The sequence below is a fragment of the Pseudoalteromonas piscicida genome, from assembly GCF_002744175.1.
In the GTDB taxonomy this organism is placed as follows: Bacteria; Pseudomonadota; Gammaproteobacteria; order Enterobacterales; family Alteromonadaceae; genus Pseudoalteromonas; species Pseudoalteromonas piscicida_B.
Genome location: NZ_NKHF01000084.1, coordinates 1 through 83977 on the forward strand (window position 1 = coordinate 1; position 83977 = coordinate 83977).

Annotated in this window: 84 protein-coding genes and 1 pseudogene; 40 read left to right on the forward strand and 45 right to left on the reverse strand. The window is 43.5% G+C overall.

Annotation, left to right across the window (positions count from 1 at the left end):
* Positions 1–150: pseudogene (locus CEX98_RS17420) on the reverse strand (transposase); the annotation flags it as partial.
* A 257-nt stretch (positions 151–407) separates the two neighbouring features.
* On the opposite strand from CEX98_RS17420, the gene CEX98_RS17425 reads away from it, so the two are divergent.
* The 4 genes from CEX98_RS17425 to CEX98_RS17440 all read left to right on the forward strand — a co-directional run bounded on the left by CEX98_RS17425 (position 408) and on the right by CEX98_RS17440 (position 3790).
* Positions 408–752 (forward strand): hypothetical protein, encoded by a 345-nt coding sequence (locus CEX98_RS17425; protein WP_099643287.1) that lies wholly within the window; start codon positions 408–410, stop codon positions 750–752.
* A gap of 182 nt (positions 753–934) precedes the next feature.
* A complete protein-coding gene (locus CEX98_RS17430) occupies positions 935–2773 on the forward strand; it encodes an ATP-dependent DNA helicase (RefSeq protein WP_099643288.1) in 1839 nt (612 codons plus the stop codon).
* Entirely contained in the window at positions 2763–3449 is a 687-nt protein-coding gene (tsaB, locus tag CEX98_RS17435) for a tRNA (adenosine(37)-N6)-threonylcarbamoyltransferase complex dimerization subunit type 1 TsaB (RefSeq protein ID WP_099643289.1), read from the forward strand. The genes CEX98_RS17430 and tsaB overlap by 11 nt, the downstream gene beginning before the upstream one ends.
* A 44-nt stretch (positions 3450–3493) precedes the next feature.
* Entirely contained in the window at positions 3494–3790 is a 297-nt protein-coding gene (locus CEX98_RS17440) for a hypothetical protein (RefSeq protein ID WP_099643290.1), read from the forward strand.
* Positions 3791–3871: 81 nt separating this feature from the next.
* On the opposite strand, the gene CEX98_RS17445 is transcribed toward CEX98_RS17440, so the two are convergent.
* On the reverse strand, positions 3872–5164 hold the full coding sequence (locus CEX98_RS17445; protein ID WP_099643291.1) for an alkaline phosphatase: 1293 nt from the start codon (positions 5162–5164) through the stop codon (positions 3872–3874).
* A 246-nt stretch (positions 5165–5410) separates the two neighbouring features.
* On the opposite strand from CEX98_RS17445, the gene CEX98_RS17450 reads away from it, so the two are divergent.
* The 3 genes from CEX98_RS17450 to rnd all read left to right on the forward strand — a co-directional run bounded on the left by CEX98_RS17450 (position 5411) and on the right by rnd (position 9336).
* Positions 5411–6259: an alpha/beta fold hydrolase gene (locus tag CEX98_RS17450; RefSeq protein WP_099643292.1), complete on the forward strand. Its 849-nt coding sequence runs from the start codon at positions 5411–5413 to the stop codon at positions 6257–6259.
* 218 nt (positions 6260–6477) lie between these two features.
* Positions 6478–8130: a long-chain-fatty-acid--CoA ligase FadD gene (fadD, locus tag CEX98_RS17455; RefSeq protein ID WP_099643293.1), complete on the forward strand. Its 1653-nt coding sequence runs from the start codon at positions 6478–6480 to the stop codon at positions 8128–8130.
* A 78-nt stretch (positions 8131–8208) separates the two neighbouring features.
* Positions 8209–9336, forward strand: a complete 1128-nt coding sequence (gene rnd, locus CEX98_RS17460; protein WP_099643365.1) for a ribonuclease D — start codon at positions 8209–8211, stop codon at positions 9334–9336.
* 54 nt (positions 9337–9390) lie between these two features.
* Here the strand turns inward: rnd and minE are convergent, their stop codons facing one another.
* Genes minE through minC form a run of 3 tightly spaced genes read right to left on the reverse strand, consistent with a single transcriptional unit; the run spans position 9391 to position 11172 of the window.
* Complete coding sequence (gene minE, locus CEX98_RS17465; RefSeq protein WP_010372964.1) at positions 9391–9651, reverse strand: cell division topological specificity factor MinE; 261 nt, start codon at positions 9649–9651, stop codon at positions 9391–9393.
* A 1-nt stretch (position 9652) separates the two neighbouring features.
* On the reverse strand, positions 9653–10462 hold the full coding sequence (minD, locus tag CEX98_RS17470) for a septum site-determining protein MinD (RefSeq protein WP_099643294.1): 810 nt from the start codon (positions 10460–10462) through the stop codon (positions 9653–9655).
* Between the two features lie 5 nt (positions 10463–10467).
* On the reverse strand, positions 10468–11172 hold the full coding sequence (gene minC, locus CEX98_RS17475; protein WP_099643295.1) for a septum site-determining protein MinC: 705 nt from the start codon (positions 11170–11172) through the stop codon (positions 10468–10470).
* Positions 11173–11307: 135 nt separating this feature from the next.
* Here minC and CEX98_RS17480 point away from each other — a divergent pair, with 135 nt between their 5' ends.
* Positions 11308–11589 carry a YcgL domain-containing protein gene (locus CEX98_RS17480; protein ID WP_099643296.1) on the forward strand — a complete coding sequence of 94 codons (282 nt, stop codon included), beginning with the start codon at positions 11308–11310 and terminating at the stop codon, positions 11587–11589.
* A complete protein-coding gene (locus tag CEX98_RS17485) occupies positions 11586–12602 on the forward strand; it encodes a lytic murein transglycosylase (RefSeq protein ID WP_099643297.1) in 1017 nt (338 codons plus the stop codon). Before CEX98_RS17480 ends, CEX98_RS17485 begins: the two co-directional genes overlap by 4 nt.
* Before the next feature lie 152 nt (positions 12603–12754).
* On the opposite strand, the gene CEX98_RS17490 is transcribed toward CEX98_RS17485, so the two are convergent.
* Genes CEX98_RS17490 through CEX98_RS17500 form a run of 3 tightly spaced genes read right to left on the reverse strand, consistent with a single transcriptional unit; the run spans position 12755 to position 15653 of the window.
* Positions 12755–13753, reverse strand: coding sequence for a cytochrome d ubiquinol oxidase subunit II (locus CEX98_RS17490; protein ID WP_099643298.1), 999 nt, complete (start codon positions 13751–13753; stop codon positions 12755–12757).
* Positions 13746–15092 (reverse strand): cytochrome ubiquinol oxidase subunit I, encoded by a 1347-nt coding sequence (locus CEX98_RS17495; protein ID WP_099643299.1) that lies wholly within the window; start codon positions 15090–15092, stop codon positions 13746–13748. Before CEX98_RS17495 ends, CEX98_RS17490 begins: the two co-directional genes overlap by 8 nt.
* Positions 15093–15107: 15 nt before the next feature.
* The gene (locus CEX98_RS17500; RefSeq protein WP_099643300.1) at positions 15108–15653 is read right to left on the reverse strand and encodes a GbsR/MarR family transcriptional regulator; all 546 of its coding nucleotides are present in this window, start codon (positions 15651–15653) and stop codon (positions 15108–15110) included.
* A gap of 250 nt (positions 15654–15903) precedes the next feature.
* On the opposite strand from CEX98_RS17500, the gene CEX98_RS17505 reads away from it, so the two are divergent.
* The 4 genes from CEX98_RS17505 (at position 15904) to CEX98_RS17525 (ending at position 23467) form a co-directional block, all read left to right on the forward strand.
* On the forward strand, positions 15904–17088 hold the full coding sequence (locus CEX98_RS17505; protein ID WP_099643301.1) for an alkaline phosphatase family protein: 1185 nt from the start codon (positions 15904–15906) through the stop codon (positions 17086–17088).
* 483 nt (positions 17089–17571) lie between these two features.
* Complete coding sequence (locus CEX98_RS17515; protein ID WP_099643303.1) at positions 17572–19161, forward strand: sensor domain-containing diguanylate cyclase; 1590 nt, start codon at positions 17572–17574, stop codon at positions 19159–19161.
* A 155-nt stretch (positions 19162–19316) separates the two neighbouring features.
* Complete coding sequence (locus tag CEX98_RS17520; protein ID WP_099643304.1) at positions 19317–20726, forward strand: YfcC family protein; 1410 nt, start codon at positions 19317–19319, stop codon at positions 20724–20726.
* Positions 20727–20911: 185 nt separating this feature from the next.
* Positions 20912–23467, forward strand: coding sequence for a bifunctional diguanylate cyclase/phosphodiesterase (locus CEX98_RS17525; RefSeq protein ID WP_099643305.1), 2556 nt, complete (start codon positions 20912–20914; stop codon positions 23465–23467).
* A 76-nt stretch (positions 23468–23543) separates the two neighbouring features.
* Here CEX98_RS17525 and hemH read toward each other — a convergent pair whose 3' ends face one another.
* Entirely contained in the window at positions 23544–24563 is a 1020-nt protein-coding gene (gene hemH / locus CEX98_RS17530; RefSeq protein ID WP_099643306.1) for a ferrochelatase, read from the reverse strand.
* A 234-nt stretch (positions 24564–24797) separates the two neighbouring features.
* Here hemH and CEX98_RS17535 point away from each other — a divergent pair, with 234 nt between their 5' ends.
* Positions 24798–26351: a methyl-accepting chemotaxis protein gene (locus CEX98_RS17535; RefSeq protein ID WP_099643307.1), complete on the forward strand. Its 1554-nt coding sequence runs from the start codon at positions 24798–24800 to the stop codon at positions 26349–26351.
* 197 nt (positions 26352–26548) lie between these two features.
* Here CEX98_RS17535 and CEX98_RS17540 read toward each other — a convergent pair whose 3' ends face one another.
* The 24 genes from CEX98_RS17540 to CEX98_RS17660 form a co-directional block, all read right to left on the reverse strand.
* A complete protein-coding gene (locus CEX98_RS17540; protein ID WP_242441742.1) occupies positions 26549–27190 on the reverse strand; it encodes a hypothetical protein in 642 nt (213 codons plus the stop codon).
* A gap of 140 nt (positions 27191–27330) precedes the next feature.
* Entirely contained in the window at positions 27331–28539 is a 1209-nt protein-coding gene (locus tag CEX98_RS17545) for a tyrosine-type recombinase/integrase (protein WP_099643309.1), read from the reverse strand.
* Between the two features lie 394 nt (positions 28540–28933).
* A complete protein-coding gene (locus CEX98_RS17550) occupies positions 28934–30070 on the reverse strand; it encodes a phage head morphogenesis protein (RefSeq protein WP_099643310.1) in 1137 nt (378 codons plus the stop codon).
* A 7-nt stretch (positions 30071–30077) separates the two neighbouring features.
* Complete coding sequence (locus CEX98_RS17555; RefSeq protein ID WP_099643311.1) at positions 30078–30602, reverse strand: hypothetical protein; 525 nt, start codon at positions 30600–30602, stop codon at positions 30078–30080.
* A complete protein-coding gene (locus CEX98_RS17560) occupies positions 30602–31012 on the reverse strand; it encodes a hypothetical protein (RefSeq protein WP_099643312.1) in 411 nt (136 codons plus the stop codon). The genes CEX98_RS17555 and CEX98_RS17560 overlap by 1 nt, the downstream gene beginning before the upstream one ends.
* A gap of 8 nt (positions 31013–31020) precedes the next feature.
* Positions 31021–31635, reverse strand: coding sequence for a DUF3164 family protein (locus CEX98_RS17565; protein ID WP_099643313.1), 615 nt, complete (start codon positions 31633–31635; stop codon positions 31021–31023).
* Complete coding sequence (locus tag CEX98_RS17570) at positions 31628–33112, reverse strand: phage portal protein family protein (RefSeq protein WP_099643314.1); 1485 nt, start codon at positions 33110–33112, stop codon at positions 31628–31630. Before CEX98_RS17570 ends, CEX98_RS17565 begins: the two co-directional genes overlap by 8 nt.
* Entirely contained in the window at positions 33105–34844 is a 1740-nt protein-coding gene (locus CEX98_RS17575) for a hypothetical protein (protein WP_099643315.1), read from the reverse strand. The genes CEX98_RS17570 and CEX98_RS17575 overlap by 8 nt, the downstream gene beginning before the upstream one ends.
* Positions 34844–35347, reverse strand: coding sequence for a DUF1804 family protein (locus tag CEX98_RS17580; RefSeq protein WP_099643316.1), 504 nt, complete (start codon positions 35345–35347; stop codon positions 34844–34846). The genes CEX98_RS17575 and CEX98_RS17580 overlap by 1 nt, the downstream gene beginning before the upstream one ends.
* A gap of 1 nt (position 35348) precedes the next feature.
* On the reverse strand, positions 35349–35600 hold the full coding sequence (locus CEX98_RS17585) for a hypothetical protein (protein ID WP_099643317.1): 252 nt from the start codon (positions 35598–35600) through the stop codon (positions 35349–35351).
* The gene (locus tag CEX98_RS17590) at positions 35597–36013 is read right to left on the reverse strand and encodes a glycoside hydrolase family protein (RefSeq protein ID WP_099643318.1); all 417 of its coding nucleotides are present in this window, start codon (positions 36011–36013) and stop codon (positions 35597–35599) included. The genes CEX98_RS17585 and CEX98_RS17590 overlap by 4 nt, the downstream gene beginning before the upstream one ends.
* Positions 36003–36242, reverse strand: a complete 240-nt coding sequence (locus CEX98_RS17595; protein WP_099643319.1) for a hypothetical protein — start codon at positions 36240–36242, stop codon at positions 36003–36005. Before CEX98_RS17595 ends, CEX98_RS17590 begins: the two co-directional genes overlap by 11 nt.
* A gap of 294 nt (positions 36243–36536) precedes the next feature.
* Positions 36537–36746 (reverse strand): hypothetical protein, encoded by a 210-nt coding sequence (locus CEX98_RS17600; RefSeq protein ID WP_099643320.1) that lies wholly within the window; start codon positions 36744–36746, stop codon positions 36537–36539.
* Between the two features lie 180 nt (positions 36747–36926).
* A complete protein-coding gene (locus CEX98_RS17610) occupies positions 36927–37148 on the reverse strand; it encodes a hypothetical protein (RefSeq protein ID WP_099643322.1) in 222 nt (73 codons plus the stop codon).
* On the reverse strand, positions 37145–37540 hold the full coding sequence (locus tag CEX98_RS17615) for a Mor transcription activator family protein (protein ID WP_099643323.1): 396 nt from the start codon (positions 37538–37540) through the stop codon (positions 37145–37147). Before CEX98_RS17615 ends, CEX98_RS17610 begins: the two co-directional genes overlap by 4 nt.
* On the reverse strand, positions 37533–37724 hold the full coding sequence (locus tag CEX98_RS17620; RefSeq protein ID WP_099643324.1) for a hypothetical protein: 192 nt from the start codon (positions 37722–37724) through the stop codon (positions 37533–37535). Before CEX98_RS17620 ends, CEX98_RS17615 begins: the two co-directional genes overlap by 8 nt.
* Entirely contained in the window at positions 37702–38109 is a 408-nt protein-coding gene (locus CEX98_RS17625) for a phage protein GemA/Gp16 family protein (RefSeq protein ID WP_099643325.1), read from the reverse strand. The genes CEX98_RS17620 and CEX98_RS17625 overlap by 23 nt, the downstream gene beginning before the upstream one ends.
* Positions 38106–38456, reverse strand: a complete 351-nt coding sequence (locus tag CEX98_RS17630; protein ID WP_099643326.1) for a hypothetical protein — start codon at positions 38454–38456, stop codon at positions 38106–38108. The genes CEX98_RS17625 and CEX98_RS17630 overlap by 4 nt, the downstream gene beginning before the upstream one ends.
* Before the next feature lie 60 nt (positions 38457–38516).
* Entirely contained in the window at positions 38517–38978 is a 462-nt protein-coding gene (locus CEX98_RS17635; protein WP_099643327.1) for a hypothetical protein, read from the reverse strand.
* A 9-nt stretch (positions 38979–38987) separates the two neighbouring features.
* The gene (locus CEX98_RS17640) at positions 38988–40226 is read right to left on the reverse strand and encodes an AAA family ATPase (RefSeq protein ID WP_099643328.1); all 1239 of its coding nucleotides are present in this window, start codon (positions 40224–40226) and stop codon (positions 38988–38990) included.
* Positions 40223–41869: a Mu transposase C-terminal domain-containing protein gene (locus CEX98_RS17645; protein WP_099643329.1), complete on the reverse strand. Its 1647-nt coding sequence runs from the start codon at positions 41867–41869 to the stop codon at positions 40223–40225. The genes CEX98_RS17640 and CEX98_RS17645 overlap by 4 nt, the downstream gene beginning before the upstream one ends.
* Positions 41869–42783, reverse strand: coding sequence for a hypothetical protein (locus CEX98_RS17650; protein ID WP_099643330.1), 915 nt, complete (start codon positions 42781–42783; stop codon positions 41869–41871). Before CEX98_RS17650 ends, CEX98_RS17645 begins: the two co-directional genes overlap by 1 nt.
* A gap of 14 nt (positions 42784–42797) precedes the next feature.
* Positions 42798–43217 (reverse strand): hypothetical protein, encoded by a 420-nt coding sequence (locus tag CEX98_RS17655; protein WP_099643331.1) that lies wholly within the window; start codon positions 43215–43217, stop codon positions 42798–42800.
* A gap of 29 nt (positions 43218–43246) precedes the next feature.
* Positions 43247–43576: a helix-turn-helix domain-containing protein gene (locus CEX98_RS17660; RefSeq protein WP_099643332.1), complete on the reverse strand. Its 330-nt coding sequence runs from the start codon at positions 43574–43576 to the stop codon at positions 43247–43249.
* 31 nt (positions 43577–43607) lie between these two features.
* Here CEX98_RS17660 and CEX98_RS17665 point away from each other — a divergent pair, with 31 nt between their 5' ends.
* Genes CEX98_RS17665 through CEX98_RS17675 form a run of 3 tightly spaced genes read left to right on the forward strand, consistent with a single transcriptional unit; the run spans position 43608 to position 47489 of the window.
* Entirely contained in the window at positions 43608–44240 is a 633-nt protein-coding gene (locus CEX98_RS17665; protein ID WP_099643333.1) for a helix-turn-helix domain-containing protein, read from the forward strand.
* Positions 44241–44248: 8 nt separating this feature from the next.
* Positions 44249–44782: a hypothetical protein gene (locus CEX98_RS17670; RefSeq protein WP_143484356.1), complete on the forward strand. Its 534-nt coding sequence runs from the start codon at positions 44249–44251 to the stop codon at positions 44780–44782.
* Between the two features lie 40 nt (positions 44783–44822).
* A complete protein-coding gene (locus CEX98_RS17675) occupies positions 44823–47489 on the forward strand; it encodes a sensor histidine kinase (protein ID WP_099643335.1) in 2667 nt (888 codons plus the stop codon).
* A 43-nt stretch (positions 47490–47532) separates the two neighbouring features.
* On the opposite strand, the gene CEX98_RS17680 is transcribed toward CEX98_RS17675, so the two are convergent.
* The gene (locus CEX98_RS17680) at positions 47533–48207 is read right to left on the reverse strand and encodes a hypothetical protein (RefSeq protein WP_099643336.1); all 675 of its coding nucleotides are present in this window, start codon (positions 48205–48207) and stop codon (positions 47533–47535) included.
* A 133-nt stretch (positions 48208–48340) separates the two neighbouring features.
* Here CEX98_RS17680 and CEX98_RS17685 point away from each other — a divergent pair, with 133 nt between their 5' ends.
* Positions 48341–48586 carry a hypothetical protein gene (locus tag CEX98_RS17685; RefSeq protein ID WP_099643337.1) on the forward strand — a complete coding sequence of 82 codons (246 nt, stop codon included), beginning with the start codon at positions 48341–48343 and terminating at the stop codon, positions 48584–48586.
* 56 nt (positions 48587–48642) lie between these two features.
* On the opposite strand, the gene CEX98_RS17690 is transcribed toward CEX98_RS17685, so the two are convergent.
* Complete coding sequence (locus tag CEX98_RS17690; RefSeq protein WP_099643338.1) at positions 48643–49032, reverse strand: hypothetical protein; 390 nt, start codon at positions 49030–49032, stop codon at positions 48643–48645.
* A 132-nt stretch (positions 49033–49164) separates the two neighbouring features.
* Here CEX98_RS17690 and CEX98_RS17695 point away from each other — a divergent pair, with 132 nt between their 5' ends.
* Positions 49165–49524 carry a hypothetical protein gene (locus CEX98_RS17695; RefSeq protein ID WP_099643339.1) on the forward strand — a complete coding sequence of 120 codons (360 nt, stop codon included), beginning with the start codon at positions 49165–49167 and terminating at the stop codon, positions 49522–49524.
* Here the strand turns inward: CEX98_RS17695 and CEX98_RS17700 are convergent.
* The 6 genes from CEX98_RS17700 to CEX98_RS17725 form a co-directional block, all read right to left on the reverse strand.
* Positions 49521–49751, reverse strand: a complete 231-nt coding sequence (locus CEX98_RS17700; RefSeq protein ID WP_099643340.1) for a hypothetical protein — start codon at positions 49749–49751, stop codon at positions 49521–49523. The two genes, CEX98_RS17695 and CEX98_RS17700, sit on opposite strands and share 4 nt — an antisense overlap.
* Positions 49752–50036: 285 nt before the next feature.
* On the reverse strand, positions 50037–50222 hold the full coding sequence (locus CEX98_RS17705; protein WP_143484357.1) for a hypothetical protein: 186 nt from the start codon (positions 50220–50222) through the stop codon (positions 50037–50039).
* 5 nt (positions 50223–50227) lie between these two features.
* Complete coding sequence (locus tag CEX98_RS17710) at positions 50228–50761, reverse strand: hypothetical protein (RefSeq protein WP_197707205.1); 534 nt, start codon at positions 50759–50761, stop codon at positions 50228–50230.
* A 7-nt stretch (positions 50762–50768) separates the two neighbouring features.
* Positions 50769–51233, reverse strand: a complete 465-nt coding sequence (locus tag CEX98_RS17715) for a hypothetical protein (RefSeq protein ID WP_099643342.1) — start codon at positions 51231–51233, stop codon at positions 50769–50771.
* A gap of 9 nt (positions 51234–51242) precedes the next feature.
* Complete coding sequence (locus CEX98_RS17720) at positions 51243–51650, reverse strand: hypothetical protein (RefSeq protein ID WP_197707206.1); 408 nt, start codon at positions 51648–51650, stop codon at positions 51243–51245.
* 5 nt (positions 51651–51655) lie between these two features.
* A complete protein-coding gene (locus CEX98_RS17725) occupies positions 51656–51940 on the reverse strand; it encodes a hypothetical protein (protein ID WP_099643343.1) in 285 nt (94 codons plus the stop codon).
* 151 nt (positions 51941–52091) lie between these two features.
* Between CEX98_RS17725 and CEX98_RS17730 the strand changes: the two genes are divergently transcribed.
* The 18 genes from CEX98_RS17730 to CEX98_RS17810 all read left to right on the forward strand — a co-directional run bounded on the left by CEX98_RS17730 (position 52092) and on the right by CEX98_RS17810 (position 73768).
* Positions 52092–53234 (forward strand): hypothetical protein, encoded by a 1143-nt coding sequence (locus CEX98_RS17730; protein ID WP_099643344.1) that lies wholly within the window; start codon positions 52092–52094, stop codon positions 53232–53234.
* On the forward strand, positions 53234–53614 hold the full coding sequence (locus CEX98_RS17735) for a hypothetical protein (protein ID WP_099643345.1): 381 nt from the start codon (positions 53234–53236) through the stop codon (positions 53612–53614). Before CEX98_RS17730 ends, CEX98_RS17735 begins: the two co-directional genes overlap by 1 nt.
* A 10-nt stretch (positions 53615–53624) precedes the next feature.
* Positions 53625–54563 (forward strand): capsid protein, encoded by a 939-nt coding sequence (locus CEX98_RS17740; protein WP_099643346.1) that lies wholly within the window; start codon positions 53625–53627, stop codon positions 54561–54563.
* A gap of 59 nt (positions 54564–54622) precedes the next feature.
* Entirely contained in the window at positions 54623–55087 is a 465-nt protein-coding gene (locus CEX98_RS17745; RefSeq protein ID WP_099643347.1) for a DUF1320 family protein, read from the forward strand.
* Positions 55087–55530 carry a phage virion morphogenesis protein gene (locus CEX98_RS17750; RefSeq protein ID WP_099643348.1) on the forward strand — a complete coding sequence of 148 codons (444 nt, stop codon included), beginning with the start codon at positions 55087–55089 and terminating at the stop codon, positions 55528–55530. The genes CEX98_RS17745 and CEX98_RS17750 overlap by 1 nt, the downstream gene beginning before the upstream one ends.
* A gap of 11 nt (positions 55531–55541) precedes the next feature.
* Positions 55542–55979 carry a phage tail terminator protein gene (locus CEX98_RS17755; RefSeq protein ID WP_099643349.1) on the forward strand — a complete coding sequence of 146 codons (438 nt, stop codon included), beginning with the start codon at positions 55542–55544 and terminating at the stop codon, positions 55977–55979.
* Entirely contained in the window at positions 55976–56146 is a 171-nt protein-coding gene (locus CEX98_RS22915; protein WP_172439795.1) for a hypothetical protein, read from the forward strand. The genes CEX98_RS17755 and CEX98_RS22915 overlap by 4 nt, the downstream gene beginning before the upstream one ends.
* Positions 56143–57042, forward strand: a complete 900-nt coding sequence (locus tag CEX98_RS17760; protein WP_099643350.1) for a hypothetical protein — start codon at positions 56143–56145, stop codon at positions 57040–57042. Before CEX98_RS22915 ends, CEX98_RS17760 begins: the two co-directional genes overlap by 4 nt.
* 5 nt (positions 57043–57047) lie before the next feature.
* Positions 57048–57371, forward strand: a complete 324-nt coding sequence (locus CEX98_RS17765; RefSeq protein ID WP_099643351.1) for a hypothetical protein — start codon at positions 57048–57050, stop codon at positions 57369–57371.
* Entirely contained in the window at positions 57332–57733 is a 402-nt protein-coding gene (locus CEX98_RS17770; protein ID WP_242441743.1) for a DUF1799 domain-containing protein, read from the forward strand. Before CEX98_RS17765 ends, CEX98_RS17770 begins: the two co-directional genes overlap by 40 nt.
* A complete protein-coding gene (locus CEX98_RS17775; RefSeq protein ID WP_242441744.1) occupies positions 57693–61124 on the forward strand; it encodes a tape measure protein in 3432 nt (1143 codons plus the stop codon). Before CEX98_RS17770 ends, CEX98_RS17775 begins: the two co-directional genes overlap by 41 nt.
* A 6-nt stretch (positions 61125–61130) precedes the next feature.
* A complete protein-coding gene (locus tag CEX98_RS17780) occupies positions 61131–62126 on the forward strand; it encodes a hypothetical protein (RefSeq protein ID WP_099643353.1) in 996 nt (331 codons plus the stop codon).
* A 103-nt stretch (positions 62127–62229) separates the two neighbouring features.
* Entirely contained in the window at positions 62230–62835 is a 606-nt protein-coding gene (locus tag CEX98_RS17785; protein ID WP_099643354.1) for a hypothetical protein, read from the forward strand.
* Complete coding sequence (locus CEX98_RS17790; protein WP_099643355.1) at positions 62835–63425, forward strand: hypothetical protein; 591 nt, start codon at positions 62835–62837, stop codon at positions 63423–63425. The genes CEX98_RS17785 and CEX98_RS17790 overlap by 1 nt, the downstream gene beginning before the upstream one ends.
* Positions 63403–63807 (forward strand): DUF6950 family protein, encoded by a 405-nt coding sequence (locus tag CEX98_RS17795; RefSeq protein WP_099643356.1) that lies wholly within the window; start codon positions 63403–63405, stop codon positions 63805–63807. The genes CEX98_RS17790 and CEX98_RS17795 overlap by 23 nt, the downstream gene beginning before the upstream one ends.
* Entirely contained in the window at positions 63800–70267 is a 6468-nt protein-coding gene (locus CEX98_RS17800; RefSeq protein ID WP_099643357.1) for a hypothetical protein, read from the forward strand. Before CEX98_RS17795 ends, CEX98_RS17800 begins: the two co-directional genes overlap by 8 nt.
* A gap of 5 nt (positions 70268–70272) precedes the next feature.
* Entirely contained in the window at positions 70273–73140 is a 2868-nt protein-coding gene (locus tag CEX98_RS17805; RefSeq protein ID WP_099643358.1) for a hypothetical protein, read from the forward strand.
* Positions 73130–73768: a DUF4376 domain-containing protein gene (locus CEX98_RS17810; protein ID WP_099643359.1), complete on the forward strand. Its 639-nt coding sequence runs from the start codon at positions 73130–73132 to the stop codon at positions 73766–73768. The genes CEX98_RS17805 and CEX98_RS17810 overlap by 11 nt, the downstream gene beginning before the upstream one ends.
* A 212-nt stretch (positions 73769–73980) precedes the next feature.
* Here CEX98_RS17810 and CEX98_RS17815 read toward each other — a convergent pair whose 3' ends face one another.
* The 4 genes from CEX98_RS17815 to CEX98_RS17830 form a co-directional block, all read right to left on the reverse strand.
* Positions 73981–75177 carry an endonuclease NucS gene (locus CEX98_RS17815; RefSeq protein ID WP_242441745.1) on the reverse strand — a complete coding sequence of 399 codons (1197 nt, stop codon included), beginning with the start codon at positions 75175–75177 and terminating at the stop codon, positions 73981–73983.
* 280 nt (positions 75178–75457) lie between these two features.
* Complete coding sequence (locus tag CEX98_RS17820; protein WP_099643360.1) at positions 75458–76690, reverse strand: DUF642 domain-containing protein; 1233 nt, start codon at positions 76688–76690, stop codon at positions 75458–75460.
* A 270-nt stretch (positions 76691–76960) separates the two neighbouring features.
* Positions 76961–77890, reverse strand: a complete 930-nt coding sequence (locus tag CEX98_RS17825; RefSeq protein WP_242441746.1) for a substrate-binding domain-containing protein — start codon at positions 77888–77890, stop codon at positions 76961–76963.
* Between the two features lie 164 nt (positions 77891–78054).
* On the reverse strand, positions 78055–78942 hold the full coding sequence (locus CEX98_RS17830; RefSeq protein ID WP_099643362.1) for a LysR family transcriptional regulator: 888 nt from the start codon (positions 78940–78942) through the stop codon (positions 78055–78057).
* Between the two features lie 755 nt (positions 78943–79697).
* On the opposite strand from CEX98_RS17830, the gene CEX98_RS17835 reads away from it, so the two are divergent.
* The 3 genes from CEX98_RS17835 to CEX98_RS23115 all read left to right on the forward strand — a co-directional run.
* Positions 79698–80807, forward strand: a complete 1110-nt coding sequence (locus CEX98_RS17835) for an alpha-xenorhabdolysin family binary toxin subunit A (protein ID WP_242441747.1) — start codon at positions 79698–79700, stop codon at positions 80805–80807.
* A gap of 445 nt (positions 80808–81252) precedes the next feature.
* Positions 81253–83601, forward strand: coding sequence for a hypothetical protein (locus tag CEX98_RS17840; RefSeq protein ID WP_099643363.1), 2349 nt, complete (start codon positions 81253–81255; stop codon positions 83599–83601).
* A 189-nt stretch (positions 83602–83790) separates the two neighbouring features.
* A partial coding sequence (locus CEX98_RS23115; RefSeq protein ID WP_206780898.1) for a hypothetical protein occupies positions 83791–83977 on the forward strand: 187 nt, incomplete at its 3' end.

Sequence of the window (83977 nt, forward strand, 5' to 3'; positions counted from 1 at the left end):
TTTTTCTTCAATCCAACCGCGGCGATGTTCGAAGGATTTGCCAGTGAGTGCATCTTCACCACACAAAAATGCTCGGCGTACGCAGCGTGAGATACAGTGGTAGTATTTGGTGTCGGTTAAACTAATTAGTTTTTTACGGGCAGTAGCCATCGCTTTTTCCTCAATCCTTTGAGTTCAGAGTTAGAGCGTAGACGACATCTAATGAGCTTGCAAATTTGAAAAATGTTAAGGTGGGTGTCAGTGATTGTTTTGATTCAATAAAACCGGAAACTGTTTTTAGGTGGATGTCAGTGCTCCTTTCTCCTGTCGGTGTTCCTATGTTCTCCCCTAGATAAAGTGCACAATTTAACATATACGGCTATATTAGACTGGTAACCATAACGACCATTTATTTAAGGAGAAAAAACATGTCGTTTAAATCAGTAAATCACTTCATAGGCTGGTTCGTTGTCGGTCTGTCCGCTTTAGCATTAGCTCCCAGTATTGTGCCGGGTAGCATGTCAGTTTTAGCGTTTTATTTAAGCCTTGTACTCCTTTTGTTTTCCTTGTTTACCATTTCTACAACCAATCATCGCTTCTTTAGCTGGACAGCCATCATCGTCGGTGCTGGTATGCTGTTTTTGAATGATTACTTGCGAGTGTTAATGCCTTCTCCCGAACCAACTTGGCCTAATCGCATTGCGCTATATCTTGCTTATATCATCATTTTAATGATGGGAATAATGAAGATTAGAACACAATCCAGCAACTAAAGTAGTGTCAAACCTCAGTTATTACCAAACAGCGGTTGCGATTTGCTGCTTAGCCACATACAATTTCGCGACCTGTCTGTTTGTATATTTGCATTACCTTGGCTGTATCATCTATTTTCTCTTCTACGGGCCCGTTAGCCCAGCATTTTCCTGGCTATCAACCAAGACAGCCACAGATAGATATGGCCGTAGCGGTGGAAGAAACCATACAAAATGGCGGGCAATGCGTTGCAGAAGCAGGAACAGGAACAGGCAAAACATTCGCATATTTAGTTCCCGCATTTCAGTCAAAAGGTAAAGTTATTGTCTCTACTGGCTCTAAAGCCTTACAAGAGCAACTATTCCACCGAGATGTACCCACACTAAAAAAAGTACTCACAAGCGGCAAAAAAGTTACTTTGCTGAAAGGTAGAGGCAATTACCTTTGTCCATATCGCCTATCACAACATTTGAGTCATGTACCTACAGATGATCCCGATGTCATGCATCAACTTGCCATGGTTGCAAAGTTTGCATCCGAAACGCAAAGCGGAGATTTAGCCGATTGTGTCGGCATTGAAGAAGACGCCAAAGTGTTACCCTATGTTACTTCAACAGCAGACAACTGTTTAGGTAAAGAATGCCCAAACTACGAAGGCTGTTATATTCGCAAGGCAAGACTCAAAGCGGTCGACGCCGATGTTGTGGTGATCAATCACCATCTATTTTTTGCTGATATGGCAGTAAAAGATTTAGGGTTTGCGGAGCTGATGCCAACCGCAGACAGCTATATCTTTGACGAGGCCCACCAGCTGCCAGAAATCGCCAGTGACTACTTTGGTGAAACTATAAGCACCAAAGCACTACAAGCTTTGATTAATGACATTAGAGTTATCTACCGCTCAGATATTCCAGATATGCTGCAGCTTGGCAAAACTCTAAATAAATTGGAAACCAGTGTTGCCGATCTCCGTCTGGTATTTGGTGGCGATGGTGCACGGGGAGATTGGCGAGAGGCGCTGGCAAACAAACCAATTTGCGATGCAATGCACCGTGTGATAGGTAACCTAGACTTTCTCTACAAAGTGCTCAAACTCTGCCTTGATAGAAGCGATAAAATAGAGCATCCATTTGAAAAGGTCATGACCTTTAAAAGCCAACTTGAGCGCGCATTCGACACCAGCCAAACCGGATTTAGTTATTGGTTTGAAACCACTAGGCGCTTTTTGTCGATCCATATCACGCCTTTAGATGTATCGAGCAAATTTGCGCAAATCATCAAAACCACCGAAGCGAGCTTTGTGTTTACCTCCGCCACTTTATCGGTTGATAATTCGCTGAACCACTTTAGCCGTAGCTTAGGCCTAACACCTACTTCACAGTTTATAGTTGAAAGTCCATTTAACTACAAACAACAAGCCTTGCTGTGCCTGCCACGCTATCTGCCAGAAACCCGCGATGATCTAATGCCGCATGCACTAGTAAAGCTTGCTAAACAAGTGATCGAAGCTGCCAAAGGACGAACCTTTTTACTTTTTACCAGCTATCGAGCCATGCATTTGGTTTATGAGGGACTTAGCACAGCGTTGCAATACCCAATTTTTATGCAGGGACAGGCATCAAAACGCATCATTTTAGAGCAGTTTATACGTCATGGTAACGCAGTATTACTAGGGACAGCCTCCTTTTGGGAAGGGGTGGATGTCCGTGGTGATACCCTAAGTTGTGTTGTCATTGACAAACTACCATTTGCTTCTCCAGACGACCCTTTATTACAAGCACGTATGAGAGATGCTGAAATGCGTGGGTTAGAACCATTCGATGCCATACAACTTCCACAAGCAGTTATCGCTTTAAAACAGGGGGTTGGCCGATTAATTCGTGATGCTAACGATAAAGGTGTACTGATTATTTGCGATAATCGCTTAGTTACGAGAAAATACGGCCAGACGTTTTTAAGTAGCTTGCCCGATATGTCTCGCACCAGAGACTTAAACAAGGCAATTCGATTTTTAGAGAATATTGATAAAAATGAAAAATAACCTGTTGGCCCTAGACGCCTCCACTGAAGCACTCAGTATTGCATTGCATTACGAAGGCAAGTTTATTCGCCACTTTGAGGTTTGTCCGCAGCAGCATAGTCAGAAGATCTTGCCATTAGTTGAACGCATTCTGCGTGAGGCCGATATTACGCTCAATGATCTTGACGGCATTGTATTTGGCCGTGGTCCAGGTAGCTTTACAGGCGTTAGGATCAGTACAGCAGTAGCACAAGGCCTAGCATTTTCATCTGGCCTTAAGTTAGTGGGTGTCTCTACTTTACAAGCAATGGCACAGCAAGCATGGATGGAAGCAGGTAAAAGTGACGTAGTAGCGGCGATTGATGCCCGTATGGGTGAGGTTTACCTCTGCCAATACCAAGGTGACAATAACGGTATTATTCAACCAACCACAGAAGAAACCGTTATTAAGCCAGAACAAATAGACTTTACTGCGACTGGCGCTGTTGGCGTTGGTACAGGATGGCAAGCCTTCAGTGATCTTACCCATCAACTAGAGTGCCAAGTAATTGAAAACATTAGCTTACCAGACGCGTACTACATGCTGTTTATTGCCGATGATGCATTCACGCAAGGGCTGTCGGTCGGCGCCGCAAACGCACAGCCGCAATATGTGAGAGACACAGTAACATGGAAAAAGTTGCCAGGTCGCGAATAAAGGCGTATTTTTATACTAGTGAATCAGTGTTATTGAGCTAAACCGTGAAGCTAAATTCAATTGTCCAACAAGCTGGTACGTATCAAGTAAAGCCACAGCCCAAAAAGGCGGTGAGCTCAGTCGTTGACGATCAGAAGACAACAACACAAAATTCAGCTCAGATCAGGACGAGTGAACAGGGCATCGCACTAGTAGAGCAGTTTCAATCACAACAACATTCTACTATATATGACCGTCCTAACTTTCGTACGGGGCAGGCGATAAGTGAATATAGAGCGATTGCAACTGAAGCAAGAAGAGATGAAATCAAAAGTATGATAGGGGTCTCTGTTTACGCCTAAATATCAACTCAGTTAACCATTCGTTATAATACCAATAAGGTCAGCATCTGCTGACCTTATTGGTGTTTGATAGTCAAAATATTACTGCTTAATAAATCCGATCAGTTTATCAGCAATAGCGGTATTATTTTGTGAACCAATAAAGGCCTCTTTGCCTTTACCGTGCGCAAATACTTGTACATCAATCGCAGTATGACCTCCGGTGGTCCAGCCGGTAAAAGACGCATCACTAATCGCATCTTTTACTACTAAACTCAGAGCTTTAGAACCAAGACCTAATGCTTCTTTTACCTTCAATTCAGTCGCGCTATCATAGTCAAGACCAGTTAGCGTTTCCCATGTTGCTTTCACATCTTTTGACTCACTCAACGCCTTAGCAATTTCGTCACCAGATCCTTTCACCTTAGCGACCACGTCACGCTCCCAACGGTACTGACCATTCGCGCCTAGTGTTAACCCGCCTGTTGAATGATCCGCGGTGATAACCAAGATAGTGTCTGGGTTATCGTCAACAAACGCCTTTGCAAGCATAATAGACTCTGCAAAGTCATCCATTTCACGCATCGCACATGCAATATCATTTGCGTGACCACACCAGTCAATTTGACTGCCTTCAATCATCAAGAAAAAACCTTTGTCGTTTTGGTTTTCTAGCAGTGACAACGCCGTTTTTGTCATTTTAGTTAGACGCTTAGGTTCTTCATCAATGGCATACGGTAACCCAACTTCGGCAAACAAACCCATTGCCGGTATTTTGTTTAACGTATCAAGCTTTGCCAGCTCATCAACGTATTGATATCCAGCCTCTTTAAATTCGCTAACTAGATTTCTATCTTCACGGATAAAGTACTTAGTACCACCACCAAGCATTAAGTCGACGGGAAGCTTGCCAGCAATCTTGTTGTCGATATAGTCGTTGGCAATTTCATCGTAATTGCGACGGGACTCATTGTGTGAGGCAAAGCTTGCAGGGGTTGCATGGTTGATTTGGGATGTAGCCACAAGTGCAGTCGTTTTACCTTTCTTTTTAGCAACCTCGAGCATTGTTTCAAGATCTTCTTTATGCGTATCAACCGCAATCGCGCCATTATAGCTCTTTGTACCTGTACTCAGTGCAGTTGCACCAGCCGCACTGTCTGTCACCACAGTATCATCATCAGGGTAGGTATGAGCCATGCCGACTAAAATCGAGTCAAAGATTGTTGGGTCAACCACTTTGGTTGAAGGGTCGTCTTTAAAATAACGATAACCTGTGGTGTAGGCAGGTCCCATACCGTCGCCAATCATGTAAATAATATTCTTGGGTGCAGCCAAAGTAGGGGCCGCAAATACCAATCCAACAACTGAGGCCAAAAGGCTAGATTTGAAATTCATTGTTATTCCCGTGTACTTATCGTGATGGAAGTTTGCGATTTTCTACTCTTTGATCGATTTAAAACACACTCATATTCGAGTGGGTGTCAGCTAAAAACAAGCTAAAAATATTCGATTAAAAACTCATTCATAATAGAGTGGGTGTCAGCTAAAAATATTTTCATCAAATCAAAGTAGTAAGTTCAAATATGTCACGGTAAGATGATAAATCAATGATCGAACAATGAATACAAAAAGAACCTATAGATGTCTCTAGATGCGATAAAAGAACAAAAAATCGGGCCATTTTCCTATCAAACTTGGGGGCAGGGCGAACAAACTGTTGTTTACCTCCATGGCTGGCAAGACAATGGCAACAGCTTCTTACCATTACAGCCGTTTTGCAATAATAAGGCATATCAACACATCGCTTTAGATTTTGCAGGCCATGGGCGTAGCGACTGGAAAAGTGAAGATGCATTTTACTATTTCATTGACTATGTTTACGACCTAAAGTGCTTTCTCGACCAAGCAAATATCAATCGTTGTCACCTTGTAGGGCATTCTATGGGGGCCATGGTCGCTAACTTATTCGCGGCATGTTTTCCGTCGCGCTGTTTATCCTTAGTGCTCATTGAAGGAATTGGGATTGTCAGTACATTAGAGTCAGATACTCGAACCCAGCTTATTAATGCCTTTAATTCCCGAGATAAATTAAAACAATCTGAACCTCGAGTTTATCCTGATATAAATACATTAGCTTTATTACGTAGCAAAGTGAGTGACATTTCTGTAGAGCTAGCAACGCTATTGATGAATCGAAATTGTGAGCAACATAAAAACGGTATACAGCTTACGCTAGATCCAAGACTCAAGCATCACTCTGGGTTTCGTTATTCGGTTGCACAAGCACAAAGCGCTTTAGAAGGAATTACTACACCCACCTTGCTTATTTTGGCAGAACAAGGGTACGCCATGATCCAGCGTCAATACTCACAGTTCAAACGCTGCTTTGCGACATTAAAGGTTGAAAAAATACCCGGTGGTCATCACTGCCATATGGAAAACCCAGAAATATGCTATAAGCTAATTGATGCACACCAACGCTCAGCATAAAACTATTTATAATGCCGAACGTTTAAAGAATAAACTAATCAGGGAGTGAAAACTTCTTTATCAACGCTAAAGGCCACGTTTCAACAGCATCTTGATTGTAAATCCTCAAATATTGTGGGAATATGGCGTTTTTAGAGTATTTGCTCAATTGTTAAAGTGCCTTACATCGTTTATGGTTTAGGGTGAATATAAAAATAACGAGAACACAGGAGCTAAGAGTGGAAAAAATCTGGCTTAAGCGCTACCCAGAAGGTATGCCTGAAACTATCGACCCAGAGCATTACAACTCATTGCTTGAATTATTTGAAAAAAGTTTTGCAGAATATGCCCAGTACCCAGCCTATAGCAATATGGGTAAGACACTGACTTATCAGCAAGTTGATGAAAAAACCAAAGCAGTTGCTAGCTATATTCAAAATGAATTAAAGCTTGGTCGCGGCGATAAAGTTGCGGTCATGATGCCAAACTTGTTGCAAACACCTATTACTATTTTAGGTGTACTTCGCGCAGGTTGCACCGTAGTAAATGTAAACCCACTTTATACGGTAAGAGAATTAGAACACCAGCTTAACGACTCTGAGTCTAAGGCTATCTTTATTCTTGCAAACTTTGCTCACACATTAGAACAAGCCTTACCTAAAACCGATGTAAAACATGTAGTGCTCACCGAAATTGGTGATATGCTGGGTGGCTTTAAAAAGCACTTGGTTAACTTTGTTGTTAAACGCTTCAAGAAAATGGTGCCAGACTTCAGTTTACCAAGTAGTATTCCTTTTAAGCAGGTGATTGGCGCCGATGCGGCACAATACACAAGGCCCGACATCTCACTGAGTGACTTGGCATTTTTGCAGTACACAGGTGGCACCACCGGCGTTTCAAAAGGCGCAATGTTAACCCATGGAAACATGGTCGCTAACCTCGAGCAGGTTTCGGGCTGCCTAGATAAAGTTCTGGATAAAGGGAAGGAAGTCGTTATTACCGCTTTACCGCTTTACCATATCTTTGCCCTTACTGCGAATTGCTTAACCTTTATGAAGTACGGTGGTCATAATATTCTGATCACTAACCCTCGTGATATGCCTGCATTTGTAAAAGAGCTGTCAAAATACCCATTTACCACCATTACAGGGGTAAATACGCTATTTAACGGCCTGTTAAATACTCCAGGGTTTGCTGAGCTCGACTTTTCTACTTTGAAAATGTCGTTAGGTGGCGGTATGGCGGTTCAACGCCCTGTCGCTGAGCGCTGGCAAAAAGTAACCAATACAAAACTTATGGAAGGCTACGGCCTGACTGAATGTGCACCTTTGGTTACCATCAGCCCACGTGATTTAGAAGAGTATAATGGTTCAATTGGTTTACCGGCACCAAGTACAGATATTAAGCTGGTAGACGAAGAAGGTAATGAAAGTCCTAAAGGTGAACCGGGCGAACTGTGCGTTAAGGGTCCGCAAGTTATGGCAGGTTACTATAATCGCCCAGACGCTACCGCAGAGTGTTTAAAAGACGGCTGGTTTGCGACAGGTGATATTGCAACTTACGATGATGATGGTTTCTTCTATATTGTTGACCGTAAGAAAGACATGATATTAGTATCTGGCTTTAATGTCTTCCCTAATGAAATAGAAGAAGTGGTCGCTATGCACGACGGTGTACTTGAAGTAGCCGCCATTGGTGTACCGCATGAAGTCAGTGGTGAGCAAGTTAAAGTTTTTATTGTTAAAAAAGACCCATCTTTAACAGAAAAAGATATAATTGCCCATTGCCGAGATAATCTAACGAACTATAAAGTACCAAAACAGGTTGAGTTTAGAGATGAACTGCCTAAAACCAATGTTGGTAAAATACTGCGTAGAGCGTTAAAAGAATAACAAAAAAAGCCGGCACTAGCCGGCTTTTTTCTAACTAGCGTTTGTCATGCTAGTTAAGCAAATTGCATGGGAGTAACAGTGCAGTATCAAGTCATTGAAAGTCAACAAGCACTAGATGAGTTTGTCTCTAATATTTCAGCCGCCAACGTGCTTGCCGTCGATACCGAATTTATGCGTCGTCGCACGCTGTACCCCGAAATCGCCTTGTTACAGGTTTATGATGGAAAACACCTAGCACTTATTGATCCGTTAACTGACATTGATTTTAGTCAGCTTTGGGCTTTATTTGCTGACACCCACGTTCTCAAAGTACTTCATTCTCCATCGGAAGATATTGAAGTTTTTCTCAAGTTTGCAGGTTTTATTCCTTCTCCTATTTTTGACACCCAGTTTGCGCTGCAACTTCTTGGAGAGGGAAGCTGTATTGGCTTTGCAAACATGGTAAAGCAATTAAGAGAAGTGGAAATTGACAAGAGTGAATCAAGGACCGACTGGCTGCGTCGACCATTGACGCAAAAGCAACTAGACTACGCCGCGTCAGATGTCTTTCACTTACTGCCATGTTACGAGCAAATTCTCACACAAGTAAATGAAAAGCACCTATTTAACATAGTACTGCAAGAAAGTGAGCTTTTAGCACAAAAACGCAGCTTCCGTCAGCCTGACGAACTACTTTACCTCGACGTAAAAAACGTATGGCAACTTAAACCTCGTGATCTCGCTATTTTAAAAGAACTCGCGGCTTGGCGACGGGCAAAAGCAGAGAAAAAGAACCTCGCACTAAACTTTGTGCTTAAAGAACATAATATGGTGGAAATAGCAAAACGTCGCCCAAGTACTCTAGGTAGTTTACGTAATGTGCCTGGCATTGAACCCATGGAAGTCAATCGCTCAGGTAAAGAGATCTTAGCTTGTATTGAAAGAGGCAAGGCAGTGGGCGAGCAAGATTGTCCGCAACGGGTAAGAAGGCTAATTGACTTTAAAGGATACAAGGCCGCATGCAAAGACATTAAGCACATTATTGCTGATGTCGCGAAGCGCAATAACATTCCAGTTGATGTATTTGCTTCTAAAAAACAAATCAACCAAGTCATCAGCTGGTCGTGGAAAAAGTCAGAACAAGAAAAACAATTATTAATGAAACCAGATCTTGCACTAGGGTGGCGTGCAACATTACTCGAAGACAAGTTAAACAGTTGGTTATAACAAGGCACAAAAAAGGGCTATCGCGATAGCCCTTTTTGCAAACTCTGCCCCTAACTACTTTTCGTCATCAGGCAAGGTAACATTCAATTCAAGAACGGCTAAATCGTCCTCATTTTGCTCAAATTGAACATTAACTGCATCCGAATCAACTTTTACGTATTTACGGATGACATCCAATATATCTTGCTTTAGTTGTGGCAAATAATCTGGCGTACCACGTTTAGAGCGCTCATGTGCAACAATGATTTGCAGACGCTCTTTTGCTAACGAAGCGCTGTTTTTCTTTTCTGAACGAAAATAATCTAGTAATGACACATTACCCTCCAAAAATCCGTTTGAAGATACCTTTCTTCTCGACTTGCAAGAAGCGGAAATCTACAACTTCACCCAACAAACGATTAATCGCATCGCTGTATGCCTGACCGGCATCAGACTCTTGGTCTAAAATAACGGGCTGGCCGGAGTTGGATGCATTAAGCACTGACTTCGACTCTGGAATAACCCCGAGCAAGTCAATCGCTAAGATCTCTTTTACATCTTCAACAGATAGCATTTCACCACTATCCACACGCTCTGGATTGTAACGGGTTAATAGTAAGTGTTCTTTAACCGGCTCTAACCCAAGCTCTGCACGCTTTGACTTGCTCTGTAAAATACCCAATATACGGTCAGAATCTCGTACAGAAGACACTTCAGGGTTAGTCGTTACAACGGCTTCATCGGCAAAATAAAGCGCCATCATAGCGCCAGCTTCAATACCGGCCGGAGAGTCACAAATAATAAAATCGAACTCTTCTTTCATCTCGCTCAACACGCGCTCAACACCTTCGCGGGTTAGAGCATCTTTATCACGAGTTTGAGAAGCAGGCAGGATGTAAAGCTTTTCTACGCGTTTGTCTTTAATTAACGCCTGATTTAGATTAGCCTCACCATTAATAACATTTACAAAATCGTAAACCACGCGGCGTTCGCACCCCATGATTAAATCTAGGTTTCTGAGACCAATATCAAAATCGACAATGGCTGTTTTATAACCCTTTAGCGCTAAGCCAGTACCAATTGCTGCACTTGACGTTGTTTTACCAACACCGCCTTTACCTGAAGTTACGACAATAATTTTTGCCATCTGATTTATCCTTTGACCAAAGCTGTAATTTTTAATGATTCGTCTTGTTGTGTTATTTGAGCAGCTTGACCCCAGTGCTCACCTTGCAGTGAATCACTGATCCAATAACTCCCGTTTATCGACACTAATTCTGCTTCTAAGCGTTGGCAAAATATACTTGTGTCTGGTTGCCCTTGGGCACCCGCGATTGCTCGCCCACGTAAAGTGCCATAAATGTGCACATTACCATCAGCGATAACCTCGGCACCATGACTTACCGCACCTAATACGATTAAGTCACGGTCTTTTGCATAAATTTGCTGACCACTACGTACCGTTCCGTTCACAATCTGAGCTGGCAGATAAACTTGTTTTTCTACTACTTCTGTTGCTTGTGATTGAGATGGGGCACTCGGTTGCACGTCCCTTGAATAGTTTAGTACAGAAAACCCGGCTTCTTTGGCTAAGTCGTGTTGACTTTGAGTACCACTACATACACCCACTGGATTGAGTTGTAAATCCATCAGTGTTTGCTTTAACGCTTTGAATTCTACAGTTTGATCCTGAACATCAGCTAAATTAATCACAATCGGAGCGCCTTGGAAGAATTTTGGCGCCTGTGATATTTTGCTATCGAGGTCTTCTCTTAGTTTTGTTAAATCTAAAGAAAACAACTGTAGCACTGAGAGTGTAAATAGATTTCCTTTTAGTTCGAATGTTTGTTTTGCCATATGCACTCAAATATTTGTTACAACCGCCGCTAAAGCCTTATTTACCTGACTTTAGGGCATAGTAAAACTTTCCACAACTTACTAATAGCATGGTATAGTGAGCGCCAATGATTAGCAAGAATTTATAGGCTTATAATGCTCACTGCCATATACAAAAGTCCAAAAAAAGCGGATACGTACCTTTTTGTAACCAAAAGAGATGATTTTTCCAATGTACCTGCACCTTTAATGGAAACTTTTGGTACACCTGTTTATGTGATGATTGTAGATCTTGCAAGAAGAGACAAACTTGGAATAGCTGATCTTGAAACGGTTAAGCAAAAATTAACCGACGATGGGTTTTACTTACAACTTCCACCGCACACAGAAAGTTTGCTAGACGAATTTAGAAAGCAAAACGGAGTATCAGACGCGTGATAAAAAAAATTTCTCTTTTAGTAGCCTCAGTTTGCCTATCCACCTCAGTGTTTGCTAATACGCAAGCAAAGTTTGACGAATATCTCAAAAACTTAAAACAAGAAGCAATAGAAAAGGGCTACGCTCAACAACTAGTTGATGATGCATTTGCCACCGCCGTGTTTAAAGAAAAAGTGATTAAAGCAGACAAAACTCAGCCAGAAATCGTTGAAACGCTTGAAACCTATTTACCAAAACGCGTGCCAGAATGGAAAATTCAACAAGCGCGCAAGCTGTATAAAGAACACAAAACCACTCTTGAAAAAGTAGCTAAAGAATATGGTGTCCAAGCGCGTTTTATCGTTGCGCTTTGGGGATTAGAGAGTAACTTTGGCCGTATTCAAGGCGGGTATCCAGTAATTAGCGCACTCGTTACATTAGCGTTTGACGGTCGCCGCGAAGCACTATACAAGCGTCAACTATGGGCTGCACTTGATATATTAAGAGACGGTCATATTGGCCTAGACGACTTTAAAGGCTCTTGGGCAGGCGCCATGGGGCAAACCCAATTTATGCCTACTTCATTTACCTCTTATGCTGTTGACTACAATAAAGATGGCCGCAAAGATATTTGGACAACCCAAGAAGATGCTTTTGCTTCGATAGCTAACTACTTAAAACGTGTAGGCTGGAATGACGACCTTACCTGGGGCCGCCAAGTAAAGTTGCCTGAGGGTTTCGACACTAGCTATATTTTAAAACGTGGCACTAAGTCACACAAAGAGTGGCTCAATGAATGGCGTAAGTCAGAACGTTCATTGGCTCAATGGCAAGCGCTTGGATTACGCAGAATGGACGGTAGTGACCTGCCTCAGGTTGATATCACAGCAGCATTGGTAATGCCAGATGATGAGAATGGTCGCATGTATCTTGCTTATGATAACTATAAAGCATTGATGAATTGGAACCGTTCTTATTACTTCGCCACCAGCGTAGGGTATTTATCAGACCGAATCGGTTATCCGAAAATTTAATAATCACATTACGACTAAGCCCGTTTAATTAACGGGCTTTTTTATACACTTAGCTTGAACTTGAATATGGTTAATTAGCGCAGCCCTTAGCAAAAAATAAAAAAGGCAGCTTCCAACTAGCTGCCTTTTGGTTGGGCTAATGTGTGCAAGTGTCAATAGTAAGACAAAGGTTGAACCTTGCCCCAAAAGACTCGGTATGAAAATAGCGTGTAAGCAATTAAGGTCGGAACCACTATCACCACGCCATATAACAAAAAGGTTAGTGCAGACGGGTCTGCAACGGCTTCAAAAATGGTCAACTTACCAGGCACCACATAAGGGTAAAAACTGTACACCAAACCAAAGAAGCATAATAAAAAGATAAAAGCTGAGATTAAAAAGGGCAGCCACGCGCCATTTTCAGGCGACTTAGGTAACTTTTGTAGAACCAGCTCCAAAATCACAAACAGTGATAAGCAAATAATAGGGGCGGGTAACACAACTAGGGCCATAGGTAAGTCAAACCAACGCTCGTAAATCCCAGCATTGATCATAGGGTTAATTACCGATACCAACACCACGCCAACAAACGCCACTCGAGCAAAGTTTTTACACCACCGGATCGCATCTTGTTGAAGTTTGCCTTCACATTTCATAATCAGCCAAGCAGAGCCGATTAAGCCATAAGCACAAACAACCCCAATGCCACTGAATATTGCAAACGCATGTGCCAACGGTGTGTTTTCAAACCCAATCACATACAGCCCCAACATGTAACCTTGTGCAAAAGAGGTCAAGAGGGAGCCGAACTTAAATACTTTATCCCAACGTCGTTGTCGCTTAACTCTGGCCTTAGCTCTAAAATCAAAAGCCACGCCGCGCATGATTAATCCAAATAATAAAAATACAACGGGAATATATAGTGCTTGCAATATCATGCTATGAGCCTGAGGGAAGGCTATAAAAGCCAACCCGACTGCCAAAACCAGCCAAGTTTCATTGGCATCCCAAAATGGGCCAATAGAGGCAATCATAGTATCTGCAGTATCTTTATCCTCTAATGGAATAAGCATACCGACCCCTAAGTCATAGCCATCTAAAATCGCATAAACGAGCACCGCAAGTGCCATTAAGCCTGCATAGATTAGCGATAAATATTCCGGGTTAAACACGAGACACCTCCGCAGAAAATTCCTTCATATCATATTCCTCAACTTCCACAGACTTACTTGCAGTGTGAAATAAGGTTCGAATATAGGCATAGAGTAAAATCGAATAAATGGTGAGATAGCCTATTAAGGTAAACAACACGTTTTCTGATGCGATAGTTGTTACTGCTTCTTCTACTCGAAGCACGCCACTGACAATATAGGGTTGACGACCAATCTCGGTTACATACCAGCCGGCAAGCGTAGCTATCCAGCCCGAAAACGTCATTGCGACCAAGGTTTTTAATTGCCACTTGGGTAGCTCACCTTTTTTCCATAGTGTGAATCTCGTGATAAACGCCACTAAGATCATCAACATTCCCATACCAACCATGATCCTAAAACCAAAAAATACGGGCTTAACAGGCGGGTGTTCACCTTCAAATTCGTTAAGCCCTTTAATTTCACCATCAACGTCGTGGGTAAGAATAAAACTGGCCATTTTAGGAATACCGACCGCATAATCGTTGCGCCTTTCTTCCTCATTAGGTATTGCAAATAGTAATAATGGTGCGCCTTTTTCAGTTTCCCAAACTCCCTCCATCGCGGCGACTTTCTGTGGCTGATGCTTTAGGGTATTTAAGCCGTGTAGGTCACCTACGAATGCCTGAACGGGTGTTAAGAGCGCAGCAACGGTTAATGCCACTGTAAGTGCCTTTTTTGGCGCATGTTTTTCGTCGTTTTTAAGTAAACGATAGGCACTGACTCCTGCAATTAAGAAAGAGGCAGTCAAGGCACTGGCGAGCAACATATGGAATAGTCGATAACCAAAAGATGGGTTAAAAATCACCTCAAACCAATCCGTTGGATAAACAATGCCGTCTCGTAATTCAAATCCTGTCGGAGTCTGCATCCAACTGTTGAGGGATAAGATCCAAAATGCCGATATTGTTGTTCCAATTGCCACGATAAACGTTGCAAGGGTATGAATTTTAGGAGGAACACGTTTCATACCAAATAGCATGATGCCGAGAAAAGTCGCTTCCATAAAAAATGCGGTAAGCACTTCATAGCCAAGCAGTGGGCCTGCGATATTCCCCACCTTTTCCATAAAACCTGGCCAATTAGTACCAAACTGGAATGACATAGTGATGCCGCTCACTACACCCAGAGCAAATGTCAAAGCAAAAATCTTGACCCAGAAGCGATATGCTCTTAACCAAACTGGATGCTCAGTTAAGTCATACTTGAGTTTAAAAAAAGCGAGAAACCAAGCTAATGCAATGGAAATCGTGGGAAAAAGTATATGAAAACTAATATTTGCCGCAAACTGTATTCGCGACAACAACAACGTATCAAGCATGACGCACCTCGCATTTTAAGACTTACGTAATAATTTATCCTTTAAATCTATTACCTTACTCACCGAAGATCCGAGTTTCATTAATGACTGTAATTGTTCAGGTGACAAACGCTGTAATTCTGCTGACCATTTTGTTACGGTTTCAAGTAGGTCGTGAATGGTCTGCATTTGCTGCTGAGCATAAACTTCTTCGGGTGAGTTTGCGCTATCTAGAATTTGGTCACGAAGTAAAGTAAGCGTAGGGTCTATCTCTCTTTTTCTTCTTTCTTCAAACACTCGGTTGGCCAAATCCCATATAGAGCCATTTGGGGAGTAGTACTCTTTGCGGTCGCCTGGAATATGATGAACCTTAACCAGCTGCCAAGATTGCAACTCTTTGATCCCCATACTTACATTACCGCGTGAAATTTTTAACGCATCGGCTATCTCGTTTGCTGTTAATGGCTTTTCATTTATAACCAGCAAACCAACCATCTGCCCAATAGTCCTGTTGAATCCCCAACGGCTACCCATTTCGCCGCAATGGAGAACAAAATTTTCTATTTTTGGTGATAAGTTCATATTTCTAAACTTTCAGTAATTATTGAAACTTTAATATAAAGATCACTTTGACTTAGATCAAGCATTAATTTTGCTCAACTACAACATAGCCAAAATTAACCTTCCCCGAATTGCTATATTTCCCTTCCATTAAACGCAAATCAATAGAAATTTCATCTCTTTGTGCTGTAATGCCCGCGCAATTACACGGAATACGCTATACCAAGTGCAATTGGCCATAGCGTTAGTTTATAAATATGGGATTTTATGTATGTTGAGAACTTTTATTGTTGTTTTAACTTTGTTTAGCAGTACAGCCTTAGCTGAACGAGCACCGACAGTGTTAATTTCAATTGATGGCTTTAGGTGGGATTACATTGAAAAGCATGATGCTAAACACATTGCAAAACTTGCCGATCATGGCGTTAGAGCAATGAAGATGTGGCCACAATATCCAACAAAAACCTTTCCTAATCATCTATCGATTGTGACTGGCTTAAAGCCCATTAACCATGGGATCGTGGATAACTACTTCTGCGACCGAGCGCGCGAAGCATGTTACAAGATGGGCAAGGGAAAAGAGGATAGTACATGGATTAACGGTATTCCACTTTGGAACCTTGTTAAAATGCACGGCCATAAGTCAGCCGCTTATTTTTGGCCGGAGTCGGATGCCCGTATTAATGGCATGGCACCAGATTACTATTATCACTACTCACAACAGGCCGATTACAAAAACCGGCTACACCAAATTCAACAATGGCTAACCCTGCCAAAAGACCAAAAGCCTTTGTTTATCGCAAGTTACTTCTCCTTGGTAGACAGCAAAGGACATGAATACGGCCCTAGTCATCACAAGACAAAAGCTGCGGTTCAATACATAGATAAGCTTATTGGCGACTTTGTGGCAAGACTGAAAAAAGAAAAAATTGCGGTAAACTTGGTGCTGGTCTCAGATCATGGAATGGCCAATGTCGACCCAAATCAGGCCGTACTCATCGATGAATTAGCAATCCCAGAAGGCTGGGTGATTAAAAATAGCGGCACAAGAATCTCGTTATACTCGCATAAAGATAAAGACCTCAATTCTACCGCGCTTAAGCAGGCATTAATTAAAAAAGCGAATGGTCGGTACGAGGTATTAAGCGACGAACGTAAAACTGCTCTTCATGGCGGTGAGTCTCCTCGCATTGGAGACATTATTTTACAAGCAAAGCCACCAATCGTTTTTATGCAAAAAGGTAAACACAGTTACTATGGTACTCATGGGTACGAAGTTACCCCCGACATGGCTGCTTTTTTCGTAGCACATGGTCCTGCATTTAAATCGGGCATTGCAATAGAACAAGCCAGTAATTTAGAAGTTTATCCGACACTTGCACACATTATGGGCCTAAAACCACTAAGCAAACTCGATAGTAAAGGGGAAAATCTATTAAAACTGGTGCGACAATAATACGCGCTATTTACTAAGGTTTAGGCCAATAACACGGCCTGAACCGTCTAAGTTTGCAAGGAGCATAACGCTATAAAAGCTACTTTTTATTTGAATGGCCAACAAATCGTTTAGCTAAGGCAAAAACGATATACACTAACACCAAGGAATTAAGGACAAGTAATGTATCTTTATCAGTTACAAACATCCATATCGCAGCCAGTGCAAAACAGGCCAACGTAAAATGGCCGACAAGTGGATTGGTATTCTTTTTTTTCATTAAAGCTTCGCTGTATTCATGTTCAGATTATTTTACACCCGATAGCGATAACATTGCCAACAATCCAGCCAGAAAACTAAATATTTTTAGCCCAATGGTTATAATACGGGCACACAGAAAAGCTTAGTTAATCGCTATTGGTCTGACCAGAGTTTGATGTAGAGCAACTGTGATACTCGTATAAATAGCTAAGATAACATGGAAGTACTTAAAGAGAGTTTTTAGTGGTACATATAAATAAAACAACGCACTGGTTAGATCTCAAAAAGCTAATATTGATACTCGCAACGCTTTGCGTATTGACCTCTTTACTAAATGCATTTTTTGCAACTTATCAAGTTCAAAAACAAGTCATGGTAAAAGATACCTTAGAAGCGAACCGAGCCTATGCCACTAAACTAGCTGGCGTAACCGACCTATTTTTGCAATCAGTGTTAATGCAACTAAAGGCGTCGAGTGACGTGATAGCAGAGCAATTAGACGATCGAGAAGCCGTTAATAACGAGCTTAAACAAATGCTCATTAGAACCCATAGTTTTGATTCGGTAGTATTGGTTAGTGCCAGCGGCGAAATCATCGGGGCTCAGCCCAGCTCACTTGGTGTTACAGGTACAATTCTTCAGGATGAAATTGAAACATCACCATTAAGAAAACAATCGCCCTATATAGTGGGTCCATTTATTTCACCAGCAGGTAACTTAATGGTAAGCCCCACACACCCGATGTTTGATAAAGCAGGTAACTTTTTGGGCTTTATCGCCGCAGGTATTTACCTAAAAGGAGACAATATTTTAGGTCGACTGCTGGCCAACCATCATCATAAAGACAAAACCTACGTATATGTCACCGGACCAAATGGCAAGTTGATCTACCATCATGAAGACGACCGAATTGGTCAGGATGTCACTAAAAACGAAGTGGTGGAGTCGTTGCTTAAGCGCGGCTCAGGTGCAGCACAAATCGTTAATACCCAAGGGGTAGAAATGCTAGCGGGCTACGCGTCTGTAGAGACCAGTGGTTGGGGCGTAGTGGCTCAGCGCCCCCTCGAAGTCACGATGTCGCAACTATCGAACACCATGCAGCACGTACTAAAAACCACAGTGCCTTTTACGGTATTTTTGCTTATTTGTGTTCTTGGCCTCGGCGGTCTCATTGCCAAACCCTTGTGGCGCCTTGCAAAGCTGTCGGAACAAGTACAAGACGGCAGAAATATCGACTTTCCGCATGTTGCTACTTGGTATTATGAAGCAACTTGGTTATATCAAGCAATGCGCAGCAGCGTAAGCCACTTAGGTGCGCAAGTGCAACGGTTTGACGACGAACGCAAACAAGATCAGCTCACCTTGTTGTTCAACAGACGTGGAATGGAAAAATGGCTCGAGTCAGCCTACGAACAAGCGACACCATTTAGCATTATTGCCCTGGATATTGACCACTTTAAGCGGGTTAATGACACCTATGGCCATGATATTGGTGATACCGTGATTCAAAAACTTGCAGAGCTCATGCGCAATAACGCTAGAGAGCATGATCATCTATGCCGCAGTGGTGGAGAAGAATTTTTAATGTTCTTACCAAACGTTGATATTGATCAGGCAAGTAAAATTGCCGAACGCCTAAGAGCCTGCACCGAAGCGACTGAATTCGGCGAAGCCGGACACATCAGCATTTCGCTCGGGATCTCACATTGGCCGCAGTGTTCGGAAGATTTACATCACGCCTTAAAGCTGGCAGACAGAAGTTTATATCAGGCAAAAGCAAACGGTAGGAATCGAGTGGAACATGCAGTATTGGCTAACCATAATGTAGCGTAATTGAAAATCTTCTATTAATAAGTGAAAAACGCTCCGAATATCGGTAAGATGCTGACAATTTTTTACCGTCATACCTATTTACAATAGCTAGCCGGCCGGTTTTTAGCTGTCTAGTAAGGTAAATTGGTATCTTCTTATTTGGAGCTGTACTTTCCATGGCAAAAACATTGAAAGTTCCTCATACGCTAGTGTTACTGCTAGGTATGATGCTAATTGCATTACTCTCTACTTGGATTATCCCCCAAGGTTTTTTTGATACCGCCACGACCGATTCTGGTCGACAAGTTGTATTGGCTGGCACATATCATCTTGCTGAACAATCCGTTCAACTTACCCCTTGGGATCTACTTAAAGCTATCCCCCGCGCATTCGCTGCGGCACAAGATGTCATTTTCTTCGTTATGATTGTTGGCGGTGTGCTAGCAATCGCACGTGCTACAGGCACAGTAGATGCGTTGATTGGTAGACTACTAGAAAAGCACGGTGATAAGCCACAAAAGCTGATCTTTATGGTGGTATTCTGTTTTGCTATTGCGTCAAGCACAATAGGCACTGCAGGAGAGTACATCCCGTTTGTGCTGATTTTAGTTGCCTTGTGTAAAGCAATGAAACTAGATGCAATGACAGCTGTGGGTATGATCATTGCGGGCTACGGTATTGGTTATGGTGTCTCAGCCTTTAACCCTTTCACCGTGTTAATCGCACAACAAATTGCTGAAGTCCCTGTTTATTCTGGGATTTGGCTTCGCTTTGCGATCTTTATTCCATTTGTACTTATTGGTTTTCATCACGTGTGGAGTTATACCAAAAAAGTGCAACATAACTCCGAATTTTCAATGATGAAAGATCTGCCTTGCCCACTGGCAGGCCAAGCACAGCCTAGCTATCCACAGCTAAATGGTCGCCACAAAAGTGTCCTGATGACGTTTATCGTCACGCTAATGTTAGCGGTATGGGGAATTGCCACAAAAGGCTGGTATTTGTATGAGCTGGGCGGCCTATTTATTGCGTGGGGCATTATTATTTCGTTTTTAGGCAAATTATCTGCCGATGAGGCAGCTAACCGATTTATTGAAGGGGTGTCAGACCTTGTTACCACCGCAGTGCTTATCGGTGTGGCACGTGGTATTGCACTTATTTTAGAAGATGGTCAAATACTTCACACCATAGTTAACGGCCTCTCAACACCGCTTTCATACGTTGCTGCTGAAGTATCAGCGGTGGGTATGTTACTGATCCAAACCTTACTAAATATGTTTATTCCTTCTGGCTCCGGTCAGGCCTATGTCACTATGCCGCTGATGGTTCCAGTTGGCGACCTTGTTGGCGTGCCAAGACAAGTTGCGGTATTGGCATATCAATTTGGTGACGGATTCTCGAATATGATAGTTCCTACAAATGCGGTTCTAATGGGGATCTTAGGCATGGCAGGTGTACCTTACACGCACTGGTTTAGATTCTGCTTACCTTTGATGGTAAAATTGATGCTTGCTGCATCTACAGTACTTGTACTGGCAGTTATGTTTGGCTATGGACTTGACGTTCAGCCTCAAATTACAGGCTAAATAGTCTAAAAGTTTAGCCGATAAAAGGTAGTACCAAGTGTACTGCCTTTTCCCCTCAAAAAATTAAAGTTTTCTCTTCTCTAAGCAAATTTATTGATCTGTATTTATATTGTATGTAGTTTTATAAGTTAAGATTACTCATTAACCAGTTAATTGCCGCGCGGATTTTAGCTAAACAGACTGATATGAATTTAACTTTTAGCCAATTTTACAATTTGACCTCCACAGCAGAACGTTATCAGTTTGCATTAAAACAGCTATATCAGCGTTTTGATGCCGATCACTGTTTCGTGGGCAAGTTTATTGATAACGATAAACGGGTAAAAACCGTGATGTATATGGCTGATGGTAAAGAAGTAGATAACATCATCTATGACTTAGAAGGCACTCCCTGTTTTGACGCTAAAGGCAGCAATGATGTCTGTAATGTAACCTTTGGTCTGCAGCAGCTATACGCCGAAGATGAGATCCTTCGCGTACTCAGCATCGAAGGTTATTTAGGGGTAACATTAAGAGCCCTAGACCATAAGCCGATAGGCATTATGGTTTGCATGTTTAACAAAGAAAAGCATATTAGTGAGGAAGAAAAAGAGTGGTTCCAAGAGCTGGGCCATCTTATTTCCACAGAACTAAATCATAATCTTGAACTTGCCAAACAAGGTCTGTTGCTAAAGCAGCTTGCAAAAGGAGAGCAAATTGCGGAGCTATGCACATGGACATGGCAACTTAAGCAGAATAAACACACTTTTTCTTCTCATCTCAACCACCTATTAAAAACCAACTCAAGACCACCTTCATTAGCATTGCTATTAGAAAAGTTAACAGTTGAAGATTCTGAGCGCTTGCGGGTTGCGCTTGAAAAAGTAAAACTTGGCAGCACTAAGCACATCGACTTGCAAGTGTCGCTCGCCACCCGCACTGAACGCTTTGGTCTTTTTAGGATCATTGGTCAGGTTGAACAAGATGAGCTTCACTCAGATGAACAGGTGTTTACCGCCACAATTCAAGATATTAGTTATATTTCCTCGCTTAACAGACAACTTGAGCTGACTAATGTTGTGTTTGAACATGCAACAGAGGCCATCATGATCACAAACAATAAAAACGAAATTATCATGGTGAATCGTGCGTTTGAACGCTTGACTGGTTACAACGGCCACGAGTTATTAGGGCAAGACCCTGCGGTGCTGTCTTCTGGTAAACAAGATAAAGCGTTTTATGAGTCGATGTGGGACGCATTGAATTCCCGTGGTCATTGGAAGGGAGAAATCCATAACCGTAGGAAAAACGGGCAAATTTACCCAGAAGAATTAACCTTAAGCGTTGTCAAAGACGAACAAGGCGAAGTCTCTAATTATGTTGGGATCTTTAGAGATATCACGGAGTGGAAGCGCAATGAATCCCAACTTACCTTTTATGCCAACCATGAACCACTGACGGCGTTATTAAACCGCCGCAGCTTTATGCATAGGCTAGAAGAGCAAATATCCGGCTCAAGAAGCAATAACACCAGCTGCTCTTTGCTTTTCATTGGTTTAGATAGATTTAAAGAGGTTAACGACGTATTCGGCCCTGAAATTGGCGATAAAGTGCTAATTTCAGTAGCGAAACGACTAAAAAACGCGGTACGTCAAAACGATATCATAGCCAGATATGGTGGTGATGAGTTTGCTTTGCTACTTACCCAAAGTGATGTAGAAAGTGCGTTAAAAGTCGCGCAGAAATTGGCACAGAAACTATCTCAACCCTATGTGTTTAATGAAATTACCATTGAGCTAACTTGCTCAACAGGGGTTGCTCAGCTAGAAGCGGGTTCTCGGATCACTGCGGCAAACTTGCTAAGAAATGCCGCTCACGCATTAAATAGTGTGAAAAAAACCGAACGTGGACAAGTTGCACTTCATAATGCGACCATCCAAAATGCCTATCTCAATAAGATAAAACTTAAAGACAAGTTAAAACAGGCACTGAAAGATCAAGCTTTAACTGTTTACTATCAGCCCATCGTCAATGCCGACAACAACCATATTACTAAGTTTGAAGCCTTGGTACGTTGGTTTGATGATGAATACGGTATGGTCTCTCCAGGCACTTTTATTCCTATCGCTGAAGAGTTCGGTCTTATTCATTTGGTTGGTCAGTTTGTTCTGGAGCGCAGTTGTAAAGACTTGGCCACCATCCACCAAGCAGGCTTTACCGATGTGGGAATTTCCATAAACCGCTCAGTCAGTGAGTTTAAAGCCATTATCAATCAAGTTAAGCTGATCACCAGCGCCATTGAAAAAGCAAACATTCCTTATGAGTCGATCACAATTGAGGTGACGGAGTCGCTAGCCACCAACCGATACACGTGGAAAACACTCAATCAATTAAGAGAGCATGGAATAAAAGTATCGCTCGATGACTTTTGTACTGGTTACTCATCGTTAAGTAACTTAATCGAAAACCAAGTAGACTACCTTAAAATTGACAAGAGCTTTGTTGATAGCTTAATGACTGACTTTAATAAACAAGTAATGATCGACTGTTTAATAAAACTCAGCGACAAATTAGGCATTGATGTCATTGCAGAGGGGGTAGAGCAGTTTACGCAACTCGAGAAACTCAAAGAACTTGGCTGTCATCATATTCAAGGGTTTTTCTACAGCCCAGCCAAGCCTATCGACGCCTGTTTAACCTTACTAAAAACCGATGCATTTGTTGTACAAGCACGTCAACACCAATCAATTGTACAAAGATAGAAGATAGTAGGGGATGCGCTTACACATTCCCTACAATTTTATCTCAAGTGCAGGTTTACTAAATTATCGCAACCCCTTACAGCAAAGGTTTGATCAAAGCAGTGATTGCTTTAATGTGGTCATCACGGTCATTCAGTGCCGGAATATAGCGATACTTTTCACCGCCAGCAGACTCAAACACTTCTCTGTTCTCTACCTCTAACTCTTCTAATGTCTCAAGGCAATCAGCACTAAAAGCGGGGCTCAAAATTGCGACATCTTTAATGCCTTGCGCCGGAAAACTCTCTAATGTTTTGTCGGTATAAGGTTGTAGCCATTCGGCTTTACCAAAGCGGCTTTGGAATGTAGTCATGACTTTTTCTTTGTCTAAGCCGAGCTTTTCGACAACTAGGCGCGTTGTTTGCTGACAAAAACAGTGATACGGATCCCCTCTGTCTAAAAAGAGCTTTGGCGTACCATGGTATGAGAACACCAACTTGTCGGGGTGTCCATGTGCGTCAAGATCTTCTTTAATTGAGTTGGCTAGCGATTCCACATACAAAGGATGTTTATGATAACCATTGATAAAGTGAAGCTCAGGTACCCAACGCCAGCCACGTAAGACCTTAGAAACTTGGTCAAATGTAGAGCCAGTCGTCGCGCTTGAATATTGCGGATATAGCGGGACCACGATTATTCTAGTCACGCCTTTTTCTCTGAGCTTCTCAAGCCCCGACTCAATGGAAGGGTTACCGTAGCGCATTGCCAGCTCTACTTCGATATCCTCAAATCCTTCGCTGCGAAGTTGTTTTTCAATCTTGTCGGTTTGCGCTTGGCTAATTGTGATAAGCGGCGAGCCTTCTTCGGTCCAAATAGATTGGTAGGCATGAGCGGATTTTTTTGGCCGAACACGTAGAATAATCCCGTGCAAAATCATAAGCCAAATCAGCCTTGGGATTTCAACAATACGGGGATCTGACAAGAATTCAGCGAGATAGACTCTAAGCGCTTTTGCCGTAGGTGCATCTGGACTTCCTAAATTCGTTATCAAAATTCCTGTTTTTGAATTGAACCGACCTTCATGTGGATTATCTGTTATGGCTGAAAAGCGAGACACCAAACGCTCCTTAGTTTATCATTTTAGTGATTTTATTTTACAGAAAAGCCAGTACGTGAGTAAGCCTAATTTGGATCTTAACTGCCACAAATCAATTTGCGGCCACAATTTACTCACACTATAGTTGTAATTATCGTTAATTAATCCTTTCTCTATTGCTATTGGAGTTATGAGGGCGTATTTTCCTGCCCTCATAAAGGGAAAATAAAATATCTGTAGTTTTGGAATGTTTAAATGAGAACCAATCACCCAATAACTCAAAGAGAAAAGACCTTTTCTCGCGATGTAAAACTCATCTCCGTCACGGATCTTAAAGGTAATATCGTCGATTGTAACCAAGCATTTATCGACGTAAGCGGCTTTTCCCGTGATGAGTTACTTGGGCAACCTCATAATATTGTAAGGCACCCAGATATGCCTCCTGTTGCGTTCAAAACTATGTGGCAACAGCTTAAGACCGGCAAACCGTGGATGGGCATTGTAAAAAACCGTTGCAAAAATGGCGACCACTATTGGGTTGATGCATATGTGACCCCCATTACTGAGAACGGTAAAATCGTCGGCTATGAATCTGTAAGAAGCTGCCCAGACAGAGCCACCGTTGAGCGGGCAAACCAACTTTACACTAGCGTTAATGCAAATAAAGGCAACGGCTTTAGCTTACCTAAGTTAAGAGTTATATGGCCTGTATTTAACATTATTTCGTCTTTATTACTTTGGTATTTTGTTTCTGAGTCTGCAGGCTTCTTCTGGTTAATGGCAAATATGCTTGCCTATTCAGCTTACGCAACTTGGCGTGATAAAGAACAGCTAAAACGCCTAGAGTCAGAGCTGGCTCACAGTTTTTGCGATGAGATTTCTGAACAAGTCTATTCAACTTGGGAAGGCACCATGGCGTCTATTCAAGTGCGCTTAAAGAGCGAAAGGGCACATTTAGATACCATTCTTACCCGCGTTGAACATGCAGCGCAGAATGTTTCTCGCGGTGCGCATACCGCCAGCAATGAGGCGCAGGCAACTTATGCAGACCTACAAAAGCAACAAACCGAAACTGAACTAGTTGCCACGGCCATGAACGAAATGACTACCACTATTAATGATGTCTCTAATAGTGTACAACTCAGTGCCAAAGACGCTCAAAACTCATTGGATTTAACATCGCAAACGGAACAAATTGCCAATAAAACAAAAATTGCATTTGGTGATTTGAGTAACACGATCGCAGACATCCGAAACTCAGTCGAAGGTGTCTCAAAACAAACCGACAAGATAGCAGCCGCAGCGCAGATCATTGAACAAATCGCAGAGCAAACCAATTTGTTAGCACTTAACGCTGCCATTGAGGCCGCTCGCGCAGGAGAGCAAGGTAGAGGTTTTGCCGTTGTTGCTGACGAGGTAAGACATTTAGCACAGCGCACTCAGGAATCAACCAAAGAAATCCATGCGATCATCGAAGAGCTAACAACAAGCACTCAAGCGTCGGTAAGTATCGCGCAGCAAGGCCAGGAAGAGTCATTGCATGGGATAGAACAGTTAAATGAAAGCACGGACATGCTACAACAGATCACTCAAGCGGTGATCCAAATAAGCGATATGTCGATGCAGATTGCCACCTCAGTAGAGCAGCAAGCGGCGGTCTCTGATGACATCAATCAACAGGTTGTTAATATTGCCCAACTGGCAAACAACAGCCTAGATAGCGCAGATAAAGTGCACCAAGAAAGTAAAGACTTAGAATCAACAGCAAAAGAAATGCACGAGCTTATCGTCCGCTTTAAGCGAAATTGATGCTGGTCAGTTAAACAACAAAAAAGGACATCAACCGGTGTCCTTTTTTGTTGCTAGCCTAATCAGCTTGAGCTTGAACTGCCAGAATCTAACAATCGCATACGGCACAGCAGGTAGTGGGGAACGCCCCATTAATAAGTAAACCAAATGCTGGCGGAAGATTTGCTCCGAAAATGGCGTGGCAGTGTTTATTAAACTTAATTTTGTGGCTTATTAGAGATACATTTCACTCGTTTCATATAGCCACTTTGAGTTAACACTTGTGAGCCGGATGGATAACTATTAATGAGTAAATCCCCATTTTCTAGTATCCAAGAAGACTTAGGCATACCAACCAAACTGTATAATTTTTCTATTTTGAAATCATTAGACATTAGATGAATATTTCCGTAGTTCGACATCATATGTGCTAAACCTGAAGTTACGACTATGCCAAATGGCATTTCATAAATATCTTCAACATTCATTTGTTTGATAAGTGTAATTTTATCGTTTTCATCTATTAGCAGTAATTCACCACCAAACTCACCGTGATTAGTACCAGTAATAATCTTGCCACCTAAATTGAAGATAATTTCTGGTTGTATGATTTGATGCTCAATTACTATTTTATTTTTTGAATCATATGATCTGCGAGGAAACGATTTTTTGTATTTCCCAGTTGCTCTATCAACCAATTCAAATAACCGTTGTTCTTGAGATGAATCAGTTTTACCTGTTCCATCAAAAAACTCTTTTACACCAACTTCCGTTACTTCTCTTTCTACGCTGCCTTTAAATTCTGTTTTATTTGGATACTTCGATGCGTCACTTGCACCACATGAAATATCTTCAAACACATTCGCGGATAGCGAAAAAGAGCATAAAAGTAGAATACATATCGAATATTGCAACCGACTCTCCTTATATTGTGATAACTTGCGTAAACGGCACAAAGCGCCAAGATTAGAGATGAGCTAACTCAGCTAAGCAAATACCATTATATCTTACGTTTTAACCCAGATTTAGCACGTTCTTTTATATTTGTTTGAATATAGATTTGATCCGTTGTTGCGATTTTAGCATGGCCTAAGTCTTCAGATAGATGTTTTAACGGGCGATGCTGAGCATCGTGTGTTGCGCCTGTATGCCTTAGCCAGTGCGATGTTGCCGCCTCAAGCTGTTCAGAATCCTCAGTAAAACCATCTTCTTTCAATTTAGCCACCGCCAGATCAAAACTCTGTTGCACAATACGGCGAAGTTGACGAACATTCATTCCGCCTTGACCACGTAGCTTGTGAATGATTGGGTAGGGCTCGTCAACACGGGGCAGGGCACTTAAACCGCGATATTGCCGATACCGCTTCAGATAACCAATAAAGTCCTCACTCAGTGTTACATCTCTTAATTTATTTCCTTTTCCCATGATCCTAAGATACCAAAAATCATCTTGATCTTGCCAAAAGTGACTCATAACCGGAGACCAGTGAGGGCGATCGGAAAGCTCTGAAATACGTAAATACAATCCCTTTAAGCAAGCCAATACAAACAAATTTCGTTCTAAGTCTGGCTGCTGCTCACTTAAGTCACGCGTTACACCAAACACATATTCCCACTGTAAATCGCTCAACGTATCGGGGAGATTAATTTGCGATTGAACTACCAAATACGGGCTATTTTTCTTAACCACAGGTACAAAGTTAGCAAACGACTTTTCTTCCAAAATCGCAAACTTATAAAATACGTTAAGTGCGGTGAACATTGCTGCTAAAGTCTGCTGGCTAGCGCCATTCTCTTTAAGCACAAAAGGCCGCCAGTTTTCATTAACCTGGCGTATACCTTGGTTCTGTTTATAACGCCACTGAACCGACGTTTGCGTCCACGCTTTATCTGGCTCAACCACAAAATCCACATAAGCCTCAATATCTTCGCGTTTTAGTTCAAACACCGACTTTTCGGCCACTAACCAAGACCACAAATAAAATCGCTCCAATTCATTACGAAAGCGGTTAAAAGTTGCTTCAGACTTACGGCCATAGACATATAAAAACTGATACAAAAACTGCAACTCATCAACAACCGGCAATGTTTTATCATGACGCGCTAAAAATTTTGCCAACTCAGGATATTCATGTGCTAACGTATTATCTTCAAGATGCGCAATTTGATACCTAAGCTGCTTTAGGGTATCGACTAAGGGCAAAACCATATTAAGTCCGATATTGGTTAGTATTGGACATATTATAGTAATGATACCGCCTCTTATGCAATACTGTATAAAACAACCCATAATTTACGTTATGTTAAATAGGTAAATATGAGACATTTTGACGGGTGTTTTTGTTGTAAGGGGTTGTTCATTTCTAGATTTGAGTATGGATCGGATTCCAATGAATGGATGCTCTGAAGCCCCTATTAAATCTGGACCTCAGATAATTTCGCTTTAAATCCTTAAAATCTCATCAGGCATTTGTTTTTAGACAAAACCTGATCGTTTTGCCTCATTTCGCGATCATTCCTGCTCATTGTACGTTTAGAATTAGATCGAAATTCGCCGTTTAAAATTGAGTTTAAACGACCTTTAAACGGACATTAAACACGGTTTAAATCTTGTTTAAAGCAACTACGCGATTAAAATCACTGCCAATCTGCACTGTTACCATCACGCCATCAATGGCCAGTTTGACCACGCTTTTATTAAACGAAATGAACTCGCCAGTTTGTACAATGCGCATCAATTCAGATGCTTTCTCGAACCCCAATAGATTGATAGCTGTCATCAGTACTGAGTGCTCGATGACGATGAGTGTGCTCTTGGTTTGTGGTGCTACCTTTATTATATGGTCGAATACTTTGCTTTGCATATGGCCAAGCGTAAATGCGGTTCCTGAGTCTACCTTATTTAATACTTGCTTTGCAGCTGCAGTAGCCATTTGCTTTTTGAAATGACTTTCACCTTGATTGATGATCTCATTAAAAATGGGCGTAGCTACTTCACGTAAATTGTTATCCAAGCGCCCTAGCATTTCGCCCGTGGCTTTGTCAGCGCCCAACCATGCTTTGCCTGGATTGTAGTTCCAGCCTAAATCAATACCCGTAAGTTTTGCTAACTCTTCACCAGTTTGTGGATCAGCCACTTTAAACGGTTTTAATAATGGGTCGACTACATTGTCCGGCGTCACGGTTAAGCCCATGCGTTTAATATCAGCATCGCTCAAGCTTACAACTTTACAGCGGCACATCCATCCGTTTGGTGGATAATGCGAGTCCCAAAACTTATGATCCAATGGCAGTAATATATAGTGCCACTTTTGATGGTCTGCTCTTACACGCTGATCACCTGCCGTTAAGTATAAAAGATACGGGCGTCTGTGCTTTAGTCGTTCTTGTTGTTGCCAGCGCCCAGCTGCTCGCGCTGTGTTTTTGTTATTTTGATAGATAACGCGTGTTCGCCAGCCACGCTTACCGTTATATGACCAACCATGTTTTGCAACTACTTCATCAAATCGTTTTCGAAATGACGTTAGTGTTTCACCTTGCTCAATAGAAGCTACTACTGACTTATATAGGTCATCCAACAGCTCTGTTTTTGTAGCGCCTGCAACTGTAAATGCTCGCGCGTGAATATGGCCTTGTAAGTCTTTATATGACTCGGTGGGTATTTGGATTTTTTGTTTAAGGTTGGAAATGGCCTCATCGAATTTAACGAGTTGGCCATACTGGGGAGATAAACCTGGCATAAGTGCCCTACCTACTCAGCAATTTATTGGTTTTTTCCTTGGAGCCAAGGCTTGAACCATAGAAAAACTGCAGGATTGCACCAAGTGTGGTACCGAGTAAAAAGCCTAAAATGGTATCGGCATAGCGCCTTGCAGGCTCTGAGATGTCAATAAAAGTAATACAGCCTATATAAATGAAGGTTGCGACCGTTAAAAACCACGCGTACTGGTAAACAAATCGCTTTGCCATTTTGTCATCTTGATCTAGCGCTTTGTTTTGCATATTCCGAGCGCTATCCAAATTTTTGAATGCCAGCTCGGCTAAGCTTTCTTCCTTATTTAGCACTGCAAGCCTAAATTGGGTTTGTAACTCGCCACTTTTGCTGATCTTATCAAACGCCTTCGTTGCGTCGCCTTCGCCCGTGAGGGTTTGCGCCATATCAACCACTTTTGTGGCTACCTCTGCGCCATTATCACCACCAATCCATTGGCCTATCTTTTTATCCAGGCCGGTTAGCTTAGCTAGGCCCAAAGCTATCGTAATTGGTTCCATTATTCTGTCTCCAATATAAGGTTATTGAGTTTTTTGAATTGACGGACTAGGCTTGCGGCCGTTGTAAAACAGCAATCATAGTAGACATGCTTTTTATGGAGATCAGGGTAATACTTCTTGCTTTGACGTTTACCAAAAGCTTTCTCTATTTCCTTGATTGTCTTAGCTGAATACATGGCCTTTGTTCTTTTACGCCACACATCCGGAATACAAGCAGGACGCTCATTTTTTTCAGAAAACCAAGCCCCTTTTATCTCACCATTTATATACACACCTAGATGAAAAGTGGACTCAGATACTTTTACTCGTGCTATGCTCAGCTGGTATTCGCCAAATTTAAATTTAACGCATGGGTAAATGCCTTTTAGCTTCTTTTCTATTTCCTGCCATTGCTCGTTTGTTATAGACATATCTCACCTCACAGCTTTGCAATATCAAGTGAAACGGCGTTGTCATTGCCGTGATCATCTTGCTTGTAAAAGCGAATAAAACGGCAGCTATCAATTGACGTTACTGACTCTGCTAGAATGTCCATAGCCTGCTGCCATTTGCCTGTGTCGTCAGCTATTTCAAGGCGGCGCAGGCTCAATATGCGCTGCGGGTTTAGCGTACCTTGCTTATCTGTTGCAAATACCTTGTTCACAATGGCGCGAATATTCTGGTTGCCACCCTCGGTCCATTCATCTAGGCATTTATCAATGAGCTCTTTTGCTAGCTGTAGCTCTGGGCCAAGCTCGATGCGCTCTTGTGCTTGTATCTTTACTGCCAATTTATTATCGAAAGAGCGAAGTGTCACATTACCTTTTTTACCGCCCAGGTTTACGTTGTGCTCTTGGGCCAGTAACTCCATAAAGTTATCGGCTTGTTCCATCTGCAAACGCTTAAACTCGGCAAGTTCCTTTTGCTGTTTTTCAGCCAACGCTACGGCCTGCTTTACAAACTCGTCTTTAATTAGGTCGGTTTGCTTAATATTGGCGATGGCGACTAAGTTGCCCTTGCCGTCTTTCATGTAACCTTCAGGTATATCAGTCATCGTTTATCTCCGTAGAATTGGCTTCATCCATCCCTTGCAAAAACTCCAGTTCAAACGCTTTACTGGCAACGTCTGCCAGTGCGGTACCACTGAGGTTAGGGAATTCAGAAATGATCTTATCTTTTAGTTCGGTTAGGCTTGCTGAGTTCTTGGCAAACTCAAATATCTTGGCAATTTCCACATCAGTCGCTTGGTCAAACTCATCAAAGGAATTTACATCCATGTGGTTGCTATCCTTCGCTGCAAAGTCTTGTTTTGCGGCTGTGGCAATTCCAGCGCCATCATCCCTTACTTCTAACACCGCCTGACCTTCCTGTGGTTTTGGTACTCCTAGTGTTTTATAGGCGTGATCTTCTGTTACTTTTATCAACTTGGCGGTTTCTCTAATGACATTAACCGCATCTAGGTTGATCTCTTTTTTGTCTCGCCAAATGTATTTCGGGGGCTCGCCACCATCAAAATTCACATGGTGAATAGCCTCTAAAATTTGATTGCGATAACTCGATACACGTGCCCTATCCGCACGTTGGTTTTCGCCTGCTCGCTTAGCGTGTGTTTCGCTCGCAGCGCGTGCGCCAGAGTTTTGCTCGGTTGCTAACGTTTGTGATGTGAGTGCTTTGCTCATCTCGGCATTACACATATCTATCAGCTGTTTTTGTACGGGCTCACCGCTGAGCTTGCTTTCGATGATCTCAATGGATGAATCATCCGGTATGGTCGCGATACCATCGGTAATCAGCTTCGCAAGCCCTTCAATTAGCTCATCTACTTGGTCGTCGGTCTTCCCGACTGGGTGCTTGCCAACAGGGAATGGCACGCCAAAACGCTCGCAAAGCTGCACAAAAAACTTAAAACCACCGTGCTTAAACATCCATGGCCAAAAGCAGCTACTCAATAGGGCTACACCGTACGGGTTCTTGGCGCTCGGCATATGCCGAACACACGTCCAGCGCTGGTCTACTAATTCTTCGCCGTGCGGGTTGTCACGGGTTTTGAGTAGTAGTTCGTGGTCAGGCGTAAACACAAAGCGACTGGCTGGCCACATCTCAATTTTGTTTGGTAACCAAGTGTTGTCTTCCTTTTCATATGCGCCGAGGTGAGTCACGGCAAACCCATGCAAAATCGCGCTGTAGTTGTGCCAGTCTACGTCCATCCATTCGGTGTTTATTGCAGGCTTTCTTGCCATTAACGTTTTTGCTAGTTCATAGCTCTTTTTACTCGCAGCGTCATCACCGCCAGGCACCAATTCAGCCGTAAATGCAAACATGCCAGAGCACAGTGTGCGTAGCTCACCAATTACATGCGCATCAGCGGCAATTTCGTCATAAATAAGTGCTGATTTACCTGCTTTACGTAGTATTGGGTCGGGGTTTGGTAGTTCTCGCATCATGGCCCAGTGATTTGGGTCACTTTGGCTCATGTTGAACATTTTTTGCAGGGCTCTATAACCCCGATAACTTAAATGAGGTTTAGACATGGTAGCCCCCTATTGATTTAGTCACTTTTTTGCTGCGTACTCTGGGCATACCACCTGCACCCGTGCTGGCAATCATCCATAAAATGGTGAGCGCACAGCTCAAGTCGTAGTGGTGTGTACTTTGTTTGTCGGGCCAGTTTTCTAGCTCATCCATAACCAGCGGGCATTTTGAATTAAACGCAATTTGGGCAGGTACGTTGGTCACAAAGGGCTCCAATCCCTCTATACGTTCTTCCTGGCTTACCGTTGCGGTTACCCCGCGTAAAGGCAGTGCAATACCTTCGTCTAATCCGCGTTTTATGTAATCTTGGCGCATGTATTCAAAGGCATTGTTATTCTCAAACCCCCACACTAAACAGTTGTATTCACGCTGTAGGCGTATCAGGTCATTAAGTAGCTTGCTCGTGCCTCGCACCTTGCGGCTTTCGTATTCAACATGTAGCTTGCCCAGCTCTTTACAAAACAGGCCAACCAGCAACGCGCTAGGGTCTGCCCCTGCTGTTTTCCCCATGCTTGGGTCACATGCGCCGTAAGGCGTCCATAGATTTAGTCGGTTTACCCAAAATTCAAATTGAAAGAAGATCTGCTCTTCATCGCTCTTAGCGATCCCCTGCATTTCACGGTTAAACTCGCGCTTGTTTGACGCCCACATCACCATTAAGTCATACAGGCTACGCACGCTTGGCCATGATGTTTTTGAGCCTTTACTCATTTGGCGCTTTTGCTTAATCCAAAACTTAAACGATGGTTTATCTTCTTTGGCTACAGCTTGGCCTTTTGCTGCCGCTTTTTTCTCAAACTCTTTGTCTTTAAAAAGCATCAAATCTCGGCATTCTTCCCATAAGTCCATACGCTCTGGGAATTGCTCAATGGCTTTAAAGCGGTGTACCAAATGGCCAGGTGCGTTTTCAGCACGGGAGATTGGGTCGTCGCTGTTTAAAACGGTGTTTACACCAAGGAATTTTACCGTGCCATCAGGTGGGCCAAGGTATTGCACAGCGGCTTCTAAAAATCCCCAACGTGAATCTCGCTCAGTGGCTGAGCGGGCTTCTTTATCCGTAATAATGTCATCGGCCATAAGTAATTTGGGGCGGCTAGCGCCGTGGAATGCACCACGAACAGACTGCTCAGCCCCTCGGCTTTCAAAGCGTACGCCTTGTGCGGTAACAAACTCACCAATCTTCCATGTAGGGCTAGTTTGGCAAACCTCAGGAAAGTCCAAGAGCAAATTATTGTTCTGCAGTAACTCAGTTTTTACCACTTCCAATGTTTTGGCAGGCATCTTGGCTTCAGCGCCAAACAAAATCGCGTAATCAATAAAGAGCGAAGGCTTTGGTAAATCTAACTCTTTGCAAACATCATCGTCTTGTAGCAGGGCCAATACCGCCACATAAACAGGTGATATTTTCACGCCCAGCGTTGATTTACCCTCACCACGAGGCGCAACAAACCAGTTTTTCCAGCCGTTGGTTAGCTTTAGCGCCTCAGGGAACCAGTTCATAAAATAGCGCTGAAACTCGCTAGGCTCTTGCCCCTCGTCCAACCACATATGGTGCGGAAAATACGTATACACAAAAAACTCAAAGTCCCCGCCGAGCACGCGCTTACGTCTTGCCTTTATTGCCTCTGGGCTTGGGTCAATGTCACGCTGCTTAGCCTCAATGTCTAACCGAAGGCCTGCGGTGATCTGCTCAAGTTCTGCCAGGAACTCTTTACTATTTAAGTCGCCCATCAGTCATCCATAATGTTGACAAGCTGCGGGCCAAACGCGGTTAAAATCACAACCAGTTGCGGAGAAAAGTCAGGGTGGTGCTTGCTTACAAAGGCGGTCAGTTTTTTGATCACTTCTACCGCCACTGTACGGCGCTCAATGGTTTTGTTACCCCCGCTTAGCTTCATAACTTTGCTATACATGTCACTTAGCTGAGTGAGCACTTTTACCCGCTCAGCTGGCGTCATAGCGGTTTCTGGGTCTCTGAGTAGACTAAACGTTTCACTGGTTTGAATAGTAAATTCTTCAATAAAGTCTTGAGTAAACTCCCCTGCTGGCCCTACCGCTTTTCTGGCTGCTGTACGGGCTAAATCCCAGTCATCGCCACTGGCTTTGGCTTCGGCTTTCCAGCGTCTTGCTGTGCCGTCTGCCACTTTATGTTTTACAGCCGCAACAGATAGCGCCAATAGCTCATTAACGTAGCTGTGGCGCACTGCATTTTTAATATCAGCAGAGTGCGCCATATCAACCTCCGGTTTTAAGCTTCAGCAGCTCAACGGCGATGGCAACTGCAAGGCCAGCGCCACCACCAAGGCCCGCGATTCTTACACGGTTGTTGGTCACATGGCCTTCCACCTTTTCAACACGCGTTTCTAGGCCGTCAACTCGCTTAGTTAAATCGGCTTTAATGTCAGTGACCTCTTTGAGGATCGCGGTTTGTGTGGCCTGTATTTGGCCAATAGATAGGAATAATTGGTTTTCTTGTTCTGGGGTCATAGGTACCACTCCCCAGAGGCCATTTGCTCGGCGAGTTCGTCTGCGCGGCTGCCTACTTGCACCGCCCAACGAGAGTTAAGCATTTCATGGGCTGCTAACTCCCAATCTCCGTCTTCAACTGCTGCAATCGTGTTTTTAAAGTTGAGTAGGCCAGTAATGCCAAGGTTAAAGGCCATGTTGATAAGCACAGCTTCGCGGGCAGGATTACATTTTGTGGTGTTAATGTTGCTGCGAACGGCGTGGGTGAACTCTGTAATGTCATTACTGAGTAAATAGTCCGACTCGGCTTCAGATATTCCGCGCTGCTCTAAGTTCCTACCAACACCGATTGTGGCGTACCCTGCAGGGCAGTTATACACCGTTAGGTGCTCGCCTTCGTGCCGTTTTAATTGGTTAAATAGGTTAAAGTCCATGGGCAGTCCTACGCTTGAGTTTGGTTTTAACTTTTACAAAGCACTCAGGCACAGGTTTAGGTGGTTTTACGGCACGTTTTTTAGCAATCAGTGTTTTCACACTATTGCGTAACAGCTGTAAATATCGTGGCTCACAAGTTGCAGCAATCGCTTGCTTTTCTTCACGCGTTTTTGCTGCAACGATTAGCTCCGCCAACACCCACACAGGCAATGATTTTGCTTTGCTCATGGGGTGATGATCGCGTAATTATCAGAGGCCAAACATATGGAAAGTAGTTTTCAACGGGGGGAGTAAAATTGTTAAATTAGGCTAAATTAAAATCGGCCATACTGCAATACTGGCCGTTTAAATTAGGTTTAAAGTGAGTTTAAATGCTGTTTAAAGCTCAAATTCTTCATCGCAATGTTGGCAAACGGCAACGCCACTATTGTATTCATATTCATAAATTTCAGTATCCTCATCGCAATGCGGGCAACATGCGATGACGTAAAAGTTAGTTATCTTAGCTTTATCTGTCATAAATTAACTAGCTCCCGTAAAAGTTAAGTGATCAATTGAAAAGCAACCCGACTTACCCCTGAGCTTAACGACGACTTCACCGCTACACATTGTCCAAGCCTCGCTCGTTGTATTCACCGACTCACCTCCTCTCAACGCTATTACCGACTGATAAATAAAGCAGCTGCCAACAGGATATTTGCTATTAAACTGTTCTGCTGTCATCTTATTCATAAGTTCTCCAATTCTCTCTTAGCCTCGGCCAGCTCTTGCTCGAGTTCGAACAAGGGCAAACCGAGGTTTTTACGTTCTGTAATGTGGCTGTTTAGTAAGGCTAAGCCTATTTTAAACATCCACGGTTTAATGGCTTTTTTGCCTGCTAACTGCTTGGCCGTTATCAATACAAAATTATCGCTACGCACTTTTGGCAACCGCCGTGGTAACACCTTGGCCCTCTGCTACCGTTATCTTCCAAAATACCCTCTGGCAGTGATGGCAGCTTGCAAGGGTGTCCCAGTTGCATGCGGTGTTGTTTTGTTGCGTTAGCAACTGCTTTTTACAATGTGGGCAACTAAACTCATGCATGGGAACGCCAGCGGCTTTTAACCGGTCATAATAGTGCTGTGTTGTACTCATAACTTAAACTCCATCTGTTGCTCCTTGTAAGCGTTGCGCTCGTTTAGGATTTTCATGATCCACTGGCGAGTTATCCCAAAGCGTTTAACCAGGGCTTGAATGGTTACACCGTTTTTAACCTCTTCAACTATCACCTGGTCGCGCAGCTGGATTAATACCTTGTTTAGCATGGGCACTTGGTACTGAGTCTCTGCGTAGTTGGCCAGTGCTAGGCACATCTCCTCGCCAAATATCTTTACAAAGTGGCTCTCTGGGTTGGCTGCTTTTGGTATGTAAAACATCTGGCCTTGGTGCTCACTAAGTAGTTGAATGGTTTTTTCAACGCCTAGTACTTTTACAAACTGCCTAATGCCTGCAGGCAGCGCCCGTAAGTCAATGTTTAAGTCACTCATCAAACAGGCCCTCCACGCTGTATTCGCGCTCTATGTCGCGCCTGTCTTGTAGTGCCTCTAAACGATGGCGGGCTCGGCTTAGCGCAATATCCTTTTTACTTGGCTTGCGAGCGGTTAGGTTTTCGCTATAGCGCTCGCGGTTTACCACAATCGTAAATTCGTTAAAGCTGTTGCTGTTTGCCATTGCCTTGCCCTCTTGCTAACCAGCCTTTGAGTATTTCAATCAGCTGTTGCCAGTTGTCGCTAGCGTCTTGTAATGGCACGCCGTCAGTGTGCTTTTTACAAAACGTCTCGCATGCTTGTTTGCTGTCTATCTTTACCAATCCCGCTTTGGCTAGTAATCCCCAAAGACGGTAAATATGGCGCAGTGCTGAGGGCATGCGCTTACGTTTACGCGTGTTTGGGTTTAGCATGCGGTAGCGCTTTAGTAGCAATTTGCGCTCGTCTGTTGTGAGCTTGGTGCACGTAGCCACGCGAAACTTGCTCACCTCCAATACATTTTGGCGGTGGGCATCATCACTAATGTTTGCATAGTGCTGCGCGGCTTTAATTTGCTGGACTAACGTCATGCTACCTCCTCGATTGTAAAGTCTGGTAACAGGCTGAATTTAATGATTTTTACATCCCATGGCTTGTCGTCACTGGTATGTAAACGGGCAATATCTGAATAATGCAAGGTAAATTCGTTGGTAAAACTTACCGATGATTTTACCTTTTCTAACTGCTTGCATTCATATAGCTTAATACCCAAGAGGATGGCAAACGCTGCTTTAATGTTGCCGTTTACGCTGTCGAGAATAATGCCCTGTGTGTCGTGCTTACAGATTGCCGCCAACATTTTGGTATTGTTTTTGGTATCGCTAACCGCAAATTTGGCGCTAAAAAAACCTTCGTTTACTTCGATTGAAAATGCCATAGTGTTTGTTCCTGTTGTTTAGCCTTGTTGCAGCAAGGCTGATTACTTTTGTGTTTTGTTTTAGCTCTCTAGCCAAGTGAGTGTACGGTTTACAATGAAACGATATCTTTCTGAGGTCTTTAGTTCGTTTGCAAATTCAGTGGTACAAAGAAGTACCATTCCTACACGAGCGGCATCGGCAATTGCTGCTAATTGCTCTAAAGTGTTTGAACGACATTTGTCAGCGTTGTAAACGGTGAAAATGAATTTTGAGTTGATGAGTGATTTGATAACTCTATTACGGTCAAGGTGTTCACTTTCGCCTGAAACCAATCCAAGGTGTAGTATTAAAAATTCCGTCATGTTCGTGCTAGCGACCAAGCCTTTCCCATCAATCACCATTGTATTTTCATTGTTTTTGCAGTGCTCTTCGCAATGCGCTTTGTATTGGTTAGCGTCTAAATTTGTAGACACCACCGCAAAGTGGCCAGTTGCTTTAGCTTGTTCAAAAGCGGAGTCATAAAGTGTTGATATGATAGTCATGTTAAGTCCTTAAATAGTGGGTTTGTTTAAAATCGCAGAGAAGATAGAGTTCACCATTAGGCGGTCTACTTTCTTGTTTGGGTTCTTGCGTATATGGGTAAGCAAGTGTGGTAAAAGGTTTTCAACCAGCATGCGAGCGTTCCCCTCAACACGCTTATGTAGCCATTGCCACCACTTGTCGTTGTCTTCAGCAATGGTGATGGTGTTTTGGGTTAGCTCATAAAACAGGGTTTTTATGTCTGCGACTGGCAGCTCACCAACTGGGCTTGGCCAAAAGCACACACGGCTTGAAATCAGCTCGTAGCGCTCTTCACTTTGTAGCTTGTCGATGAGCTTAATGTTGCCAACCAATACAACGCCTACGCGCGCTTGGTCAGAAATGGTACGCAATGGGTCTAGTGCATTGGGGCGGCACTTGTCGGCCTCGTCCAAAATAATCAGCCGCTCAGAATCCTTTAGCGCATTAATGATTTTTTGCAATCGCTTGTAGTTAGACGCTTTAGGAATACCCAGTTGTATCGCTAGGCTCTCTAGCACTTGGGTTGAAGCGGTTTCTTCGCTGCCGTAAATTAGCAAGGTGTCGTCGTGATCTTCGCAATAACGCTCAATGCCTTTGGTTTTGCCAAGCCCAGCTTGCCCTGCAAATACCGCAATGCGGCGTCTGTCTCGTGCTTGCTCACACGCGGTTTTAATCAGGGTGGGTACGCTGGTTTTTACAAAGGGCACTTCACCATAACGAATGCGAATAGGCGGTTTAGCTTCTGGTTCTTGCTGCTCTGTGGGTTTTTCGTCTACCGTTGTTGGCTCTAAAATACTCCATACTTCATGCAAGTATTTACTCGGGTTGGCGGCGTACTTGCCGTTTAACAGCTGGCTAACCATGCCCGTAGTTTTGCGTAAACGCGAGGCCAGTGAGCTACTCGTAATGCCTTCTCCACTTAGCTCTTTGTCTTTCATCCGCTTTTTTATACGCGCAAGCACTAGCTTGTCATCTTCTGAGTAAGTTGGGCTGATGTCTGTTCCGCCTGCTAGTTGCTCAGCATCAAACTCACCAAAAAAGTGGGTCCAAAGTGCATCAACTACTTTGTTTGGTTTTACCGGGCTTTGCCCAGCTAGCACCTTGTTTACTTGCGCTAATGGCCAACCAAGGCAGTACTCTGTCTCGGCAATGTTAAACAGCTCTATCTCGGCGTTTAATACCGCGACTTGTTTTTGTTGGGTTGCACTGTAGTGCTCTGTAAATTTCATTCGTCATCCTCCAATACAAACGCTTCAGCTAGCTCTGGCTCGTACTCGTCTAGGTCAACCGCAAAGTCGTTTATATCAATGCTGTATGTTTGTGGGGCTTGGTGTGTAAGGGCGCTGGTGTCGGCTGCTAATGCTTCAACGGCCGCAACGTCTACAATGCGCTTTTGTGCCGCACGGGCTTGTTTTTCTGCTAAGTGGTTAAGTAAACGTTTTTCTTGGTTAACCAAACGCTCGCTTTGTTTTTGCTCAATACGAGAAGTAGGAATAGCGTGTGACTTGTTCTTAAGCTGGCACACCATAATGAACTCACCCGTTTTCTCGTACAGGTTAATAAAGGTGTCGTCGTGTAGGTCATACCCTGCTACTAGCTCTTGGCCATTAAACTGGTGCAAATAGTCAGCGCTGTAATAGCGGTTATGTAGGCGAATACGGCCACGGCGCACATTGACCTTTTCACGGGGTAAAATCACAAAGTCGGTGGCTGGCGGCGCGTCTTGCTGTAGCCCCTCTTCCCACACTTCTATGCGGGTTTTGCCTTTTATTTCTGGGTGTGGGCTGTTGTGGTAGTCGTGCAAAAATGCCGTAAACTCCGCAACCCATTCATCTACTGTGGGTAAGGTGCGTTTACCTTGGCGTACTTCTTTAAGCACTAGCTGTTTGTGGCGGTCGTTATGGTCGCGGCCACAATAACTCGCAAAGCGTTTACCAACGCGGTCTTCCATATGTAAAAAGAAGCGCTCAATCCACTTTGCTCGTGCGTTACCTGGTATGGCAAAAATAGTGTCTATATCAAACTGGGCATATACCCCCGTGCACTCGTCGGCCATCATTTGGCTTTTATAGCCAGAGCCGTTATCTATATACAAAATGCTTGGTATATGGCTGTGCGTTCTAATTGCACGTGTTAATGCAGTAAGGGTACTGATTGACGACTCAGCCTCACCTAGCTCCCAACCAACAATGCAGCGGCTGGCTACATCCTGAAATGCAGTTAGCTCTGCGCGCCAAGGTTTACCCGTACTTGGGTGTGCAAGGTATACGTCTAGCGTATGACCATCGCCGTTATACAAAAAGCCCGGCGGAATATGCTCGGTTGAGCGTATGAGGTGGTCTTTGTGCTTTTCACGGTAAAGTTTGTTACCAATACGATACGGGCTTTGTGGGCCAAGCTCATGCGGTAGGCCATTAATAAAGCGGCGTACTTGGTAGTCTTCCGCTTTGTAGCCCTCTTTAATTAGTTGATCAGCCACTTGAGCAAAGCTAGGAGAGTTAACCGCATGGTATAACTCAAGCGCACGGTGCGCCCAGTTAGGCTGTTTAGCCGCCCTACCCTTATTATTTGGCAGTAACCCCTCCATGCCATACTCCTTGTACGCGTTGTGCCAGTTGTACAAGGTTGCGCGAGACGGCAACTTGCCAACGGCATTAATGGCTTGGTGTATGGCAGGGGTAATAAGGCCAGTTTTAACGCTACTCGTTAGCTGGTTAAACGCGGCCTCAAACGTGCAGTTCATGGCAGCTAAGTGCTTAATAATGGTAGCGCGTGCCTGCGCTTTTTTACGCGCACTGTCGCTGGCTTGGCTCCAGTTCTTTGTGCCAGGCAAGCTAGGTAAGTTTTTAAATTTAGCTACGGCAGGATGCATTATTTGTCTCCTTTACTTAGGCGGAACGACTCAAGTAGGCGCTCGCGTTCGGTGTCTACGTATTGCCATTCGGCGTCGTCGAATTTGGGTAAGTTCTCTATGCCTTGCACGTACTCACCAAACTCCATATGTAGTTGGCTGAGCATGGTGCCTATTTGGGTGTAGATGCTGGCGTAGGCGTGGTGCACCACTTGCGCCGCTGCAATGCGTGCGGGTAAATCAAGCGAGCGAAACTCAACTAACTGCGTTACCCCTGCTTGGGCCTGTTGCAGCGCGTCGTTTAATAGCTCGGTGGTACAAATAGCGTCTTTGCGGATCTCGCTTACAAACACCGGCATATCAAATCGCGTGGTTGGCACTTTGCGCAGGCGCTCGTGCTCTAGCTCATTGATGGTGTGGGCCAGCGTGTCTTCTAGATCGGTGTGTTTATCCTTTAATTTGCGAATTTCTTTACGAAATTCACGCACAGATAAATCGTTGAGTGTTTCTAAATCGTCGTCATCAAGTGATTCGACGGTTTCAATAGGTAAGCGCGCTATTTCAATCAGCTTGCTTTTGTTCATGTTTAAAAGTGCAGACGTCTGCACTTTTGACTCTGGCAACGCCAAAAACATTTTTGAGACCGCCATTGCATTAAACGCATTACGCCTAGGAATCCCATATTCTTTTAGCTTTTGGTCAAATTCACCGTATTCAGTATGTGATTTAATACTTAAGTACAGTAGACCTCGCTTAGCCGTATCAACCAGAGCTTGTTCTTCCATGCGAACAACCAGTTGCCATGCTTCATCAACTGAATCCGGCATAACAAGTTGTATGTGCCCTGCCATTTTTTCGATTTTAGTGCTTAGTTGCTGTTGCTCCTCGTCACTAAAAATCTGAATTTCAGACGGTTTTTGGTCTTTGATAGTCATGGTTTCGGCTTAAATTAGTCTTCGTCAGGTATAGATAGCGATTCGAGAATTTCTTGTTGAGTTTGAGCTAGCGTTTGCTTTTGCACCTCAAGTTCCGCATGTCGCTGTAAAAGTTGAGCTCGTTGGTCAAAAGCTTTAAACATGATAGGCGATAGCATCACGTTAACTGGCTCAACGTTACGAATTGCCCAAAGTAAAGCTGGTAGGTAATGTGCAGGCAAAAAGACCTCTGTAGCAGGCGATAAATATTTATTTAACTTGGCCTCGGTAATTACGACTTCATTAGTCTTTAAAGCTTGGTTCATCCGATCTGCAATACCTTGTCTAGTCAGTCCACTGGTTCTGGCTGCAGTATTCACGGCATGCAGGAACTGTGTATAGATATCGCAATCAGGTGCTATTGGAGCAGAAAAAATAGAATTAGTAAGTTGCATGGTAAGTTCTCCCCTAATTTCGCCCTTGCTTAGTTTGTTGGAACATTGCTAAATGAACTTGCTGGGTCTAGAGCTAGTACCTTTGCTAGTTCATTTCTTCGCTTATCTCTGCAAGATTTTGAACGCGAATGTACATTTTCATACTCGTCGCCAAAAACGTCTGTAAGCTTCAATTCAAGGCATTTAGCAATTGCCTCAGCTACACGTTTTGACTTACCAAGCCCCTTTGCTATTTGGTACGCATGGGAGCGGCTCACACCCAAAACTTCAGCAATATCAGATAGAAGAATATCCTTTTCATCCAACTTCTCTTTGATTTGTTGATAAGTTAACTTAGTGGGTTTACTGTTAGGTTTCATGTAAAGTACACCTCTAGAATTATTAAAGTATTTGATATCTACATTTGAAGTTGCTCAATCAACTTTAAATGTGGTTTTAAAATTAGCAGTGCTCATATGTGAATGTCAAGATTTAATTTTGATTCACAAAAGTAGTTGTGAGCCACAAAAGAAGTTGATTGTATTTATGATTGCTGATAACTTAAAAAATGAAGAAATCGACATTGATAAGGTTGTTGAACGTTTATCCGAGAAGTTAGGTGTAACCAGTGATCGAGCACTTTCTACGGAAATGGGTTTATCACTCGGTGCCGTAAACCAAGCTCGTAAAAGAGGTTCACTGCCCTATGAAGCGATTATTAAGTTGTGTCAACGGGAAGATATTTCGTTGGATTGGCTTTTTGGCACATCCTCTTCAAAACAACGTGAAGTAAAAAACCAAGTAGCTGAGCCAGAACACACTTATAGCACTCACGACAAGGAATTAATGAAAGTAGAGTTAATTTCAATTAATCAGTTTGTAGAGGAAGTGTTGGATCAGGTGCTGGATAGAAAATTACCGATGGCAAGGCTCCTTGAAGTTAGAAAAGCTTTAGCGCCCATTCTTATTGATGCAGTGATTGAGTATGGCCGAGATAAAGCGATTGTAGCTGCTGTAGCAAGGAGTACGCTGAAACTAATATAGGAATGTTAATGGCTACTCTAAAAAAACTTAAGTTTATTGTATTTTCAATATCTAGTTCACTTAGTCTTAGCGCAACAGCGCTTGAACCACTACCTGATAGAGCGCAGGTTCAAAATATTTATGCAACTCTGTTACTTCCAGATGGGAGCCATTTAAATACAGATATTAGCTTCGATTGTGGCTCTAAATTTGAAAAAACAGGGATAATTATAACTACCGAAGAAGGCGCTAAGTTTCTTGCTCAAGCTTATACCCAACTGTATGGAGTCGATGCTGGTAAGAAAGTAATGCAACTTTGGAAGACTAAAGCCCACCCTGAAGATCCAAGAAAGCCAACTATGTTGTTGATAAATAATTTTAATAACAACGATTGGCCTAGCGATGAAGTACACCTAAAGAGCGACAAAAAAGTTAACTTAGATGATGAAGTTGTGATACAATCCGCTAACAAAGAAGTTACCAAAAGTAACAAACTTAAAGCCCCTGAAATTATTCAGCTGTGCGGCACGAGAGTACACAACAACTACGTTATCGCGAATTAAGTTAATATGGAGGCTGGGGCAATAATGCCCCAGTTAATAAATGGACAGTTTATCTAAGTCTTTTCTTGCTTTGATTGCACTATTTATCAGTGTATACAGCAGCGCCAATAATGAGCCAGCGGGCTACGCGTACGGTATTGACCAAGACAAGGACGGGTATATTTACCAAGCAACTCAAACTGGTGGGTTTCGATTTGACGGACTAAACTATGTACCACTAAATAAGCTGTTCCCACTCCCTTCCAACTGGGTGAAAGACATAAAGTATCTCCCTGAGCAAAATAGATTACTATTTGCTATGGGAGACCAAGGCATTTATCTAGCTGACCTTAAAACTTATGCAATAAACCAATTGACTAAAGATACGTGCTGGAGGTTTGCACTTTCAAAGCAAACGTTAGTATGCAGCAATTCAGGTGAAGTTACTGCGTTTCGTTTTAATGATACTCAAGCTTTACCAATTAATCTTTTTAGCAAAAATATGGAAGCAGCCGCAATTGTAGACGGCTATGTTGATAGCAATTTGGGGTTGTATAAATTTGACGGCGATGAACTAAGTTTGATCGATAAAGAAGCTGCTAAGTTCTCTCGAATGTCTGCAAGCGAAAACGGACTTTTAGCATGGCGCAATGGCTATCTTAAATATTTTGATAATCATGGTAAAACTAAGGAAGTTGAATGGCCAAACTATCCAACTGTGATCAAACTAGATGGTAATACAGCGTTGATAGAGCATGAAGGGCGACTTATGCGTCTGAGTTTATTTGATTTTAGTGTATTGGAAAGTAGCATTGGAATCACAAGTAAGCCTTTCAAGTATCTATTTAAGGATCATAGCGATGCCCTTTGGTTAATTGGCACGAATCAAATTGAGATACTAAGTAGCGAACGCAAGCATCTCCCTCCACCAGTTGCGTCTGAATATAATTTGAAACTAGAGACTAGTTATGGGACGTTCTTGGGCACTGAACGTGGGCTTTTCCTTGTAGATAGTGGCAAAACAACTCTAATTGGTGATCCTAGTCAGTATGGTTATGTTGTTACTGATCTGAAAGCCATAGGTTCTAGATTATATATCGGTACGTCAAAGGGCCTAACCGTGTATGAATTAAAATCAAAAGAGTCCACAAAACTCTATGATGGTTATGTAATTGTTCTGGCCTTAGTTAACGAACAATTAATAGTCGGAACAAATGACGATGGTGTTTTCAAAATTATTGATGATGGCAGCTTGCAGGCCGCAGCTCATATCAACGGAGTAATTTCTACTCAAGAAGTCACAGGTATAGCGCACCTCGATACTACGCTCTATATAGGAACCGGTAACGGGTTTTATATTTTAGATGAGAAAGGATTTATTAAAAGGTTTGGTGAATCACTACGCACGATAATTGGCTTTGCGAAGTTTAATAATAAAACTTATGTGGCAACGTTTGGGCAGGGGCTTTATGAATTTGATGGTGAGATACTTACACGACTAGATACACCTCAAAGCATAACGGCTTTGGCTAGTAGCTCTGAAGCACTTCATATAGGTACGCTTAATGGTGTATACCGAATGACAGATGAACTGTCGCTCTTTCAAAGTACTCAGGGACTAAATATTACCGCTAACTCTTTATATCTTGATGGCGGGAAGCTTGTGTTTGGTAGTCAGTATGGCATTGAAACATTTGATACCAAATACTTGGAAGATACTTCTCGCCTGGCCTTGGCAGGGGTTGAGAACTCGCAAGGTTTTTTCACTGATTTACCTAATAAACTTGAAGCTCAAGATCGTACTAAATTCTATTTCACGTCATTTGATTTTGAGCAGGATTTAAAGTTTGAATATAAGATCGATGATCTTTGGTTTGAAGCAGAAAATGGAGTTGTTGAATTTTCTAATATCGCACCTGGACGATATGATTTGCTCATAAGAGTTAGGCAAGATGGCGGACAATGGAGCGAACAGGAATTCAAACTCAACTTTGAAGGTAGGTGGCACCAGTCCTATTGGTTTATTGGCGGACTACTGCTTATGTTTATTTTGGTTATTGGGTCAAGTGTTATTGCAGGTGTTGTAATCAGCGGACGAAGAAAAGCAATTGCTGAAGAGCAATATTCTGGCTTTACTTTAAGCCCTCTGCACGAAGCATTACATTGGATGTTAAAAGCAAAGGCTTGTTTCAGTATTCCTGATGTAAATAAACATGCAGATGGATTGGCTTGCTTAGATCAGAGTATTGATCAGCTCGTGCCTATGGCGCATGGTAACGCTGTATTGGGTAAGCGTTCATTGGAGCAAGGGTTGCAAGCGATTAAAGCATCTTTGCAATATGAAGCTAGTGATATCGATTTCCAGTATTTTTACTCCGTTGCGCAAACCACAAACTTAACGCGTGAGACTCAACAAGATATTTATGCCGTAATCTATCATGCGGTGAAGAATTCTGTAGAGCATGGAAAAGCTAAAATAATTGAAGTTTACGTAGAACAAGCTCGGGAGCAATTACAAGTTGAGATTATGGACAACGGTAGAGGGTGTTCTTGGTTTCAGCGGAAATTTAAATTTGGACTAGGTATCTTTGTTATTGAGCATGTTGCTACCAAAAATGGGGCGAAATACAATATCTTAAGTAGTAAGAAAGGTACTCAGGTACGGATTGCGTTTAAGTTAAAGATCGATAGCTACCTCGCAGATATGACAACTAAATTAAAAAGTTAGAGTTAACGCCTGATTACTCAGGCGTTTTTGAATTTAACAGCCGCTAACCCAATTTTTGTTTAGCTTCAGCGATCCGCTTCTGCCAATCCCCTGCCCATCCTTGTTCGTCGGCCTGTTGACATAAGTCGATCACCTTTTGCCATTCCTGCTGCTTTTTATAGATAATCGCTAATTGGTAATAACCGCGATGCGATGGTATATAAAACGGCGTTTCCTTTGGTGGCATCCCCCACTCGTCTAACCGCTTTAACATGGCCTTATGTTCGCCTTGCATTGAGAGTATGGCCTTGGCCGAGTTGTCTATTTGCTTTTGGCAATAGAAAATAGCCCTTTGCAGGTTGTTACCTTGCTTGCGATGTTTGTAGTAAAACTTAACCGCGCGGCCGTACAAAAAGTGTAGGTCGGTAGAGCTGGTGTATGGGGTTACTGAGTCTTCAGCTTTGTTTAAGATCTTTTGGCAGAGCTCAAAATCGCCTTCTTTGCGTAAGAACCAACCCGCTAAGGTTTGTAAGAACCTAACTTTGGTGGTTGATGTCCTGTGGACTTTGCCTTCGTCAATCTTGTTGCTACCACCCAATGGGTCGTAATGGTCGTGTATGCGCTTTCGCTCGTACGGCTCTATCTCATTGAGCCACCATCGCTCTAAGCCAAAAAACTTAATCAATCCCTGTGGTGCCGCTTCCTGTTTTGGCTCTACAAATTTAAATACGCTTTCCATGATTTATCTCCTTTATATCTAGCGTTTTGTGAGTATAGTAGATATGAGGTTGTTGGTTAGCTTTTGTTAATTAGCTCAAATAACCTTCTCTTAAGATTACCACTTGTAAGATAAAAAATTTTAAGGAAAGAGAATGATTAAAAGTAAGTTTTTCATAAATAATTCACCTGAAAAGCCAAGTTACTTCGAACAAGATTTAGTAGCCATTCCAAGGGAAAATGAGTTCATTCATTATCAGGGCTCTTACTATTTAGTAGATAGTATTATTTATACTTTGGGCCAGGAAGTTGATGTTGAAATTAATCTCAAGGCTACAGAAAAAGACCCTACACGCAAGAGAGTTAAAGAAGTGTCTACACTTAAACTTGATTTTGGTTAATTGGAATATGCTAACGTTAGCATAATCAGAGCTATAAGATGAGCCTAAGGCCCATCTTATCTTAGTTTTGCAACGGGAATACTCCATACTTCCTTCGCTATTTCTTCAAATCCAGATGCTTTACAAAAGGCTTTGGAGTTTTCATTCACCATCTCAACAGCAATATGCTCTATGCCATACTGAGCTCCTTGCTGCTTTAGGAACTTGAGCAAATCTGTACCATGTCCTTTGCGTGATTGATGAAACCCAATTCGAGCAAGTACCAGGGTGTTGGGTAAATACGGGCTATAATTGGGCTTGTATCTTATGTATAGAACTACTTTTTTCTTCCATGCGTCTATTTTATTTTCAAGCACGGTGACCTTGCTCACACGCCGTTTGTAGTTGAAACGGGCTTTAAGGTAATTGTTTAGCTGCTCGTTAAACTCATGGATCTCTTTTTTCATGGTTTTCTCTTGTTGTTGATGATGCAGTTACAGTAGCACCGTATGTAAAGTGATTTCTATATGCGCTACTTGCTCGCGCGCGCGTAAGCTTGGCTTTGTATTTGGTTATTTACTTAAACCCAAGGGGAGCCTATGAGTGATGTAACGGTAGTGATGAAACCCGTTGTTGCGTGTTTGGAAAGCGCACAAGCAGACTTAGCACAGCTAACACCAGAAGAACTGGCGCAAGCTCGGCAAATGGTTAAGGTGTTTTTTAAAGGCGCGGCAGAGCCAGTAGATGATGTTAAAGAGGCGTTGAACCATATAATTTATAACAGCATTCAACAGGTCGTAGAGGCGGAGCGCGCTCCACCCATGCTTGGCACTCGCCCTGTGATTCCTATGTTACCGCTCACCTCGGTGCTTTTTAAGCTACAAAACAAGCAAGACAAACTCTACGACGCCTTACTAAAAACCTTAACTACGCTGCATAGTCAGGCGGTAGCAGATTAGCTTTTTGTGTCTTTTAAGCTGTCTATCGTTGCTTGGTAGTCTTCACTAAACTCGACATCTTTAGTACTCGCGTAAATGTTGATACCTTGCTTTTTAAGTTGGCTGTATAGGTTAATGGCATCTTGTACCGCGTCTTCTTCGGGAGCAAGTTTTGACGTTGAGTGATTGTCTGCTGCCATTAGGTGCACAGCAGCGTATGCGATGAATTGATTTTTGTTCTTAAACATAGTTATTCCTTAAGAGAGTTAAACACCCTGCAGCCCCACGCTCAGGGTGTTTATTTTTTATCACAAAGTAAGTTTTGTAGACAGCCTTACCCTCTTTTTAAAAATAACGCCTCAAACGCGCTCTAACGGGCGCTAACTAATTTGCAGTAGACTGATTCGTCTCGAAGTGGTTTAAACAAATTTAAACGCCGTTTAAACGTGTTTTAAACATGGTTGCAGTTGAATGTGTTGGGTTGTTTTGTGATTGGGTGGTAAAAAGCGCGGTAAGAGTTACCGCGCTTGCTGCTACTTGGCATTGATTTTATCGGCTACCTCATTTGGGTAGTTACCTACCAACACTTGAGTACCATCATCTAAATGCAGCATTGAGCCAGTGCTAGCGTTACTACTATATGGTTCAACGTAGGTAATGCGTTCAGTATTGACGTAGATGCGTTCACCAAGGCCATATGGTTCAAACTGGACTAGCATCACTTTTACTCCTGTGCTCGCAGTTTTCTCTGTAGCTTGTCAATTTCTGCTGCAATCAACGCCCCCGCTTTAGTCAGTTCTTTTATCCTGGACTCTAGATCGTCTTTAGGCTCTAACTTGGGGTTACTTCCGTCCCAAGGCCAATGATGAACTCGTTGCCCTTGTTTAAAAACCTGCCTGTATTCCTCCCTTAGCTCAGGAGAAACACTGGCAACAGTTGCGTATACAATTCCAGCCATTGCAAGTGCGCCATTTTTATATTGGTCGTCTTGCTCTGTACTGTGGCCCTCTTCAATAAGCTGGCGGTTACGCTCACGCGTTATCAATAGGGCTCCGTTTACAAACCGACTTATCACTTTATCGGACTTTAACGCTACTGCACGCGGGTAGTCACCTACCAGTACCGTAGTCCCATTGTCTAAATAGATGATAGAGCCACAGTCTGTTTCACCTGAGTGGTAGGGCTCAGCAGTTAAAATACGTGCTGTCTTTACGTATACTGGAGCGCCTTTGCCGTAAGGTTTAAATTCAACTAGCATAATTAACCTAATCCCACGAGCCACTATCAGAACTGCTAGAGCATGATGAGCTCGAACCCGAATCATAGGCAGATGACCAACTAGAACCACTGCTGCTGCCGCTTGGTAGGTTAGACACGGCAGAATCAAAGGCGCGTGATGCGCTGTCGCTAGATAACGGGCTGTTTTCAGAATTGAACGGAATGTTGGAGGCGTCAACGGTGCGTGATGTATCGTCAGATTTAGCGAAGTCGCAGCCTACATGCGTAACGTTGAATATGGTATCAATGAGTGCGTGGTGTAAGTCAGTTTCGGTCACATGCTCCCCCGCTGCGTCAAATACGTCATCAACAATTAAATGCCAGGTTAGCCATTCATTTGTTGCTGTATGATAAACCTGTGTGCGACCCCTATGTACACGACGAAAACTAAACTCAGACAGTTTGTACTGTTTCTTTGGCTTCTTTTTAAAAAGTTTGAATAGGTTAAACATGTTCATCTCCTACTTAGACAAATTAATGGAAAACGTGGGTATATCGCCTTTACGGGGAATTACGACATCGAGAACTGAGCGCATTAACTTGTAGGTTTTTGGGGCCTTTTTAGACTTTTCCCACTCAAACCCTGCCTCATCCAAAAAGCATTGCTCTATTTGATCCCAATGCTCGACTAATGCCTCCCAATAGGCACTGACCTTACTCATGCTTTTGAGGTTGCTTTTAACTGCAGGAACGGCATAAATCATCCGTAGGCAACGGTTAAAGTCTGCGGGGTTGTGTGGGTGGTCTGTTTTAGTGGTATTTAGGCTGAGTAAGTTAAATGCTAGCGCTTGTGAGGAGAGACCGGTTTTGCCTTCAGCAATCAACGCCAGGGCTTTACTGTGTTGCTCTTGTAAATAAGTATTCGACATAGTGATCACCAAATATGCTCAAGTACTTCCTCAGAGCTCATGTCTGGGGAGAGATTTTCAAAGATGTTGTCAACTGAGGTTTGATTTATACCGTCAAAAAGCTTGTCTCGTTGCTCCCAGCAGCGGTCGATGTCGGCCTCCAGTTCTATACCAAAATCCATTTCTACATCGTCACTAAAGCGGGTAATAATTGACACCTTAGGCACGGTGCCGTCGTTGGTGTCGTGCGTTGATTTTTTAACGAGCACCTGAAAGCCGTTAGACTCAAACAGTTTTGAAAATTGGTTCATTGGGACCTCTTAAAAAGTTGTTGATCGTTTTTTACAGCCTGTTTAGTCTAAATAACTGGTGCAGTTGCACACTATGTAAACCAGTTTCCCTACTCCCTCCCCTTTATGTAATCGCTAACCTAGCTCCAAGATTTAAACGTGAGCAAAGGCAATGGCGCAAAAAAGACCCAACACAAAACTCAATTGGTTTGAAATTTTTAGAGCAGGTGAACATACCGACTCAAACGGCAAAACGGCGGAGTTTAGCCAAACAGACCTACAAAGCGTGGTGAGCAATTTTAAAAAGCGCAGCTCCCCTTTGGTGGTTGGCCACCCAAAAACAGACGACCCAGCGTGGGGTTGGGCTGAAGAGCTAAAAATAGAGGGCGATACGCTTTACGCCAAAGCGGAAGAAGTAGACGCTGACTTTGCTGAGGCGGTTGAAAAGGCCCGCTACCCTAACCGCTCTGTGCGCCTACGCAAAACCGACAATGGTTACGAGCTCGGCCATATTGGATTTTTAGGCGGTAAGCCCCCTGCCATTGATGGCATGCAATGGCTGTTTAGCAAAGATGAAGACGGTGAAGCCGTTGTGCTTGAGTTTGCTGCCAGTGACCGAATTGAACAAGTCGCCCTTGATGGCGCGCAAGGCTTAGTTCGCCTTGTTACCAACCTTAAAACCTTTATTACAGACCGATTTGGTGCCGAAGAAGCCAGCAAGGTTTTTGCCGACTGGGAAGCTGAGCATATTCAGCAGCAAGTGACGTTGGCAGAGCATGAGCGCCATCAAGAAAGCATAGCTAACCCGCAAAGCGAGTTTGCTGCCCCGCAACAAGAGGAAACCGAAGTGAGTGACAAAAAACCAACCGAAAAAGAACAGGCATTGCAGGCCCAACTGGACGCGGCGAATAAACAAAACGCTGAGCTCCAGTTTAATCAGCGCAGATCAGCGGCACAAACGTTTATTGATAACACGCTCAATGGTGGTAAAGCGCCGCGCATAACCAATACCGAAGGCTTGGCGGAGTTTATGGCGCACTTGGAGCAAGATACCGAGCAAACGTTTGAGTTTGCGGCGGCTGATGGTGACAAAACCAGTAAGCCAGTTGATTGGTTTAAGGGCTTTTTGCAAGCGTTGCCAGAGCAAAAAGGCTTAACCAAGGACTTTAGTAAGGACGACAAAGAAGAACCGGGCGATCTTACTGCTGAGCAACTTGCCACTAAGGCGGTTGAGTTTCAAAAGTCGGAAGCCGACAAAGGCCGCACAATCTCCATTAGCGCGGCAATGGATCATATTAAATCGGAGGCAAGCTAATGGCCATTCCTGGATTAATTCGTAATTTTGCGGCCACAGGCGAAATAAAACCTAACCGAATTGTGGCGGTATCTGTAGGTGATTTTATGGCAGCCGCTGCTGCAGGTGTGGCCGATAATGCGCTGGGCGTAACAGAGCAAGGCACAGATAACCACTTACGCGTGGATGTGGTGATGGACCGAATTGCGCCCGTTGAGCTAGGGGGCGACTTTGACGGTGGCGAATGGGCGGTAAGCGATGCTGAAGGCCGAGCCATTCCGTTTGATAAAGCAACGTTTGCTGAAGACGACACCATTAACGTGGTGGGCAAAGTGCTCGAAAAAGGTGACGCCGGTACTATTGCTGACATTCACGTCACCCCATTTTTAATTGTTAAGTAAGGATTGAGTTATGAGTAATGGCATGCCATTTATCCCAGTCACCCATCAAACGGCGATTGCAATTGCGTACAATAACCGTGCGTTGATCGCCAACACCTTGATGCCGTATTCGTCTGTAAATCGCCGCGAATATAAATGGGGCGAGTACGAGAAGGCCGCAAAGTTTACGCTACCAGATACTAAAATTGGCCGTAAGTCTGGCCCTAACCAGGTTGAGTTTACGTTTAATGACCAAACCGGTTCAGTGACTGACCACGGGTTATCGGATGTTGTTCCCAACGATGATGTAGACAACGCACCAGAAGGCTATAGCCCACTAAGCGTGGCTACAGAGAATATAACTGATTTAATCTTATTGGGCCGTGAAGTACGCGTTGCTGACAAATTTGCAGATCCAACTAACTTTGGTAAGCACCATAAACTCAGTGCCGCTGGTTTTAAACATATTGATGACCCTGATTTAGATATTTTGCCATGGTTGCTTGAACTACTAGACGAACCACTCATGCGCCCTAATGCCATGACCATGTCTTTTAAAGTGGCCACCAAACTTAGAACCAACAAACGGATGATTAAAGCGTACAACGGTTCGTTAGGTGATGAAGGCTTAGTGCCTTGGCAGTTTATTAAAGACCAATTAGAAATTGAGCATATCAATATTGGTCAAGCCCGTATTAATACCGCTAAAAAAGGTAAGTCGCCAGTATTTGAACGAGCCTGGCGTGACAACCTCGCCTTTACATATCACGACCCATTAGCTGGGTTTGAAAACAAGCGTATGACTTTTGCGTTGACCGCTCGATACAAAAACCGAGTGTCGGGTAATCGGCCTGTTTCTGCAGGCCTGTTCGGTGGTACTGAGGTAATGGTAGGTGAGTCAGTCGAAGAGCAAATCATTGCTAAAGACTGCGGCATGCTACTAACCGACGTGCTAACACCAGCACCTTAATTTCCATACTCCTTAAAGTAGAGCCAAAGGCGGGGTCGCCCGCCTTTTATGAGGTCACTATGTTTGTATCTGCCACCCACATTATTAGTTTACTTGGTATGTCTACCCTGCTGCAGTGTGCAACAGGCCGGTTAGAACCAAACTACGATAATCCCATGACTGCTGAAGACATTAAGGCAGCATTATTAGGTGAGCCTGCTGGCGATAACCAGATGCAAATCGCCGGATGGTTTAATGGGGCCGCCGCCAACGTAAATGCGGTGATAATGGGTTATGTGGCTAAATACGATTTATCAGAGCGCGAAGTTGCAGATTCTTTACTCCCGGGTATTGCATCAGAGCTAATGTGGTATGAGCTAAGCAATAATCCGGGAGATGTACAACTGGCCCGTAAAAAGGCTGCACTGCAGATGCTAGATAAAATCAATGCTGGCACCATTCAAATTAAAAAGCCGATGCCAAAAAGCCACGGCACAATGCGCACCGCAAAGCCTACCTCTAACTTTGATTGGAGCCGGTTCTAATGGCTGGGGTGTTTGTTGAAGTCTCTGGTGATGCGCTCGACATTCTGCAGTTGCTACGCCATAAGAGCGGAGACCCAACTGACATCCTAGACGACATAGGTGCATTTTTAGATCAGGACGTAACCACACGATTTTTAAGCGAGCTTGCGCCAGACGGTACTAGGTGGGAGCAGTCTGAAGCGGCAAGAACAGGTAAAGGCCGAGACCCAGAAAAGCCTGGTTTAACACTCACAGACAAAAGCGGTTTGGTGGGCTCGATAACGCACAAGCCTGAGGGTGATGAACTAATACACGGCTTGGGAGAAGAATACGCCGCTATTCACCACTTTGGTGGTAAGGCTGGCCGTAACCATAGCGTTACCCTGCCCGCTCGCCCAATTATAGGTATAGAGCAAACGCAAGCCAGTACCATTGTTGAAATGGTGACCGGGTGGCTAGTTTAAACGAGGTTTAAATGCAGTTTAATTTTGATTTAAACAAGGTGGAGCGGCTTTTAAAGCAGCTTAATTTACGCGTAGGAGCCGCAGCCGATTTTAACGAGGTACGCAATCACCCAATACAAACCGCCTCTGTTTTTGTGCTGCCGTTAGATGATGACTATGCACCGGAAGACGCAGTTACAGGCCAGCAGATTTACAACATAACAGAGCTGTTTGCCGTGATGATTGTAATACCGTGCCATGGTGGCAACCAATACGCCAATAACCAAATTGCAGAGCTGAGAAACAAAATAAAAGCTGCGCTTGCTGGCGTTAAATTTGACGACTGGCAACCCATAGCACCCCACAGAGGCCGGATTGTGGAGTTTAACAGTACGACTAATACCCTAATTTACCAGTGCCAGTTCAAAGTAACCGGCTACGTAACCGTAAACGCGAGGCCCATGCCATGACAAAACCTAAACCAACCGAAACCAAGCCGCCAGAAGCAACACAAAAGGTAACGCGAGATGTGGCAAACCACGCGCTTGCCCTATTGGCTGAAAAGCGCCGTACGCAGGATGTAAGCGGTGCGTACAAAGTTGAGGGCAACACTCTCCTGCCAGGAGGTGATGCATGAGCAGCTGGCGATTTAAAGACAAGTTACTTTTAGTTGATGCACTTGGCACCACGCTCACAGGCCAACATGCGGTGTATGCCAGTGAAGTAGAGTTTGCTATTGAGTCTGAGACCGAAGCCGATGAGCTCGAAACCGCACACAGTGGTGCAAGCTTGGATGTGATTTTTGGTAAGCACGTAACCTTAAATTTTAAAACGCCACTCTCAATGTGTGGCACACCCGGGCAAGCGCCAGCAATCGCGCCACTGTTATTGGCTTGCGGGTTTGTGCAAGTCGCCGATGCTACCAGCGTGACCTATGCATTAGGCAATGCGAGCAAAGCCAAAGCTTTAGTGCGCTTTGGGCAAAACACCCATGAAATCAGTGAAATGCTGGGCAATGTATCGCTCAATTTAGAAAAAGGCATACCTAAGCTTAACTGGCAGTTTAAAGGCTTGTTTAGCCCACCAGTGCAATCGGCCGCTGTCCCAGCTGTTGACTGGAACCGCTGGCAACGGCCAGAGGTACTAGGCGTGGAGTGCGCCTCGGCCTTCGCGCTTAATGAGGTGTCGCGCGTGCTGCATAAGCTCACGGTGGATGTTGGTAATAATGTGATCTTCGACCGTGCCATTAACCATGAGGCCATTATGCTCACCGGGCATGAGTCTAAAGCCCAAATGACGGTAAGTGCCGATAGTTTGGGGAATTTTAACCCATTTAACGACATTGGCAAGGTGCAGCACTTTGAGTTTAGCCACGGTACCACAGCCGGTAAACAGTTTACGCTCATTGGCCGCTACCAACTCCCTACACCTAAATATACCAATTTAGACAGTGAGTTAACGGGCTATGAGCTTGATGGCAAACTGGTGCCAAGTGGCGCAGGCTATGATGAATTAACGTTAGTATTTGAGTGATCCAAATGAAATTAAAGAAATTAGAGCAATTAAAAAACGCCACTATCTTGGCTCCTATCAACTTTGAGTTTGGCGGTGTTGAGTTCAAATTTGACGCCAAAATTAAACTCATACCAGAAGCTGAGATGACCAAATTGGTCGATGGCAGTAAAAAAGATGACGCCATTGTGCGCGAGTTACTGATTGGTTGGGACAACTTTGTGGATGACGGCACACAAGTCGTCTTTAAGCGTGATGTACTTGACGAACTACTGAGTTATGGGGCTATCGCCGGGCGGCTCTCGGTTGAATGCGTAAACGCACAATACCGCGTACAGGAAAAAAACTAGTCGACGTTGCTAGGTGGTATGTGGGTGACCTAGCAACCAGCAACCCAATATTAGATGACGACGAAGCGCACTTTGGTGCGCCAAGTAAAACCAAGCCACAGGCCGACTCGCTGTATGTACTCCCTGAGAACTGGACGGCGGTCTTGGCGCTGAGCACTGCCGGCACACAGTGGCAGTTGTGTAAGCAAGGTATGGAGCTCGCCCTAGACTATGCCCGGGCAGAAGTGGCTTGGCGCTACGCAGACATAACACTCACACCAACGGATTTTAGCAAGCTGCAACAATTAGAGCGGTTGATAGTAGGATTAATAAGGCGGCCCGATGAAAAACCAACTGAACCTGGCGTTACGCTTAAAGTATGATGGTCGAGCGGTTACTAAGGGCGCTCAGAAAAACATAGCTGAGTTAAATCAGATCCCCAAAGCGTTAGATGCGCACAGCAGTGCTAACGAGGCACTAACAAAAACAACAGGCCAAGTAAGTGCCGCTCAAACCGTTGCAATTGACGCTATGGAACGCGGTAGCCAAGCTGCGCGTCAACATAGTCACTCTACCTTGAATATTGCTGAAGCACATCGACAGGTGTCTTCCACTGCTAGGGAAAGTGTAACGAGCCAAGAACGTGCAATAACAGCAGTAAAAAGCCAAACAACATCACAGCAAGACTTAATACAAGCTACAGAGCAAACAGCCAAAAGCCAAAAAATTAGAGCGCAGGCAAATGAGCAGGCTAACCAAGCGGCTAAACGTAGTAGTGATGAAAACCAAAAGCAGGCTAGAACTAACCAAAGCGTTACAAACTCAACTAACCAAGTAGCAAAAGCGACCAAAAATAGGTCCACTAATCAGCAGCAGTCTATACGTTTCACTGAGCAACAGCGCAATGCGAACAGAAAGTTGGTTGCCGCAAATCAGCAGTTAGGCGCGTCACAGAGTAAAGTGAATAGCCAGTTGGGGCAGTTAAGCTCTGGTTATAATCAACTAGCGGGAAGTATTGCATCGGTGTTGAGCCTTGGAACGGCTGCTATGTTTGTGCGAGATACCGGCAATGCACAGCTTTTAGACACGCGGTTGCAAGGGCTCACCGGTTCTGCTCAAGAATATAACGCAGTTCAAAACTATTTGTTTGCGACTGCAGATAGACTCAATACCAAGTACACCACCCTAGCCGATTCATACTCTCGTATTCTAAACCTGCAGGAAGCGGGCGTTGTAACGCAAAGCCAAGGTATAAAAATACTAGAGGGCTTTGCAAATGCTGCTGCTAAAACTGGGGCGAGCAATGTACAGCTCGAACAAAGTTTATTTGGTATGACGCAAGGCATGACTGCGGGCGTGCTACGTGCTGAAGAACTCAACCAGGTCACTGAGCCTTTACCAGGCTTAATGCAAAAATTAGACAAAGCGGCGGGGCAAGCAGCTGGCGGTTTTAGGAAAATGGTGAACGACGGTAAAGTCACCAGCCAAATGTTTAAGCAGTACCTTATTAAAGCGTTTGATGACTATGCCGGTGCAGCTGAAGCCACTGAGGGTAAAATCAATGCCTCGTTTGCTGAAATGAGCAACGAGTACCAACGCCTCATCCGCCACTACGAGCAACCCGTAAACTTTGCGGTAACTACGGTGGTAAGTAGCATTACCGAGGCAATGCAAGCGCTACGTGAAAACCAAGGGATTGTAGATGGGCTAACCACATCGGCCACCCTACTTGCGGTTGTAATTGGTAGCCGCTTAGCTGGGAGCGCGTATCGTTCAGCGGCCGCATTTACATCTAACGCAGTTTCAACGCATAAAGCGCTTCAGGCACAAGTACAACTTGCAGCACAAACCAAGCGCAACGCAGCTATTGAACTACAACACTCTATACAACAACAGCAAGCCGCCCAGCGCCAACTAGCCATGGCACGCAATACCGTGATGCGTACCAATGCCATCCATAACTTAGCGCTAGCCAATCAACGCGCAGCAGCTGCACAAGCAACGCACACAGCAGCCACCACTGCGTATACAGCCGCTGCAACCCGAGCGAGTTTTGCGACTCGTACGCTTTCTGGCGCAATGGGGTTATTGGGTGGCCCTGTTGGTCTTGCGGTTACAGCAGGCTTAGCTATAGCTTACTTTGCGACACAAGGCGATAGCGGTGCACGCTCTGCCAGTGAATTAAAAAGTAAGGTTGATGAACTCGCAGGCGGATTTGAGACGCTAACAGCAAAAGCGCGTGCTGCAAGGCTTGTTGAAGTAAACCGCACATTTGAATCAACCAGCAAGCAAATTCAAGAAGCCAAGCAAGAGATAAAACAGCTTAAAAACGAAGTGCAAAATGGGATCTTAATTTCAAACAATTCCATTTTTGGCGTTGGCCAAATGGCGCGGGTTAAACTCTCAAAGAACCAAATCAAAAAATCGAACGAGGAAATTGCGCTCCAAGAGGCCAAGGTAGAGCAACTAGTTGCAGAGCAAAACCGCCTACTGACATTACAAAAGCAATTAAAAGGCGAGATAGCAAAACCTACCCCTACACAGAAGCCAGAAACGAATACGCAACCTAGCGCGTTACCCGTAAATATCCAGCGCTTGCAATTGAGTCTATTGGATGAAGAAGCGCGCTTAAAAGCAAGCCATGAAAAGCGGCGGCAAATGGTTATTGCTGCACGTGAAAGTGATGCAGCCAATAAAGCAAAATACGATGCCATTTTAAAGCAGCTAGACGCAAAGCACACTGAAGACGTAAAAGCCCTGGCACAAAAGCGTGAGAATGACAAAACCCGCATACAAAACCAAGCAGAAGAAAAGCGCCGTAATGATTTACGCGCAACGCTTGAAAACCGAATAGCACAAATTAAGGGTCACGCTAACCGTGAAGCGCTTGCAGCCTACGAAAATCAGCTGGCGGTTGAGCAAGCCAGGCAGCAGGCTCGAGTCGATGCTGCACGTAGGCAGTCTCTTGGCTTAGCCGCAAACGATGAAAAAGGCGAAATAAAATATAACGCCGACAACCAAATCCGCGACATCGAGCGCCAACAGGAACTGCTCGCTGCTGAGGGATTCCATTCAGAAGTTGAGAAACGCGAATGGGACCATCAAGAGCGCTTGATGCAGTTAAAGACCAAAAATACCGGTGCCATGCAGCAGCACCTAGTGCAGTTTGCTAACTGGGAGAAGAAAAATGCAGCAGAGAAAACCGATGCTGTTTTAGGGCTTGGTATGGCAGGCTTAAAAGCCATGGGCCAGCAAAGCAAAACCGCATTTAAAATGTACAAAGCCTTTGCCATTAGCCAGGCATTAATTAAAACCTATGAATCTGCTACCAGTGCATATGCATCGCTTGCGTCTATTCCAGTTGTGGGCCCTGCCCTTGGCGCGGCCGCCGCAGCTGCCGCCGTTGCAATGGGCTTACAACAAGTTCGCCAAATTAAGTCGCAACAGCCGGCTGCGGGTATTGCCCATGGTGGTTTAGATTACGTACCAAACGAGAGTACCTACCTATTACAACGCGGTGAGCGGGTGTTATCACCCAAGCAAAACATTGAAGTAAGCGCCATGGCCCGCCACTACAACGCGGGCAACAGAGCACAATCAGGTGGTGGCAACGTAAGCTTTAACATCACCAACCATGTGATCGTCCAGGGCGCAACAGATGAGGTCAGTGCACAAAGAACCGGAAATGATGTGGCAAATCAAATTAGAGGGTTGATCCTGCAAGACATTCAAGAAAATGGTGTTATTATTCAAAGCATTCGACGTGTGGCATAGAAAAATATGGACTGGAATAATTTATGGTTTGTGGGGGGAGCGATCTTCGCTCTTATATCAATATTTTTAGTGACTGTGATTGTTATCAAGTGGAATGCTGACAGTATTAAGAAAAAAGGAGTGGATTATGGAACACTATTATTTTCAATTCTATTTTTTCCAATAGGTAGTATTTATCTATTCTATATAAGCAGATTCGACCTTAGCTTAGAACCTAGCCTTGATGTATGGGAGAAGTCGGCGAGCTACTTTAACAATATTCTTAATCCTATTCTGTTGCTGACAACTATCATACTGCTGTATAGAACTTGGAGAACCAGCGACACTGAGTTTTCCAAAATGTATAGCGTTACTGCAAGTAGTCAAATATTAGAGCGACTAGATAAGATTTGCGAAAAAGCAATTAATAACTTGAAAGCTGAATCACTTTTCTTTGTCGATGGAGAGGTTTTAGTAATGGAGGAATGTCGAGCTGGACATGAAAGCGGGTTAAAGTCTTTCGTGGAAACACCTTTAGGTTCAGATTATAAAAATGTGGCTCATTTCAAATCAAACTTTGATGATATATCAATTAAGCTGAGAGAAAATAACCCAAAAATGCTAAATACGATACTTTCTTACTCCGTTCAAACTCAGGGCTTCGATAAAGGTGCGGGTTACAATAATGCTTCAAGTTTTGAAGATATTGACAATGGGCTAAAGAACCACTTAAGAAAGAACGCACTATTTAGTTCTAAACGAAATAGGTATTTTTATACTTTAATCGAAAGCATTGCTGCACATTGTCAAGAACTAACGGAAATTGATAAAAAAAATAATAATGAAACGAGTTACACTCGTGCTGGCTATAGAGCAGTTAGGCTAGCTTTTGGCGATAAACTGCTAATGTTCTTGTATTGTTATTTTGAAAAATCTATCAGAAACAAGCCTATTTGTAATAGTGAAAGTGAAAAATTGATTTCACATCATTTGGAGAAGCTAGTAAGAGATTTGATAATCTAGACCGGCTGTCTGGTAACTCTATGTAAACCACTTTCCCTACTCCCCTTGGCTCCATTAATTTTTACACTCGCTCTAACGATTCGAACACGAGCGATGAGAAATAATGGAGCATCTGCCGCTACCTAAGCCCCCAAAATCTTGCGTTTTTAGACTGGTTCCTAATAGCCAGTTGCACATCAATAAAGCCAATAATGCCTCTGAAGTATTCGATAACGAGGGTGCCTATTGGGAGTTTGAAATTGAATTGACCAATGTGCCAGAAAGCGATGCCCTTGAGCTCGATGGCTTTTTGGCCTCTTTGCGTGGCAGTGTTGGTAGGTTCTTGATGCATGACTACCGCCGTGAGCAAGAACGTTTAGACACAACCGCATATGTGTATGGTGGCTACAATGACGGTGCGGCACTTCCGGTGACTAACTTACCTGCTGGGCAGGTATACGCCCGTGCTGGCGAGAAAATTCAGATTGGTACAGGCTCAGCATCTGAACTAAAAATCTTAACCGAAAACGTACTCCCCTCTGCAACTGGTACAACGACACTTCGTTTTGAGTCGCCTCTTAGGCGTATTCCTGCACACAATACCCCTGTTTGTTTTGTGCGCCCTGCAGGCGTATTTAGGTTGATTGATAACAAGCAAGGCTTAGCCGATGCCCAATATAAAAATGGTGTAGTAACCAGCTGGCGTATACGTGGTAGGGAGGCGTTTTAATGGAGGCTGTAGCAGACTCGCTAATTAACCGTTTAGCGCGTGGCAACCCACGCTACTTTGTCGACCTTAAATTTAAGACTGGCAACTTACGCTTGCACACTGGCGTGGGTGAACGTCGCTTTTTATATCAAACCTGGTATGGCTTAGGTGCACTTGGCCAAGTGAGTGAAATACCCGCCAATGACAACAACTCAGTAAGTAATATTCGGCTGACGCTCACTACTCCAAACCCTGAGATTTTAGGCGAAGTGGCTGCTAATGACCCAGTAGGGGTTGAGGTAGATATTTGGCTTGTAGTAGTCGATGAGCATTACCGTGTTGATGGTTTTCAGCTTATTGAAAGTGGCAGTGTTGCTGCTTGCGATAGTGAGCGCGGTGCGCTGTCAAAGGTTGAGCTAACGGTGACTGGCGAGTCTCAACGCTGGCAGCAGGCTCGACTACATCAACGATGGAATGACGCAACACAAAAGGCCCTTTACCCGGGGGATGAATTTTTCAAAGAGCAAGTCGCTGCAAACAGTACCATTTTGCCAGACACCCAACCAGGTAGACGTATTGGAGGTCGCAATGTCAAAAACCAAAGCCACTAAGCTAAATGAATACTTGGAAAGCTGCTGGCATAAACCATTTAAATTTGGCGAGTTTGATTGCTGTTTATTTGTGGCGGATTGGATACGGGCATATCACGGGTTTGACCCAGCGCCCGAGCGCGGAGCTTATACCACATTTAAACAGGGTTTAAACATCATTAAAAGTGGCTTTAAACATACTTTTGAAACCCGTTTAAACGTAGCGCCTATTGCGATTGACTACGCGGCCCGTGGCGATGTGGCATTGTGTGAATATGATGGTGAGCTGGTTGGTGGCATTGTTGGCCTTGGTTGTGTGTATTGTGTATCTGATGAGGGGGTGACTACCCTACCGCTGGATGCGCTACGTTATGTTTACCCATTGGAGCTTATCCATGAGTAAGGTTGTTGACGTAGTTGGCGATGTTGTTGGCGGTGTTTGGGATTTTACCGTTGGTGCTTTATTTGGCGGCTTGATGCCGGATGCAACTCAGCCTGAGCAGGATGTCGCCACACTAGCAAAAGGGCTGCAAAAAGGCATAGACCAACCTAGGCGTATTACCTTTGGTCGCGACCGTGTAGGCGGTGTGATTGCACACCAAGCCACAGTAACGCGTGGTGAAAAAGAATTTATCCAATTGATTGTGCTTATCAACGGTGCTCCGATTGATGCCCTTGAGAATGTTTATATTGCCAATAAACCCATTAGCGATTATCCAGCTGGTTCTTACGACTACGCTGTTGCAGATGGTCGCCACAGTCATGCAATACAGTTAGCCGTACAGCGAATGAAGGGCTGGACTGTTAAACACATCGGTCGCGACCAAGCGCACATCTTTTTAGAGCTCGAAAACAACCGTGAAGTATTCCCTGATGGCGTGAGCGACTGCGAGTTTTTAATTCGTGGTGCCAGAGTGTGGGATCCACGTGATGCAAGCCAAGATCCAGACGATAGAAATACGTGGAAGTGGTCACAAAATGCAGTGCTGTGCACCCTGCACTACGTTAGGTTTTATGGGGCAAACCAAGTGCCAGTTAGTCACCTGCCCATGAATTGGTGGATAGCTGCGGCTAACGTGTGTGATGAAGAAGCGGAATACACCGATAGCCAAGGCGAGACCCATAAAGAACCCCGTTACACAGTCAATGGCACTTTTGCATTTACCTCACGACCACTTGAGGTTTTACAGCAACTTGAACGGAGTTTTGCCGGCAAAGTATTTAGGCAAATGGGCCAGTGGTATGTGCGCGTGGGTGCCTGGTACGGCGCACCCACTTACACCGTCACCATGGCCGATGTGCTGGGCGATGTAAAAATAAAATGGCACGCGGATTTACGCGAGCGCGCCAATACTGTACGTGCGCAATTCGTTGACCCCAAACAAAACTATGAGCGTACAGATGCACCGCCAGTGATTGCACAGTCTTACCTAGAGCAAGACGCCCAGCCACTAGAGCAAACGCTATCACTCCCCTTTGTGCGCAGTAGCGCTACCGCTCAGCGACTCGCTGCTATACAGCTAGAACAAACACGCTTAGGTGCCATTGAGCTACCGCTAAGACACACAGGCCTACGTGCGGCAGTCGGGCGAACCATTAAGGTAGATATACCCGAGTATCATATAAACAATAAGATTTACCGCGTAATCGATAGACGTTTTAGGCTCGACCGTGGTGTTACTATCCGCTGTATTGAAGATGGTCCAGGTCTTTGGGCTGATGGCATGGTGCCAGGTGTTGAGGATTTAACACCCAATACGGATTATGTGCCTGGTATACCTCTATCTATAGAGAGCCTTAATGTATCTTTAGATGCGGATGGCAATGGCGTGATCAGCTGGTCGCACCCTGCACCGGATGCAGTATATGCGTATGACGTAGAAATTGATGACGGCGAAAATCAAGCATATAAAGCTGCGGTTACCTACCCGGCATTAACATTGCCTACATTCAATATGGGCAACTACACAGTACGTATTTTTGCTCGCAACATTTACGGTAAGCGATCAGCTGCAGTCGCAACACAATTTAGTGTGCTAAAGCCGGTAAAACCGCAAGTAAATATAACCAGCGACTATAACCAACTTACCTTGACCGCGTCATTACCCGCTGTTGGCGTTGGGACGCAATACCAGTGGATGTATTTAGGTACAGATGGTGATCCCCAACAAAGTGAGATGGTGTATGCACAAACTTACAATCGGATTGGACTTAGTCCAGAAACCGAATACAAATTCAAAGTTCGTACTGTCAATTTAATGGGGGAAAGCGACTGGCTAGTTGTAACTGCTCAGACATCGAGTGTTAATTTAAGTGAATTTGTAAATGACTTGCCATTAACCAAGCTAAGTGAAGACGCGCAAACGTTGATCCGTGATATAGATAAACAAGTCGATAGACTACGCCCGAGCACTGAACAAAATCTACCGTCGCTGATTGCAAGAAACATTGATCAGATCCAGAGTTTGCAAAACGTCACTGCAATACTGGATGATTCATTAGCCGTTGGACTTCCCAACCAGTTGCGCACAGTAAACATCAAACTGGATGAGACGGTATTAACGCTAACCGACATGCAGCGTGCAGTATTTGACGTAACGGGGAACTATACATCGTTTCGGCAAGAGTACGAGCGCAAGATGTTGGACAATGAACGTCTGATAGATGCGATTGTTTACGTTGACCCAGATAGCGGTGTCATTGTTAACCGAGCCTATCAATACACCGACAATCAATTTTCCTTGGCTCAAACACATATTAACGGTGTTGATGGTCGCGTATCGTTTGAGGCGCGGCGGATCACACAAACCCAGAGTCAGCTCAATGAAGCAACCGCCCAGATTATGGTACAAGCTGGGCTAATCAACCAGCGCGCCACTTACACAGAAGTGAATGCCCAAATCGCAGGAGCTATAGCAGCCCTAACCCCAGCCTATAGCTGGCAATTTAACACCAGTGCGGAGGGTTTTACTGGTCATAGCAGTCACAATGTCTTGGGCTTTGTTGTATGTAGTCACACTCTAAATAGTCCAGCTATTGAGTACAGCGCTAGTCAAAACCCAATGTTTAGGTTGCGAGTGCGCAGACATCCAGAAAGTACTTGGGCTGGTGAAATCCATTTTGGCGGAGTTCATGCTATCCCTGTGCCGGAGCCAAATAGCCTTGACTGGGAAATTATCCAGATCGACGCGACGGGCACACCAGGATATACCGGTACCATTACCGCGCTGACCTTTGAGTTGGGTGGCTGTGATGTTGACTATATTGAGGTGGGTAAACGTGGTGCTAATGATCTAGCGCTACGCGATATCACTGCGCGTACAACCACCATAGAGCAAGAGCTTGACGCTGGAACTGGCCGTATGGCTCAGTATGCAACCACAGCTTGGACCAATGCGCAGGGTTACCAGACGCAAAGTAACGTGCAGGCCGCGTTGGACTCATTTAACAGCACATACGGTATAAGCGCTGCATTACAAGAACTGGCAGACAATGATGTAATTGTTAAAGCAAACTCCGCTCAGACTTGGATAGATGGAGCTAACGCTACTATTAAAAATCAAGTTACGCAGTTACTGAACGAGGATGAAGGCGTCAACCAAAAGTTGGCATTGGCTGAGCATCAGTTAGATGCAATTGCTGGAGAAATGGGTCAAGCAATTACTCAAATTCAAGGACTAGAGCTAGAAGCCGCAGGTAAATCTCTTAGTGATTTAATGACCGAGTATAACACCCTACTCCGCAACAATGAGTTGGCTGAGCTTGGTGTAACGGTTGCTCACGCTAATAGTAAGTTGAGTGCGCTGTCTGATAATGTCAGTGCTGTTGTAGAACAAACGACTCACCTCATTGCAATGCAAAACCAAAATGTTGCTGGAGTAACAGCCCTGGGTCGTGCCTATGCTAACGAGCGTCAGGCGAGTGCGGAACGTGAACAGCATTTACGCGCCGAGATAACGACCGAAAGCGGTAAAGCCGTAGCAAAGGCGATTGACTTTACACGGGCCGCAACTGGCTATTGTGTTGATGCTGACGGTAACCACGTGGATGAACAAAATGCAGTGGCCTGTGAGGCTGCTGGCCATAATTGGATTGACGGCCCCGTGGTTGAGCGCAGCATGATGCTGGCAACAGCTATGGTGGATGCTCGGGGCTATCAAACCAGTAGCCAAGTTAGTTCCACAATCAATACATTTAATGCTCAATATGGAATTACGACTGTCCTACAGACACTGAGCGACAATAACACTCTTGAAAAGGCCAATGCGGCATCTACTTGGATAGCAGCTGCAGACGGCTATATCCGTGACCAAATCAACATTTATAACAATGCAGATGGTGGTATTAATGATCAGTTTGCCCAAGTTGATCAGACACTAGACGCTATTGCCGGAGAGATAAGCCGCAATATTGTACAAATTAGAGGGAGGCAGCTTGCTGATGATGCTCAGAGTTTGAATGAGGTAATAGCCGCCTATAATCAGTTGGTACAGGGCAACGATTTAGCACAACAGAATGTCAAACTATCAGTGGCCCAAGACAAGTTGAACGCAGTAACTGATGAGTTGGCATCGACAGCCAGCTACGCGTTGGAGCTGGGCGCCCTGCACAACCAAAATCAGGCATATATTACGACGCTAGCAAAGGCTTTTGCCAATGAAGTGCGAGCTAGTGTGACGCGTGATGAACGTTTTGCGGTGTTCGTAGGCAATACCGAAGCTGCGTTTAGCGATGTAACCGAAGCGTTTGCTGAAGTTAACCATGCCAACATTGTTCGGGATCAGACTTTTAGCGCTTTTGCTGCAAATACCGAGGCGGCATTTCAAACAGTAACTGAAGCGTTAGCAGACCAAGAGCAAGCTCTGGCGAAACAACGGACTGACCTGGTCGCTAAGATAGAGCAGGACAACACCGCAACATTAGCCAGTGCGATTACTTATACCCGTGCAGCCGTGGGCTATTGCATAGACGATGATGGAAACATCACCAATGAAACTGATGCCGTACAATGTGTAACTGCTGGGCATAGTTGGGTCGATGGACCACTTGCTGAATACATCCGTAACTTGTCGTTGACCAATGCTGCTGATGAGTCTGTTAGCATTTCGGATATTCGTCAAGCGTTCGAGACACAAAACGGAGAGCTGATTGCCCGTGGTGGTTGGGTGATCAATAACGAAGGACGTATTGTTTCAATAGCCGGTTACAATGACGGCGATGTAGGTAGTATAGATCTAGCTGCTGATATAATTCGTCAGGGGGTGATGATTGGTAACACGTTTGTACCAACATCATACGTTGATAATGCGGACCCTGAAAAACCAGTCCATGTATTTCGCGGTAGACTTGTGTTAGGTAACTACGTTGTTGAGTCGGAGCAGGATATTCGGGGCTTAGATGGTGAACGAGGTCCGCAAGGGATCCCCGGTGAGCCTGGAGCGGACGGTAAATCATCATATACATGGATAAAGTATGCTTATAGCCCTTCAGGCGAAGGCATAAGTAATTATCCAGATGGACGAGATTATATTGGCATAGCATATAACAAGTTATCATCACTGGAGTCTAGCAACCCTGCTGATTACACTTGGACTAAATATAAAGGAGCTCAAGGACCTTCTGGTGCTGATGGCTTGCCAGGAGAGCCAGGTCAAGATGGGCAAACGCTATATACGTGGATTGCCTATAGTGATAGTCCAAGCGGTAACCCTCTTTATCAAACCCCTACAGATGCTACCCAATACATCGGTATTGCTGTAAATCAAGCAACTCCATCTGAGTCTAATGACCCCACAGACTACATTTGGTCAAAGTTTAGGGGAGACCGAGGTTCTAAAGGTGAATCTGGTCGCCAAGGTGACCCAGGTTCTCGCGGTGCGGGCAAGTTTCAAATTGGGACTAGTTCTGGTACTTGGTACGATTCTATCGCAAATGGGTGTTGTACAGGAGGAAGCCCTGTACTTAATGATGTTGTTACTATTTATAAAGTTAGTGACCCTGCACATCAAACTACAAAATTATGGAATGGTTCCAACTGGGAACAAACTTCCCTGCACATACACGGTAGTGCATTAATAGATGGCACTGTGATTGCCAATGGAGTTGTAGCTGCAAAAGGCACAATTGACAGCATCACAGCTGTATCTGGACATGTCAAAATCAATAATGATGGCATTGAAGCGATTAAGGTAAGTTCAAATGCCCAATTTGTTACTCCTCCAGGGGCAAGCGCTGCAAATAATCCCAGTGCAATGCGTATAAATTCCAATAGCGGCATAAGTGGCAGTATGTATATTTATAACCCCAATAGTAGTGGTTATGGTGCTTCAATTTATGCAAAAGGTACGTATGCGCTATACTCTCAGCGTGGCATTATTGGCCCATTTACAGGTGGTCATGAAGGACTGATAGATAAATCTATTCAAATTGAGGCTGGAGATCTAGTAAAGGATATCGAATTGGTCAATATTGCCGACCTGTCTAATGCCATTTGTACCATGGAACCTACCACCCAACCAAATGACAGAGCCGTACGCGGCATATTTATCTCACGCACCGACCTGACCAATCAGATTGCAGCACTACGAGGATATCGTGGTTTTGAGCGGTTTATAGAGTTCCGAGATACACACGATTTGATCTCGTTCAATGCATTGGGTGAGGGCGTATTAAACATTTGCGGGCATGGAGGCGATATCGAGACAGGTGATTACCTGTGTAGTAGTGCGATGCGAGGCAAAGCAATGCGCCAAGCAGATCAGAACTTTGAACGGCCCTACACCATCGCACAGGCGCGCCACCCCATCACATTTACACATCCTGACCAGGTCAAACAGGCTGCGGTCATCTATCTCAGAGGTTAACACTAATGGCATGGTTTAATGCAAACTCAATCAACATAGATAACAATTCAAATGTAGCTCAAATTGTTAGCGGCGAAAGCGTTGCTAATATTAGACCCGGCGATGGGCTTATTGTCGGATCATTTAATCCTGTTGAAGTCAACAGAGCATACGCCACCAATCAAGGGCAATTCATTGAGTTAACTACGCCTTGGGGTAACGCCACACAGTCACAAGTACCTGCCATTGTTATACCAACCAGTGGCGACTTTAATAGTGCCGTAATCGCCCTAAAAAACGCCAATACGATGGTTAATGACAATGTGCGGGCAATGGTGGATTGGCAAACAAAAATGGGGGCAGTACAGTTTACTGATCTGGATGGTAATATTCAGACTGTAAAAACACTTCGCGAAATGCAAAGTGAAATAGATAGTGCAAACCCCTACCCTTGGGCGATGCGAAAAGTAGAATTTGAAGCGCGTAGGCAGCAAAACATAGAGAAGTTTGCTGCAAGTGGGTTTGTGCATTTTGGTAAGCACTATGAGGGGGCTGAGCAATCACCAATAAATCAAGGCCTAACATCGTGGCAAACTCAGCCTAACAAACTCTATATCGGTTCTGCGGCAACCAGCTCTACACATAAGGGGGATTCGCTATCCCCTTTTGCAACGGTGACGATAGCAGGTATAGCCACCTATTTAGCCCATACTGGAGATGCAGTTTATAGCGTTATAAAGCTTCCCCCCGCCGAAGACGGTACGCGCACGTATGACAGCGAGACAGGTGTATCAGTCAGACACGCAACACCTGCAATTGCGTTTGCATCTGAAACAGCAACAAACAAAGTTGTCACAGACCGTGTTGATATGTGGGGTTTCGAACTTTTTCTGAGAGAGATAAACGAGGACGATCCATTTGTGTACGCCAATGGCTTAATTCAAAGTCGCGCTGCCAATATTTGTGGCGTAGCAACGGTAGAGGATGCGGCACGACCTATTACCTACTTTTCTTGGTACCAGGGGGACGATTCTAGTCGTGGACGAGGTGTGAATTGGCAAGCGGCAACAGATGCTCAGCGCATAGCAATCGCCAGTAACCCAAATAACAACATCTATTTTGATGATGCGACAGGTAAATTTTACCAGTGGTGCGTCAGAGGACGCAGTTTTGCAGGAGCGGGAAACGGGGATTGGGCATATTTAGAATCTATAGGTTACCCAGGAGCTGGCAACAACTTGAGCTTTGCTTATCCTCACACTTTAGTTGCGCCGCAAGGTAATGATGATACCCCTACCCCATACGTATCTGGGGCGACTCTGGGTTATAACACATTGTTTTATGCTAATTACGGCAGAAAACAGTCGTACTCGCACAATGGTGTTATGTATTCTAGATACAAGCAGGATTGTTATTTTTTAGTGTGTGGCACTATTACCCGTCTCAATACAGGCGCGTATCACCCTAGCTTTAACCCTTTTGGGTCCGCGTATGCAACAGACGGTATCAATTTAACTGATAGGACATTTTGGTACACAGCAACTGCCGCAATCAAATCTAGAACGGACGCCTTTGTAAATGTGTGTCAAAATCCTAACGCTACAGGCTCATTATCTACAACAACATCGGCAGGAGGTAAATTCCCAAGACCAGATGGAAGGTTTTATGATGCTATCTATGCAAGCGGTCAAGGCGGAGTATGTCGTGACATGCGTTATTCTGCAAGGGGTTTAACCCGAGAAGATTTTGCAGAGGCGGATTTAGCGATTAAATCGGGTGAATACCGTGGTAGAGAGTATACTACGACTAGTAAAGTGTTGGACCCCTCAGCGGCAGGGTCAGGGAATCACCCTAACAAGCTCAGGAAAGTTTACCCTAGTTTCGTGGGTGGGGAAAATGTGGCGGTACTACTCCTAGATACTTTAGAGTACCCTTGCACTTTGGGGGATGTTTTTCATTTGTATAACAAGAGCTTAGGCGTTGTATTCTCAGGTAAAGTAAGTAATGTAGGTGATAATTTTATCTATATACTTTTGGGAGATAAAGTAGTCTCAGATTGGACTGGGGATGAGGTGCTATTGGTGCAAACCAAAAAGTTAAATACCTCGGTAGCTGGTGAATACACCCATACTGAAGTCATTGGGGATCCTGCTGAAATCCTGCTTTGTGGTGATCTGGAGGATGGTTGGGTTGGTGATTGGGTTCCAGAGATACCTGACGGCACAGTTAAGGACTTTAAATTAAACAGACCAACCACATCAACACCTACAATATTGGAGACAAGTGATTCAGGGGTAAATTGGTCAAGTGTGACAACAACATGGAGCGATTTGAAGAATCTCTATGAATCAAAGGCCATTGCTAATTCTGCAATATGGCTAGTAAGTTATAGTACCAAGGCAAAATTAACCAAAGGCAGTGATAACGTTAAACCCTACAAAGATTGCCTTGGCGTTGTATCTATATTGGGTGACAATTTAGATGGTCGCAGAAGTATTGCGTACTCCCTCACTGGCGATATTTTAAACGTAAGGGCTTGGTTGGCTAGTGTAGAACGGTTGCCACTCCTTTCTTTAAGATATCGAGATGGGACGGGAGAGCTTAATCCCTCGGGGTTAGGATTAACTCACACCGATGTATCTGATTTACTCTATAAAGCAGATACAAATTACGTAAAAGTCTTTAACTACGCCGTAGAAAGCAATGGCCTAGCGTTAATAAATTACGCATACAGACAATTGAAATTCGACACTACTGCAGATGACTTTGGAGATGATGCAAAAGTACCTCTCTTTGATAATGCCAATTCTTCTGTGGATGATAATGGGAATCGAGTTTTAGTCGGGACGGCTCAAATAGTAGAACCTCTGGGGTGGATTAAAAATGACAAGTAATTTGCTACAACCAATTGCTGAGTTTATTCAGCGTGATGATAACGAACAGCCAGTTCTCAATGAACAAAGCCTACCTATTTTGCTTAGTAAGCCGGACACCAAAACCACAGCAGACATTGAGCGCCTGATCGCACTCGGAAAACCTCAACATGTTATTGAACGGTTTGCTGAGTTAGTCAATCTCGGTGAGCAGTGGGATTTTGCCTTTAATTACGTTGAGTATTTAAAGCAGTTAGCACAAGTCGAGGCGTTTAATGCTGATTTGCCAGTTATCGGCCAAGATGAAAATGGAGTTGACATTTTAGCTGAGCCAATCGCGCTACCAGTGGCACCAGAAAAGCCAGCGGTCAAAACTGTTGAAGAAGTACTGGCGCCATACGCTCGCACGCTATTTAAGATGCAGCGCGCTGAAAAGGTTTCAAACATTACTGTCGAAGTTGATGGAATGGTGTTTGACGGTGATGAAACATCGCAAGCCAGAATGGCTCGCGCCATCGTGCTAATGACACGCAGTGATGAAAAAACACTGTGGGTTTTAGCCGATAATACCCAAGTTGAAGTCACGAAAGTCCAGCTCAAACAAGCGTGCATGCTTGCTGCAAAAAGGCAAACCGAGCTTTGGGTTTGAGCAATAAGAATCTGAGGGAAAAAGTCCTCAGATTCCATTCTAAAAACAAATGCCTTTATATCTAGAATTCAGCGCCGCATTACAGTTTTCCCCCAGAGGTCCTAGCAAATGGACTATTAATTGAGGTTTGGGACTCGCTGAAGATTGAGCCCCTTGGGACTCATAATCTGACTATTTAAAACGTACTCGTATCTACTTTTAAAATATTAATTCTAAAGGTTGAAATGCGTTTTTATTCTTTCAACAGTATGTGACCATTTTGGTGTTTGAGGTTTGCAGACTGAATTCTGATTTCCAAACAGTCCTGATTCATTAAATGCTTGAGCCAACGGCACTGCTTTAATCCATTCAACAGGAACCAGATACTCTGCATCATCATCGTCTAAATTAGCGAAACTCGAATAGTCACCATCAGTTTCTAAGTCTAGTAAAGTTTTATTATCGTGCTTTGAAAACTGAAAGTTTTCTGCCCTTGATATTTCACCAGCAACTTTTCCTACAGCTACAAAGCCCGTTTGAGGAACTTTAACCCATACACTATCACCAGTATCTAACATGTTTAATGTATTGGAATACCAACGACCTCGACCCGCGGAAACAAAACCATATTTTAATGCATCATTCCAATGGCGCTCTTTACAATGCCCAAAAGAAACGTAAAACTCTCCATTCCAAGGTTCTTTTGCTGATTTTGAAATAACGCGCTCTTGGGTTTCCTCTGGTGCGATCATCCAAGCTCGACTTAAATACTGGTTTACTCCATCCTCAAATACTGTAAAAAACACAGCGTTAACAGGTATTTTCGCTTTGTCATTTAGATAGTTTATGATCCGTTCTGTGCTCGCGTCCAGTGCAGCATCTACAATGACCATTTGATGCGAACCCTCATAATTTATATCTTTGAAAGGAACACCAAACTTTGACTCAAACGCCCTATCCAAGCTCTGCTCTGCTATTGCACATTTCGAACTGTAGTCATGATAAATATCAACCAATTTACTGTCGTCAACTTCGACTACCCAAGAAGCGTAGTCTAAAGCCTGAGCTACGACATTTCTTGGTGTTTTGTCGCGCTTTAACTCAATGATAATGACACTTCCACTTGCATCCATAGCAAGTAAATCAATGTATTTATCAAAATCAGTTCGCACCTGACGACCAATAAGCAACCAATTTGGATTTAAAATAGAAATGTCTGCAACAATCTGCTCCTCCAATTGTTGTTCACTTTCCAAGGTTATTGTTTTTAATCTTGTTGGTTTATTACCTATTTTCCAGATTCCCTGTTCTATAGCCATAATTAGTCTAAGTCCTTCCCAGAAATGAATCGCCCCGATTTCATCGGACATCAGTTTGTTTATATCAACCAACCTTACATGACTCATGTAAATTAACATAATAATTTTCATGACTTCCTTTGTCACTTTAGTGAATTTCCCCCTTGGGGGTTACTATTAAGTACAAATATGTACAAGCCTTATCGGCTTCAATACTAGCGCAGGCCTAGGTGATGGATACTGGTGCTGTTGAGCAATAGCAAGCTCACAAGACACTGATGTGTCGTTATTTTATTTTTCATTGTTCCAAGTACTCAAGTTATTGAGTTTCATACAAGCCCTGATTGATTCACTTGAAAACAAAAAAACGAGGGTCTCCCCTCGCCTTTTATAGTCTGCATTGAACTTGCGCTTATTCGCAGTCGTTGGCTACATATGTTAAGTCATTAATATGTTCTGGACCGTCCATTATATAAGTGGCTGCTGCGGTGCTTGGGTCTAGGGTGTAGATCTTGGCGTCTTCACCTGAATTGCGGCCAGACACATACAGCGTACCATCGTTACTAACAGCTAGGCCAGATGCCCAATTTATGCCGTGTTCACCAATAAGGTCTAAAGTCATGCTGCCTTTATCTAGGGTGTAAAGGGCCTTGCCAGTTAGCACGTAAATCACGTTAGTATCTGCTGAATATGCAATGTCTCCGTGTGAGAAGTCATCTCCTGCATAGCTTAGTTTGCCTAGTACGGTTTTTTCGCCTGATAGGAGGTCAAACTCGTATAAATAGGTCTTGCTACTTGCTAGTAATTTTGTACCGTCGGGCGTTACGGCCGAACGATATAAAGGCCAAGAGACGGTGTTTGCTGCTAATGTTTGTTCAGCGTTATCTAATGATACTTTCCAAAGTGAAGATGCTTTAGTGGTACTATTATTTTGCTCCATAAAATATAGTTCACCGTTATATGCAGCTATATTAGACGCGGTATTGCTCACCCCTTCAACATAAGAGTAGCTATTGCTATTAACGTCAAAGTGATACACATAACTGGTGCTGCCTTCCCCAAAGTTGTTTATGCCGTAAATACCCGTCTTACACGTAACAGGAGGCTCTGGAGGTGAAGTGGCCTCCACTTCAGTAACTATAACATTATCGATCAATGCACCATATGAATCTGATGTGCCTAAACCTTGAAACCGCAATTGAGTTAAGTCGTTTACTGCTTCTACTGTGTATTCGTACTTAGTCCACCCACGGACCGTTCCATTCATGGTTACGAGTGTATTGTCTCCAAACCATGCACGAGCACGGTTAGTTGAATTATTATTCTCGACACGAGGTGAGTAGTAAAAGCTTACCTTGTACTTTTTGCCCACAGTGGTTGGGATATTCTGATAAATCGTATAGTTTGCCGTAGAGTCAAGCTCTAAGTATTGATCGCCATCTTGTGGCTCTATAATGCCAAGACTTTTCTTTTGAATTTCAAATTTAGCAGCTTCTTTACTCCAACCTTGGAGACTATTGAATAATGTCCAATGACCGGCGATATAGCCAGATGTTTCAAATGAGCCGTTGACGACCAAATTGTCTGCAGCGCTAGCCGTACCAACGACAGATAATAACGCCAAGGTTGTAAAGTTAATTTTCATAGCCACTCCAAGAGAGGATGCAATGTTAAATTAATGATAACAAAACACCATTTAAACTAGTACCATTGTCGTACTTTATGCGATACCGGTCAATGATTAAACTAAAAAGCAGAGTTTATGATGTTTTATCTATCTTAACACCCCTTAAAATTAATACTTTATTCTTACTATTTTGTCTGGATAGAAATTTAGAAGGGTTGCTTATCCCTTTATGATTAGAAAAACATGAGGAGGAAGCTCTAATGTGGCGGCGACTATCATTACGATAGTTTAGTGATTGACGGTGCAGTCAGCTGAGTTTTCTTGGTTACAGTAGTGGAAGTCTAAATAATAGCTATCTTTTTCAGGTCGCTTACCAAATTTGATCCGTTGATAAAGTAACTCTGCACCTTTGCGACCCATTTCAAATGGGTTTTGGCCAATGTTCATGGTTGATAAACCGTTTTTTAACGCCTGCAGTTGTACTTCTTCGGTATCGGCTGAAATAATTACCGCGGCGCGGCTTGCTAGCTTCTCTCTAAACGGCAACATCCGCTCGACATAATTTGGATGGAACTGTGCAAATCCAGCAACGGCAAGGAATATCGGTGGCTTATCATAACTCATCAACGCGAGGAGCTGACTTAGCGCATCCTCTCGCTTACCCATCGTAAACAACGGGCAACGTTCAAACTCTACCCAACCATGGCTCCCATTGAGGGGCTCGGTGCTGGTTTGCTCAGATAGCGCATACCTCACGCCATTCATGCGTTTATCTAGATTTGGTGTTGAGTGGTGCCCAGTTTGAATACAGATCTGCTGTGGTTCGCTTGATTTAAATGCTTTTGCCGCTTCACCTAAGGCAACACCGAAGGCAAAGTTATCTGTGCCAACATATGCAAGCCGGTAACTTTTATGTTCCTCTAGTAGATCTGAGTCAAAGGTAATGACCGGAATGTTAAGCTGTTTTGCTCTTTTTAGTGAACGCGATACCAAAAAATTAGACTCTGTGGTAGAGATCAACAATCCATCAACTCTTTTAGCAACTAAATCGTTGACGATTAAACTCTGCGTTCTAAAGTCTTGATAATCATCGGCACCATCATAAATACATTCAACTTCTGAGTGGTGCTTAGCAAAACTTTGGCAGCCCTTGAACGACTGCTCGTAAAAAGTATCGTTTTTGGTTTTACCCACTACGGCAATTGAAATTTTTGCCACTGCACTATCACTAAGAGTCAATGCTATTAAGCTAACAACCGCAGTAAACAAGCAGAATGGACTTTGCTTTAACTTCATGTTTCGAGTGAAATAATATCTTGTACTAGTGCAATCATAACCTATATTTGCAACAACGCAACTCAAAGCAATACCACTATTAAGTGTTAATTGCGCAGGGCGTGTTTTAATACAAACTGATGAGCATCCATATAATTTTTTATCGCATTTTGCGCAATCTGAATTGTCGCTGGTACATCCCGACTTCCTTTGTGAACCGAGTAGACATCCACTTTTTCCAGCTCATATTCGGGTACAACTCGTTCAAGCTTATGATTATCAAACGCAATGAGCTCAGGCACTAAACCAATACCAAGCCCATTTTCAATCAGCCCTATGGTATCAGACACCGAATTAGTTTTATGATGTGCTCTAAAAGACATCGACTTTTTAACTTGCCGCTCAACGTCATAGAAGTCGTAGTGAGACACCTTTGCTTCCCAGGCATTTGCTATATATGGTGCGGTCGACGCCTTAAAATTACTTCCCTTTGCTTTATACAAAACATCTCGAAATGAACCGACATATTGCTGTGACTGTTCAGTTTCATTAATTTTGCCAACTCTTACCGCAATATCTATTCCTCGCGCCACCATATTAAGTGGTTTATCTTCATTAATTAGATGCAAACAAATTTTTGGGTGTGTTTGTATTAGTTTGCACAGCGCTGGCGCGACTATTGTTTGCATCAATGCATAAGACGCAGTAACGGTTAGCCTGCCGCTTAACTCCGACTGTTTTGATCTTGCTTTTTCCCAAGCTACCTCAGAAAGCTGGCTGATCTTCAAACAATAAGCATAAAAATCTTTACCAACATTGGTGAGAGATTGGCTTCGCGTATTTCTATATAAAAGCGGAGTGCCGATCTCTTCTTCTAATTTTTTAAGGTGTTGGCTTATGACTGATTTGGATAGCGATAGTTTTTCTGCAGCTTTTGTTAATGAACCAGACTCAACAACCCCTTTAAATATCATCATTCTTCTTAATTTATTCATTCTGACAACTCTTCTAACGAACACAACTCATAAAAAAGACCGCAGCCCACAAAATAAAATCACAATAAATATACATTTCATTAATCAATTATCTTTAACAGTTATAGATGAATTCGAACACTTGGTCTACACCAAATCTCACCTACTTCTCACTGGACCTACAAGTGACATACAAGCATCACAAGATTATTCGTTTTGCCTCATTCAACTTAAGAAGAGGTATTGCAGCCATCAATGGAAAATAATCGCCAATATAGCAAGTTATGTTCAAGCACTTATGAATACTGCTATTAAAAAAGCGATCAACGCGGTTAAATCAATAAAGGTCTTTAAATATTGCGCACGGTTAGAAACATTGAGTTTGATTTTATGAAACAATTGAATTATGCTCAATTTATCGACAACATTAACGACCTAATCCTTATCAACTGCTTCCATACATCATAAAATTTTGCACACCTAAAGCTCTAGAAAGCTAAAAAACACCACCAAGCTATTAACAACCATTCACCAAAAAAGCTATTTTGAAGATTGTATACACTGCGCTTTAATGTTATTAGAAACGCAATTAAACCTTTCAACTTGTTAAAAAATGTAGAAAACCTTCCCTTCCAATTATCCCTATATCAATAATATTAAAGTACATATGGTTAACATTTTAACTACATGAACATTACTCTTAAGTTGCACGTCGACGACTCAATAAGATCTGATGCAACTAGAAATCGAAAAAATATATTGATTAAGGAAAAAAAATGAAATCAGTTAAATTAAAGAAAAGTGCTATTGCAATCATAACTTCACTTCAGTTACTTGGTCTTAGCCAACTGGCTACTGCGAATACAACCATCCCAGAAATCTCACCAATAATGTACGACACGTTAGAGGGAGATTTAGAAGGTTCACCACTATTTATTGATGTAGGATCAAATGACTTTCTCCTTACCCAGGAACAATGGCATACCATTCAAGTCTTTGCCGAGTCCGCGGTCAGCCTACCGAGTAATGAAGCCGCTTTTAGAAGTGCAACTCGGTATCCAGCAGATACCCCCTTAAATAATGACTACATAGCATTAATGAACACCTTTGAAGCCGTTAATGCATCTGGTCAGAATTGGAACCATCGCCTGTACCCAAGCATTATCGACCTTGCAACTAAGTTAGCAAATTACTCAGACACGCATGTATTGTTAATTCAGCCGTTTATTGATGAATTAACCAAATTACATAACGCGTCATTGAGCGGTGACTTACAGGCTGCAGAACAAAGTCGCCAAGTAGCAATTTCATTTTTAAATACATTTATGAGCTTTGTAGACGGCAATCTCACAAAAACCCAAACCGTGGTTGACCAACTCGTAGCCTTTCAGGGTGACTTAACTACTCACTCTGGACAATTAAACACCCTTGAGGGCACCTTCGAGGACATTTTAAATAAAGACCAACCTGCCAACATACGTGACCGTATTAGCACGTTACAAAGAAGACTCAATGATTTAAATGATGAAAAGAGTGACTTAAAAACCGGTATTGGCTTAAGTAGCCTAGGTGGTGTGCTTGGGTTAATCATTGGCGGTAGTATCCAAGGGGCTCAGTTAGAAGAGGTTAAGAGCGAAATCAACAAAGTCGAATCTCAAATCGAGACTGCGAATAAAGATCTAGCTCATGCAATGAGCCTTGCCGCCTCATATCAAATTGCCAAAGGGCAAGTAGAAGGTATGAACGACAAAATCGAAACCGCATTAAGCAATGTCCGCAAAGTTCAAGTACATTGGCAGTCTTTGTATGGAGACATGCAATCGCTTCGAGATGTATTAACGCAATTAAACAGTGAAAATGCATTACGTAATGCAACGTTATTGTAGCAGGAATTGTTTCTTCACCTCTTGCTAGTAATGCCAGCAACTCCTGGAAAGACATTGCTGACAAAGCAAGAACCTTTTTGCAAAACGCTTACCTGCCAACTTCGCAGCAGTAATACCAATGGTATTAAGTAAATGATCTATTTTGAAGCGGTGAAATAACGTTATTAGTCGGCTATTGGAAGTGAATTCAACGCGGTTAGCGCCAAAGCTGGCTGTTAGAAAGGCATTCATTATCCGAAGCCCAAGTTATTTAGTTTATCTAAATACGGAATTGTTAACGAAGCTAATAGGGTATTTCCCCCTTCAAATTGATTAGAGAATTAATTCAATTGGTATAAAAACACCACACATTCAAATTTAGCATCATAAACCAACACCTATTGAGCAACCTGTGTTTGCAGGGCGCTCAATAGACATGCCCTTTATGTTGCAACTAGGAGTTACTATGAAACCAACTTTACTAAGCTTACTAATTGGCTGCGCATTTTCGAGCCAAGCAGCAACTTGGAGCGAGATGTATAACCTTGAACTAAATCAACATTTACCTAGCGTAACGACATCCAACCAACAACAGATAGACACACAGAATTATTTAGTTTCAGCGCTACATGTCAATTTGAATGACGTGCTTGCCAGTGCAAGAGAGCATAATACCATCGTTATCGCTGCAGATACCCTAGATATTGACCGGAATATGATCTTTGATGCCCCAAATAAACGAGTTTTTATATTAGCACGCAGAATAACGGGTAATGGCACACTAAGCGTCAATGTAGACACCCAAAATGCCCAAGCATCAACGCTCGCCATTATGGCAGATAAGGTAGAGACGAATATCAATATCATCACAACTCATTCACCAAGTGATGGTGAAATAGAACGGTTTAGCGTAGCGCCAGACTCGTTTGGTACACTCTATCAGGTCGTTCAAGGTAATAAGTTCACAACGCCTATTTCGCCCGAGTTGACGTCCCTTATCTCTGTACATAAGGAGTATTTTTTAGACGCGTTTGAAAAGTCATTTGATATGGCCGCTTCTATTTATGATCAAAACCCTGCCTTGAGCATTGAAATGTTGAGCTGGCCCGAGTCTATTTTGAACGCTGCTAGTGATGTGAGAGAGTCATCAGTTCAAGCGAAGAACTTTTATTTACAGCTTGCAAACTTTAAGCAATTTTTATCGTACGCAACACTGAACAAAAACTACGTGCCGAGCCTTTCTCGCGATTTTTATGAACTAACAATTAAAGCTTATATTGATGCGATGGAGGCATATCAGAACAGCTACAATAATTTTCAGCAGCAAGGTCGGAGCTTAGAAAATAAACGTCAAGATCTGACTTTGATGCAAGATAATCTATTTGACATTGCATCTGCGGAGCAGCGAATTATTTCTCGCTCCGTTGAGCAACTGACGAGTCTAGTACAGACACTTGATGAGCAAAAAACCTCATTTGGCGCTCAGGAAAATAATGTGTTCAATTCTGGGGTCGATTTTCAGCAAGGGATCTTGGATTATAAGTTAAATAAAATCACTGAAATTGGCCTTAAAGTGCTTGAAACAGTAATAAGTGCAGGCACTGCATTTGCAGGCGCGGCGGGTGGAGACACGAGTGGCTTAAAAGAACTGGTCGCAAGCCTTCCTGCCACAATTCAAGAAATCAACGAGTTAAAAACTAAAATTGACGATATCGCGTCATTGATGGATAAAGTACAAACGGTTAGTGGCCAGCTCAATGTACTGTCGCAGAAAACAGCTGATCCGTTTTCTAGTAGTGAGCTTGCACAAGAATTCAATCGCCTTAACTCTTTAATCCCAAACAAAGAAGAAGCAAACAGGATTTGGGATGAATTTTTAATCACCGTTAAAGCGCAGATGAAAAAGGCCATAGACGAAGATATTGATGGTGCTAGCGACTATCTCATTGCTATCGAAAAGTTGATTAACCATGGTAAAGCGATTGTTGCTGTAGAAATAGATATTGCTCAAGAGCAGTCTCGGCAGATAGATCTACGCATCACGGCTGATGCAAAACTTAAACAAATCAATCGTATAGATGCATTCTTACAAAACAATCAAAATAGTATAGACGAAGTACAACAAATGGAAGAGCAACTCTTCCGTACTTTGAACAATCTAAAGCGCCCTATATTTGTCGCGTTAACAAACTATCAAGCAGCATTTAGCTACTGGTCTCTCGATGACTCGATAGTGACGCCAAGTCTTAATCAAAGTTATCAGGAGTATCGTCGCGACTTGGCCTTGTTACGTGAACAAGAAGCCGCCTCATTATTGCGCTTTACCCCACGCCCACAAGACTTTATGTTGACGATCGAAGAGTTAGACTCGCCGCAACAGCTCGCCGACTTTGCGCAAGACGGTGAGATGAGTTTTACACTGTCTTTGAATGATATTGATTTTTCGCAGTTTGATCGAGTTAGGTTAGATGAAGTGAATGTTATATTAGAAGGGCCTGGATTGAATGAGGACCAGCGCTATGATATCGAAGTAAGATCCAGTGGCTCGTACCAAGACAGGTTTAAAGGGCAAAACTATCAATTCAGCGCCGAGTCTTTATACCGATTGATAAGTTACGAATTAATCGATAGCCAAACCACACAGATAAACCCAATTACAACAGGTGCAATATCAGGTGATTATGCGATTAATTACTTTAAACCTACGCCATTTACCACTTGGTCCATTAAGCTCAAAAACCCAGCGCTCTATGACTTAAGTAAAGTAACAAACATTAAGGTTTCTTTTAGCGGGAATGCAATACCCAAACAATAATTTACTTTTGCGGTAGGCCACTTGATGTGGCCTACTTGTTTGTTGCACAAATTTTTGTGGTGATAGCCCACCAAAAAGCTCGCTGGATAAACCTGCTCCTACCCGTTGTAACAACCACTTTATGTGGCTATATCTCACCAAAAAATCGCAGGGTGAACCTGCTACTACCTGTTGTAGGAGCCACTTTATGTGGCGATATCTCACCAAAATAATCGCAGGGTAAACCTGCTCCTACCCGTTGTAGGAGCCACTTTATCTGGGGATATATTACCAAAAAGCTCGCAGGGTAAACCTGCTCCTACCCGTTATAACAACCACTTTATGTGGCGATATATCACCAAAATGATCGCAGGGCAAACCTGCACCCACCTCGTTG

What these genes read in the sequence shown, in the direction of transcription:
- CEX98_RS17720 (WP_197707206.1), bottom strand. Translation starts at nt 51,650, where the DNA reads ATGTCGAATACTTATTTACAAGAGCAACACAGTAAAGCCCTGGCGTTG.
- tsaB (WP_099643289.1), top strand. Translation starts at nt 2,763, where the DNA reads ATGAAAAATAACCTGTTGGCCCTAGACGCCTCCACTGAAGCACTCAGT.
- CEX98_RS17450 (WP_099643292.1), top strand. Translation starts at nt 5,411, where the DNA reads ATGTCTCTAGATGCGATAAAAGAACAAAAAATCGGGCCATTTTCCTAT.
- CEX98_RS17680 (WP_099643336.1), bottom strand. Translation starts at nt 48,207, where the DNA reads ATGGAAAGCGTATTTAAATTTGTAGAGCCAAAACAGGAAGCGGCACCA.
- CEX98_RS17760 (WP_099643350.1), top strand. Translation starts at nt 56,143, where the DNA reads ATGAGCAGCTGGCGATTTAAAGACAAGTTACTTTTAGTTGATGCACTT.
- CEX98_RS17595 (WP_099643319.1), bottom strand. Translation starts at nt 36,242, where the DNA reads ATGAGCAAAGCAAAATCATTGCCTGTGTGGGTGTTGGCGGAGCTAATC.
- CEX98_RS17590 (WP_099643318.1), bottom strand. Translation starts at nt 36,013, where the DNA reads ATGGACTTTAACCTATTTAACCAATTAAAACGGCACGAAGGCGAGCAC.
- CEX98_RS17645 (WP_099643329.1), bottom strand. Translation starts at nt 41,869, where the DNA reads ATGCATCCTGCCGTAGCTAAATTTAAAAACTTACCTAGCTTGCCTGGC.
- CEX98_RS17795 (WP_099643356.1), top strand. Translation starts at nt 63,403, where the DNA reads ATGTCAAAAACCAAAGCCACTAAGCTAAATGAATACTTGGAAAGCTGC.
- CEX98_RS17700 (WP_099643340.1), bottom strand. Translation starts at nt 49,751, where the DNA reads ATGTTTAAGAACAAAAATCAATTCATCGCATACGCTGCTGTGCACCTA.
- CEX98_RS17775 (WP_242441744.1), top strand. Translation starts at nt 57,693, where the DNA reads ATGAAAAACCAACTGAACCTGGCGTTACGCTTAAAGTATGATGGTCGA.
- CEX98_RS17815 (WP_242441745.1), bottom strand. Translation starts at nt 75,177, where the DNA reads ATGAAAATTATTATGTTAATTTACATGAGTCATGTAAGGTTGGTTGAT.
- CEX98_RS17545 (WP_099643309.1), bottom strand. Translation starts at nt 28,539, where the DNA reads ATGGTTTTGCCCTTAGTCGATACCCTAAAGCAGCTTAGGTATCAAATT.
- CEX98_RS17660 (WP_099643332.1), bottom strand. Translation starts at nt 43,576, where the DNA reads ATGAAACCTAACAGTAAACCCACTAAGTTAACTTATCAACAAATCAAA.
- CEX98_RS17725 (WP_099643343.1), bottom strand. Translation starts at nt 51,940, where the DNA reads ATGAACCAATTTTCAAAACTGTTTGAGTCTAACGGCTTTCAGGTGCTC.
- CEX98_RS17840 (WP_099643363.1), top strand. Translation starts at nt 81,253, where the DNA reads ATGAAACCAACTTTACTAAGCTTACTAATTGGCTGCGCATTTTCGAGC.
- CEX98_RS17525 (WP_099643305.1), top strand. Translation starts at nt 20,912, where the DNA reads ATGAATTTAACTTTTAGCCAATTTTACAATTTGACCTCCACAGCAGAA.
- CEX98_RS17780 (WP_099643353.1), top strand. Translation starts at nt 61,131, where the DNA reads ATGGACTGGAATAATTTATGGTTTGTGGGGGGAGCGATCTTCGCTCTT.
- CEX98_RS17750 (WP_099643348.1), top strand. Translation starts at nt 55,087, where the DNA reads ATGGCTGGGGTGTTTGTTGAAGTCTCTGGTGATGCGCTCGACATTCTG.
- CEX98_RS17520 (WP_099643304.1), top strand. Translation starts at nt 19,317, where the DNA reads ATGGCAAAAACATTGAAAGTTCCTCATACGCTAGTGTTACTGCTAGGT.
- CEX98_RS17580 (WP_099643316.1), bottom strand. Translation starts at nt 35,347, where the DNA reads ATGGCGCACTCTGCTGATATTAAAAATGCAGTGCGCCACAGCTACGTT.
- CEX98_RS17430 (WP_099643288.1), top strand. Translation starts at nt 935, where the DNA reads ATGGCCGTAGCGGTGGAAGAAACCATACAAAATGGCGGGCAATGCGTT.
- CEX98_RS17535 (WP_099643307.1), top strand. Translation starts at nt 24,798, where the DNA reads ATGAGAACCAATCACCCAATAACTCAAAGAGAAAAGACCTTTTCTCGC.
- CEX98_RS17650 (WP_099643330.1), bottom strand. Translation starts at nt 42,783, where the DNA reads ATGACTATCAAAGACCAAAAACCGTCTGAAATTCAGATTTTTAGTGAC.
- CEX98_RS17425 (WP_099643287.1), top strand. Translation starts at nt 408, where the DNA reads ATGTCGTTTAAATCAGTAAATCACTTCATAGGCTGGTTCGTTGTCGGT.
- CEX98_RS17575 (WP_099643315.1), bottom strand. Translation starts at nt 34,844, where the DNA reads ATGGGCGACTTAAATAGTAAAGAGTTCCTGGCAGAACTTGAGCAGATC.
- CEX98_RS17635 (WP_099643327.1), bottom strand. Translation starts at nt 38,978, where the DNA reads ATGACTATCATATCAACACTTTATGACTCCGCTTTTGAACAAGCTAAA.
- CEX98_RS17730 (WP_099643344.1), top strand. Translation starts at nt 52,092, where the DNA reads ATGGCGCAAAAAAGACCCAACACAAAACTCAATTGGTTTGAAATTTTT.
- CEX98_RS17600 (WP_099643320.1), bottom strand. Translation starts at nt 36,746, where the DNA reads ATGAATAAGATGACAGCAGAACAGTTTAATAGCAAATATCCTGTTGGC.
- CEX98_RS17745 (WP_099643347.1), top strand. Translation starts at nt 54,623, where the DNA reads ATGTTTGTATCTGCCACCCACATTATTAGTTTACTTGGTATGTCTACC.
- CEX98_RS17565 (WP_099643313.1), bottom strand. Translation starts at nt 31,635, where the DNA reads ATGACTGATATACCTGAAGGTTACATGAAAGACGGCAAGGGCAACTTA.
- CEX98_RS17640 (WP_099643328.1), bottom strand. Translation starts at nt 40,226, where the DNA reads ATGAAATTTACAGAGCACTACAGTGCAACCCAACAAAAACAAGTCGCG.
- CEX98_RS17615 (WP_099643323.1), bottom strand. Translation starts at nt 37,540, where the DNA reads ATGAGTGACTTAAACATTGACTTACGGGCGCTGCCTGCAGGCATTAGG.
- CEX98_RS17735 (WP_099643345.1), top strand. Translation starts at nt 53,234, where the DNA reads ATGGCCATTCCTGGATTAATTCGTAATTTTGCGGCCACAGGCGAAATA.
- CEX98_RS17765 (WP_099643351.1), top strand. Translation starts at nt 57,048, where the DNA reads ATGAAATTAAAGAAATTAGAGCAATTAAAAAACGCCACTATCTTGGCT.
- CEX98_RS17570 (WP_099643314.1), bottom strand. Translation starts at nt 33,112, where the DNA reads ATGTCTAAACCTCATTTAAGTTATCGGGGTTATAGAGCCCTGCAAAAA.
- CEX98_RS17480 (WP_099643296.1), top strand. Translation starts at nt 11,308, where the DNA reads ATGCTCACTGCCATATACAAAAGTCCAAAAAAAGCGGATACGTACCTT.
- CEX98_RS17620 (WP_099643324.1), bottom strand. Translation starts at nt 37,724, where the DNA reads ATGGCAAACAGCAACAGCTTTAACGAATTTACGATTGTGGTAAACCGC.
- CEX98_RS22915 (WP_172439795.1), top strand. Translation starts at nt 55,976, where the DNA reads ATGACAAAACCTAAACCAACCGAAACCAAGCCGCCAGAAGCAACACAA.
- CEX98_RS17785 (WP_099643354.1), top strand. Translation starts at nt 62,230, where the DNA reads ATGGAGCATCTGCCGCTACCTAAGCCCCCAAAATCTTGCGTTTTTAGA.
- minD (WP_099643294.1), bottom strand. Translation starts at nt 10,462, where the DNA reads ATGGCAAAAATTATTGTCGTAACTTCAGGTAAAGGCGGTGTTGGTAAA.
- CEX98_RS17740 (WP_099643346.1), top strand. Translation starts at nt 53,625, where the DNA reads ATGAGTAATGGCATGCCATTTATCCCAGTCACCCATCAAACGGCGATT.
- CEX98_RS17550 (WP_099643310.1), bottom strand. Translation starts at nt 30,070, where the DNA reads ATGCCAGGTTTATCTCCCCAGTATGGCCAACTCGTTAAATTCGATGAG.
- CEX98_RS17820 (WP_099643360.1), bottom strand. Translation starts at nt 76,690, where the DNA reads ATGAAAATTAACTTTACAACCTTGGCGTTATTATCTGTCGTTGGTACG.
- minC (WP_099643295.1), bottom strand. Translation starts at nt 11,172, where the DNA reads ATGGCAAAACAAACATTCGAACTAAAAGGAAATCTATTTACACTCTCA.
- CEX98_RS17670 (WP_143484356.1), top strand. Translation starts at nt 44,249, where the DNA reads ATGGCTACTCTAAAAAAACTTAAGTTTATTGTATTTTCAATATCTAGT.
- CEX98_RS17675 (WP_099643335.1), top strand. Translation starts at nt 44,823, where the DNA reads ATGGACAGTTTATCTAAGTCTTTTCTTGCTTTGATTGCACTATTTATC.
- CEX98_RS17710 (WP_197707205.1), bottom strand. Translation starts at nt 50,761, where the DNA reads ATGCTAGTTGAATTTAAACCTTACGGCAAAGGCGCTCCAGTATACGTA.
- CEX98_RS17755 (WP_099643349.1), top strand. Translation starts at nt 55,542, where the DNA reads ATGCAGTTTAATTTTGATTTAAACAAGGTGGAGCGGCTTTTAAAGCAG.
- CEX98_RS17500 (WP_099643300.1), bottom strand. Translation starts at nt 15,653, where the DNA reads ATGAACTTATCACCAAAAATAGAAAATTTTGTTCTCCATTGCGGCGAA.
- CEX98_RS17790 (WP_099643355.1), top strand. Translation starts at nt 62,835, where the DNA reads ATGGAGGCTGTAGCAGACTCGCTAATTAACCGTTTAGCGCGTGGCAAC.
- CEX98_RS17800 (WP_099643357.1), top strand. Translation starts at nt 63,800, where the DNA reads ATGAGTAAGGTTGTTGACGTAGTTGGCGATGTTGTTGGCGGTGTTTGG.
- CEX98_RS17610 (WP_099643322.1), bottom strand. Translation starts at nt 37,148, where the DNA reads ATGAGTACAACACAGCACTATTATGACCGGTTAAAAGCCGCTGGCGTT.
- CEX98_RS17625 (WP_099643325.1), bottom strand. Translation starts at nt 38,109, where the DNA reads ATGACGTTAGTCCAGCAAATTAAAGCCGCGCAGCACTATGCAAACATT.
- CEX98_RS17585 (WP_099643317.1), bottom strand. Translation starts at nt 35,600, where the DNA reads ATGACCCCAGAACAAGAAAACCAATTATTCCTATCTATTGGCCAAATA.
- CEX98_RS17770 (WP_242441743.1), top strand. Translation starts at nt 57,332, where the DNA reads ATGCGTAAACGCACAATACCGCGTACAGGAAAAAAACTAGTCGACGTT.
- CEX98_RS17705 (WP_143484357.1), bottom strand. Translation starts at nt 50,222, where the DNA reads ATGCTAGTCCAGTTTGAACCATATGGCCTTGGTGAACGCATCTACGTC.
- CEX98_RS17630 (WP_099643326.1), bottom strand. Translation starts at nt 38,456, where the DNA reads ATGGCATTTTCAATCGAAGTAAACGAAGGTTTTTTTAGCGCCAAATTT.
- CEX98_RS17695 (WP_099643339.1), top strand. Translation starts at nt 49,165, where the DNA reads ATGAGTGATGTAACGGTAGTGATGAAACCCGTTGTTGCGTGTTTGGAA.
- CEX98_RS17505 (WP_099643301.1), top strand. Translation starts at nt 15,904, where the DNA reads ATGTTGAGAACTTTTATTGTTGTTTTAACTTTGTTTAGCAGTACAGCC.
- CEX98_RS17715 (WP_099643342.1), bottom strand. Translation starts at nt 51,233, where the DNA reads ATGTTTAACCTATTCAAACTTTTTAAAAAGAAGCCAAAGAAACAGTAC.
- CEX98_RS17655 (WP_099643331.1), bottom strand. Translation starts at nt 43,217, where the DNA reads ATGCAACTTACTAATTCTATTTTTTCTGCTCCAATAGCACCTGATTGC.
- CEX98_RS17495 (WP_099643299.1), bottom strand. Translation starts at nt 15,092, where the DNA reads ATGCTTGATACGTTGTTGTTGTCGCGAATACAGTTTGCGGCAAATATT.
- CEX98_RS17690 (WP_099643338.1), bottom strand. Translation starts at nt 49,032, where the DNA reads ATGAAAAAAGAGATCCATGAGTTTAACGAGCAGCTAAACAATTACCTT.
- CEX98_RS17445 (WP_099643291.1), bottom strand. Translation starts at nt 5,164, where the DNA reads ATGAATTTCAAATCTAGCCTTTTGGCCTCAGTTGTTGGATTGGTATTT.
- CEX98_RS17560 (WP_099643312.1), bottom strand. Translation starts at nt 31,012, where the DNA reads ATGTCTATAACAAACGAGCAATGGCAGGAAATAGAAAAGAAGCTAAAA.
- CEX98_RS17810 (WP_099643359.1), top strand. Translation starts at nt 73,130, where the DNA reads ATGACAAGTAATTTGCTACAACCAATTGCTGAGTTTATTCAGCGTGAT.
- CEX98_RS17555 (WP_099643311.1), bottom strand. Translation starts at nt 30,602, where the DNA reads ATGGAACCAATTACGATAGCTTTGGGCCTAGCTAAGCTAACCGGCCTG.
- CEX98_RS17805 (WP_099643358.1), top strand. Translation starts at nt 70,273, where the DNA reads ATGGCATGGTTTAATGCAAACTCAATCAACATAGATAACAATTCAAAT.
- CEX98_RS17830 (WP_099643362.1), bottom strand. Translation starts at nt 78,942, where the DNA reads ATGAATAAATTAAGAAGAATGATGATATTTAAAGGGGTTGTTGAGTCT.
- CEX98_RS17835 (WP_242441747.1), top strand. Translation starts at nt 79,698, where the DNA reads ATGAAATCAGTTAAATTAAAGAAAAGTGCTATTGCAATCATAACTTCA.
- CEX98_RS17685 (WP_099643337.1), top strand. Translation starts at nt 48,341, where the DNA reads ATGATTAAAAGTAAGTTTTTCATAAATAATTCACCTGAAAAGCCAAGT.